A 115,343-nucleotide genomic window follows, 5' to 3' on the forward strand; every position below is an offset into this window, starting at 1 on the left:
TCAGAACAACGAGCTGCATTACTGCCCTGGTTGCGGTCACGGTATTATACATAAGCTAATTGCCGAGGTGATGGTGGAGATGGATGCTGTTGGCACCACCATTGGCGTGTGTCCCGTTGGATGCTCTGTGTTTGCGGGCAACTATTTTGCCTGCGACATGGTTGAAGCGGCACACGGTCGTGCACCCGCTGTGGCTACTGCTATCAAGCGCACCCATCCAAATCAGCCCGTATTCACCTATCAGGGTGACGGTGATCTTGCCTCTATTGGTGCTGCCGAAATTGTCCATGCAGCGATGCGCGGCGAAAAAATTCACCACCATATTTGTAAACAATGCTATCTACGGAATGACCGGAGGAGGCAGATGGCGCCCACAACGCTGATTGGGCAAAGAGAGCTACGACCGCACCCTCAGGTAGAACCAGAAGAGGCAGGCTGGCATGCCTATGCGTGTTGCGGAGATGCTGGCGACACTGGATGGCCTTGTTTATGCCGAGCGTGTCTGCGTTACTGATATCCCGCACCTGGACAAAGCCAAAAAAGCAATAAAAAGAGCTTTCGAGAAGCAGATGGCAGGCGAGGGCTTTACCTTTGTGGAGATTTTGGCCTCCTGTCCAACCAATTGGGAGCATGGATACGCTGGAAGCTAACAAGTGGCTGATGGAGAACATGGCAAAGCTATTATCCCGCTTGGCGTAATCAAAGAAACGGAGGTGAGATAACATGAAAAAGGAGATTATCCTTTCGGGCCTGGTGAGACAGGGAATCATGTCCATCGGAAAAAATTTAGTAGAAGGCCGGGGTTGAGGAAAACCTTGAGGCATCCTGGGTGCCTTCGTATGGACCCGAGATGCGAGGCGGCACTGCAAACTGCTCCTGTCATCCTCCAGCGATGGGCGAATCGGTTCTCCTCTGGTTGAGGCACCTACGGAAATTATCGTTCGAACCGCCCTTCCCCTAGCGAAATTTGAGCCGACCGTTGTGCCGGGCGGAACTGTGTTTATAAATGGCAGTATTGTGCCTGATAAGGTTTCACGCACTGATCTGAAGTCGGTTTATGTTCCCTGCCGATGAGATTGCCAAGGGCAACTGGGAAATCCAAAGGTTAGTAACATGGTGATGCTAGGTGCATATGTTGCTGAAACTAAGGTCTTAAAAAGGAAACCATTCAAAAATATGATTATTGAAATGTTCTCCGGCAAAAAAAACAAGAAAGCTGATACCGCTAAATATGGAAGCGTTTAAGCGTGGTATAGATTGTGTTAAAGATATTGAATAAAGGAGCAGAAAATATGCTTAGTGATAATGTAGCAAAGGGAGTAGACAGAGCACCGCACCGCTCGTTGTCTCAGGCTGCCCGCTTTACCGAAAAAGGGCTTGAGAAGCCGTAGGTCGGTGTCGTTTCTGCACAGAGCGATATCATTCCAGGTCACATACACCTGAACAAGCTTGCTGGGGCTGTAAAGGCTGGAATTTATGCCGCGGGTGGCACACCTGTGGTTGTTCCCGCAATCGGTGTCTGCGATGGTATTGTGATGGGCCATCGCGGCATGCACTATTCTCTCGCTTCCCGCGAACTGATTGCCGATTCGGTAGAAACTTTAGCAGCGGCACAGTTGCTTTGATGGATTAGTTCTAATCCCCCAATTGCGATAAAATTGTACCCGGCATGGTGATGGCTGCTCTACGCCTCAACATTCCATCAATTGTATGTTCAGGTGGGCCAATGATGGCAGGCCGTGTAAAGGGAAAGAAAATCGGCCTGTCTCAGATGTTTGAGGCGGTGGGCGCATTTAAAGCCAATATGCTTGACGAGGCCGGATTGCGTAGATGTGAGCTTTCCACCTGCCCCTCCTGCGGCTCTTGTGCAGGCATGTTCTACAAATTCAATGAATTGCCTCTGTGAAGCACTGGGTTTGGCTCTGATAGGAAACGGGACCATTCCCGCCCCTATGTCTGCTCGTGTTCATCTGGCCAAGGAAAGCCTTGGTATGTAAAGATTATGGGACTTAGTGCGGAAGGATGTCAAACCTCGTGACATCAATGACCATGGATGCATTGAAAAATGCCGGATTGTGGTGAATATGGCACTTGGTTGCTCAACTAACAGCTCACTGCATCTTCCTGCCGTACGCACGAAGAAGCAGGCCTTAAGCTTAATATAAAACTATTTAATGAAATTGGCAGAAAAAACCCTGACCCTCTGTCATCTGGCGCCTGCAGGCCAGGCATTTTATGGAGGATCTTGATGCAGCAGGCGGTGTTGGCACTGCCGTAATGAAACAGTTGGCTGACATCAGGTTTGCTTCAAGCTTGATCTTCCTACCGTAACTGGCAAAACGGTAGGTGAAAACATTAAAAATGCCGCAAACTGTGATCCTGAAGTTATTCACACAGTAGATCAATGCATATTCCAAGACAGGTGGTTTAGCATTTCTGTTTGGTAATATTGCAAAAAATGGCTGTGTCGTGAAGAGCGCAGTGCGGTAGCTCCTGAGATGCGCGTGCATTCCTGCAAGGCAAGTGTTTGTCGGTGAGGATACAGCTGTAGAAAGGCAATTTATGCAGGCGAGATCAAACCGGGAGATATCGTGTAGTAATTATCTACGAAGGGCCAAAGGGCGGCCCCGGTATGCGCGGATGCTGGTTTCCAACCTCCGCATTGGCCGGTATGAAGCTAGATAAAGGATGTTGCGTTGATTACCTGCCGATGGCCGATTTTCAGGTGCATCAAGAGGCGCTTCTATTGGGCACGTTTCCCCAGAAGCTGCTGTCGGTGGGGAAATTGGATTGCTACGCGATGGCGATATCATTGACATTGATATGGATAACTACACTATCCATGCGCATGTAAGTGATGAAGAGTTTGCTCAGCGCCGTCTAAAACAGGTCAAGCCAGAATCGTGGGTAAAGGGAGGATGGCTTGCCCGATATCAAAAGGCAGTCACTTCAGCTGACGAGGGCGCAATTTTGAGATAGGCATACCTACCGTTGAAGTTTGTGAAAGAACAGCACAATTACGTTTGTTAGTAGCAGATTACTACAGGGTTTTATAATTAGTTTCTGTTTTACGTGGCGATATGAAATTAATAAAAGAAAGAGAGGAGATCAGAATGAAAAAACATGCATCGTATACTTAGCCTATTAATTGCGCTCTTACTACTTTGTTCTCTAGCCGGATGCACAAGCTCTCCCCCAACTGTTACTAACCAGGAATCAACAGCTACCTCTGCCAAGGCGACGGTACTCAAGTTAGGTACCACCGGTCAACGAACAGGATAGCTTCCAGATTGCAGCCGAGAAGTTTGCTGAACTAGTCAAGGAGCGTACTAATGGTGCCTATGAAATCGAAATCTACCCTAATGGAGCGCTCGGGGATGAGCGCACCATGCTAGAAAGTATGCAGATAGGTACGTTGGACATGGGCATTATCACTAGCGGTCCTTTCGTGAACTTTGTTCCCGAGAATGGGCGTACTGGATATGCCATTTCTGTTTGGCGGCAATAGAGGAGGCCTACAAAGGTTTTGGATATGGCGAGGTCGGACAAGAGTTGCTAAATAAGCTGTCAGATTCGGGTATCAAAGGCCTTTGCATATGCCGGAGCGCGGATTCCGCAACCTTACCAACAGCGTGCGTGCTGTAAAGGATGCTACTGACATTCGCGACCTAAAGGTTCGCGTCATGGAAGAATGAAGTTTATACCGCCACGTTTAACGCTCTTGGAGTGAATGCAGTTCCTATGGCTTGGTCTGAGAGCGTTAACCGCACTGCAGCAGGGTACTGCCATTCAGGGTCAAGAAGAACCCTGTCAACGTCATTTACTCATACAAGCTATGGGAATCACAGAAGTATGTAACAATGACTCGCCATGCTTATGCTTCTGCTATCATCACCATGAGTCAGAAACAGTATGACAAGCTGCCCGCCGACGTGCAAAGTATTTTCAAAGAGGCAGCACAGGAGGCGGCTGAGTTTGAACGTGATTGGGTTGCAAACAACGAGGCATCCCAGCTGCAAGCGCTCCAAAGACAACGGTATGGAGGTTATTGAGAATCCCGACATCGGTAAGCTTCAAGGCTGCGGTGAAGAGCGTCTACGACAAGTATCCCCAATATGCCGACTACATGAGCAAAATCCAAAACGCCCTTTCTAATGTAATGGGAGACATTTTCATGGTAATTGCAAAAGTAATCCGAAAGGTCAGTGACCTTGTTAATAATTTGTGCAGTGCACTTTGTATAATGACTATTGTTGCTATGGTACTTGTAACCGGTATGCAAATTTTCTGTCGCGTATTTTTCACAGCCCTGTCTTGGGAGTGAGGAGGTTACCCGTTATCCTTTTGGTGTGGTCCACCTTTATCGGCTGCAGGAATTGTGTATAAAAACGCGGGACATATTTCGATCACTATGATGCGCGATCACTGTCCGCCAAAGATTGTTACGATTTTGAAGATAGTGACCCATTTGATTTGCGCCGCATTCTGTACCATTGCTGTCTATTACGGCTTTAAGTATGGCTATGCAAGGTAAGCAGCTTTCGGCTGCACTGCGCATTCCGATGCGCTATATGTACATGGCGATTCCTGTTGGTTGCTTTGTGATCGACCTGCATATTCTCGATGCAATTATTCAGCTGCCGAGCAAAATTAATGGGGAGGTAAGCCGCTTAGCGAACGTGACACCATCCTGTTTGGAACTTTTTTGGCATTGCTTGTGTTAGGTGTTCCAATTGCGTTTGCGATTGCAGTTGCGGGCGTATCAGTACTGCTCGTTGGTGGTGTCGACCTACTCATAGTGATACAGCGCATGTTTGCCTCCACCGATTCCTTCCCGCTGGTGGCAGTTCCGTTCTTTATTCTGGCGGGCGATCTGCTGGCGCGGGGGGCAATGTCCAAGACGCTGGTTGAGTTTGCCGAATCGATTTTAGGACGCATCCGTGGCGGCCTTTCCAGCGGTATCAGTGGTGGCGGGCATGTTCTTTGGCGCACATATCTCAGGCTCGGGCGCAGCGACCACTGCAGCGGTAGGCGCGACACTTATCCCCGAGTTAAAAAAGCGCAGCCGCGGCGGAGGCACCCCTCTCTGCTGCGCTGATAGCATCGGCTGGTTGCATCGGCGTAGTAATTCCGCCGTCGGTTCCGCTGGTACTCTACGCTGTCATCGCCGACCAGAGCGTTACACGCCTGTTCTCTAACGGATTTTTCCCTGGCGTGATGATGGGTGGTATGCTCATAGTACTAGCGCTTTATCAAACGAAATAAAAAAGATTACCCCAAGGGGAGTTTGTTTACCTGGAAAAATGTCTGGAGTACTTTTTAAAAAGGCAATTTGGGCGTTGCTTATGCCCGCCATCATTCTCGGTGGCATTTTCTCAGGTTACTTTACGCCGTCCGAGGCAGCGGCGGTTGCAGTTATTTATGCCGCGGCAATCTCCTTTGTAGTTTACCGCGATATGAGTGTTAAACAATTTTTTCAGATTGTGCTGGGCAGTGCCAAAACCTCGGCTGTGATAATGCTTATCATCTCCTGCAGTGGTGTGTTTGGCTGGGTGCTGGCAAATTGGAAAATACCCGAGCAGGTTGCACAAGCGGTTCTGTCGGTTTCGAACAACCCCTATGTGCTGATGTTTTTGATTGCAGGGATTATCTTGATTGCGGGTGTATTTATGGAAACTTCCTCAGCGGTTATCTTGCTAACGCCCGTATTTCTGCCACTAATTAAAGCGTTGGGCGTAAATCTGATTCATTTCGGTCTGATTTTCACTATTGGTATCTCAATCGGTATGATCACGCCGCCCGTGGCTATCAACCTATTTGTGGCATCGAGCACCACAGGTTTGCCCATCGAAAAGATTTCCAAGGCAGTCATTCCATACCTAATCGGCCTTATTGCTGTATTTTTAGCTTATGTCTACCTGCCAATGTTATTACCAGCAATCGTCATCTAAGCTTGATACGAAGCTGTTGCAGCTCTGCAAAAAACATCATGGCAAGCTACTATCGGCGGCAGTACAAACCTTAGTTACTCTAATTATTTCCAGTAATAATAAAGTGGATTTCCTATGACATATAAGAAAGGTTGATATTGTGTGCCGAAGTATGAGGAACTATATAATAAAAAACTGAAAACACCCAAAGAAATTGCCGACATGGTACAGTCAGGATATGTTTGTGTCTCTCCAACCTGTATGGCACAGCCCGATGCAATTGCACAGGCAATTGCATCGCGTGCCAATAGAGGCGAGTTGGAGGGTGTCAAGCATCATAGCGTCATCGCCATTGAGCCGGCACCTTTTGTGGACATGGAGCTGCGCGGAAAATATGATTACGTTTCCTGGTTTACGCAAGCCGCTGCGCGCTCCAGCGTCCAAAGTGGATTAAGCGACTATATGCCCCTGTCACTATAGTGAGGAAATTGCGCTTTGGGATATGCGGGGCGCACCTGACGTAGTCTATGCTGTTGTTACTCCAATGGACAGGCACGGTTATTTCAGCTTTGGTTTGGTTGCATCGGAATGCGTGGAGTTAGTGAGCAGAGCAAAATATGTTTTTCTGGAAGTAAACCGAAATATGCCTCGCTTGTTCGGCAACAACATTATTCATATATCACAGGCCACAGCCATCTGTGAGCATGATGCACCCATTTCAACACTGTCGCCGCCCTTAGTAACAGAAAAAGACAAAACTATTGGGCAGCTAATCGCACAATATATTTCCGATGGCTCTACTATTCAGTTAGGAATCGGTGGTGTTCCAAGCGCAGTTGCAAATTGCTTGTATGATAAGAAAGATCTTGGAATACATACCGAACTTTTCATGGATAGTATGGTAGATTTAATTGAAGCTGGTGTCGTTACAAATCTAAAAAAATCTATAAATACCGGAAAAACGGTAGCTGCATTTGCATGGGGATCTCAAAGAATGTATGACTTTTTGCACAACAATGTGTCCGTTGAAATGATGCCGGTTTCTTACGTAAATAATCCCTACACTATAGCGCAGATCGAGAACTTCGTCTCAGTCAATTCTTGCCTTGAGGTTGACTTATTGGGTCAGGTATGTGCAGAATCCATTGGTAGCATACACTTTAGTGGGTCCGGTGGTCAGGTCGATTTTGTAAGAGGCTGCAATATGTCACTTGGTGGTAAAAGTTTTATTGCAATGCCGTCAACCGCCAAAAACAATACAATCAGCAAAATCAAGCCTATTTTAACACCTGGGGCTGCTGTTACCACCGGTAAGAACGACGTAGACTACATTGTAACGGAATATGGTGTCGCACATTTAAGAGGCAGAACTGCTGGAGAGCGTGCAAAGGAACTCATTAAAATAGCACATCCAAAATTTCAGGAGGAGCTTTTGCACGAGACAAAAAGGATGAAACTCATTATCTGAAAGCGGTACTACCTTCTTTCTATCGAGGCTATCTTTCAATGATATTATCCTTGCTTTTTACGAAACAGAGTAAAGGATACGTTAAGGTATCTCTTTGCATTAGTGGAGTCTTTTTATCCACCACATCGTAACAAGTAACAAGCCCGCATCGCTAAGGGAAGTAAGATGAGCGGACTACTAAAATAGAAAATATTACAATTCTTTATAGGGGAGACATCATGAATTTTATTGACTTATCCACATGGGACAGAGCTATGCACTATCAAGCTTTCCGAGACAGTATACAGCCACAGTATTGTACCACATTTGAAGTGGACATTACGAATTTCCTGATAAAGATAAAGGAACGGGGATATTCATTTACATTTTCTCTTGTGTATGCTGTAACAAAATGTGCGAACCAGATAGAAGCGTTCCGCTGTCGCTTCGTAGACGGAAAACCTGCTGTCCTGAATACAATCAACACTTCATTTACTTACTTAAAAAAGGGGACAGAGCTATTTAAAGTTGTGAATGTTCCAATGCAGGACACCATAAAAGAATATGTTGATTTGGCTAAAAAGATCGAGAAAAACCAAGAAGATTATTTTACTGCACCAATGGGAAATGATATATACCAGTTTTTCACCGTTTCCGTGGGTATCGTACACTCATATTTCGCATACGAACTCTGGTAAAAAAGATAATGCCACACCGCTATTTGATTGGGGAAAGTTTTACGAAAAAGACGGTAAAATACTACTGCCATTTTCCGTACAGGTACACCATTCATTTGTCGACGGCGTGCATATTGGTCAATTGGCAAGGCTTTTACAAACGTATCTCGATGGTGAGATTCTATAACACGATGGATATTTTACCCGAATATTGTACATATGATGGAAGATGTTGAACAGATAAATGCTGATATATTGGCTGATGTTTATAGCAGCGAAAGCAGTTGAATCAGAGAAAGTTGAATTAAAATTGAATATCAGCAAAAATCAAGATAAAAGCAAACCGCGAACAATCATTTTTCCAAAGGTGAGCATTTGCTAAGAAAGATTAGCCATTCAATCACATAACAAATGAGCAACTTCGTATCGTATCTTGGTAGTCTGGCGAGGTATTTCAACGTCGCGTTATGGTACTATCATGCCACTTGTGTATTATCTATGTTAAGCCCAGAAGAGTACCTTCTGGGCTTGTACTTTGGGTAAACATAATGCGACGTTTAAGTCCGCGGATTATGCGAAGCTCATAACGCTATAATTCATGTGCGGCAGTCAGAAAATATTAAACCGACGATAAAAACTCTATTGGCAATTACTCTTTCAAACTAATCCGAAAGTTATAGCCATATTCACCTAGCATATGCACAAGGCTTGAACCTTCAATAAATGTGATGGGCTTATCTTCCACAAACATTCTAGAATCATTTCCATAATAGCTGCCTCCCTTAGCGCAACACAATGCCATCTATCTCAGCTTTATTTCTCGACGATGAGGCTGATGGGTTAGCTCCTAGAATATCACAGTAAGTTACAGCTAACCTTCTAGAACCGACATAAGAATTGTTATAATTTATATATAATACCATTTAATAAGTGTGTGCAGGAAAGGGGGGAGTTTTCAGGTGAAATCTTATCGGAAAGGAGGCGGAAAAAGTGAAGTTTTGGAAAATGAACGGGGCCGGCAATGATTTTATTATCCTAAATAATATTGAAGAAAAATTACCGCACAATATTTTACCGCAGCTAGCCAAAACTCTGTGCGAGCGACACTTGTCTATCGGTGCTGACGGATTGATGGTTGTTGAATCTGCAACACAGGGCGGAGACTACAAAATGCTGTTTTTAACTCCGATGGTAGCATAGGCGAAATGTGTGGCAACGGAGCGAGATGTATATGTCGTTATGGTTATGAAAACAATCTTGCAGGAGAAACTCAAGTTGTGGAAACCACCGCCGGAATTGTTACTGGGTACCGAATTGATAAGCGATTATATCGTATACGGTTAAACGATCCAACTACAATAGTACTTGATGCCGAAGTTATTATAGATGGTGTTAAGGTAGAATGTAGCTATATTGAGCTAGGTAATCCGGGCCTTCCCCATGCAGTAATACCTTACCAAAATCTAAAAGAAGCGGATACCGGAAAGTTGAGAGAGTTTGGCGAAAAACTGCGTTGGTATAATGGATTTTCTAAAGGTGCCAATATAAACTTTTACGAAATTTTGGGCAACGATTATATTTATGAGCGAACATACGAAAAGAGGCGTAGAGGATTTTACCTATGCCTGTGGTACAGGTACAGCATGTGTAGTTGCTGCCCTTTCCTTAAAAGAAAAGGTAAGCGGTGGTACAGTTAAAGCAGATATGAAAGGTGGTACTCTGTTTATAGACTTAACTAAAGATGGAGAACAAATAACAGACATACTGCTAACCGGTCCTACCAATATAGTTTGTATAGGTGATATAACCGATGAGACTTTAAGCCTTTAGTACTACAAATAAAGGTATTTGCAGTTTTTATTATTAAGTTGTTTTATAAGCAATCTGTATTAAAGTTTCAGCTATCAACTAATTATTATATTAAATAACGATAAGCGCCGTATAGCCTATCATGTAACGCAGTTTGTTAACGGATTTATATTTTTGTTTAAATAACAGCATCTATTTTCCATTAATTTATTTATTGAATTTTTGAAAGGAATGTTTTTATGGAGAAGAAGTCAGTTATTAAGAATTATAAGTTCTTGGCTATTTTGCTCAGCAGTATGATAGTAGGCTCAATCGTAGGTTGGGTTGCTCCCGATTTTGGTAATTCCATAGCCTTTTTAGGTAAACTGTTTATTAATATGATGTTCTGTATTGTTGTGCCAATGGTATTTGCTTCTATTGCAGGTGCCGTCGCCAATATGGAAAGTCGCCAACGTGCAGGGAAAATTATGGGCACCACAGTTGGAGTTTTTGTGATAACCGGTGCTATAGCTGCAATAATTATGTTTGTACTTATGAAGATGATTCCACCTGTTCTTGCTCCTTGGAGTGATATTCCTGCCGAGGGAATGGGAGAGTATGCTTCTTTAACTGCCATGATAGTAAACTTCTTTACCGCAAGCGATTTTGTTGGACTGTTAACACGCAGAGCAATGCTGCCGCTTATAGTTTTCTCTGTATTGTTTGGTTTTTCTGTTAATATGGCAGGCGGCAAAGAATCATTAATGGGTAAGTTTTTAGATAGCTTAACCGAAACAATGATGAAGTTTGTTAAAATAGTTACCTACTACGCGCCCGTTGCATTCTTTGCAATCTTTGCAGACCTGGTAGCAACCTATGGTTCCAGCGTAGCAGAAGGTTACGGTAGAGCACTAATGGTTTATTATCCTCTTTGCTTTATTTACATATTTACAGCTTTTCCGTTATTTGCATGGTATGGCGGCGGCAAGGGTGCAGTAAGCTTAATGTTTAAAAATATTGCTCGTCCTGCCATTGTATCTTTAGGTACCTGCTCATCTGTTGCAACAATACCTACAAATATGGAAGTTGCTGCTCAGTCGGGTATTTCAAAAGATGTTTCTGATATAGTACTTCCGCTTGGCGCAACCATGCATATGGATGGTTCCTGCTTCTCATGCGTTCTTAAAATTGCGTTTGTATTTGGCGTATTTGGTAAGTCCTTTACCTGGAGCATGCTTCCAATGGTAGTTTTGGTTGCTGTTCTGTCTTCTGTAGGAATGAGCGGTGTTCCCGGTGGCGGATATATAGGTGAATATATTATCTGCTCAATCTTCTTCCCAACACAAATGGAGCTTGCGTTCCCAATTCTTGTAGCAATAGGCAACTTGGTTGACCCACCCGCTACTATGATTAATGCAACAGGGGACTATGTTGTTTCTTACATAGTATCTAGATATGCAGACGGAAAAGACTGGCTTAAAAAGTCAATCGCAACTAAGGTTTAAGCTATAGTTTGCCTTAAGTAAGATTTTAATTTAGTACAAATAAAAACTTTCCAATCACATGCTTATAACATATTTATAAGCTAATAAATAGTGTTAAAGGAAATACTACAGCTATGAAAAGTAAAATTAATGCGTTGATTGTTGGCTATGGTAATATTGGTCGCCATGCATTAGAAGCTATTAAAACTGACGATGGTTTTGTGCTAAAGGCAATTATTGATCCGATATGGAGCAAAAAGGTAGCCGAGGTTGATGGCATACCCATGCTGGAAAGCATGCAACAATCACCAAGCTTTGATGTCGCGCTGTTGTGCGTTCCGTCTCGAATGGTTATGGAGGTCGGGTTGGAAATATTAAAGATGGGTAAGCGCACGGCAGATATATTTGATATTCACGGCCATGAACTGTTGCATTTATATCAAACCTTTGAAAAAGTTGCTAAGGAAAATAATACTGCTGCACTTATCTCGGCAGGTTGGGACCCGGGTTTGGATTCGGTAGTTAGGGTATTGCTTTCGGTTATGATTCCCCATGGGATTACCTTTACAAATTTTGGTCCGGGTATGAGCATGGGGCATTCGGTTGCAGTTAAGGCAATATACGGTGTAAAAGATGCCGTAAGTCTTACCTATCCAAAAGGATGTGGCGTGCATCGACGAATGGTTTATATAATTCCTAACCAAGGTGCCAATCAACAGCAAATTAAAGATACTTTACTTAACGATCCTTATTTTTCTCACGATGAAACCCATGTAGCCTTTGTTGAAAGCTTGGATAACTATTTAGATATGGGGCATGGTGTGCATATAGAGCGTAAGGGTCGTGCTGGGGCGAAATATAATCAACGAGCCTTTTTGATTGTAATATACACAATCCTGCCGTTACAAGTCAGGTATTGGTAATGGCTGCAAGAGCAATTATGAAGCAGCGCCCCGGTTGCTATACCATGGGGATGGTACCACCGACAGACTATCTTAATATGACTGTTGACGAAATTGTGCGTGACTTAACCTAAAAGGTGAAATTTACAGTACAGTTATAAAAGTTAAATGAAATTGCTAAAAAACACCTCTATTAAATGTAAAATCCCTTGAAAGCGGTCTTAAGATGCCGATTTCAAGGGATTTTTTAGTTTTGATAAATTTGGTAAATAAGCTCAATAGAAATTATAAATGATTTTTTACCGCATCCTCCAGTTGTTTCATAGCTTTTTCCAGTACAAAGCGGGGACAGGCTGCATTTAACCGCATATAGCCGTTTAAATTTTTGCCAAATGCATATCCGTCATTTAAACCAAGCTTTGCCTTTTTAATCATAAAATCATGCAGTTGCTCGTTTGTCATACCTAAATCTCGGCAATCAAGCCACATTAAATAAGTTGCATCTGGAGCATAGGTTTTTATTTGAGGTATATTTTTTTGGCAGTAATCTACCACATAATCAAAATTTGCGCTTATATATGGCAGCAGTTGTGTAAGCCATTCTTCCCCCTCGTTAAATGCAACTTCCATAGCTATAACAGAAAATGCATTGTTACGATGAATATCCATATTCATCCAAAAATTATCAAAAACTTTTTTCATATGGGTATTAGGGAATACAACAGCACTTGCTTGCAGTCCTGCAAGATTAAATGTTTTTGTACCTGAAATTGCTGTAACTACATTAGCAGCAAATTCTTTTGATAATGCAGCAGACGGGATATGCTTTTTGTTATGAAATATTAAATCTGAGTGTATTTCATCACTAATAACCAAAACATGGTATTTTAGACAAAGCTGCATCATTTTAAGTAATTCTTGTTCTGTCCATACAATTCCAAGTGGATTATGGGGGTTACAAAACATAAACATATCAACTTGTTTAAGCTTGTGTTCAAAATCCTCCCAATCTACGCCCCATTTACCATCAACTTCAATCATTTGGTTTTCTGCAACTTTGCGTCCTGCAAACTCTGCCATATCATAAAACTCACCATAAACAGGTGTTTGAATTAGCACGCTACCGCCAATAGGGGTATAAAGTTGCACCATTGCAGATAATGTTTGCACTACCCCTAAACAAAAGCTCATGCAGGAAATATCTATATCCCAATTATTACGGCGCTTTTGCCAACCCTTAATAGCTTCGAAATAACTTGCAGGCCGTGTAGTATATCCCCACAGGCCTTCTTCTGCACGCGCCTTTAAAGCATCAATAATAGGTTGTGCTGTTTTAAAATCCATGTCTGCAATCCATAGAGGAATTACGTCATTGGTGCCAAACTTTTTTCTCTTTCGTCATACTTGGCAGATAAATTTCCAGTGCGGTCAACTATTTGATCAAAATTGTATGTCATAGTTAAGCATCCTTTCTTTAATTACAGCCTTACGGCGTTTTTAGTCTGGTAATTAAGCAAAAGTGGCACGAAAACGATAACAGTTATAACACCAAGTGCAACTGTTAGCTCTGTGACGGTATCGCCGTCAACTGCAAGCGTAGTAAAAGGCAAAACACAAGACTTTATCGCAACAGTTACAGGCGCAACCTCTGATTCTGATAAGAGTGTAACGTGGTCGATTTTCGGGTGGAAAAACAGGCATAGGCATTGATGAAGTTGCAGGTTTTCCACACCAATAACAAAGCTCCTTTTGGCTGATAATTTTCAACTTACAATTTTTAACAGCGCTATATATTACATTTTATCATAATAATGGGCGAAAAACTTATCATTTTTTTGCTATAATCTGCGGTTAATTCTAATTGCGTATAATTACTAACCACCTACCGTTGGATGGACTTCGCGTTATGGCCGTTGCCCGCAAAGGATCTTCTTTACGTTGGTAGCGCCACATCACGAAAGCTCTACGACGGTGGTATCTGACCATTGGCCAGCTGGCCGGCGCAGACCTTAGAATGCTAGAACTGCGATTCGGTAAATAGGGAATTATGCTCTGGCGCTTTGCGAACGGCTACGATACTTCACCCGTCGCAACATACGGCGACGAGTGCCTTATAAAGAGCATCGGCAACAGCGCCACCACGCCGCGCGACCTGATCAGTGACGAGGATGTCAAACTTATGCTTTATGTCCTGTCAGACAGTGTGGCAGAGCGTATGCGGGATAACGGATTTCTGGGGCGTGTCGTGTCCATATCGGTGCGTGACTGCAAACTGCGTTCCTTCACGCGGCAGTGCACGCTGGAGCATACCACCTGCCTGACGGAGGAAATCTCCAATGCGGCCCTTGCCTTATTCCAAAGACACTACCACTGGGAAGAACCCATTCGTTCTATCGGCGTCAACGTATCGGATTTTTCCCACAAGAATGAGGTCATCCAGCTGGATATGTTCTGCGACTGGCAGAAACGAGAGGAAAAGCAGAAGCTGGAGCTCACGGTGAACTGGTTACGTCGGCGGTATGGTCATAATTGTGTTCGGCGGGGAATCGTGATGGCCGACAAAGATTTTGCACACATGAATCCCAAGGATGAGAATACGATCCACCCGACGGGATATTTTAATGGAGGAGGCGGCATTTTATGAGGCGGGTTGACGTAGAAGTGTTGGCGAAATACCAGTTGGACGACAAGATCATCCCTGTTTCGGTCAAATGGGATGACGGCCGTACGTTTGAAATAGACCAGGTGCTGGACATTCGGCCGGCCGCTTCGACGAAAGTCGGCGGTACAGGAATCCGGTATCTGGTGCGGATAGGGCGCACACGCACCTACCGGTTCCTTGAGGAAAATAATTGGTTTGTGGAGGCTAAAGGCGTGCAGTAGGCGATGATCCTGGCACCCGGGAGATTATTGAGTGCAATACCTGTACTATTACAGCAATTAAAAAGTGGTCGTGCTTAGATGCACGACCACTTTTTTTATTTAAATTGATATCGAACCGCCTGAATGGCGGCGATCTGAAGAACTGCGTTGCCCGACCTTGAGCCGGCATATAAAAACTTTTTCAAAGCCAGGGTAAGACGGCAACCGAAAACCTCACGAAACTGCAAAGCGAGATTGCCGCACTCAAAGCAAAATCCGGTAAGATCAGCGAGGAGGAATTGAAAACCCTGCAAACCAAGGCTGAGGAAGAAGCCCGCGCCAAGGCTAAAGCAGAACTGGACACGGTGATTGCCACCAGTGCTGAGGAAACCGCAAAGGCCATCAAACAGCAAAAACAGCTTGAAGAAAGATTAAAGGCGGCGCAGGATACAGCGAAAACCGAAGCCGAAAAAGCCGTTGCTGAGGAAAAGAAAAAGGTTATCGAACTGGAGCAACAGCTGAAAACGGCAGACGAAAACGCCAAGGTAGCCGCCGACAAGACAGTTGCCTAGGAACAAAAGAAGATTGCCGAATTACAAGAACGGCTTAAAAAGGCGCAGGGCAGCGGCAAAGCTGAATCCGAAAAGGTGATAGCCGCCGAGAAAAAGAAAGTTGCTGAGTTGGAAGAAAAGCTTAAAAAAGCAAAGGAACCGCCAAGACGGAAACCGAAAAGGCGATAGCCCAAGAAAAGAAAAAGCAAGCAACCCTTGAGGAAAAGCTTAAAAAAGCAGAAGCGGAGGACGCCGCGGTAGCCGCTGAACTCAAAGCCGCGCAGACTTGCGCCGCCGAACTGGAAAAGAAGCTTAAACTGGCGAACACCGACACCACTGTTTTCGCTGTCCACTTTGAGGATTTGCAAACTTGCATCAACAAGCTTAACGGCTTATTAATCAAGATGGAAAAGGGCGAGGATAAGGAAACCGCCGTAAAGCTAAAGACAGCGCTGAAAACCGTGCTAACTGCCGCTACCGAAAAACTGTAAGTTATAGAACAAGCTGTCCACCGTAAATTGGTGGGCAGCTTGTTGCTCTATGACAGCTATCCGAGGTATGCAAAGCGCTCAAAATCCCAATCGTTTGGGATTTTTAGAACGGACATTTGAAGTGCCGCCAAAGGCGCCGCCTTTGGAATCCGCGAGCTTTTGAAAAAGCTCGACCAAAACTTTACCCACACTATTGGTTACACGAAGTCACGTTCTGACGACATTAGCTAATTGACCATTGAAAGTCACATTCACAAGCTGTTACAGTTAATTTTGTAAAAAACATTTTTCTGATAATCAGAAAGTGAGGGAGTTTATGGGATACAGTAACGTGAAAAAAAGAGTTAAAAAAAGCAATTATTAATTTAAAGGATTTCCGCCCAAAATGTGGTAAACTGGTAGAAAACACTATACTAGACCAAGAGACAAGAAGTGCTCTTAAAGAATTTTTACCGCCTGTAGGCAGAATAAATTAATGCAGTATTTTGAAAAGGATCCCTACAACACTGTTGTGTTGACAGACTATATCTGGGACAATCTTCCGTACGGTGATGGTTAAAACTAGCTGAAGGTAATGATCTTGATTTATATTACTCTTTTGGGAAATTAGATATTTACTATCGCGCTTCCTATGATCAAGAAATGGGATGGATTTTTGAGTGCTATGCGCAAGATACTTATGATTTTGGGTTAGACAAAGATATTAGCTATGAAGAAATTTTCACTAAAGGTTTAAAGCATATGCTTGGCAATTACAAAGGTAAAATAGCAAACAATGGGCTGGTTTTCGCAAAAGGAGCAAGTGATTACTCAGTTTGAAATTGCTATTAATTTTAAATACTGCTGCGAAGGGTGATTCTATGAAAAGAGCACTTTTTAATACTATTCGAAGGTGGCGTTGGGAATGGCTTGCTATTATCTTAGCAATATTAGTCTTTGGGTTCTGGGGTTATGGTTGTCTCCGACACACTTTTCGCTCCAGAATAACATCAGAAGAATCAAAAATAAGATTTGACAACCGTATGTCTGAGATCGAAGATATATTGAAAAACTATGGTGTGGATTTTCATGAAGTTAACCCATGGGACAATATGCGATATATGCGCAGAGTTTTATGTAAGTTTTCTAACGGTGGCATGGATATTATTCTTGAAAATGAGAATGGTACCGAAAAATACACTTTAATAATCACGATGGTACCAGGTCAAACACCGGAACAATCTCTACCAGATGCTGCATCTCTACATATGGCTTGTGAAGTACAAAATATATTAAGTGGTGGCGAATTTGCACCAGAGTTTTTGGAGGAAACGCTTGTATCACTAATGGATGATGCACGCAACCAATTTTCAGTATTTGAACCTCGCTCGGAGCCAAGATATATATATTCTGACGATAAGTATGGAATTCATCTTGATGTCCATCAGAATAAGGAAGAGACATATACTGCTTATATAAAGTTTATAACCTATAAGTTTGAGTAATATCGAGCGTTCAGATTAATATTATATGTCATGTAATATGTCATGTAATTTGCCCGCTAATGAAAATGGGCAGATTTATAATCTCCTGTACGTTGTCTAGCTTGCTGATCCGGCTCATCAGAGTTATGACCTGATCGGGCGTCATGTCGCGGGTGCCCATGTACTGATCGTAGATGGCACCAACTTGAATAAGACGGTGTGCCCTAGCGCGGCGCAGTTCGTCCGGGCTGGCCGGTGCGTCGATGTTCTCGCTACTGGTCGGTGCCCTGTGCACAACTGAGACGGTTGGCTGTATCATGGTGTCCTGAATTGCTGCTTTCTGGTGTTGTTCCGCATGGTGCTCTTTATAAAGCCGGTTCATCCGGTCTAGTATTCTTTCGCCCATATTTATGCTCCTATCTGTTGATTATAATTTCACTCTATCATTGGTGAAAACGAGTGTCAAGGCCTTCCGCGCGACAAAAATGTCGCCGGAAAGCCTTGGGTTTTTCTACACTCAAACCACCTGTAACCCGCCTTCAGCTTTCGGTATCATAGTATTAAGAATACCTGAAGGGAGGTGGAGCGCATGGCATTATACAGCTTTCACGGCCAGATTATTGGCCGCGGTAGAAGCATCAAAATGAATCAAGACGGGTCTGTATCGGAGAAAGCCGCTAGCCGGCGCTCGGCCTCTGTTGCGGCCGCAGCCTATCGCGCCGGCACGCGTCTCGTCGATGAGCACCGGTGAGGTCTACGACTATACCCGAAAAGGAGGCGTTGTCCATACCGAGATTATGCTACCCCCGAATGCACCCGGCCGCTATCACGACCGGCAGAGGCTTTGGAACGCCGTGGAGCTGGCGGAGCATCAGAGCAACGCACAGCTTTCCCGTGAGCTGCGCATTGCCCTGCCGGGCGAATTTACCAGGGAAGAAAACATTGCCCTGGTGCGCGACTTTGTACAGAAGAATTTTGTGGCCAAGGGCATGTGTGCCGACGTGGCCTATCACATCAAAGACAAGGGCGGCAAGGATCACAACCCCCACGTACACCGATGACCAAATCCGGCGCATGGTGGAAAACCAAATCTCGAAAGGAGTATATCACCGACCGGAATGGCGACCGCATCATGGGTGCCAACGGCGAATGGAAATCGCGCAACGTGGATCTCACCGGGTGGAACGACAAGACGCTTTATTTATCCTGGCGAGCACAGTGGGCAGTTGCCTGTAACGAGTGCTACGAAGCAAAGGGGCTACCATATCGAGTTGACCACCGCAGCTATATTGAGCAGGGCATCCACCGTCAGCCGACTATGCACATGGGCAAGGAGGCTACCGCCCTGGAACGCAAAGGTGTTTCCACTGAGAAAGGAAACTATAACCGTACCGTTGCAGCGTGCAATGAAATGGCCGACCTGGGGATTGAGCCAACAGGCTTATGGGAGACGGCACAGTCCATTTTTGAACAAGCGAAGGCGCGTCAGTGGCGTTCCAGAAAGGCGAGGGTATCCGAGCCATCCTTGGTCGGCGGAGGGCAAGAGAAATCGGCCGAGGGCCGGCCTCAGCGACCGGAGGTCGCCCAGTCCGGCGGGCAACCCGGGCAAAGCGTGCGCAGCCAGGATGCCCAAAGGTGCACTGATGCACCGTTACACGGTGCTGTGCGACAGGGAGCGCCCTGCACCCCAGAAAAGGACGAAAGCCGCCCGCTTTCGTCGGAGAAGAAGCCGCCGCAGCGGCTTGAAGCACCCACAACCAATGCTGTGGGTGAGCGGAGCCATGCCCCTATGAGGCGGCACGGCAAGCGGAGCCTGCGGCAAAATCACCCGCGCCGCATTGCGCCGACAACAACCGCAATGCCCTGCATAATACCGTCGGTACGCACAACTTCCTTGCTACGCATGGCGTACAAAACTATGCGGATATTGTCGCCGGCGTGCGTAAGGCACAGGCTGCACACGTTCAATGATGAATTCGTCCGACTCAGTCCGAAATTGACCGCTTGAAGAACGTTGACCTCTCGAAGCTTCAGCAGCTGGAAGCACGTCGCGACAAGTTAGCCGCCAAGTGGCATGAATCGCATGAGGAGCTTCGCTTGTGGGCTTCCGCAGAGCTTTACATGCGCGAGCTGCTTGGTCTACCCCATCCGGAGTAGCCGTTACCCAACTTCTCGGTGCCATCCAAGCCCGACCGTCAACAACGCGCGCCTGAGCCTACACACGAACAAAAACAAAAAGCGCCGGTGAAATCTCACCGGCGCGATGACAGAGAACGATGAATCATGGATAAAAATAATCGGCACCAAAAGCTTACACCAGCATTACGTTATAAACTTGCCTTATTGGTTGTAGGACAACATGAACGTAATGAAAAGCACATTAAAGGATACAGTAATAAGCGTCTGCCTAACATTTTTCGCAACACATTACTTGATTTAGTATTGGTTACCTGAATGCAGAAAATTTTATTTCACTTTCTATTTGGAGCCTTTGCTAACCTGGTTTTATTTTGAATGCGGCTACGCTGCCGAGATTGTGACATATCTCGAAAAAATCACGGAATCGAATGATTCTGTTTTGTGTTTAACGGATGAAGAACGTGACGGAGCAGAGGCGTTGTTCAATTGGACTTTCTTAGCATAAGCAAAGGAGTTCGGGTGAAATAATTTCTCCGCTATAAAACTTGCCGTTGTATTCAATAATTGTCGCAAAAGCAATATGGCACGTTACCTTATCACCATTTAAAGGAACAATATTTATGTCGTGAACAAGTTGCAATTCTGAAATTTCAATAGTGCATTTAAGTAGAATATGATATGCTTCCGGAAACTTCAAATTTTTAGCCACTTTTTGTTCCTCCTATATTTTCCTTAGCACATGGAAGGAGCGCAGGCAAGTCGTTTTATGCTCCTAATCATAATATAAATTTTAAAAAAGAATTTTTGATAAATATTTTTCGAGGACAGAGCACATTGGCGAAAAGGAATTAAAAATGTCCCTGATTGCATAGTATGCGAACGCTGATGGTATTTCCGATGAACCCACACAAAGAAAGACGGCAGGACAACCTCTCGGTTAACCTGCCGTCTTGTTTATGCCGTTAAGCTTCTTCCCATAGCCTGATAGAAGTAACCAGCTTTTAAAAGGCTTGCGCCCAAACGATGCCCCAAACGCATCAATGGACTTATCTATGCCAATAGACACCGAAAGGTGTTTAAACCAGAAAGGCTATGATGTTAACGGCATCATGGTCTTTCTTTTTGTACTTTGAAAAATAAACAACGATTTGCTCTATAGTAAAACTATAAGACTATATAGAGATATCATTCCTCGGATCTCAATGAACCGAGGAATGATATTTTGGAGCTGCTAACCAGATTCGAACTGGTGACCTCGTCCTTACCAAGGACGTGCTCTACCACCTGAGCCATAGCAGCATATTGAATTTTGTTGTTGGCGTTGGTGCAACGTTGATTATTATAGCCGATAGTGTATCGGTTGTCAATATAATTTAATCATTTTCTTTTTTATTCTTTTTAATTCAAATATAGACTTATATTTTAAAATTGCGACATGGTTCCAATGGACTTTGACAATATATGAAAAAAGGTGTAATGATACAATCGCACAGTCAAAAGACTGTGCGATTGTATCAAGAGCCGTTTAAAATATTGTGTGGTACTTTAAAAATGATAAATTATGCGACGCTTGGCATTGTGGGGACGCGGTGAACACAAGCGGCTGTGTAGCGCGGTGTGGTGCGCGTGTGGCGCTTTGAACCGGTTAATGCCTTGCGTTTTTGGTTAGAAAAGGCCGCTGCAACAAGTGCAATCGTGAGACTGACGGCCGCTAATATGATAAGTGCAGTTAGCAAGCCGCTGCGCAGTATATTTTGAGTGCGCAGTTCGTTTTGCAGACATACGAATACGGCGTCCGAAAGGGGAATGGCTGTATCTCCGGAGGGTGTGGTGATGATGGCGTTATCCGCCAGAAAGTGCGCCGGTGCTATAACCGGCTGCGCATCGGTATTGCGATATGTAATCTGATACGCAACAGGGAACAGGCGGGAAATTGTATTGGAAGCGAAGGCCTGAATGCGGGGCAGCCCAACTCCTATCGTCAAAGAAAGGATAGCAGCGGCAATAAGGCACAACACAGAAAACTTTTTGCTTAATCTTTTCATATTTAATCTCCTCCTGGAATTGGTAGCTTGGAACAACTGTTCTTTTTATACTATATCACGAACGCATGTTCTAATGCAAGGGGTTTTGTAAAAAAAGAGAACAAATATTCTGGAGTTATATAAATACCGACTCCACAAGGCGTGCTGAATCGGGTGGTGAATACTGCCAGCGGTCCATGTGGTCGCCCTCGAAGAAGTATTGCAGTGGCATCGGGGGATACTGGGCAGTGAAGGCGTCAACAATAATGAGCTTTACCTTCATTTTCTGTGGTATCAGACTTTTAATGTAAACGCTCGCGTGTTGTGAACAGCTGACCTGCGCGCGCGGCTCGGCCAGGCCGGCCAGATTCGGGGTCAGCTCGACAAATATACCGTAAGATTCCACCGAACGAATAATGCCCGCGACCGTTTCTCCCGCTGAAAAGCGGGCTGCATTTCAGCCCAGGTGCTCAGTAGCTCTTTATGGGTCAAACAAATTCGGCCGGAGGGCTCAATATCGCGCACAACAACGCGAATATCCTGGCCAAGGCTGAAGCGGTCACGCGGGTGGGAGATGCGCGAAACCGAGATGGCGTCGATCGGGACCATTGACGAAATGCCACAACCGATGTCTACAAAACAGCCGAACCCTTCTAAATGGGTGGTACGTGCGCGGATGACATCACCACGACGCAGACGGGAGAGATATTGCTCACTGCAGCGTTGCTGCGCAGCACGGCGTGAGAGCATTGGTGTAACTTGCCCGCCGATTGTTTCAAATCCGACAACCGTAAAGCACACGGGCTTGTTAACGCGAGAGATCATAGCAATATCGCGTGTTTCGCCACTTTTTATGCCCAATGCGCCTTCTTCCCTCGAGATGATACCCTTGAGCCCGCCGCCAAGCTCGACGATAAGGTTGTGGGAAGAATCGCATATAATGGCGCGCCCTTCGAGAATGTCGCCGTTTTTAGACGCTTCCGAAAGCGCGAAGAGATTAGAAATGCGCAGGGTATTTTGTGTGGTTTCGATCAGATGACCTTCGGGATAAAATTCCATTTGCGGATGCCCCCTCTTTTTTGACACGGCAGGGTGTGGATATCCTGCCGATTCTATGTTTATTCTTGTGAGAGAGGGTTTAGAAGCAGCGGTTGAATTTATAACGTTTTTTAGGCGAATACACTTTTAAAATGCCGTTATTTTTAAAGGTTATTTTACGGTGCGCCACTATAAAAAATATTTGCCAGTGCAGCCTGATATCTGTTATAATAACAAATTGAAGTAGTGTAAGGAGGGGAAACCGATGGATGTACGGGTAGGAGATACCCTGTTGATGAAAAAGCCGCACCCCTGCGGGTCAAAAGAATTTTTGGTGCTGCGTTCAGGTGCTGACTTTCGCATCCGCTGCAAGGGCTGCGGTCGAGAGGTCATGGTGCCCCGCCCAAAGGTTGAGCGCCACATTAAACAGATTATTCATCCCGAGCCCCCCATAGAAGGATAAACGGAGGAACATTATGCTCGATAAGATAAAATCCGCCGAGCTGCGTTATGATGAAATCAGTCGCAAGCTTATGGACCCTACCGTCGTCAACGACAATGCGTTGTACAAGTCGTTGATGAAAGAATATAAGGCCCTGACGCCGCTCGTGGAAAAATACCGCGAATATCAGGATGCTAAAGCCGCCAATGACGAGGCGCGCGAGCTGCTCGACGAAGCCGGGCTTGACCGTGAGCTTAAAGAAATGGCGCAGGAGCAGCTGCTCGAGAGCCAGAAGGTGCTTGACGGCTGTGGCGAGGAGCTTAAAATATTGTTACTGCCCAAGGACCCAGACGACGACAAGTCCGCTATTGTGGAAATTCGCGGCGGTGCGGGCGGCGAGGAGGCGGCGCTTTTTGCTGCGTCGCTCTACCGTATGTATTGCATGTATGCCGACTCAAAAGGCTGGAAAAGCGAGCTGATTTCTTGCAACGAGACCGAGTTACACGGCTTTAAAGAGGTGTGCTTTATGCTCCAAGGCGAAGCGGCCTATTCGCGCATGAAGTATGAAAGCGGTGTTCACCGCGTGCAGCGCGTACCAGATACCGAGGCCTCTGGGCGTATACACACCTCCACTGTCACGGTGGCCGTGTTGCCAGAGGTGGAGGATGTTGAAATCGATATTAACCCAGGCGATCTTCAGGTTGACACCTATCGTGCAAGCGGGGCGGGTGGCCAGCACGTCAACAAGACTGAATCGGCTATTCGAATTACTCACCTTCCTACCGGCATGGTTGTGGAATGTCAGGACGAACGCAGCCAGCACAAAAACCGCGAGAAAGCCATGACGGTGTTACGCTCGCGCCTTTATGAGAAGATGCAGCAGGAGCAGACCGACCAAATTGCGGCCGAACGCCGCAGTCAGGTGGGTACAGGTGACCGCTCAGAGCGCATCCGTACCTATAATTTTCCGCAGGGACGACTGACCGACCACCGCATCGGTCTGACCCTTTATAAGCTTGATTCGATCATGAACGGTGACCTAGATGATGTTTTTTCGACGTTGATCACCTATGACCAGACCGAAAAGCTCAAACGTGCGGCAGAAGGGCAGGCGTAGTGAAGGTGCCTATGACACAGGTGCTCGGCTGTGATGAAAACGGCGTGCAGGCGGCAGCGGCGCTGCTGCAGGCCGGGCGGGTGGTTGCCATCCCGACCGAAACGGTATATGGTCTTGCTGCCAATGCACTGGATGAAACCGCAGTAAAAAAAATATTCTCGGTCAAAGGTCGCCCACAGGATAACCCTTTGATTGTGCATATCAGCGACCTGGATATGTGGCCATCTCTGGTCGCCAATTTACCCAAACGTGCGCTAGCGCTGGCGGAAGCCTTTTGGCCGGGACCGTTGACCATTATTTTGCCTAAAAGCGATTTAGTGCCCGTTACCACAACGGCGGGCATGGACTCGGTGGCGGTTCGCATGCCTTCACACCCGGCTGCCCGTGCCGTGATCAAGGCCGCGGGGTTGCCGCTGGCAGCACCCTCGGCCAATCTCTCGGGGTCGCCATCGCCGACGACAGCGCAGCATTGTTTAAAGGATTTGAACGGAAAAATTCCACTTGTTTTAGATGGTGGTGCCTGCGATGTCGGCATTGAATCGACGGTGGTTTCGCTGGTGGACAAGCCTGTTCTGCTGCGCCCAGGTGCTATTACGGTCGAGATGTTGTCTAAAGTACTTGGCGAGACCGTCGCCATTTCCGAGGCGGTCAGCAGGCCGCTCAAGACGGGGGAGCGCCCGACTTCACCGGGTATGAAATACCGGCATTACGCGCCGCGGGCGCGCGTTGTTTTAGTTGAGTCGGATCTGGAATCCTACATTAAGCTGCTCAACAACGCCGCCGAGCCTAAAACCTACGGGTTGGTGTTTGAGGGTGAGCAGTCGCTGGTACTAAAGCCCTGCATCACCTACGGCCGGGCGCATGATGCGGCCAGCCAGAACCGGGAGTTATTTGCGTCGCTGCGGCAGCTCGATGAGTGTGGTGCAAAACTTGTTTATGCCCGGTGCCCTGACCGAGATGGTGCATCTCTCGGGGTTTATAACCGCATGCTGCGCGCTGCGGCTTTTGAGGTGATTAAGCTATGAGAAAAATTTGCGTGATTGGCCTGACCGGGCAGACTGGCGCCGGTAAATCGAGCGTTTCTAAGATTATTCGTTCGCAAGGTATTACAGTTATCGACTGCGACGCAGTTTCACGCGAGGTGGTCGCTAATGAAAAGGGCTGCCTGGCTGACATGGCCTTGGAATTTTCAATTGCTATTTTGAATATGGATGGGACATTAAACCGCAAAAAGCTTGCTGAAATTGTATTTGGCGATTCTAAAAAACTTGAGCGGCTCAACACGTTGATCTTTCCGTATATTCGCAGCTATTTAAAAGATAAGATTGAACAGCTTGAAGCTCAGGGTAAACGGGTTGTGATACTTGATGCCCCAACCCTGTTTGAAAGCGGCATTGACGCCGACTGCGACTCGGTGATTGCGGTTATCGCACCCGAGGCGTTGCGCCTCAATCGCATCGTTGTGCGTGATCATCTGACCGACGAAGAGGCGCGTCGTCGCATTGCTGCGCAACATAACGACGCCTATTACACCACGCGCTCACAGATTGTCATTGTCAACGACAAGGACCAGCAGGAGCTACATGTTAAAACACTTGAGCTGGTAGGAATGCTCCAGCGCGCCATCCGCGAGCAGTGTGATCTGAAGGGCGGCACAACTGAAAAACCTGTCGCGCCCGAAAGTCAGGAGAATGCCCAGTGACGCGCGGTCGCAAAGGGCGCAGAATCAAACGCCGGGCCATAATATCATTGTTTGGGTTGGCGCTGGTGCTGCTGGCTAGCTGGTTGGTGCTGCAATGCATTTATCCACTCAAGTATACCGATGCGGTTGAGCAATATGCGGCGGAATACGGGCTTTCTCCCGCGCTTGTATATGGTATTATCCATACTGAGAGCCGATTTCGACCCGATGCAGTCTCACCTATTGGTGCGCGCGGCCTAATGCAGATCACCGAAGAGACGTTCGAATGGGCACGTTGGCGCTGCGGTGATGACGAGGCCCTCTACGAGCATTTATTTGACCCCGAAACCAACATCCGTTATGGCACTTATATTTTTTCGCTGTTGCTAAAGGAGTTCGGCCAGCCGGAGGAAGCACTGGCGGCTTATCATGCAGGGTGGGGCAGTGTAAAAAAATGGCTTTCTACTGAAGAATACAGCAGTGACGGTGTCACACTTTTGAATATTCCGTTTAAGGATACCGCACAATATGTTCCGAGAGTAAAACACGCGGCGCAGGTTTACGCCAAAGTTTACGGCAAGCGTTAGACTATTATTTTTCGACGTGGTGCGAATGCACCCGGCTTTATAAGGAGGAGCATCATGACAGACAAGAAGAAGTCCGAGGCGCAGCTTTTAAAGGAGCAGCTTTGCTATACGCCTAAAAATGCGGGCGAGCTGCTTGACGACAGCGAGTGGGAAAAGGCCGACCTGTTTTGCGAGGGGTATAAAAAATTCCTCGATCTTGCCAAGACGGAGCGCGAGGCAGTGGAAGTTGCGATTTCTATGGCGCGCGAGAAGGGGTTTCGCGTATTTGATCCTCGCGTTCAATATAAAGCCGGCGACCGCGTGTTCTATAATAACCGCGGCAAGGCGCTTGTGCTTTGCACTATCGGTACCGAACCGTTGGAAAACGGCGTAAAGATTGTCGCATCACACATCGACGCGCCGCGCATTGACCTAAAGCCCCGCCCGCTTTATGAAGAGACGCAGCTTGCGATGTTTAAGACCCACTATTATGGCGGCATCAAAAAATATCAGTGGACGGCGATTCCGCTGGCTCTGCATGGCGTTGTCGTACGCGCTGACGGCGAGCGGGTATCGGTCATCATCGGTGAGGAAGACGGCGACCCGGTCTTTACCATCACCGACCTGCTGCCACACTTGGCCAGTGAACAGATGCAGCGCAAGGGCGTTGACATCATCAAGGGAGAGGCGCTCAACGTCTTAGTCGGGGGCAGAATGTTCCGTGACGACAAAGAAAGTGAGCGGGTCAAGTTGGCTATCCTCAAGCTGCTCAATGAAAAATATGGCTTGACCGAGGCGGATTTTCTCTCTGCCGAGCTGACGATGGTACCGGCCTTTAAGTCCAGTGATGTCGGGCTTGACCGCAGCTTTGTCGGTGCTTACGGCCACGACGACCGCGTCTGCGCTTACACCTCACTAATGGCGGCTCTTCAGATTACAAATCCTAGTCGCACGGTGGTGACGGTGCTCGCCGACAAAGAAGAAACCGGCTCCGAGGGTAATTCGGGGTTGCAGTCAAAATTCTTGCAGTATTTTATTGAAGATCTGGCAGCACCATTCGGACTCGCTGGCAGAACGGTGCTCTCAAAATCAAGCTGCTTGTCGGCGGATGTCAACGCAGCGTACGACCCGACCTACGGCGAGATGCACGAGAAGAATAACGCTTCTTATTGCAACTACGGTGTGGTGATCACCAAATATACCGGTTCACGCGGTAAAGCTTCCACCAACGATGCCTCGGCCGAATTCATGGGTGAGATCAGAAGCTTGCTCGACGGTGCAAAGGTTCAGTGGCAGACCGGTGAGCTTGGCAAGGTGGATGCTGGCGGCGGCGGCACGGTGGCAATGTATATCGCGGCGCTCAATGTCGATGTTGTAGACGTTGGCGTGCCGGTTCTTTCGATGCATGCGCCCTTCGAGGTCGTCTCCAAGAGCGATGTCTACCAGACATTCCGCGCTTTCGTCGAATACCACAAATAAAAGTATCAAGCCAAAGCCCGGCCACGTGCAGAATCCGCATGGCCGGGCTTAGCGCATATATACCTGGTTGGATATTTTGAAGGAGGATGTCATTATGAAGTGTCTGATACTTATGGGAAGTCCAAGAAAAAACGGAAACACAGCCTTGCTTTTAAAGCCGTTTATGCAGTCGCTGGCTGACGGTGGGGCAGAGCAGGAGTTGATCTGGCTTTATGATCAGACGATTCATCCGTGTACGGCATGCAGAACATGCCAGACAGACTGGTCGAGGTTTGGTTGCCGGTACAACGACGACATGCAGAAAATTTTTGATAAAGTTTGCAGCTGTGACATTATTGTGCTAGCGACGCCGATCTACTCATGGTACTGCACGCCACCGATGAAGGCGATGCTCGATCGTCTGGTTTATGGAATGAACAAATATTATGGCGATAAAAAAGGCCCGGCGTTATGGGCGGGGAAGAAGATGGTGCTACTCGTTACCTGTGGCTATCGCCCGGAAAAGGGCGCTGATCTGTTCGAGGTCGGTATGATCCGCTATTGCAAGCACTCTCAATTAACTTATGCGGGCATGCTATGCGAACGAGATTTGGGGTATGATCATGATTTTATGGACACTGACAAGACTGAGAACGCCCGCGAGTTTGCAAAAAGACTGCTAAATAGCTGATATACAGTGCGCTGAATAGATCACATGCGTTCTCGGCTCGGGACGAATACATATTTTAATATGTCACCATTTTGCCTGTATTTTCATAGCCTGATGGCAGGAGGGATAGCTATGACAGGTTGGATGGTTTTGATCACACTGCTCCTCTTTTTGGCAGCGTCTGCAGTTGGATGCTATCCGGGTAGGCAGCGCACAGCAAAGCATTTAACGGCCGCCGCGGGTGTAACCATGGCACTGACGGGGGCGATGTCGCTAATTCTGAAAGAAAATATGTTTTCAGATGCGCTTGTGGTGCCTGCGTCACTTTGGCTGCGTGCAGTTCTGGCCATAGCGGTTTGCGCCGGATTGGGCATCCTGCTGGCTCGGCTGGCTGGCGGCAAAAACAAACGATAAGTTGTATACAATTAGTGAAAAATGCCAACCATTTATAGGCTGGCATTTTTTTGTTATAAAATAAAAAAATCCCTCTCTCTTGCAGAAGGATCACAATTGTGGTAAAATATTTTTTTGCAAAAGGTAAAAAAGCCCCGAAAAGTATTGACAGCGACCTGAAAAAGGAATATACTAGTATACTGTATCATAATGGGTGTATCTGCCTTTAGCATAGTTTATCTTAACACACCCTAAATAAAAAAGCAATAGAAATTTACAAATCGGCAAAACGTTTCCTTGTATTTTTTGAGCTTTTAATAATCATAGACGAATGGAGTGAGCGAAACCTATGTTGCAGGTGAAACCCGTCAACCTTGGCAAAAACGTTCGCATGAGCTTCGGCAAAATTAATGAAGTTCTGGACATGCCAAACCTGATTGAGGTGCAAAAAAACTCCTACCGCTGGTTCCTCGATGAAGGCCTTAAGGACGTGTTTAACGACATGTCGGCCATTACCGATTATCAGGGTAATCTGGTGCTCGATTTTATCGATTACCGATTGGAGGACAAACCCAAGTACACCATTGAGGAGTGCAAAGAACGCGACACTACTTATGCTGCACCGCTCATCGTCACGACCAGTCTATTAAATCGCGAGACCGGTGAAATTAAAGAGCAGGAGATTTTCATGGGCGACTTTCCGCTCATGACCGAAAGTGGCACTTTTGTAATCAACGGTGCGGAGCGCGTTATTGTTTCGCAGCTTGTCCGTTCGCCCGGCGTTTATTATTCCCGCACAAGAGATAAATCCGGCCGGGAATTGTTCGCCGCCACCGTTATTCCTAACCGTGGTGCATGGTTAGAGTACGAGACTGATTCTAATGGCATTTTTTATGCCCGCATCGATAAAAACCGCAAGCTGCCCATCACCACCTTTGTCCGGGCGCTCGGTATTGCCACCGACGAGCAGATGATGGAGCTTTTGGGCGAAAGCGAATTATTGAGAACAACCCTTGAAAAGGACACCATTAAAAGTGTCAACGAAGCGCTGCAAGAGGTTTATCGCAAGCTGCGACCGGGTGAACCGCCTACCGTTGAATCGGCCAAAAGCCATATTAATTCATTGTTCTTTGACGCGCGGCGATATGATCTTTCAAGGGTTGGTCGCTACAAATACAACAAAAAATTGTCGATCTGCCAGCGAATCACCGACCGTGAGCTGGCCCAGGCGGTTGTCGACCCCATGACCGGCGAAATTTTGTATGAGCAGGGCGCCATTCTGACCCGCGAGGATGCGCAGAAAATAGAGTGCGCTGGCGTGGACTGCGTTTATATCCAAGTTGGCGAAGCTGTTGTTAAAGTCATTTCCAATGGAATGGTGGATATACATGACTTTGTCGATTGCGACGCGCTAGGCATTGTCGAAAAAGAAAAGGTTCGTTTCTGTGTTCTGCGCGAGATACTCGAACAGAACAACGACGACGAAGCAATTGCCGCTGCCATCAAGGCGCGTGCCGACGAGCTGGTGCCAAAGCACATCATCGTCGACGATATTTTCGCCACCGTCAACTACTTGTGCAACCTTTCGGTGGGCGTAGGTCTTGACGACGACATCGATCATCTCGGCAACCGCCGTATTCGCTCGGTGGGCGAACTGCTGCAAAATCAGTTCCGTATCGGCTTCTCCCGCATGGAGCGCGTCATACGTGAGCGCATGGCAACCCAAAGCCAGGATCAGGGCGAGGTGACGGCACAATCCCTCATCAATATCCGCCCCGTTGTGGCTTCCATCAAGGAGTTTTTCGGCTCTTCGCCGCTGTCCCAGTTCATGGATCAGACTAACCCCTTGGCGGAATTGACCCATAAGCGCCGTCTTTCGGCACTTGGCCCAGGCGGTCTTTCGCGTGACCGCGCAAGCTTTGAGGTTCGCGACGTTCACTATAGCCACTATGGCCGCATGTGCCCAATTGAAACGCCTGAAGGCCCGAACATCGGTCTGATCTCGTATCTTGCAACTTTTGCGCGCATTAATGAGTATGGCTTTATTGAGGCTCCTTATCGACGCGTATGCAAGGGTACCGGCAAAATTCTTGATGAAGTCATTTACATGACCGCTGATGTCGAGGACGAGTTTGTTGTAGCACAGGCTAACGAGCCGATTGAAGATGATTGTTTTGCCCGCCCCAGAGTTGCTGCCCGTTACCGCGACGCCATCCTTGAGGTGGATCGCGAATCGGTTGACTTTATGGATATTTCTCCGAAGATGGTGGTCTCAGTCGCGACTGCGATGATCCCCTTCCTCGAAAACGACGACGCCAACCGTGCGCTGATGGGCTCGAACATGCAGCGTCAGGCCGTTCCGCTTCTTAAAACCGAGTCGCCGATTGTTGGTACCGGTATGGAGTACAAGGCAGCGGTCGATTCCGGCGTTGTGGTCGTTTCCAAGCATAATGGTGTGGTCAAAAGTGTATCGGCCGATCTGGTCGTCATCACCGACGATCAGGGTATTAACCACAACTATCGGCTGACGAAATTCATGCGTAGCAACCAAGGCACCTGCGTCAACCAGCGCCCCATTCTCAAAAAGGGTGAGCGCGTCAAGGTCGGCGACGTGATTGCGGACGGCCCCGCAACTTCCAACGGTGAAATTTCGCTGGGCAAGAACATGCTTATCGGTTTTATGACGTGGGAAGGCTACAACTACGAGGACGCCGTTCTTATCAACGAGAAACTGGTTAAGGAGGATGTTTACACCTCCATTCATATTGAAGAATACGAAATTGAAGCCCGTGATACTAAGCTTGGGCCGGAAGAAATCACCCGCGACATCCCGAACGTTGGCGAAGACGTTTTAAAAGAGCTTGACGATCGCGGTATCATTCGTATTGGCGCCGAGGTTCGTGCTGGCGACATTCTTGTCGGCAAGGTCACGCCCAAGGGCGAAACCGAATTAAACGCTGAGGAGCGTCTGCTGCGCGCCATATTCGGCGAGAAGGCGCGTGAGGTTAGAGATACCTCGTTGCGCGTACCGCACGGCGAATACGGCATCATTGTCGATGTCAAAGTGTTCACGAGAGAAACTTCCGACGAGCTTTCTCCGGGTGTTAATATGGTGGTTCGTTGCTATATCGCTCAGAAACGTAAGATTTCTGTCGGCGATAAGATGGCGGGACGCCACGGCAACAAGGGCGTTGTTTCGCGCGTGCTGCCGCAGGAGGATATGCCTTATCTGCCCGGTGGCCAGCCGCTGGACATCGTTTTGAACCCCCTGGGCGTTCCTTCGCGTATGAACATCGGCCAGGTGCTTGAGGTTCATCTCGGACGCGCCGCCGCAGCATTGGGCTTTAAGATTATGACGCCGGTATTTGACGGCGCCAAGGAAGTCGATATTCGCGAAGCACTTTCTCAGGCGGGTCTTGCCGACGACGGCAAAACGGTCCTTTATGACGGACGCACCGGTGAACCATTTGACAACCGTGTAACCGTGGGTTACATGTACTTCTTAAAGTTGCATCACCTTGTTGACGATAAGATTCACGCCCGTTCTACCGGCCCTTACTCGCTCGTTACCCAGCAGCCGCTGGGCGGCAAGGCGCAGTTCGGCGGTCAGCGCTTCGGCGAGATGGAAGTTTGGGCACTCGAGGCATATGGCGCCGCTTACACACTGCAGGAAATTCTCACTGTGAAATCCGACGATGTGGTGGGCCGTGTCAAGACCTTTGAGGCGATCGTCAAGGGCAAGAATGTTCCCAAGCCTGGTATCCCCGAATCCTTCAAGGTTTTGATCAAAGAGCTCCAGTCGCTGGCGCTTGATGTTCGCGTGCTGGATAAGGACAACAACGAAATCGACCTCAAGCAACAGTTTGATGACGATGACAATATGGGGCTGACCCCGCTTGACACGGAGCTGTTCACCAACAACGTGGAGGTTGACGGCGAACTGGAAGCCGGCGGCTTCGCCGTTGAGAATACCGAAGGAGAGCCCGAGCTGGTCGACGACGGCCTGTTGTCGGAATTTGATGATATCGGATTCTTTAATGAGGACGATAACAACGACGACTTTGAAGATTAATTACGGAGGGATAGCAGTTGGAATTTAATGTTTTTGAGTCCATTAAAATTGGTCTTGCTTCCCCTGATCAGATTCGCTCCTGGAGCTACGGCGAGGTCAAAAAACCCGAGACCATCAATTACCGTACCCTAAAGCCGGAGCGCGACGGTCTGTTCTGCGAAAGAATTTTTGGACCCATGAAGGATTGGGAATGCTACTGCGGACGCTATAAGCGTATCCGCTATAAGGGCAAAATCTGTGAGCGCTGTGGCGTTGAGGTAACCCGTGCCAAGGTGCGCCGTGAGCGTATGGGCCACATTGAATTGGCCGCACCGGTTTCTCACATCTGGTATTTTAAGGGCACGTCGTCCCGCATGGGACTGCTGCTTAATATGTCCCCCAGACTGTTGGAAAAGGTGCTGTATTTCGCGGCTTATATCGTCATTGATCCCGGCATTACCAACTTGAAAAAATATGCGCTGCTCTCTGAAAAGGAGTATCGTGACCTGCGTGAGGCGTATGAGGACGAGTTTGACGCCGGTATGGGTGCCGAAGCCGTTAAAAAGCTTTTAACGGAGCTTGATCTTGCTGCACTTTCGGTCGAACTGAAAGAAGAGCTGGAGAAGGCTGCGGGTCAGAAGCGCGCGAAGCTGTTAAAGCGCCTTGAAGTTGTCGAGGCGTTCCGCGCCTCCGGTAACCATCCCGAGTGGATGATTCTCGACGTTGTGTCGGTAATTCCGCCCGATATCCGCCCGATGGTTCAGCTCGACGGCGGACGCTTCGCCACTAGCGATTTAAACGACCTTTATCGTCGTGTGATAAACCGCAACAACCGCTTAAAGAAGCTGCTGGAACTCGGCGCGCCCGATATCATCGTTCGCAACGAGAAGCGTATGCTGCAGGAGGCTGTTGATGCCCTGATCGATAACGGTCGCCGTGGCCGCCCGGTCACTGGCCCCAATAACCGCCCGCTAAAGTCGCTTTCCGACATGTTAAAGGGCAAACAAGGCCGCTTTAGACAGAACCTGTTGGGTAAGCGCGTTGACTATTCCGGCCGTTCGGTTATCGTTGTCGGCCCGGAGCTCAAGATGTACCAGTGCGGATTACCTAAAGAAATGGCACTGGAACTCTTTAAGCCCTTCGTCATGAAGCGCTTGGTCGACCAGAAGGTCGCCACCAACATCAAGAACGCCCGCAAAATGGTCGAGCGTGCGACTGTCAAAGAGGTTTGGGACGCACTTGAAGTGGTCATCAAGGATCATCCGGTACTATTGAACCGTGCGCCTACGCTGCATAGACTCGGCATTCAGGCCTTTGAACCCGTACTGGTTGAGGGCAAGGCTCTCAAGCTTCATCCGCTGGTTTGTACCGCTTATAACGCCGACTTTGACGGCGACCAGATGGCTGTTCACGTGCCGCTTTCGGCAGAGGCGCAGGCTGAGGCGCGTTTCCTGATGCTGGCGGCCAACAACCTTTTAAAACCCTCCGATGGTAGCCCAGTCACCGTCCCGACGCAGGACATGGTGCTCGGTTCCTACTACCTAACCATGGTGCGTGAAAACGAAAAGGGTTCGGGTAAGGTGTTCCGCGACTTTGATGAAGCGCTCATGGCTTATAACGAGGGCGCTGTAACGCTGCACGCTCCTGTTAAGGTGCGCAGAACTATTGATATTGATGACAAGCGCGTTTCTAAGATTATTGAAACCACTGTCGGACGCATTATCTTTAACACCCCCATTCCGCAGGATTTGGGCTATGTTGATCGCACCGACTACGACAGTAAATTTAAGCTGGAAGTTGAGTTCTTGGTCAAGAAGAAGACGCTCGGCGATATCATTGACCGCTGCATTCGTACCCACGGCAGCGCCAGAACCGCCGAAATGCTCGACCAGATCAAGGCACAGGGCTTTAAGTATTCGACGCGCGGCGCCGTCACCGTCGCAGTTTGCGACGCGGTGATTCCCCCCGAAAAGAAAGACCTGTTGGCTGCCGCTGATGAGAACATCACCAAGATCAGCCGTCAATACGAGCGTGGCCTCATCTCCGACGAGGTGCGCTACGAGCGCGTGATCAAGACCTGGAACGAAACGACTGCCAAGGTTAAAGACGCACTGCAAAAATGTTTCACCGAGGATAACCCCATCTTTATGATGGCTGATTCCGGTGCGCGTGGTTCGATGGACCAGATTCGTCAGCTCGCAGGTATGCGCGGATTGATCGCCAACACCTCGGGTCGTGCCATCGAGCTGCCGATCAAGGCCAACTACCGTGAAGGCCTGACCATACTCGACTACTTCAACTCCTCTCGAGGCGCGCGTAAAGGCTTGGCCGATACCGCGCTGCGTACCGCTGACTCGGGCTACCTGACCCGCCGTCTCGTCGACGTTTCGCAGGATGTTATTATCCGCGAGATTGATTGCGGAACCCACGAGGGCATTGTCGCGGTTTCGATTACCGACTCCGGCCGTGAGATCGAAAGCTTGCGTGAACGTCTCATTGGGCGTTATGTCACCGACACCGTTGTGCACCCCAAAACCGGCGAGGTACTCATGACCCGCGACCGCATGATGACATTTAACGACGCAGAGCGCATCGTCAAGTCAGGCATTGAGCAGGTCAAAATTCGCTCGGTCTTAAACTGCGAGAGCAAGAACGGCGTTTGCGCTCACTGCTACGGCGCGAACCTTGCAAATGGCCAGCCGGTCGGCATCGGCGAGGCGGTCGGTATCATCGCCGCCCAGTCCATCGGCGAACCTGGTACCCAGCTGACCATGAGAACGTTCCACACCGGAGGCACCGTTACGGCCAGCGATATCACACAGGGTCTGCCCCGTGTTGAAGAGCTGTTTGAAGCCAGAAAGCCCAAAAATGCTGCGATTGTTTCGCACTTGACCGGTGTTGTTTCCTATGAAAAGGATCCCAAGGGCGGCGACCTTGTTGTCGTGACCAGCGATGATGGAGAGCGCTTTGAAAAGCAGGTTATCTATGGCTCTACTCGTTGCTTTGAAGAGGGCGATGTAGTCCAAAAGGGCGATCTGCTCACCGAAGGCTCGGCCGAACCCAATGAAATACTTGCTGTTTCGGGCCATCTCGCTGTGCAGGATTATCTCATTAAGGAAGTTCAGCGTGTTTACCGCACACAGGGCGTTGATATCAGTGACAAGCATATCGAGGTCATTGTACGTCAGATGATGCGCAAGGTGCGCATTGACGACGGTGGCGATTCTTCGCTGATCCCCGGCGTGCATATCGAAAAGAGCGAATTTATAAACATTAACGAGGAAATCTACAGAAAAGCCGAAAGAGAAGGCTGCGAGCCGCACTATGCAACCTGCATTCCTGTGCTGCTCGGTATCACCAAGGCATCCTTGGTGACCGAATCCTTCCTGTCGGCGGCGTCCTTCCAGGAGACCACCCGTGTTCTGACCGAAGCAGCTATCAAGGGCAAGGTCGACCCGCTGATGGGCCTGAAGGAAAATGTCATCATCGGCAAGCTTGTTCCCGCTGGCACTGGCACTGTTCAGTACGAAGATGTTACTATCAGGAACGAGCAATCCTGTGATCGTGGTTTTGTAGGCCAATAACTAACTATAAACAAAAACACCGTTCTGATTATCAGAACGGTGTTTTTTGGCTTATTTATTGGCAAATGCGAGTAGGGAATTAGTCGTCGGAATCGTCGGAGTCGTCGGAATCGTCGGAGTCGTCGGAGTCGTCGGAGTCGTCGGAGTCGTCGGAGTCGTCGGAGTCGTCGGAATCGTCGGAGTCGTCGGAGTCGTCGGAATCGTCGGAGTCGTCGGAGTCGTCGGAATCGTCGGAGTCGTCGGAATCGTCGGAGTCGTCGTCATTTTCGTCTAGATCATCAAGGTCTTTTTTATCATCTTTATCATCGTCGAGTTCTTTTTCAGCCGATATAACAGCGCCCGTCACAGCATCAATTTCGTACTGGTACTCCACTCCGTCGATGACCCATTCCACTTCGTAGACAGCCTTACCGTCGTCAATTTCGAGAGAAGGTGCCGCGCTCACCTTATCCAAACTTACATTTGCGTGAGAAAGTGCAAGCCTTGCAGCTTTATCGGTGGAGATATAATTTACTTTTGAAAGATTCTTTTCGTCATCGTCCTGGTCGTCATCGTCGTGATCAAAGTCGTCTTTATCATCGTCGTCCTTGTCATCATCATTGTCATCGTCGTCATTTTCGTCTAGATCATCATGGTCATTATCGTCATCGTCTTTATCATCATCCTTGTCTATATCTGTGGAGACGATCTCGCCTGTAATGGCATCAATTTCAAAAGAATATTCAACCCCATTGACTTCTAGCTCAACCTCATATATTAACTTGCCATTTTCAAAATCCAGCTCAGATTTAAAGTCTTTTAATTCAGAAGCTTCTAATCCTGAGTGTTTTAAAACTGCATCCAGGGCTGCGTTATCATTAATATAAGCTTTTTCGCTAACCTTACCATTGGTCTCAACATCCTTGAGAGCCGTTTTTTGGGCACCGTACAAAAGGTTTAAATCATTGATTGAAAGAGATGCAAGTTCATTAAAGTCTAAATCAGAGTTTTGGTCCACCATCTTTTGGATAAGAGCCGCTTTACCTTCAGAAATATTTTTCTCTTTAGCCAGCGCTTTAATTTGCTTATCCTTAGGGAGAACCTGACTGATAATAGCGGCTTCGATCTCACTAGAAACAAGCTGATTGCCAATTTTGTCTACCAGTTTATTCTTTAAAGCAGTACCCTTATCACTGTCGTCGTTCTCAACGGATATAAGAATAGAGTTGGCAAGTTCATCGATATAACCATTCTTCAGCATTGAGCCTATAATTGCATTTACAGCAACATCAGCATCAGCATTTTTTAGGTCCATGCCATCTAATATAACAGATGCATCATCATTGCAGGCGGTGACATCAAGCACACGCTCTGAGCGGTTGAGCGAAAGCTCAATACTGGGGTTTACGTCCAAAGCGACAATAGAATCCACCTTGTTGTTTACAACACCATATCCAACCGCTCCAGCGCAGATAATCATGATAGCGGCAGCGCATGTTGCAATTATCGGAATAAAACCACGTTTTTTATTTCTTATATTGGACATCTCAATCACAGTTCCTTTCTGTTGCGCGCATTCGGAGAGGATGTGATCTAAGACATCAGGAACAGAGTTTTGAACAGCTTTTTTTAACCTGTTTTCGATCTCTCTGTTTGTCATTTGTATCCCTCCGATAGCTTGTTTTTTAGCTTTTTAAGCGCTCTGTGGTATTTTGACAGGACAGTGGGCAGCGCAAGATCCAATAAATCGGAAATCTCACGGTGTTTTAATCCGGACACTGCGTGGAGCAAAACAATTTGACACTCTTGAGAAGATAGTTCTTTTAGCGCAGTGTTCAGAACCATCTTATCTTCTAAAGAAAGATTTGGTGGCTCATAAAAAAACTGCTCCTGATCCTCAAAAGATTCATATGAGGTCTTATTGCGTTCGCGTAGCTTCATACGTGCAAGATTTTTGGCTATGGTTAAAATCCATGCCATGGGTTTACCCCGCGGATGATAGCTGCTGCTGGCGGCATACATCTTGATGTATGTCTCCTGGAGAACATCCTGCGCGTCATGCTCATTTTTCAAAATAGAGAGGGCAAATCCATAAACAGCGCTGTTCGTTTCGCGATAGATGGTGCGAAGCGCATCGGTGTTCTTGCATGCCATTAAAGCTATGCATTGTTCAAGCTCCAAATAATTGGGGGCAGTGTCGTGATATCCAGTTGTTGACGTCAAACAAAACAATTGTATCTTCCCCTGTCATATCATTAATGCACAAGCATGGTGTTTTATTGCATACTTTTTAAAAAAATTAAAATTACTGGTTTTTAATATTACCAGTAATCAACCATTTTCGCAACTTAATACGATTAAATACGAATTGCTAAATTATTTATTTTTTAAAAAATTCGAAAATAATTCAACTTATATTTTTACTCTTACGATATAATACCGACGCAAAATGTCAATGATAAATGGTATGTTTGTGTTTTTTCGAGCTTCTAGCAGCCTTATTTTTGTTAAAGAGGTATGTTTAGAGAATTTCTTGGAGATTTTAACGAATATTCATCGCAAATATTGTTGACAAACCTCATCACCCAATGGTAAAATCATAAATTGGGTGAACTATTCAAGAAAGCGGCCCCGGGCAACTGCTTGGGGTTTCTTTGGTAGATTACCACACAATCTAGAAAGGAGGAAACGACTTAATGCCAACCTTTAACCAGCTTGTCAGAAAGGGAAGAGAGGTCGTCGAAAAGAAATCGGCTTCCCCGGCTCTCTTGCAGGGATGGAACTCTAAGAAGCGCAAAATAATCGAGCAGAACTCACCGCAAAAGCGCGGCGTTTGCACTGCTATCAGAACCTCAACCCCCAAGAAGCCCAACTCCGCTCTGAGAAAGGTCGCAAGAGTGCGCCTGTCCAACGGAATTGAAGCCACTGCTTACATTCCCGGTATCGGCCACAATCTTCAGGAACATTCCGTTGTTCTGATTCGCGGCGGACGTGTTAAGGATCTCCCCGGCGTGCGTTACCACATCATCCGCGGTACGCTCGATACCCAGGGTGTTGCCAAGCGTATGCAGGCCAGATCCAAGTACGGTGCGAAGAGACCGAAGGCCGGTGCTGCGAAGAAGTAAGAAATTTCAAGATGCCGCAATAATGCGGAGCTTTTATATCATATATAAAGCCTCTGCATTGGCGCGCACGGAAGATTCTTTGCTTTCGAGTACCGATGATTTCATTATATGAAGGAGGGAAGAGAAGTGCCAAGAAGAGGTAATATTGCAAAGCGCGACGTTCTGGCTGATCCGGTTTACGGTTCCAAGATGGTCACAAGATTGATCAACAGCGTCATGTATGACGGCAAGAAGGGCGTAGCGCAGAAGATTGTTTACGGCGCGTTTGCCATTGTCGGCGAAAAAACCGGCAAGGAGCCGCTGGAGGCTTTCGAGCAGGCGCTCGAAAACATCATGCCGGTTCTCGAGGTTAAGGCCCGCCGTGTCGGTGGTGCCACCTACCAGGTTCCGATGGAGGTTCGTCCCGCCAGACGCCAGACCTTAGGTCTGCGTTGGCTGACTGCCTACTCCAGATCCCGTAGCGAGAGAACCATGCAGGAGAGACTGGCCGCGGAGATTATGGATGCCCTTAATCAGACCGGCGGTGCGTGCAAGAAGCGCGAGGATACCCACAAGATGGCGGAAGCCAATAAGGCATTCAGCCACTTTAGATGGTAGTCCTCAGACTGGATACGGAAATTTCTGTATCTACAACAGTATTTTTACCAACAGGAGGACACTATGCCAAGGGATGTCTCACTGGAAAAAACCAGAAACATCGGTATTATGGCTCATATCGACGCCGGTAAGACCACAACTACCGAACGTATTCTTTATTACACGGGAATAAACCACAAAATTGGCGAAACCCACGAAGGTTCCGCCACCATGGACTGGATGGAGCAGGAGCAGGAGCGTGGAATCACCATCACTTCCGCTGCCACCACCTGTTATTGGGAAGGCGCACAGCACCAGTATCCCAAGCATCGTATCAACATTATCGACACCCCTGGACACGTGGACTTCACCGTGGAGGTTGAGCGTTCGCTGCGCGTGCTGGACGGTTCTGTAACCGTTTTCTGTGCCAAGGGCGGCGTTGAGCCTCAGTCCGAAACCGTCTGGCGTCAGGCTGATAAGTACAAGGTGCCGAGAATGGCGTATGTCAACAAGATGGACATTATGGGAGCCAACTTCTACAATGTCGTCAACATGATGCACGACCGTTTGAAGTGTAACGCTGTGCCGATCCAGCTGCCCATCGGTGAGGAAAACTATTTCAAGGGGATCATAGACCTGATCACCATGAAGGCCGAAGTTTATTACGATGACCTGGGTAAGGATATCCGCGAGGAAGAGATTCCTGAGGATATGCGTGAAAAGGCCGAGGAGTATCGCACTCAGCTGATCGAGGCTGCTGCAGAGCAGAATGAGACGCTGATGGAGAAATACCTCGAGGGTGAAGAGCTCACTATTGAGGAAGTCAAGGGCGCTGTCCGCGAGGGCACTCTAGCTAACACGATGGTACCGGTGCTTTGCGGTACTTCTTACCGTAACAAAGGTGTCCAGTTGCTGCTTGATGCCGTCATCGATTATATGCCCTCGCCTATCGACATCGACCACATTACCGGTGTCAACCCCGATACTGGAGAGGCATGCGAGCGTCCGACCTCGGACAACGAGCCTTTCTCCGCACTTGCATTCAAAATCGCGACCGACCCCTATGTCGGCAAGCTTTGCTTCTTCCGTGTTTATTCGGGTAGCATTTCGGCCGGCTCTCAGGTTTTGAACTCTGTTAAGGGCAACAACGAGCGTATGGGCAGAATTCTGCAGATGCATGCCAACAACCGTAAGGATATTGAGACCGTTTATGCGGGCGATATCGCTGCTGCGGTTGGCTTGAAGAACACCACCACCGGCGATACCCTGTGTGATTCCAAAGCACCGGTTATCCTCGAATCGATGGAGTTCCCTGAGCCAGTTATTCGCGTTGCCATCGAGCCCAAGACCAAGGCTGGTCAGGAGAAAATGGGCATTGCACTCGCTAAGTTGGCTGAAGAAGATCCGACCTTCCGCACCTACACGGATGAGGAGACCGGTCAGACCATCATCGCCGGCATGGGTGAATTGCATCTGGAGATTATCGTTGACCGTTTGCTGCGCGAGTTCCGCGTTGAAGCAAACGTCGGTAAGCCTCAGGTTGCCTATAAGGAAACCGTACGCAAGCTGGCTGATGTTGACATGAAGTACGCCAGACAGTCGGGCGGACGTGGTCAGTATGGCCATGTCAAGATTAAGCTAGAGCCCAACGAGTCCGGCAAGGGCTACGAGTTTGTCAATGCCATTGTCGGCGGCGCGATTCCTAAGGAGTATATCGGACCGATCGACGCAGGTATTCAGGGCGCTATGGCGGCTGGCGTGATGGCTGGCTATCAGGTTGTTGACTGTAAGGTCACATTGTACGATGGCTCTTACCATGAGGTCGACTCTTCTGAAATGGCGTTTAAGATCGCTGGTTCTATGGCCTTTAAAGAGGCAATGCGCAAGGCTGATCCCGTCATTCTTGAGCCGATGATGAAGGTTTCGGTCAACGTTCCTGAAGATTATATGGGCGATGTCATCGGCGACTTGAACTCTCGTCGCGGACAGATTCAGGGTATGGAAGCTAAGTTCGGCGCACAGCAGATTGAGGCGGTTGTTCCGCTGTCTGAAATGTTCGGCTATGCTACCGACCTTCGTTCCAAGTCGCAGGGTCGCGGCCAGTATTCTATGGAGCCTTCGCACTATATTGAAGTGCCGAAATCCATTGCGGAGGGCATTATTTCTGCCCGCACCAAAAAGCAGGATTAATTGATAAAATCCCGCTTGCAATTTAAATGTAAGGTTGCTACAATAACGAATGTAGAGCCGTAAATGATATCAAATTTATAATCAAAAGGGAGGAAAACTACAATGGCAAAGGCAAAATTTGAAAGAAGCAAGCCCCATGTTAACATTGGCACCATCGGCCACGTTGACCATGGCAAGACCACTCTTACCGCTGCAATTACCAAGTTCCTGTCCATGCAGGGCATGGCTGAGTTTGAGGCTTATGATATGATCGATAAGGCTCCTGAGGAGAGAGAGCGCGGTATTACCATCAACACTTCTCACGTTGAGTACCAGACCGAGGCGCGCCACTATGCGCACGTTGACTGCCCCGGACATGCTGACTATATCAAGAACATGATCACCGGTGCTGCTCAGATGGACGGCGCTATTCTGGTTATCGCTTCTACCGACGGCCCCATGGCTCAGACCAAGGAGCATATCCTTCTGGCCCGTCAGGTTGGCGTGCCCGCAATCGTTGTTTTCATGAACAAGGTTGACCAGGTTGACGATCCTGAGCTGCTCGAGCTCGTTGAGATGGAGATCCGTGAGACCCTGTCTTTCTACGAGTTCCCCGGCGACGACGTGCCGATCATCAAGGGTTCTGCTCTTCTGGCTCTTGAAGCTAATGATACGAATGCGCCTGCGCTCGATTGCATCAAGGAGCTCATGAGTGCAGTTGACTCCTATATCCCCACCCCTGAGCGTAAGGCTGATCTGCCCTTCCTGATGCCTGTCGAGGACGTCTTCACCATCACCGGCCGCGGCACCGTTGCTACCGGTAGAGTTGAGCGTGGACAGATCAAGGTTGGCGAGGAAGTTGAGATCGTTGGTCTGGCTGACGAGAAGAGAAAGACCACCGTTACCGGTCTTGAAATGTTCCGTAAGCTTCTTGATTTCGCTGAGGCTGGCGACAACGTTGGCGCGCTGCTCCGCGGCATTCAGAGAACCGACATCGAGCGTGGACAGGTTCTGTGCAAGCCCGGCTCCATTCAGCCCCACACCAAGTTCCACGGCCAGGTTTACGTTCTCAAGCAGTCTGAGGGCGGTCGTCATACCCCCTTCTTCAACAACTATCGTCCCCAGTTCTATTTCAGAACGACTGACGTAACCGGCGTTATCGCTCTTCCCGAGGGCGTTGAGATGTGCATGCCTGGCGACAACATCGAAATCGATGTTGAGCTCATCACTCCCATCGCTATCGAGCAGGGTCTCCGCTTCGCTATTCGTGAAGGCGGCAGAACCGTTGGTTCGGGCGTTGTAACTGGCGTTAATGCCTAAGATTTAGCTATATGCTATAGAAAAGGGTTCCCTTCGGGGGCCCTTTTTTTATTGGTAAATCGCTGGTTGCGACGCCTAATGAGACCGGATAACCTGTTTTTCCGTTATATATATTAAGCCAATTTAACTATTATAAAATGGCAAAGGGCCAAAACCTGCTGCATCTTTTGGTATATGATCAAAGTCAATTTATTATAATTAGAAGGGTCTTTTTATTATGCCTCAAGCCTATATTGGAAGCAATTAGGTTGCATTTATTGATTTTTCTCTCAGATTGGGCTACAATAATATTTAAGTGAGAATAGTAAAATATAAGAAGGCTAGTGAGGTCTTGACATGATTTATAAAAAGTTAGCAGCGCTATTTTTGGCGGCTATTCTAGTTTTACTTTCCGCTGCATGTGGCGAAAAAGCGATGGGGGGAGCGGCACCCGCCATTTCTAAAGAGGGTAAAACAATTATTTTGCATTCCAATGATACTCACGGCAGGATAGTGGGCTCTGAACAAAGCGTTGGTATAAGCGCGTTGAAGGCTTTAAAAGACAGATATATAGCCCAGGGGATGAATGTGGTGCTGTTTGATGCGGGGGATACCTTTCACGGAACTGCCTTTGCAACACTGGATGAAGGTAAAAGTGTTCTAGAACTGATGACAATGGCCGGTTACGATGGGATGACGCCCGGCAACCATGATTTTAATTATGGCAGCGATCACCTTGTCGAACTCTCTTTTCAGACGCCAATGCCGATGCTTTCGGCTAATGTAATCAAAAAGGGCAGCGATAAAAAGCTGCTCGACGGTTACGCTGTAATCCAGCGCGAGAATATCAAAATTGGTGTGTTTGGTCTTTCCACCCCTGAAACAGCTTACAAGACTAATCCGGCCAATGTTGATACGGTAAAATTTTACGACCCTTATGCAGCGGCAGCTGAAGCGGTCAGTGTGCTAAAGGCTGCCGAGGTGGACTATATCGTTGCACTTTGCCATTTAGGTCTCAACAGTAGCAGCGACTACACCTCTGAAGGCGTGGCAAAAGCTGTGGCTGGCATTGATCTTATTGTGGATGGACACAGCCACACCCTGCTTGAACAGGGTAAAAGAGTGGGGAACACGCTGATTGTTTCGGCTGGCGAATATATGAAATCGGTCGGCGTTGTAACATTGGATCATGCCACCCGCGCGGAAACCGCTGAAGTTATCCAGGCGGGAGATCCTCGGTTGCAAGGATTATCAGACCCTGCGATAGACGCCAAGATAGAGGAGATCAATGTCGGCCAGCAGCAGATTCTTTCAGAGGTGCTAGGTAATACGCCGGTAAATCTCAATGGTGCACGTGCCGATGTGCGCACCGGCGAGACAAATTTGGGCAATCTGATTGCCGATGCTATGCGTGTTGAGTCGGGCGCACAGATTGCGCTGATTAACAGCGGTGCTATTCGTGACTCAATCCCAGCGGGTGAGATCACCAAAGGCAATATTATCAACGTACTTCCTTTCGGTAATTACATTGTAACTAAAAAACTTAACGGCTCCAATCTTCGCGCGGCTTTAGAAAGCGCAGTAAAGGCACTGCCGGAAGAAAATGGCGCATTTTTACAGGTTTCTGGCCTGTCGTTTACTGTTGATGCAGCTGCATCTCCCGGCGGACGTATAAAAAATGTGATGATTGATGGCAAGCCGCTGGATATTGCTACCGAGTATGTTGTGGCCACTAACGATTTTCTGGCTGCAGGTGGCGACGATTTCCCAATGCTGGGCAAATCAAAAACGATCAATGAGTTTGCGGCTTTGGATGAAACGCTAATGCGGCATATCAATCGCCTTTCAGAGAGTGGCGAACCATTTCCCGAGGCGCCGACGAGAATAGTTATTGCCGGTCAGGCGACGGCTCCGGCTGCTGCCGATGCTGCGGCCTCAAGCCTTGAGGACAAGCCAGTGCAGGTGGATACCATACCGGAGCAGCCAGAGGTGACGCAAGACAAGGTCGATGCTCCCGAGCCAGAGATACCTGACAAAACCACATCTGACACAGAACCAGAGGCGTTGAGCTCGTCTGCATCATCAGCCGAGTCATCGGCTACTACACCCACCGAGCCGGGCGAAGACGGATATATCTATTACATTGTGGACTATGACGACAATATATGGAACATTGCCAAGGAACAGCTTGGTGATGTGAACCTTTGGGATGAGCTTCTCGAAGAAAACAAAGATATCATCAAGGACCAAGATCATATCTATGTCGGGATGCGATTACGTTTGCCTAAAAAAGCGAGCTGATTTAAGTTTACGATTCGTCAAATAGAAAAGAATCAACACTGCGCGTATAAGAAAGTGAGCGTCCGGGATAAACCGAGCGCTCATTTTTTATAAAAAAATGTGTACATCTTCAAAATATTTTAATTTGACTTTCCGCAATTAAAAATTTTTTGCCGACACATTTTCCAGCTATTTTAGCGGGCGTTTGCTTGACAATCGCTTTGATGACGCATATAATATAGATAAAGCTGTTTCAGGGCGGGGTGAAACTCCCCACCGGCGGTAATCGGCGTTAGGCCGTTAGTCCGCGAGCCGAGCCATAGTATGATGGTAGGCCGATTCGGTGAGATTCCGAAACCGACGGTATAGTCCGGATGAAAGAAACAGGTGAACAATGCCTTTTGTTTTGCAAAAGGTGTTTGCTTGCCGTTACGCCCATGTCGTATGACATGGGCTTTTTATTTCCCAAAAGCAGCAAATAATTATCAGGAGTTGGATACCAATGAAAACAACTGTAAAAGTACGCAGAGTTACCGTTACGGCAATGTTTGCTGCACTCGCTTCCATTCTTATGTTCTTTGAAACGCCGATACCTTTTATGCCCCCGTTCTTAAAGCTTGACCCTTCGGCGATACCGATTCTCATCGGTGGCTTTATTCTGGGTCCTATGGCCAGTGTCGCGATGGTTTTTATCAAGGCTTTTGTACATTTCTTTTCCAGCACTACCGGCGGTGTCGGTGAGCTAGCAGATTTTATTATGACTTCGTCCTTTGTTGTCATAGCAGCTATTGTTTACCGCCGCCATCATACTAAAAAAGGTGCTGTGTTGGCCTGTATCAGCGGAACAGTGGCGCTCGCAGTTGTCGGCGTGCTGGCCAATAAGCTTCTGGTGCTGCCGTTTTATTCTACGGTAATGCCGATTGAAGCCATCTTCAAAGCCTGTGCTGCGGTCAATCCTTTAATTAAGGACACCAATACCTATCTGATGTATGGCGTACTGCCATTTAACCTGATTAAGGGTATTGTGATTTCGCTTATTACTTTCCCGGTCTATAAAAGGATGTCGAACCATATCAAACATTTTATTGCAATGGTCGAGCCCGCGTCCGGCGCCATCAAGAGCATTCCATCCAAGCAGTCCTAATTAAATCGAACTTTGCTGACGCTAAGAAAAAAGCGTCGGGATTAGTGTTGACAATAGTCTACCAGTATGGTAGAATAAAACAAACTTAATAATTTACTTATCAAGAGCGGCGGAGGGGACAGGCCCTGCGATGCCCGGCAACCTGCATGAAATTTAATGCAAGGTGCTAAATCCTGCGGTGTCAACCGAAAGATAAGCCTTTTTCGCGTCCGACACTAAATGCCGGACGCGTTTTTTATTAAAATAATATATTAGATATTGAATGAAAGAAAGGAAACATGATTATGGCACATTATCTTTTTACCTCAGAATCTGTTACCGAAGGTCATCCCGATAAAGTCTGTGACCAAATTTCTGATGCCGTTCTCGATGCGATTATGGAACAGGACCCCAACGGACGTGTCGCTTGTGAGACCTGCTGCACCACCGGTATGGTGATGGTGATGGGCGAAATATCTACCCAGTGCTATGTCGACATCCCCAAGCTGGTACGCGAGGTTGTGCTGGATATCGGATACAACAGTGCGAATATCGGTTTTGACGGCAACACCTGCGCCGTGCTGACCTCCATCGACGAACAGTCGGGCGATATTGCGCTGGGTGTAGACAACGCGCTGGAGAAAAAAGAAGGTGCAAGCACCGAGACTGATGAGAACGGCGCGGGCGATCAGGGTATGATGTTTGGTTTTGCCTGTGACGAAACCCCCGAGCTGATGCCGCTGCCCGTGTCTTTGGCACATCGGTTGGCAAAGCGCCTGACTGAGGTTCGCAAAAATGGTATATTGGGCTATCTGCGCCCTGATGGCAAGACTCAGGTCACCGTTGAATACGACGACGACAACAACCCCGTGCGTATCGATACGGTTGTTATCTCCTCACAGCATGCGGTGGAAGTCTCGCTTGAAACTATTCGGACTGACATCATCCGTGAGGTGGTGGCCAAAATCATCCCCGCCAACATGCTCGATGAAAACACTAAGATTTTCGTCAATCCGACCGGTCGCTTTGTTATCGGTGGCCCTCAGGGGGACAGCGGACTGACCGGTAGAAAGATTATAGTTGATACCTACGGTGGCTATTCCCGTCACGGAGGCGGTGCTTTTTCGGGTAAAGACCCGACCAAGGTTGATCGCTCAGCAGCCTATGCCGCGCGCTGGGTAGCTAAAAATGTGGTTGCGACAGGTTTGGCTCGTCGCTGCGAGGTACAGCTGGCCTACGCTATTGGGGTGGCGCATCCCGTATCGGTATTTGTTGACACATTTGGCACCGGCAAGGTATCGGATGATCAGCTGGCGATGGCTATCAACAAGGTGTTTGACCTACGTCCGACGGCGATTATCCGTGCGCTTGATCTGCGTCGGCCCATCTACCGCAAGTTGGCAGCCTACGGCCACATGGGACGCGAGGATCTTGGCGTAAGTTGGGAAAAGACCGATCGTGCCGAAGCGATCAAGAAAGCGCTGGGGCAATAACATTAAGCGGATTTAACAAAACAAATCGCCTAGGGAAGTAATAAATAAGGACAGCTTTGCTGGTCGCGGTGGGCAGACATATGCCCGCTGCGACCAGTGAAGCTGTCTAGCCGTGTAAGCGGCCTGACGGTGCGCTATGTGCTTAATTTTACTCGCCTGCAGGCAATCAAACGGGTCATTTGACTCGTTCTTAGGCGTATACATAGGAGAACAAATAGACTTGAGATATCATTATCAGTTTTATGCAACAATTACGGTTTTAAGCTGGGGCATTGGCAACGTGTTGACTCGTGTCGCACTGCGTGATTTTTCCCCTTTTGCTATCGGATTTTGGCGCTACGTCATCGCCACCGTCATGTTGGCAATACTGGTGGTAGCAAAAAAAATCAGCCCACCCGCTAAAGCGGATCTGCCCTGGTTTGTGTTTTCGGGTTTTACCGGCTTTGCGTTTTATATGGTGGCCTATAATATGGGCTACGTCACTGTTACCGCTGCAACCGGCAGCGTTATCAGCGCAACGGTACCGCTGATGACAGCTGCGCTGGCATGGCTGATCTTTAAAGAGACGCTGAAGGCTTTTCAGTGGTTTGGAGTTTTACTGCAGTTTTTAGGTATCGTGATAATCGCTCTGGCTGGGGGGCGCTTTTCGGTGAGCGAGGGGGTTTTGTGGACGCTACTTTCAGCTCTTTCGCTGAGCGTTTACAATTTGCTTCAGCGCAAAATGACTGAAAAATATAGTGCGCTGCAATGCTCAATTTACAGCATCTTTTGCGGTACGATTATGTTGGCGGTTTTTGCGCCGCGTTCTGTCCACGAGCTGTCATCAGCGCGGGTGGATACCGTCTTTGCTGTGGCTTTTCTCGGTATTTTCGCCAGCGCGGTAGCATTTTTAAGTTGGACAAAGGCGCTTTCTCTGGCGGACAAGGCCTCACAGGTGAGCAACTTCATGTTTATTACGCCGCTCATATCCACCGGTCTGGAGATTGCATTGTTTAGAGAACTGCCAGGTGCAGCCACATTGTTTGGCGGTGTGGTCATCTTGTTGGGTGCATTTTTGTTTGGAAGGTCGAAGGAGCATTCCTATCGTTAAAATCTGTTTGGACAGACTCTGAATGCGCCGCACTTTATGAGTGTAAAAAGGTAAAAGACAGTTTATGTAACCGGCACGGGATTTTCCGTGCCGGTTATTCACATTCTTTTTTTAATTTTGTCCAGTGCACTTTTTTCTAACCGTGAGACTTGTGCCTGACTGATGCCCACTTCCTTTGAAACCTCCATCTGTGTTTTACCCGCCATAAAGCGTAGGGACAATATTTTTTTCTCGCGGTCGGCCAGTTGCTCTACTGCTTCGCGAAAAGCGATTTCGTCAATCCAATCACCTTCGCCACTGGGGTCTCCTACCTGATCCATGACAAAAATAGTATCGCCACCGTCAGAATAAATCGGCTCAAACAGTGAAATCGGCTCAACAATAGCCTCTAGCGCAGCTACGACATCCTGCCGGGCTACACCCATTTCGGTGGCAATGTCACTAATGGTGGGATCCACCAGTTTCTCGCCTAGTAAGCGTTCGCGCACCTGAAGTGCCTTATAGGCAGTGTCTCGCATCGAACGACTGACTCGCACCGAGTTGTTGTCGCGCAGATAGCGCCTGATTTCACCAATAATCATCGGTACGCCATAAGTGGAAAACCGCACGTCCAATGTATCGTTAAAGTTATCAATGGCCTTAATTAACCCGATACATCCAACCTGAAAAAGGTCGTCGAGGTTTTCACCTCGGTTTGAAAATTTCTGTACGACCGATAGCACCAGCCGAAGATTACTTGCAATCATTCGGTCGCGCGCTGCCTTATCACCCGCCCTTGCTCTTTTAATCAGCTCAATTTTCTCTTTTTCAGTGATCACCGGTAATTTTGTCGTATCAACTCCGCAAATTTCCACCTTGTTGTAATTCATATCACACCCACCCCGACTTGTTTTCTGTGATGAGTATTGACCTGACGGCATAGTGAAAATCAGCTGGTAATATTTTTTGCTTCTAAACTCAAAAAAGGTTTGTGCTGGATATTTCCTAGGAAATATGATAATTTATATCATATGGGTTGTCGTTGAGAAATGCAGCGGTGATTTGGGACGCCAGTTTCGTTTCGACAGCAGTGAAGTAAGGAGGTTCTTTCAATTGAAAATAGTTGTGACAGATGATTATTTTGTGGATTTTGGCGGCATATCCTGGCAACCGATCGAGCAGTTCGGAGAAGTCATTCGCTATCCCGATACGATGGATGCCGACGATGCGATCGCACGGATTGGAAATGCTGAAGTTGTTTTTATCAATCGCTGCCGCGTCACTGAGAAGGTGATGGCGCAGTGCCCGAACATCAAGTACATCGGAACCTTTGGTACCGGCGTGGATGGAGTAGACCTTGTAGCGGCACAAAAGAATGGTATTACTGTTTGCAATATCCCAGGCTATGGCAAAAATGCGGTGGCTCAGATGGCGTTGGCTTTGCTGTTTGAAATTGCTCGCAATGTATCGTTGTTTGATAAGCAGATGAAGGCGCAGGGATGGAACAGCGCTTCAGATGATTGGCTACGCACCATTCCACAGATGGAGCTAGGTGGTAAAACACTCGGCATCATCGGCATGGGAGACATTGGTTATGCCGTCGCGCGCGTGGCGATGGCTATGGATATGCAGGTGCTGGCGTACAAACGCCACCCTGACCTTGCCCTGGCTTGTGAACAATTGCGTTTTTGTGACCTGGATGAGCTGTTGGAAAAATCGGACATTATCAGCATTCATTGCCCGCTGACTGGCGAAACAAGAGGGATGATTGATGCTGCCGCTATAGCCAAAATGAAAGATGGCGCTATTTTGATCAACACATCGCGGGGCGCGGTGCTTTGTGAGAATGATGTTGTCGATGCACTGAACTCTGGTAAACTTTACGCGGTTGGTGCCGATGTATTCGCGATAGAGCCCCCCGGCAAGGATAACGCACTGGCGAGCCATCCGCGCTGTATTGCGACGCCGCATGTGGCATGGATGCCTCATCAGACGCGCCAGCGCATTATTGATATTTCTGGAGAGAATCTACGTGGTTTTTTGTCGGGTAGCCCCCGTAATGTTGTAAAGTCCTGATAAATTACAATGGCAGTGCCTTGTATTGTCGGTTGAAATTTGCCTTGGAAAATACAAAAATGCCAACTTTTGTTTATGATGGCAAGCCACGGCGTCCGCTGAATGTAAGGGACGCCGTTTAACGTACTAAGGGTGAATTTATCAATTGCCATGATAACATCTAACGGTGGTGATAGAACCGCTAATAACGCAATGGCTATTCCAACAAGCGCCGCATTAATAGACCGCAAAACGCTTAGCAATACAACTCCATTATCGTAATATCAGTAAAATCAAGCCTAAGACCAGTACTGACTTTGATCAGTTTTAAGCTGTTTTGGTGATGAGAGATCACTAAATTGTCAAAATTTCAAATAATATTTATAACAATTTAACAAATTTAGCAGTTTTTAATTATATTAATTGGATAGGATCTATTATTTAAATCAAGCAGGTGGTATAATAGCCACAAAGAAGTTAATGGTTTACCACGGTGTGTGGTAAATTAAATCCATAGGGAGAAAAAAATGAAAACACAGAAAAAACCACCAATCTATTTACAGGTGGCTTACGATATTGCTTCAAAAATTGCGACGGGCGTGTTGGCCGAACAAGAACGGTTTTCGGGTCGCTCGCTTATGAGCTCGCAGTATGGCGTTTCGCCCGAGACAATCCGGCGTGCATTGCGGTTGCTTTCGGATATGGGCATTATTACGATACAGGAGAATGTTGGCTCACAGGTACTCTCAAAACGGCGCGCGATGGAATATGTTGAGCATTATGAGATGGGACGTGACCTGCTGAAACTTAAATGCGAGCTTAATCAAATGATGACACAGCGTAGACAGATTGACGAGCGCATTAGTGATATTATTGGGCAGATTACCGATCTTTCAGACCGGTTTCGCAACAGTGACCGTCTGAGAACCTATAAATTTGTGGTAGATGAGGAGGCCGAGATTGAAGGGAAGAGTATCTTTAATATAGGCTTTAGAAAAAATACGGGCGCGACCATTGTGGCTGTACAGCGAGGCGATGAAATTATGTTGTCGCCCAAGCCGCAAACAGTGTTGAAAAATCAGGATGTACTAGTGATCGCCTGTGATGTAACCAGTGTTGATGGGGTTGCGAGTTTTATTAGCGCAAAAAAGCAACCAAAAGATTGATGTACGTCGTTTCGCTACGACTTGTGAAAGCTTTCTGCTATCATAGGATCGTAGTATTGGTCAAGTGACAACTTGCTAATAAAAATAAGTTGTCACTATTGAAAGAAGGAAGGGGAAATTGTATGAAGAAAACCGTTTCGGCGGCGTTGGCTTTGCTTTGTGTATTAGCTGGTTTAACCGGCTGTGGTAGTAAGCCCGCGCAGAAAAACATTGCGTTCGCCGATGTGGGGTGGGATTCTATTCGCCTACATAATGCTGTTGCGAGTCTGATTGCCACGACTGTCTTTGGCTACGACAGTACCAATGAGGTCTCGGGAAGCTCTACAATTGCGCACGAGGCACTGCTAAAAGGCGAGATAGAAGTACATATGGAAATATGGACCGATAACCTTGCTGTGTATGATTCCGACCTTGAAGATGGCCGCTTTCAAGAGATGGGCGTCAATTTTGATGACAATGCGCAGGGTTTATATGTGCCCCGATATGTTATAGAGGGTGATGCAGAGAGGGGAATAGCCCCTGTGGCACCCAATTTGCGAACCGTTAAAGACTTGAAGGATTATGCTTCGGTTTTTAAGGACAGTGAGGACCCCAGCAAAGGACGCATTTATGGTGGTTTGCCTGGCTGGGAGGTTGACAACATCATGCACCAAAAATATCTGGCTTATGGTTTGGATGAAAATTATAACTATTTTCGTCCCGGAACCGATGCCGCTATGAGCGCCGAGTTGATCGGAGCCTACGATAAGGGACAGCCTATTGTTGCTTATTACTGGGAACCGACCTGGCTTTTAGGTAAGTATGATTTTGTTTTGCTCGAGGACGAGCCCTATGATCCGGCTTTATATAATCAGGGCTTGACGGAATGTCCTTCGGTAACGATAACTGTTGGCACCAGTAACCAATTTGCGGAAAATAATCCTGATTTCTGCACTTTTTTAAGAAATTATCATACAACCAGTGCGTTAATCTCTGAAGCACTTGCTTATATGCAGGAGACACAAGCTGATTATGAAACGGCTGCCCGCTGGATGATGACAACCCATCCTGAGCTGTTGGATGAATGGCTGACAGCGCAACAGGCTACCGAAATGAAGCAGGCGCTCGGCATGGAAAATGTGGCCAAGAAAATTAATCCGCTGGTCGATTTTCCGTTTACGGTACCGGTCAATACCGAGGCGATTGACAACGCAGTCCGAGGCTTCTCGGTGCGTCACAGCGCCGGTTTTGAAGCGGTAAAAAATGGGCTCACTGCTATGGTTGGTTTTATTCGCAACGTGTTAAACCTATTGCCTTGGTGGCTGTTGGTTGGTTTGGTATTTTTCCTAGGCAGAGCTACCTCCGGCAATTGGGTCAAGGGTCTTATTTACGCTATCATGCTCTTTTTAATTGGCATGTTTGGCTTGTGGAGCTTGACGCTTGAAACGCTTGCTATCGTCATGACTGGCGTAATATGGTCGCTCTTAATAGGGTTACCCATCGGTGTGCTGATTTCTGGCTCGAAAAGGGCTAACCGTATCATCCGGCCCGTGCTGGATACCATGCAGACCATGCCGGTCTTTGTCTATCTCATCCCAGCGGTAATGTTCTTTGGTATGGGTTCGGCACCGGCGGTTATCGCAACGGTTATTTATGCGGTGGTGCCGGTTATACGGCTGACCAGTCTGGGTATCCGACAGGTTGATCGTGAAGTGGTCGAGGCGGCAATATCCTTTGGCTCCACCCGCATGCAGGCACTATTTAAGGTTCAAATTCCACAGGCGCTACCCACGATTATGACTGGCATCAACCAGACGATGATGATGGCGATGGCAATGGTGGTTACCTGCTCAATGATCGGCGCACAGGGCATCGGCAACGAAGTGCTTATTGCCGTCAACCGAACAGAAATTTCACGCGGTTTAATAAACGGTATAGCGGTTGTCATTCTGGCCGTGTTGATGGATCGCCTTACCCAGGGTTGGTTTTCGAAGGGGGGTAAGCAGTGATGACTGGTGAAATGATTATTTCAATTAAAAATGTTTATAAGCTTTATGGTAATAATCGTGCTGAAGCGGTTGCCATGCTAAACTCCGGCGCGGATAAAGATGGCGTTTATCGCAAAACCGGTGTTACTGCGGCGCTTTCGGATATAAACCTGGATATCAAGCGCGGTGAGATATTTGTTGTGATAGGGCTTTCTGGGTCTGGTAAATCGACGCTACTACGTTGTTTAAACCGTCTGCACCGGCCGACTTCAGGCAGCATCAGCTTTGAAGGTGCCGAGCTGGGTAACATGAACAAGTCAGAGTTGCTTGAGTTGCGGCGCAATAAGATCTCGATGGTGTTTCAATCCTTTGGCCTTATGGATCATCGCGACGTTCTGGGCAATGTCGCCTACGGATTGGAAGTTAGAGGCATGTCGAAGGTTGATCGAGAAAAGAAGGCCATGGAACTGATCTCAATGGTTGGTTTAGACGGTTGGGAAAATAAAAACTGCAACCAGCTTTCGGGTGGTATGCGTCAGCGCGTGGGTATTGCGCGTGCGCTGGCAAATGACCCTGAGGTGCTGCTCATGGATGAGCCCTTTTCCGCGCTGGATCCGCTTGTGCGCCGCGACATGCAGTTTGAATTGTTGTCCTTGCAGAGAAAGCTTAAAAAGACGGTGGTGTTTGTCACGCATGATATTGACGAGGCCTTCAAGCTGGGCGACACTGTTGCCATTATGCGCGATGGTAAAATCATTCAGGTTGGTACGCCCGAGCAAATGAGTTCAAACCCTGCCGACGATTATGTGCGTGATTTTATAGGTGCAGCCGACAAGACCAAGGTGTTAACTGTTAAAAATATCATGATAACGCCCAGTTGTCTGATGCGCGGCAGTGATGGTGCCGAGCATGCTATAAGAGAAATGCGCAAGAACGCGCTGTCGACGGTCTACGTTGTTGATGACGACCTACGTTTAGAGGGCGTCCTGACTATCTCAGAAGCGATTCGCGCTCTACGTGAAGGGCTTTCGGTTGGGCAAGTGATGGCACACAATGTTGAAACAACGACGGAGGACACGTTGGTAGCCGATATTCTCCCCATTGCCGCGGAAACGCAGTATCCGATTGCTGTAATGGACAGTGAGAACCATCTTCGTGGAATTGTAACAAAGGCGAGTGTACTTTCATCGCTGATTTAAAAAGACTTTTATGTGTTATCCTAGGCTGCGTATACTTATGATATGCAGCCTAGGCATAGCATAAAAGGGTATCATCGTCAATGTGGTAAGGTGCGCTTATTTAATCATATGCGTAGCAATTTTGCACTCTTAGGCGTGACTTTACTGCTAGTTTGGGTGGTGTTCATTTGACTTTATAACGCTATTGTCATTCCATATAGAATTTAAGCAAGAAAAAACAAAAAAAGTCTAAAAAGGTATTGATTATTGGGTTTTAATATGCTATTATATAAAACGTCGCTGAGAGACAAGATGTATGGAAAAGCGGCAGGCAATTGAATATGGGGGTATAGCTCAGCTGGGAGAGCGCTTGAATGGCATTCAAGAGGTCAGCGGTTCGATCCCGCTTATCTCCACCATATCATTTAGAATACGAACTTCATCCGCTTGGGTGGGGTTCGTTTTCTTAATGCCATGCTCCACCATAAGAAAACCGCTTGGGAATCACATTCTCAGGCGGTTGCATTTTGTCTTGTACTGCCAAAGTATCTTGTTTTCTAACAGCATTTCTAACACCTTGAAAATACCTACCTCATACTGTTTGCTAGCATGTCCGCCATATGCTTCTTACTGTCACGTCAAGATGGGAGTAGATATTGGCGGTCATTTTAATATCGAATGTCCAATTTAATGGCCCATTGAAAATCAGACAGAAATGCCTATCAAAAAGTGAGACCAAGGCTGAAAGAAATTTTACATCATTATTTAGCCAATGTATGGTCAATCGGGCTGTGCTTTGCGCAAAAAACGGAATTTGCGCCGAAGCGTAAATTCCGTTTTTGACAGAACGGGCCTTATCTAACGTTAGAAAAAGGAAGTATATCAGCGGGTATACATTGATTTGCGCTTCGCACCCTTGCAATTTGTCAGGGTCTTTTTCGCGTGTCCCCTCTAAGACTGTTTAAGCTGATTACGGAGCGATGGTTATCGGCGCTGTTTTAACATAAGGCGCAGCACCAAGCGCCACGAACGTCTGAATCGCCTCGAGTGCTTTGAGCTTTGTCATGGTGGTAACAAAATTGTCAAAAGAGCCCACGGATTGACCCTCTGGTAGGGATACGTTCTGGAGCTCAACAGCTCCTTGAAAACGAAATACCTTACAATGCAGGTTCTCAATATCGACATCGTCCGGAAGCGTGAGCTTCTGGTAAGTGAAGTCACTGTCAAATCGGAATTCATATTCGAGTTTGAAATCGATATCTGGGTGAGGAGCTGAACCTATCTGGACGGTAAAATCTTCCTGGACTATGAACTCAACGTGAGCCGTCACCTGGCCGTATGATTCTGATAGTTCGCAACTGACGACGGCAACGGTTGCATTATCACCAATAATTTGCGAACTTGCAGAGAATGTCACACCTGCGGGTGCTGTGATCACAACATCCTCAATTGTTTCTGATGCGTAGAATATTTCATCAGCCCAAACCTTATCGATATATACTTTCTCGAGTTTCATAAACATGGCTCCTTTTTTGTATTTATAATCATACGCTAGATTAGGATAGGTTTTTTGCGCTCTGGCGTCTGATTATGTAATTATGCTGATTTTTGTGCTTTGTTTATGAACTCAAAATCTGCAACTGGATTATTACTTAAACAGACTAAACTGTTTCATTGCCTTTTAGCAACTCAGGTGACCAAAACAGCAAGTGGAAAGAGATGTTGGGGGCGGGCAAATCGATACCGGGTAGCAAATCGGTTTAGGAGGGCAAGGAGGACAAACCGGCACCGAAAGCCGCCTTTTGTGAACAAGCATTAGATGCAGTTTTATTTTCAACAATTCATCAAATGAAGCACTTGTTGTTTCTGAAGAGGGATAGAGTGTAACCAAGTCCTTAAGTTTAGATATATCAATGACTCGGCACTCAAGACCATGCAACAGGTGTGGGTCTATTTCGCACAGTTTACTGGGCATACACTCTTTGAAGCACACCGTTTTGGTAACCCTGAATCCAAATTCCAAAGGAATTTCTCGAAAATCTGGCGTGCTTATCAGCAGTTCTTTTTGAATAAATAATTCAATTCTGGCACATATGCTATTTTCAGCTATATTAATGATGGGTGTGCATTCTATAACAGCAATTTCCACAGTTCCGCTAACGGTGCTTTTTTCAGGAATTATAATGTTGCTAATTTCTATATTTTTATCGTAATTTGATATACGAAAATATTCATCACAAATGATTTTATCTACCAATATTTCTTCACACATACGCAAATCACTCCCTTCTTTTGCTAATCAGATTTTTCTTGTGACTCTCTATAATTCATTATATACTTTTGCCTCTTTATATGTACCCTCATGTTTGTGATAACATTGCAATACCATGGTAGAAAACTTTAACCTGCCTGTTTGCAGTTTGTAAATATCATCGAGTTTTCGCTTAAAAGCTTTCTAAGTGGCAGGTTATTCCCATTGAAATTGCGTATATTGCCACCACAACGTGATATATAACTTCAAGCTGTCTAAAATACCGCTTGTGCTATTCTTGTAGTGTGGTTTAGCGCACACGCTCAATCGTATCCACCAAAGGCGGAGGATAACTTCGCGAAGGGTTCGCTTTCTTGTTAAAATATCAAAATATAAACCGCATTGTCGTCAGAAAATCTGATTTCAATGCGGTTATTTACTGAAACTTATATTGTTATTTTTAAAATGTACTTTGCATTGTGGTGAAATGCCCTGATGAGGTATAACTTTACCATGATCTAAAAGCACATAGCTTCGGCCAACTTCTTAGGGTGACGTGTGCTATAACTTCCAAAAGAGCACTGGTGCACATATCGGTAAATATTTTTAAAGGCGATGCCTGAAGTACTCACCGACAAAAGGAAGATTTTAAGTTAATACATTATACTGTTTCAGGTACCTTTAGGATAGCACCTTTGTCAGCTGAGGTGACCAGTGCCGCATATTTTGCCAGCGCCGGTGTACGTGGCTTGATAAGGGGCTTGACCTTTGCCAGACGTTCGGCTAGCACTTCTGGTGGAACATCCAGATCGAGTCGGCGATTTGGAATGTCGATAATAATTTTATCCCCCTCTTCTACGGCCGAAATCGGACCACCGGCAGCAGCTTCGGGTGAGATATGTCCGATGCAAGGGCCACGGGTAGAGCCGGAAAACCGACCATCGGTCACCAGTGCACAACTTTCGTCCATGCCTCTGCCCACCAATAGCGAGGTCACCATGTGCATCTCGCGCATACCAGGGCCACCCTTTGGGCCTTCGTACCGGATGACAACGACATCGCCTTCATGTATGTGCCCACCGGAGACAGCTTCACCGGCTTCTTCCATCGAGTTAAACACGCGGGCCCTACCTGTAAACTGATACATTGAGGGTTTGACACCGGATTTTTTAACCACTGCGCCGTCTGGAGCCAGGCTGCCGTATAAAACTGCAATACCACCTTCCGAATTTTTCGGAGATGCAATGGGGAAGATAACGTCATTTTCCATTAGTTCAATCTTTTTGATGTTTTCGTGAACTGTTTTGCCGGTTACAGTTAGGTGATTCGGGTCGAGCTTGTTTTCAATCGCCTTTAACACCGCGGGCACACCCCCGTTTTCGTGCAGTGCCGACAACGGATATTTGCCAGAGGGTTTGATGTTGCAGATATAAGGCACATTACGGCTAATCAGGTCAAAATCGGTAAGGCTCAGCGGGATTTTAGCTTCATTCGCAATCGACATGAGGTGCAGCACAGTGTTGGTAGAAGCGCCCATTGCCATAACGGCGCGGATGCCGTTAAGAATTGCTTCACGCGTTAGAATTTTGCTGACAGTTAATTCTTCCTTTATCATCTGAACAACGCGCGCCCCCGACTGCTTGGCATATCGCCGTTTCTCGGAGGAAATTGCTAGTGCGGTGCTGCAATAAGGGAGGGTAAAGCCCAGAATTTCGGTCAGACATCCCATAGAATTAGCTGTACCCATCATCGAACAAGTGCCATAGGTGGGCAGCGCGCGCTTTTCAATTTCCAGTAGGTCTTCCAGCGAAAGTTTACCGGTCTGATATCGGCCGATCTGTTCACGCATGTCCGATAGGGTAATAACCTCAATATCCTTGTAACTGCCTGCCATCATAGGGCCGGCGGGTACAATAATGGTAGGAATATTGACGCGGGCGGCCGCCATGAGCATACCGGGTACGATTTTATCACAGCCGGGCAGCATGACCATCGCATCAAACTGGTGGGCTTCAATCATCATTTCAATGGCATCTGCAATGTTTTCGCGGCTGGGTAGCGGATAACTCATGCCCCGGTGCCCCTGACACAGGCCGTCACACAGGGCGATGGTGTTGAACTCACGGGGGATGCCCCCCGCCTGATAGATGCCCTGCTTAACATAGTCCGCAATTTCTCTGAGGTGAATGTGCCCGGGTACCACTTCAGTAAAAGAATTGACCACTGCAATCAGCGGTTTACGCAGATCGTTGGTATCCAGCCCCATGCTGTAAAGCAGCGCACGATGGGCCGAGCGTTCCATTCCGTTGGTCAATATGCCACTTTTATAATCGCTGTAATGCAGCTTGTTGTCATCCATATGTATAGCCTCCCACATCTTGTTTTCAAGTTAACTATAGCTCAAACAAAACACAATATCAAACAAGTGCTTATTTAATGAGCACAAGAAAAATATTGTTTTTTATAGTGCGCTTTGCTATTATTATGGTATAGGTAATTATAAGCGAGGAAAATCTATGCAGATAAATCAGGAAATCTTTATGCTAGTTGCCGAAGAAATGAGCATTAGCCGTGCAGCACAAAGAGCTTGTGTAACGCAGCAGTGCGTCAGTGACCATATCAAGCGCTTAGAGCAGCAGCACAATGTCAAGCTGTTCACCCGCCGCCCCCGTTTTCAATTAACCGAGGCAGGTCAGGTTATGCTGCGAACTCTGCGTAATATGCAGGCGATGGAGCGCACGATGAATGATAATATTAAACGTTGGGCGCAGGGAACAACGGGCCACTTAACGCTGGGGATTGGGACCTCGCGCGCGCGGGTTATTTTGCCGATGGTGTTGCCTGACTACGCGCAGCGGTTCCCGGAGGTGGAAATCGACGTTGTGATGGACGATACGGTAGTACTTGCCGAGAAACTACGGCAAGGCAAGGTGGATCTGTTTGTCGGAGTTAACCCCGCCCATGATGCGGATTTTCTTTTTGAGCCGGTATGCGACGACAAAATCTACGTCATCATCTCCGACAAATTGCTGCGCAGTGCTTTTAAGGAAAATTTTCAGGATATGTTTAAACAGAAAATTGACCTGACGCAATGGTCACACGTGCCATTTGCACAGAATTTTGGTACCAGCACCGCCAGCAAAATGCTAATAGCGTATTTGGATCGAAGCCATACCGACTTAAAAATTCCCTATCGCATCAGCGACACTGAGACACAAATATCGCTTTGTGCTGCTGGAATGTGCGCCGCCTTTTGCCCACGCATGTTGTTTTACAGCGTGCGAAAGCACAACCTGCACTGTCCACCGGAGCAGTTGATCCACATATTTTCCATCAAGGGGCTAGACGAACGGCTGCGTATTGAAGCTGTGTCATTAAAATCCGCTGAAAAACCCAGCTATATGGAGGAATTTATTCAAATGCTTCGCCAAAAGGTTTCAGAGTCTGTTTACAACGATTAAGTATCCGGTATTTGACCATAGCATCCGCGCGCATATGGCATCGTGGGGTAATGTTTTTATTGTTGCGTTTTGTGATTAATAAGCGCATAGTTCGAGTATATATTTATATGGCGAAAAAAGGGGATATGATGCAGAAATATGGTGTGGCGTAACAGTGCAACTTTAAGCAAGATGATTTTTGGGTAATATTTTCATTATTTGTTTGAAAATGTTGAAAAACTTTGATAAAATATTATAATATAATAATTATGAATTAAAAAATGGACAACTTGAAATGCTATCGTTTTAAGATGCAAAGGTATATTTTAAGAGCTTTCACCCTGAAATAAGCGACAATGGCCTAACCGGTCACCTTTGAGGTGGTTTGTGGAGGCTGCTGGTTAAGGGGAGGTTAAATATGACAGAACGCAAAAAAATTTTAATTGTTGACGACAGTAGCATCAACCGACAGATTCTTTGCAAAATTTTGAAGGATGATTATGATATTATACAAGCAGAGAATGGCAAAACAGCATTAGTACTCCTTGAACAGTACGGTGGGCGAATCGCTGTTATTCTACTCGATATTTCCATGCCTGTCATGAATGGCTATGAGTTTTTAGATACGGTTCAGGCGTTGCCCCGATTTTCGGGAATACCAATTATTGTGATGACACAGCATGAGGGTGAAGAAACCGAGATAGCGGCTCTTTCTCTCGGCGCATCGGATTTTCTGACGAAGCCCTACCGCCCTACAATCATCCGACAAAGGATCGCCAATATTATCAAGCTGCGTGAAACAGCCTCGGTCGTCAACGCTGTCGAGCGTGATGCGATAACGGGCATCTATAATAGGGACGAGTTTTATCGGCGTGCCGATGAGATGCTTTCAAAGGCGCCCGAAAGAAACTTTTACATTTTATCGGTAGATCTTGAACGGTTTAAGCTAGTCAACGACCTTTTTGGCGTGGATGAAGGCGATAAGCTGCTTAAATACGTTGCCAAGCTGTTACAGATGAGTATTCCCGAAGATGGCATTTGCGGTAAATTGAGCGGAGATATTTTCTTTGCAATAATCCCCGAAGATCATTGTGAAGATATTGAGCATCATGTACTTGCCTTTTTGACCGATGCTATAAAGGATTATCCATTGAACATAAGCCTCTCGTTAAAATACGGCGTATATCGTGTCAAAAGCCGCGGTGTGCCCATCAATGTCATGTGCGATCGTGCAAAGCTGGCGGCCGATTCAATCAAGGGCAAGTATGATATTGATTTTGCCTATTATGAGGAATCACTGCGGGATGTTTTGCTGGCGGAGCAACAGATCATCAATGATATGAAGACGGCGCTTCGTAAAAGAGAATTTGTGATCTATTTTCAGCCGATATATAACCTGTCAACCGAAACAATGACCAGTGCGGAGGCGTTGGTCAGATGGGTTCATCCTCAAAAAGGGTTAATCTCTCCGAATCAATTTATTCCGTTATTTGAAAAGAACGGTTTTATAACCGATCTGGATTTTTATGTGTGGGATTACACCTGTCGGGCCATTCGCGAGTGGATTGATAATGGCTACGATGTTGTGCCAATAGCGGTTAATGTTTCGCGCATGGATATTTATGACCCCAACCTGCCCGATATTTTGATGGGAATCATCAATAAATATTCGTTGACACCACAGCACATCAATCTTGAAATCACTGAAACGGCCTACACCGAAAGCCCTGTTCAACTAATAAAAGCGGTGCATGCGCTCAACGAGCTGGGCTTTATCATCGAGATGGACGATTTTGGATCGGGATATTCCTCGCTGAATATGCTTAGTGAGCTGCCTCTGGATATACTTAAGATTGATATGCAGTTTTTGCATAGCCACACAGAAGAGAACCGAAAGGGCAATATCCTTAACTTTATAATCAGCCTTGCCAAGTGGCTTGGGCTTTCAGTTGTAGCTGAGGGCATTGAAACGCATGCACAGATGATGTTTTTGCGCGGTATGGGCTGCAATTATGGGCAGGGTTACTATTTCTCAAAACCGTTGTCAGAGAAGGATTTCGGCAGTTTACTGTGCTTTGGGGTACGCGACCAAGGAATGAAGACGTCCGAATTTGTAGACTTGGTAAAACTCGAGGAAATTTGGAATCCGCTCTCTCAGTTCAATGTTATATTTAATAGTTGTATAGGCGCATTGGCTATTTTTGAATGCGTTGGCGAAAATGTCAAATTCATCCGCGGAAATGACTGCTTTTTTGAAGAGTTGGGCCTTAGCGGTGAGAGATTCACTGGAATCGCTTATAAGATTATAGAATATCTTCACCCCGAAGACAGGTCGGCATTTTTAATGCAGCTGGATCGCGCAAGAGGCGGTTGTTTCGATCAAGCATGCATCAGCCGATGGTATACCTCTAGTAGTCGTGTTGCTATGCGGTGGCTGAGCATTCGGGTCAAGGGCCTGCATAGTGCTCGGGACAGAGCATTGCTTCTGCTTGCTGTCTCAGATGTAACGCTGTGCGTACAGCTTAAATCGCAAATAGCCGGGCAGGCATACGAGTCGTACAACCAGCGCATGCTTTTTCAAAAAAACTTTGATAATGTACCGACTGGCATGGCTCAGTTTGAATCCGACGCGTGTTTTGCTTTCATTAACGTAAATAAGGCAATGCTTAAATTATTGGGATTTGAAGATGCCAACGCGTTTTTTGCCCATAAAAGATACTTTTTGGACTATGTTGCCCTACCTTGCAAGGATGAAGTTAAAGCGGAGTTATCGTGGCTGGCCAATCTGGGCGATGCTAGAGCTTCGGATATGGCATACCAACTCCTCACCTGTGATAATAGGAAGCTTTGGGTGAAGAATTTTGTTTGCATCATTGACATTGGCACCACTCGGTTGATACAGTGTTCAGTGTCTCCGCTACCTCAGCCCGAGTATCAAGAAACCGAAGCTGCGGTCGCGTTGGTCTAAACATTAAAATGGCTGACAAAACGCTTTGCGCTTTGTCAGCCATTAGTCTCTTAGGCCACAGGTCCAGTTTAAAATAAAAACCTTATAAATGGCATTTTATAGGCATATATAAGGTCTTTCTTTGCCAGAGAAGTCATATTCGAATATCATTCAATTTTCAAGTAAGGATTTAAAACTGTCACCCATAAGGCATTATGCTCATTTTCGTTATTAATCAAAACAGTAATGACAATAAGAAAAACAAACGCTATTGATATAGCACAATCGTGTCAATAAAGGTAAGCTAGTCCTTGAAAAGCGCCCGATGCTTTAGCACAAACAAAAGAAAAGTCATGTTTGAGTTAAACCCTCATACATGACTTTTGGTATTATTGGTGCGGATAAGAGGACTTGAACCTCCACCGAGTTGCCCCGACTAGAACCTGAATCTAGCGCGTCTGCCGATTCCGCCATATCCGCATTTAAAAAGCTATCTCATGTGACAGCTTATTTATAATATCATTGCAGTTGATATTTGTCAACAGTTTTTGCAAGGTTTTTTAGCGGATATGCTTGGGCGGGGGAAACCGGTTACGAATCAGATGACGCAGATCAGGCGCATGAGTAGTAACCCCACGACACCTGGAATGCCCAAAAAAAGCGCAACAGCGATGGTAAATGCGTTTAATGTCAACAAGGCTGTACCCCATAGCGCCGAGAGATGTACAGTAAGTAGGCTGAGCATGCCACCAAAAGCGGACGGCAGCAGTGTTTGCATTGCTCTCGCTCGCCCAAGTGTGCGCAGCATTACAATAATGGCGCAACACAATACAACAATAATATAGGTGGTCATGACAAAGCCCCCTTTACATCGTCAGCACAGGAATATTGACCTTTTGAGTTTGTGCCTCATCATAGGCGCGAATCAGGCGGAAAAGGTAGCTGTATCTAAATTCCAAAGCTGCCCGTTCGTGAATGGTATACGCGGTAATATCAAAGTCGTCCGTCATGTTAAACAACTGTTCATTATTATCCAACTGTTGCTTTAGCAGCCATATTTCCTGCATCCATTGTTCTCGCATTCCTGCACTACTGTCCTCAGTGGGGACAGGATTGATTTGCAGCCTCATGCGGGCACCACCCTCCGTGACATAATCTATGTCAGTATTGTGCCGTAATATTCCTATTTCTATACAATATTCGCAAAAAAAGTGGCAGAGCGCTGTGTCGCGCTTTGCCACTTTTTTTGAAACCTTCAACCGGACAATAAGCCGGGTTCTGTTTTAGACAACGATCTATCTTGGCTGCAGGTCGCCCTACAGCTCCAGCCACGCTTTCAAAGGCACGACGGGCCGCCGTATTGCCTTTTATCGGTGTTGCTCCGGATAGGGTTTGCAGGGCCGCTCCGTCTCCGGAACGCCGGTGAGCTCTTACCTCGCCTTTCCACCCTTACCTGCCAAAAGGCAGGCGGTATATCTCTGTTGCACTTTCCCTAAGGTCGCCCTCGGCTGCCGTTAGCAGCTATCCCGCCCGATGGAGCCCGGACTTTCCTCATGCGGGCAAAGCCGCACGCCGCTGTCTCGTCCACTTGTCGATCTCGCTTATTAATATAACATATTGAGCCCAAAACTACAATGCCAAATAAAAGCACGGTGTAATCAGACGCAATTAACTGTATTATTTACCATTACAAAGCGCTTTAAGTTATGTTATGATGATATTACAGTTTGTCTAAAACGTTTAGAAAGGAAGTTTAGCTATGTGGAATTTGGATAACAGGGTCGAGTTTTCGACTTGTATAAAAGATATTATCAATGACGAGGCGGTACAGTCGATGGACGACATTAAGCACCATGTACATAATGTAAGTTGCCTTGACCACTGTGTTTTTGTGGCTTATGTTAGCTTTGTGCTATGCAAAAAGTTTAAATTGAACCATGTTGCCGCTGCACGAGCCGGACTTCTGCATGATTTATATCTGTGCGACTGGAGCAAAACCAATGTCAGCCGATTTCGCCGCTGGTTAATTCATCCGTCCATGGCACTTAAAAATGCTGAAAAATTTACGCTTTCGAATCTGGAGCGCGATATTATTTTAAAGCACATGTGGCCGCTTACGCTTCGCCAGCTGCCAGGCTATCGTGAATCGGCTGTGGTGAATTTGGCCGACAAGTTTTGTGCTTGTGTCGAATTTCTGCGCCTCTACCATGTTTTTAAAGCTGGGCGCGTGCTGTCGGCTTTTAATCAGCGGCGTTGCGCGATATCTTTGACACAATAAAATTATATGAGGTTTCTATATTCATTTCGTATTGACGAGCCTTTTCCTTTGTGATATAATATCGTCGTTGCGGTTGTCGAAGCATCTTACGGAGAGGTGTCCGAGTGGTTTAAGGAGCTGGTCTTGAAAACCAGTGACTCGCGAGAGCCGTGGGTTCGAATCCCACCCTCTCCGCCATTTTAAAGTCGCGATGTCAAACTTAATAGATTAAGGCGATTACCAATACGGAGATGTACTCAAGTTGGTGACGAGGCGCCCCTGCTAAGGGCGTAGGTCGGGAAACCGGCGCGAGAGTTCGAGTCTCTCCATCTCCGCCAAAAAACTCTATGCATGAGGATTTGAACTCATACATAGAGTTTTTGTTTTATCTGTGCTAGAATTAGGGGAAATACAATTATTTATATTAGCTTAATTTACATTTGGTTAATAAGGTAAACTATGGAGGATGAACATGGAGATAATGAAAATAGAATTTAACTTTTCTGTATGCAAAGTAACCGATTTTTCAAAAGTAGATTTAAATAGTGAATATTGTTTTATAGGAAAAACAAATGAAGAAAACTCGCTTGTTTGTATTAAGGAAAATATTCCTGACAATACAATTGAACGAGATGATGGGTGGAAAGCATTTAGAATTCAAGGTGTATTGGACTTCTCCCTCATTGGTATTTTATCCAAGATATCAACATTGTTAGCTGAAAATCAAATTGGAATATTTGCTATTTCTACATATAACACAGATTATATTTTAACAAAAGAAGAAAATTATCTTAAGGCATTAGAAGTACTATTAAATGCAGGTTATCAAATTATCTGAATTGTAACGTCTATTACGAATATATGATATATCCAGAATTGACATAGCATTCAGCAAGGCCCTCACACTTCTTATGCAGTGTGAGGGCTTTTGTTCGTTGTCGGTAGTTGTAAAATTTAAGGTTAGTTTTTCCAAAGGAGGAAAATGCCCCTCGTTTTTTATATTTGTTATTTTTGAAAAGTTATTCTATCGAACCTAAAAGCCCCATCCAACGGATAGGGCCTTAGTTTTTGCTTACCTTAGTATTTAGCTATTGCCTTTTAATTTTACGAACTATATCCATAAAGTATGATCTGTGCCCCAATATCCTATTTCCTGCATTTATGTTTGCAGTCACTTACATGACCAGTATATGTTTCTTTACAGGTTGTTGGAATTATTATCAGCATTCGAAAACACTTTTTAATCCTTACCATATATTCCTGAAATTAAGCCATAACACCTTTTTGCTGGTATACGGCTATTTTTCGTTATATTCCAAAGCAGCCCAATATTGGTATGGTATGTGTAGTTAATAGGTCAGTTTGCGGTTGCGGGCAGTGACCTCCCACCAATCCAAGATTCGGCCTTGCTGCACCACGGGGACGCTGGGGTACAGCGCGCTGGTGGGACAGATATGTGTGGGGATTGCATACAACAGCGTGCCCACAGGGGGGATGTCCTTGATGTACTCGGGGGGCACACGCACAACCCAGTGCTCCTCGTTTTGCAGCACCGTCTTGGCGTACTCCATGCCCACAATTTCGGCACGCTCGCCTGCCGGGTCAGCTGCGACCGCCTTGTAACCCAAATCCAGCGTAAAGGCATCCACGTCCGTGCGGCTGATCACGCGGGTGAGCAGGATGCCCCCAGGGGTAAAGTCCAGATCCTTGAAGTTGTCCCGGTAGCCCGCATCCTGAATAATACCGGTGCCCGGTGAGAGGAATTCCTTGGTGCCCTGTGCATGACACGGGAAGCTTGGCGTGCCGCCCATCACCAGCACGGAACAGTCGATACCCTGGGCTTGCAGTGCCTCCCTAATCTTCAGTATCTTGGCGTTAGTTTCGGAAACGCCAGCATCCCGCTGGGCAAAGTCATTTTCGTGGCGGTTGCCGTCATAGCAGTGCATGCCTCTCATCTCAATGCCGGGTAACTTAGCCCACGATTCGTACATGGCTTGGGCTTTCTCCAGTGCCACACCGGTGCGGTGCATCCCCATGTCCATGTCCATCAAAAGGCGCACGCTACATCCCGCTGCTACGGCTTGCCGACTCAGTTCCAGCACCATCTCCGTGTCATCGTCGATGGCCCAAAAACGTACCGTCGGATAAGCGGTACTCAGCCGGAGGAAGCGGGTGATGTTGGGCCCGATCAGCGGGTAGGCTACCAGCGCGTCGCTGCAGCCGACCGCCGCTACCATCTCTGCTTCGGCAATGGTGGCGCACTTGAAACGGGTAATGCCCATACTCATCTGTAGCTCTACCATTTTTGCCATCTTGTGGCTCTTCACATGAGGCCATAGCCGATCCACGCCCCCTGCAATTTGCGTAGTACGGCGGATGTTCGCCTCGATGATTTCTTTGTAATAAACTAGTTGTGGAGTTACCAGCTGCTCCGCGCCTTCAAACGAATATTTGTTGGCCATTTCTATTCCCCTTTCAATATTCCACCAGCGCTTCAATCTCCACCGCGATGTTGCCCGGGCAGGTATTCACACCCATGGCCGTACGGGCCGGGCAGCCAACTTCTTCGCCAAACAGTGACACCAGCAGGTTGGAGCCACCGTTAACCACTTGCGGTTGTTGATAAAAATCATCCGCACTATTTACAAACGCTAGCACCTTGACAAAGCGCTTGATTTTGTTTAGATCACCCAACTGTGCTTCTAAATTAGCTAGAAGGTTGAGCATGCAGTTATATGCCGCCTTTTGGCCCTGTTCCAATGTCAGATCTTTGCCCAACTTACCCACAACAGTCTCTCCGTTGCCCAGATCCGGGCCGCAGCCGCTACAGTACAGCAGGTGATTACTAAACTCTTGTACCGGCGTATAAACCCCTCCCTTGGCCGGAGGCTTGGGCAGGGTGATATTGAGCTCTTTTAGCTTATCGTATACATTTGCCATAATTTTTTCTCCTTTTCCGTGCAGACTAGTTCGTCCGCGTGGATTTCTTTTGTCATAAATATAATGATAGGTGTGTCTCGGCCGCATAGGCTACCACCACAACCGCAATTGGGCTGTCGTACAGATTTACAGCAGCGTGTGCAGTGTATTCACATCTCAAGCCAGTCCCTTCTGTGCTTCCAGAACAATCCGCTCGTATAGTGCCACCGCCTGCTCAAACTGTTCCTTTGAGACAAATTCGTCAACGGTGTGCGCTTGGTTCAGGCTCCCGGGCCCACATAGGATCGTTTCAAATCCGGCGGCGGTGAAACAACTCATATCACAGCAGGCACCAAAATAGGTGATCTGAGGCTCTGTCCCGAACAAATCATGGTAGGCCCGGGTCGTCGCCTGCACCAGTGGCGCGGTAGGTTCAGTCATGCCGGGTTTCACCTCAATAAAAGGCTCGATGCCCCAGCTCACCTCTGGCTGTCCCTGAAACAGACGGTGCAAAAGTTCGTCCATCTGCGCTACCAGACTTTGGGCCGTCTCACCGGGTACAGTGCGAAAGTCCAGCACCGTCTCGCAGCTACCGGGCACCACATTATCCTTGATACCGCCGTTTACGCGGGTAGCGGAAACGCTAGGCGGCGGCAGCACCTGCTGATGCAGACTCTGCTTTTCCTGGTTTACCCGGTCTACCGCCAGTAAAAAGCGCGCCATCATAGTATTCGCGTTGATACCCTTTTCCGGTTGTCCGGCGTGACACTGACGACCCGTCAGGGTAATGCGTAACCGTACTACGCCCCTGTGGGCCACATGCAACTGGTTTTCGGTACCCTCGCCAATGATCACCCAATTGCGACTGCCCTTTTCAAAGCTGCGAACAAATGCTTTTGCCCCGGCACCGTCGATCTCTTCGTCTGCCACGAAAAGCAGTATTAACTCCTGCCCGCGCAGGGTGCCCTCCTGCTTGATTTTGATGGCGGCCGCCATCATAGCCGCTAGTGCACCTTTCATGTCGCAGGCGCCGCGACCATATAACAGACCGTCCTCTTCAGTCAGTACAAAGGGGTCATGTTTCCAACCCTCTCCCGCGGGTACCACATCAAGGTGTCCGTTAAAAATTAGCTTATTGGGGCTGTTGCCCAACTGCACCAAAGCGTTGGCTCGTCCGGGGGCCACCGGCTGAACCTGTGTGTCAAAGCCGTAGGCTTTCATGGTGCTTGTCACATATTCTGCCAGCGGCTGCTCATTGCCGGGCGGATTCACCGTCTCAAAACGGATCATCTCTTCAAAAAAGCGCCGCGCCAAAGCCAGATATTGCTCCATATTTTTTCCTTTCTGCCTTTCGCAGCCGCATCATAGTTATCGGAAGGCTCACATCATGTTTGCGAGCCACATGGTCAGCGGCGGGTAATAGGCTACCAGTAAAATCACCACGGCGCCCGTGATGAAGAAGGGCACCAGATCCTTTGTGCATTCCTCAATGCTGATCTCCGCAATGTTACATGAGATGAACAGCGTGGTACCCACCGGTGGCGTGAATAGGCCCAAGGCCAGCGCACATAGACAGACAATGCTCATCTGGATGGGGTCGACCCCAATGGCAGTAGCGATGGGCATGAAGATAGGCAGGAAAATGTACAGGTTTGGCACGTTGTCCATGACCATACCGGCAAAAAACAGAATAAGTACCATCACTAGCATTAGCAGGGAGTTAGGAAGATTCAGGCTGATTAGCGTCTTAGCAATCATGGTAGGAATGTTATTACTTACCAAAATCCACTGCATGATGGTGGCAGTGCAGACTACCATCATTACGACGGTGGTGCCAATAGCCGAAGCCTCCAGTGCCCTGAAAATTTTTTTCAGATTGAGGCTTCGATAGACAAACAAACCAAGGAACAGGGCGTACACCACGCAGATGGAGGCGGATTCAGTGGGGGTAGCGATGCCCAGTACGATGCTGCCAAGCATAAATACCGGGAACAGGATAGCCCAGGCGGCGTCCCTGCTGGCAGCCCAGATCTCGGGCCATTTGGCAGCTTCCTCACGGGGATAGTTGTTGCGCTTAGCCATCCAGACGGTGGTGGCCAAATAGCCCAGGCCGATTAGGATGCCGGGAATGGCACCCGCCAGAAACATCTTTGCTACAGACAAACCGGTGATGTAGGAGATGACGATCATAGTACTACTGGGTGGAATAATGATACCAACCACCGAACTGGTGGCATTGATAGCCGCCGAAAAGGACTTGGGGTAGCCGCGGTCATTCATTTCTGGGATCAGGATAGCGCCCACCGAGGAGGCATCCGCTACAGAAGAACCGGACATGCCTGCCATGATCATGCTGGTAACTACCGACACACAGCCCAAACCGCCGGGCATTTGGCGCACCAAGACGCTGGCGAAGTTGATGAGTTTTTTTGCAATACCGGACTCCACCATCAGGTTTCCGGCCAGTATAAAGAAGGGTACAGCGAGAAACGAAAAGGACTGGGTGTTGGAGAAAAATTTCTGTGCGGCGACCGCCACGCTTATCCCTTGCCCCTGCATAAAAACCATAGCTCCGGTACCCATACTGAACGCTATGGGAACGCCAATGGCCACCATCAATGCGAACACGATAAACATTACAGCAATCATCTTGCTTCACCTCCTAATTTCAACACTTCCGTGTAGATGTACTTGATCAGGTTCCAGGTCACCACTAGGGTGATGCCCCCAAAACAGATGAGCATGGAGCCATAGACCGCAACCTTGCTGACCCGGGTCAGTGCTAAGATCTCACGACGCAGCTGATAGCACAGGAGCCATGCAGCTTTAGTCATCATGGTCGAAAAGTATATCATCACCAGATAGACCAAAATCTCCAGACAGTGGCGAAATGCCCCGTGGAACTTCTCCTTAATAAAGGTAAGAGCGGTATTGCCATTGTTGCGGGCGATGGACACCGCACTCAGCGCTACAATCCAGGGAAACAAGATGTTGGTCATTTCGTTTGAGATAACTACAGGAGTCTTGAAGATATAGCGGCAGGTCACGTCTACAAAAACGAAACAGGTCATCACGGCCATTAGAATTCCGCCTAAGCCGCTCAAAAGGCGGGTGAACTTCTCGATCACGCTGTCGATCGCAGTTACGATGTTCAAGACACTTGCCTCCTTTACTTATAAAATTTAATCATCTCACATTTTTATTGGCTGTCATCTGTTGTAACTTAAATTTGGAGTTGGTGGGACCATCCTCACCAACTCCAAACCGTTAAAGCTACATTTCAGAAATCAGCTTAGCCGCGGATGTCTTTGACAATCTCAACAATTTTGCTGTCCGCTGTCTCGGCAAAATTATCGTACACACTGGAGACCTTCTCTGCGAAAGGTGCGGTATCCGGCGTTGTAATTTCCTTGAATTCGCCCTGCATTTTCTCTAAGTAAGTGGCATCTGCATTGGAAGCGTAGGCGCGGCCAGCCTCCTGAGCAGCGAGCGCTCCGTCCAGCAGAATCTTCTGGGTCTCCGCGTCGTAGCCGGCAAACTTTTCATCATTCATAATAAAGTTAATGGCGTAGTAAAAGATGTTGGTGATGGCAAGATAATCCTGCACTTCGTAAAACTTCTGCTGATAGATGGCGTCCAGCGGGTTGAACTGTCCATCCACAACGCCCTGACTCAGCCCCAGATACAGTTCGGAAAATGCAACGGTGGCCACAGAGCAGCCCATGCTCTCAAAGGTCTTGATGGAGGCCGCCTCGTTGGGGGAGCGCATCTTGATACCGGCCATGTCATCCACACTGTTGATGGCGCGTTTGTTGTTGGTGATTTGCGCCATACCCAGATCGCCGAAGGACAGAATCTTGTAACCGTAATTCTGGGCTATCTCCTTGAAGCGATTACCCAGATTACCATCCAGCAGTGCATGACCCTCCTCAAAGTCCTTTACTAAGAAAGGAAGGCTGATAGCGGAGAAGGATGGATCGACTGTAGACATGTTTGAGATGCCGGGCAGGGAGAAATCCAGAGTACCCAGCTTGACCATCTCGGTCATCTCGGACTCGCTGCCCAGAGTTCCTGCAGAGAAGCAGTCCACCGTGATACGGCCGTTACTGGTTTTTTCCACATATTCCTTAAAGGTGTTGGCCATCACGCCGCGAACAGAATCCTCCACCGTGTTGTAGCCCAGCTGAAAATTGTAAGAGGGTAACTTCTCAGCAGCGGTGGATTCACCTGCACTGGTCTCACCTGCAGTGGAGGAGGCGGGAGTGCTGGTAGCCGTACCGCCGCAAGCGGTTAGCATCATGCCCAGCAGACTCATTACAAGAACAAGCGCGATAATCTTTTTCATGACTCTAACTCCTTTTTCTTTTTCAGGCAAAGCAGTCCACACAGGGTAGCCTTGCTTGGTTTGAGTATATTAGTTAAAATAATTTTTTTCAATAGTTTTCTTAATTTTTTGAACAAAAATTCTAATTTTCGACAATATGTTTAAAAATCTAATTCAAAACTGTTAAATTAGACAAATAAATTACGAAGTAATGAGCTAAATAAAGAATTTTTTTCTTGTTATTTTAAATGCAAATTTTAATTATTGAAATAATATTCTTTACTTCCTGAACCTGCTATGTTATGATGACATAAACATTTTTTCCAAAATTGGGAGGGAGCATAATGGATAAGCTTCACAGAAATTTGGATATGTATCAGCGTTTACTAAAGATGCTAGCCGTACAGTTCGGCTCTACTTCCGAGATCGTGCTGCACGATCTCACCGGAACCTACGAGCGTACAATTGTTGGCATCGAGAACGGTCACATCACTGGGCGCAAGGTGGGGGATTGTGGTAGCAACCTTGGGCTGGAGGTACTTAGGGCCGATCCGTGCAGATCCAAGCATGATACCTTTGGCTATCTAACTTACCTGAAGGACGGTCGTATCTTGCGCTCCTCTTCTATGTATATCAATGATGACGATGGGCGAATTGTTGGATGTCTGTGCATCAATACAGACATCACCGCTTTGCAGTCGGTTTCCTTTGTTCTAAGCGAGCTGACCACCTCGAATGTGATAGAGAATCACCCTGAGGAAGTGTTTGCCCAAAACGTAGGTGAGTTGGTGGATTATCACATAGAGCGCTACCGGGAGCGCTCCCGCAAAGAGCCCTCGGAAATGGATAAGAGCGATAAACTGGATGCCATCCGCTATTTTGATGAGAAGGGTGTTTTTCTTATCTCTAAGTCCAGTACAAAAATCTGCAAATTTCTGCACATCTCCAAGGGCACCCTCTACTCCTACCTAGAGATCGTGCGTAGCGAAGAGAGCAAATAATTGTACAATCAATTTAAAAGAGAACTTGCAATTGGCAAGTTGTGAAATATTAATTGCTTAAATTGTAAGCGATAAACGTATAATAGTAACCCCCGGCTATGCTGAAATAGTCAATAGAAAGTAGACAGAATAAAGCTCAACTTAAACTGCCTGTTCAATTCTGAATTGGACAGGTGGTTTTCCGCTTAGTTTGCGGAGGGGACGAATGGTATTAAAATAAGCGATTGCGTCTGTGATGACGGAAGAAAGGTCATCAGCAAGCCAGTAGTGAAACTGAAAACGCAAAACATCTTTGAACCTACCAAAGAAGCTTTCGATCACAGCGTTATCTCTGGGGTTGCCAGCCCTAGACATACTTTGGATCGCACCATATTTTTTAAGTAGAGTTTGGTATCCCGTGGAAATGTACTGGTTGCCCTGATCGCTGTGTAAAAGGATAGGGCAACCGGTACATTTAGCTTTTTCCAGGAGTCTGCGAGCGGCTTGGAGCACGAAAGTGTTGTCGAAGGATTTGCTCAGCTGCCATTCGACAATTTCGTTGTTAAAAAGATCAAGGAAACAGACAAGATAAAACCATTGCCCTTTATGTTTAATATAGGTGATATCGGAACACACCTTTTTCAAGGGCAAATCGGAGCAAAATTCCCTGCTCAAAATATTTGGAACAAATTCATGCTCTTTTCCAGATTTAGTGCGGAACTTACCCCTACGCACGTATCCTTTGATACCAAGCCGACGCATGGATTGCCAAACAGAAATATCACACACTTTCCAACCGGTTTGCAACAATAGGGTATCACGGATTTGCCTATAGCCCATAGACGGATAGTGAGCATGGATGTCGCGTACAAGCTGATCCAGATCTCTCTGTGATTTTTCATAGCGGTTAGGTCGATTGCCTCGTGCCAACCATTTGTAGTACCCTGAACGCGATACGCCGTTCATCTGACATAATTCCGTTATGGAGAGCTCTTTGCTTTTTTCCTGTATAAAACCATAGATTTGCTGTATCACCTTCTTTTTGCACCGCCCCCTTTCAGTTCGATAGATTTTTTTAATCTTACTACATCAGCTTCTTTTTTCAACAATTCCCGTTTGAGTAATTCAACTTGATATTCCAATTCCTCTTCGCGGCTTAGTTCCTTTTTGCGGGTATATTTACTGAGTGGGTTACCAGGTTTCTTTTTAGGCTCCAGTACTTCCATGCCGTCTTTCAGATACTGCCCGCGCCATTCTTAATGCTGCTTGCGCTGATTCCTGTCTCCTTACTCAGTTTCCTGTAAGGTTCTCCTGCTATATAGCGCTTGACTATTGCCAGTTTTTCTGATGCGGTGTAGAACTTGTACCCTTTTGGCATTTTGAATCCCCTTTTAATGCTATATAAATAAAAGATAGTAGACACGCTTTTTTGTGTCTACTATCTTTTTACCACTTCAGCATAGCCGGGGGTTACTATTTTTATAGAACTAAATCACGCTTTAAATGCGTGGTATGCACCAGCCCTAAAAAGGTATATTACTGGCAACCTCTCAAGAGGTACTGAAAGATTTGCCAACCGCATTACTTTTGCAGGCCGCCGCTAAAGCGGCCTGTTTTTATGCCTTTGTATTTGCTACTATCTAATAATATTGAGTGATTGGCGGCTGGAGCGTCTTCTCTTGACTTTTTAATTAGAATTTTAATATAGGTACTGCGCATATTCTGCTGTGTTTTCCACCTAATAAATTGTCATGTTTACAAGGTGGGCCAATGCTGTGCATTTGGTGTCTATCGGAAACAGTTTTGTGAATATTGTACAGCGCGTTCCAATAGCCACACAACTTGGCTGGTTTATGATTCATATGGTGTTTAAAATACATATTGGAGATCGATTATTACATGATTTAAGCTCGCAAAGGTGTTGAAACCGTATTTTAAAGCGATAAAATGAACAATACATTTTTTGTGGACAGCAATAACGGATTTCATTTTCCATGTGTGCCAGGAGTCCAATATTGGGCTTTTTCAAAGAAAATAAGGCTTATTAATTTGTGCATAATGCTACAAAAAAGGTAACTAAACCCAATACTATTGCAAATTTCACCCAGTTATAGTAGTATATATTTTGACAATTTGAGCCAATAGAGACAAAATATTGAGCGCGGGCAAAGCCTCGTCGGTCAGAAGAGAGGGTACTTAACAGCATGTTTAAAATCAAAGGCGCCAAGAAGACAGCTAAACGTGAAAAAGTCAAGCGGATTGCGGCTGAAAAAAAACCAAAACTTAAAAAAAGCAAAGGCAGGAGCATTGGCAGCAGACTCAACGTAATTTTTTCGCTTGGTCTGATGGTTATGATGGCGGTAATAGTTGGTTTTGTCAGTGTATTTAACATGAATTTGTTAGAAAAAGATTTTTTGTCAAGTTGTAATTATAATATTAATGCCATCATCGCATTGAAGGATGACAAAATTGGTGAAGCCACAAATATAACAGCAGAATTGTCGGGCTCGGCACCGTTGTCGAGCGCGCTGGCAAGTGGCGGGCCTTATGGTTATGTTCAGGCGGTTGCACCCTATCGCAAAAATAAGCCTATTGATGTTCTGATCGTCAGCTCTGACGGTAAGCAGGTTTATTCCTCCAGTGAAGCGATTAACAGCATAATAAACCAAGATTATGTTAAGCAGGCGCTTGACGGAACATTTAATAGTTTCGTGGATATTGTCAACGGAGATAATCTAGCGGCTATTTCTTCGGTGCCTGTCTATAAGGGCAGTAAAGTGGTAGGTGCCATTATTGTGACAAACTCACTGCAGGATCAAGGTGAAATTGATGCCCTGAAGGCAACAAGTGGTGCCGATTTTGAGGTGTTTTTAAATGATACACGAATTGCCACCACCATCGTTGTAGATAATGTGCGCCAAACCGGAACCCAGATGTCCCCGGATATCTATGAAGTTGTCAATAACCAAAGGGTAGGCTATTCAGGAAAAATCAATCTTATGGGCGCGCAATACATGGTCAATTATGAACCGCTGTTTAACCTGCAAGGTACTGTTGTCGGTTCGCTGTTCAGCGGCAGAAATCTTGTAAGCGTTAAACAGCAAAACCTGACCATAACAGTTGCAGCTGCAATTATCGGATTGATTCTTTTTATTATAGCCGATCTATTGCTGTTGGCATTTGTTCGTCGCAGTATTGTCAAACCACTGACGCGTATTGTCGATTTGTCTGATCAGGTGGCCGGTGGCAATCTCGGCCTTTCAAATGTACTGGATGAGAACTACGCCTATACAAAAGATGATGAAATTGGCCGGGTATTCTTTGCACAGGTTGAAACTGTCAGTTCCCTCCGTGCCTATATTAGCGAAATTGATCGAATACTCAACGATTTAGCAGAGGGGAAACTGACAACTCAAACCCAGCAAAATTATAAAGGCGATTTTGTTAACATTAAGAACGTCCTGATTCAGGTGCAGAAAAAGCTGATTGATAACATGACAAGAATTAATCAGGCTGCTTCAATTCTTACCAACAGCGCCGGCGAAATATCGGCCTCGTCTCAATCTTTGGCACAGGGCGCAACCGAGCAGGCCGGTTCGGTTGAGGAGCTTAACAGCACTATCGATGGCGTTTATCACAACGTTAAAAGCACGGCCGAACATGCACGTTCCGCCTCTGAAAAGTCTGAGCTTGTCGGACGTGAGGTTGCCTTGGGTGACCAGCGAGTGGACGAAATGATCAAGGCGATGAACGAGATTAGCGAAGCATCAGGCAAGATCGAAAAAATCAATCGTACCATTGAAGATATTGCCTTCCAGACTAATATCCTTGCGCTTAACGCAGCTGTTGAGGCTGCGCGAGCGGGTACTGCTGGTAAGGGGTTTGCTGTTGTAGCTGATGAGGTGCGCAATCTGGCGGGCAAGAGTGCCGAGGCGGCGCGCGACACGACGGTACTGATACAAAATTCGCTGAACGCTATTGCAGCGGGTAGCGAGAAGGCGGATGAAACCGCTAAAGTCATGCGGCATGTAGTTACCGCTGTCAACGAAGTGGTGACTACCATAGAGAGCATTTCTCAGGCAAACGAGGAGCAGGCCGTTGCCTTGGGCCAGATTCAGGGGGGCATGTCTCAGATTGCGAAAGTGGTCGGCACAACCTCTGCTTCGGCTGAGGAGAGCGCTGCCACAGCACAGGAGCTTTCAGCTCAGGCCAAGCTGCTCGAGGAATTGGTATCGACGTTTCAACTGAACTGATATTAAGGCAGGATGCTGCGGTTTTGTGCCGCTGCATCCTGTTTTTTTTGTATAAAACCGCATTATAAAGCGAAAAATTGAATCTAAAATTAACCGGTTTTATTTATTGTGAATATTTACCCGCCTATAATTCTTTGATTTATATAAAAACAACAATCGGAATCGCTATTAGTTAAAGAAACATAGCACAAAATGACCATAAAATGTATTTTTATGACGGTGTTTTCTAGTTTAAATTTCAGTTAAAACTATGTGAAAACTTGACAAAGAGTTACGAAATGAATAATATGGTAAAAGTTTAGGTACAATAAAACAAACTAAACCAAAATCTAAATGACAAAAGGTGAAACCATGACAGACGTAAAACGACGACTACGCGAAGTTGTGCAAGTGTTGTGCGACAGTGCAAAAAGTCGTGCGCTGTGGAGCTGCCTATTGGCTATTTCACTCTCCATGATTATTCTGTTGATATCAAAACAGATGAAGGCAGTCTACATCAGGGATGGGGAAGTAACGACGCTAAAATATACACTGAGCCACGAGCCACAGAAAATTCTCAATGATAGTGGAATTGTTACAATGGCATGTGACATTGTAGACTTTTCGGGCTTTGAAGGCAAAATGGGCGTCATTAACATCACTCGCGCTTTCCCTGTTACCATTCAGGTAGACGGCAAGGTCAGCGCGCTGATGACCACCGACATCACGGTGGGGCAGTTGCTTCGGCAGCAGGATATTACGCTAGGTGAATTTGATGAGATTAATATTTCGCCTGTGCTTTATTTATCCCCAAACGACAATATTATCATCAAACGGGTGCAGCTGACCACAACAGTCGTGCACGAACCCATTCCCTATGAAGTGGAATACAAGGAGAATAGCCTGATCCGAAAGGGTCGATCCCGCACGCTGATTAATGGGCAGAACGGCGAACGCGCCATCACCTATGTTGACCGCATTGTAGACGGTGTTCTACATGCGCGTGAACAGCGTGAGATGGTTGTAACCCGTCAACCTGTCACGCAGCTGGTGCTGCGCGGAACTTCTGATCCAGTTTCTGATCTGGACTTTGGTATTCCGCTTGATGCCAACGGTGTGCCGGTACGGTACAAAAAGGTGCTCACAAACCAGATATGTACCGGGTACAGCGCGGGAACTGGCGCTTATGGTGCCAGCATGATGACACTGTACGATGGTTATGTCGCGGTGCGCGCTAACGAGATCCCCTACGGGACCAAAATGTATATCACTAGCCCAGATAACAGTTTTGTTTATGGGTATGCCATTGCAGCAGATACTGGAATAGGGCTGATGCAGAACGTCATAGACTTTGACCTGTTCTATGAGACCTATGTTGAAAGCTGCCTCAATGGGCGCAAATATCTCAACGTTTATATTTTGGAATAGCGACATGCCGCCCGGTTTTAAGTGCCGGGCGGTAATTATTTAAGAAAAGTCAAATAAAAAAACACATTGTTATCTGAATGGGCTTTGCAGCAGATATATATTCATAAATTTTATCAAAAATAGTCATTGGTAAAAGGGTAGCATTGTGATAAAATAACGACGGTTAAAATAACAATTTAAGGTGGTACGACGATGAAATTTAAACGAATGACGGCACTAATGGCGGCGTTTTGTATAGTGCTTGCAGGCTGCGGCGGCGGATCTTCGAGTGAGGCGCAGCAGCCCTCTGATGCTGAATCTTCAGCGGCGGAAAGCAACGGCGACAATACGGGCATTTCTAATGTTGAAAACACATGGGAAGCCGGTTATTTGCCCCAGTTTGAAGCACCTGAGAGCGGCACACCTATTGTAACGCTACACACGTCGATGGGCGACATCAAGATGATGCTGTTCCCGCAGGCGGCTCCCAAGGCGGTGGAGAATTTTGTGCAGCACTGCAAGGACGGCTATTATGATGGTGTCACCTTTCACCGTGTCATCGAAGATTTCATGATTCAGGGTGGTGACCCCAAAGGGAATGGCACCGGTGGTGAGAGTATCTGGGGCGAAAGCTTTGAAGATGAATTTTCGGACAACCTTTATAATTTCCGCGGTGCTGTTTCGATGGCGAACGCCGGTTACAGCACCAATGGTAGCCAATTTTTCATTGTGCAGGAGGACGCCACACAGTACCCCGACAGCGGTTATCGTGTCTCAGAAGAAAATGCCGAAGCAGTAATGCAGTACATTCTGCAAAATTCTGAATTTTACAAGGCGAGCATGCTGATGATGGAGAAGCAAAAACAGCCCAACGTAACCGATGAAGAACTTCAGGCCTATATTGAAGAGCTTAATTCAAATCTTGCTGCTATCAGAGATAAGGGCGTCACCGATGAGGTGCGTGAGAGATTTGCTGTTGCGGTGGACAAGTATATAGAGGTTGGCGGCCTGCCGTCGCTGGATTATAAGCACACCGTTTTCGGACAAGTCCTATCAGGTATGGAGATTGTTGATGCCATCGCCCGTGTAGAAACCGGCGAAAACGACAAGCCTGTAACCGACGTGGTGATTCAGTCAACATCGGTTGAAATCGCCGAATAAGTGTTAGAATAGCAATTAAAAGGCTTTTCGCCCGATGGTTGTGGGCGAATATCAAAAACTTCCGACTGCACACGATGCGCGGTCGGAAGTTTTTAATATAACGCGTAATAGCGGCCGTGCTCCAGAACTAGACGAATGGTGCGGAAAGGGAAGCACGTTACGGAAAAGCACGGGTGATTTGTGCGGCAATATGACGGCAAGGTCAAGGTATGATAAGGGTGTTTCTGATACGGTGAGGCAACTTTTTAGCGGCCAATAAAACCCGACCGATTCCGCTAAACGGAGCCGGTCGGGTTTTTTATGTAACATTATTAAGGGGTATTCTCAAGCTTTTAACAGGTTTAAAACGCCGTCCCCAACTGCCTGTGCGGTCTGATAGACGCCTTCCTTGCTGCAAAGGCTATCGTAGTCAGAGGGGTTGGTCATATAACCCATTTCCATCAATACCGAGGGTGCAAGCGAGTTGAGCGTCACACGGAAAGCGTAGTATCTCACGCCGCGGTTTGCCCTGCCTGTGTATGCTGTCATCGTGGACATAAGGCTTTCGCCTAACTTTTTGCCGATACCTTCATAGTAGTAAAGCTCAATGCCGGTCGCGTTACCACCATTTGCGTTGGCTGCGGTGGCGTTGCAATGAAGCGAAATGAACAGGTCGGCGCGCTCGCTGATGGCCGGCTGCATGCGCTCGTTAAAGCGGCTGTTGAGATCAAGCTGCGAGGGCAGTAATACAGTTGCGCCCATCGCCTCCAGCTGAATTTTGACAGCCTCGGCAGTGGCACGGTTGATCGCACTTTCAGTTGGCCCGGTCAGCTGCGCAATACCCAGCGCGCCCGGATCTACACTGCCGTGTCCGGCATCCAGAGCAACGGTGATTCCAGTAAGCGGCTTGTTCACGTCGCCGGACAGGACGGGGCGATATTTGCAGATGACCTGTATGCCCCCGTTAATATACTGCACGGCATGCCCCCAAAGTGTTGCGCCGGGCTTTAGCAGCAGTTCGATGGTGGTGGAGCCGTCAGCGTTTGCAGTAACGGTACTGCCGGAGAACAGTTTGCTTTCTGCTGTCGAAAATTCTGAAAGGCCGCTGGTGTTAAATAGCCTGACTACCAGTTTGTTGTCGGTCTGCCAACTCTGGGCGATGGCGCTGACGGGGCCGCTGAAGGTAAACACCTCCGACGTGCTTTCTGGCGTAAAGCTAACAGAGGAAATGGGGTTTTTGATGCTGTATTTGCCAACAAGAGGGGCGACGTTGGCGCGGCTGATCCAACCGCCCATTGAAAGTTGATAGTATGAATCATTGCCGCCGATAACGTTATCCACAGCGCCGAGTTTGGCAGTGGCGATATAGGCCCCGTTGGGTTCCTTGATGACGGCTGCAGAAACCTGTGTGCACTGGACGGTCAGCGCGTCACCCACGCCGGTTGTAATCAGTTCACCGGCAGAAGTTTTGGTGACAGTTTTGCCTTGATATGTCATGGTATAGGTCACATTACCCAAGCTCACGGTACCGTCGGCGTCCGGCATGATATATTCGCCGCGAAAACGCGCCGCAATACCGGCCTGTGCCGTCGCTGCAACCTGTTTAAGGGTGATGGTACGGCTTTTTACAGTGGCTGTCACTGTGGCGCCCGACGGTGCTACACATGAAAGTGAAACCTTATCGTTGACAAAATAGGCGTTATTATAAGAAGGGAACATACTTGAAACAGTGGTGGCCTGCGCCAAGGCAGACGGCGTATCGGAACGGGTGATATACACACTCACAGTTTCGTTTCCCTGATTAAATTTTACGAGGTTTTTTCCATAGGCCAGCGCAACATAAACGCCAAAGCTGCCCTGCTTGCCGCGAGTAGTAATTTCATAGTTGTTATTACCCATGTAGAGCGGCTGGCCGGGGTCACTGCTGCCCATGATGTAATAATAAGGAGAAGAGACGGTGATATCCTCAGCAGGTTTTGTAATTTGCAGCGTCTGCGGCACTTTCAAATTGACATGGCTGGTGACCGCCTCAAAGCTGCTATAATCGGCCGCTGCGGGCAGCGCAAGAGAGAATACCAGCGCCATTGCGCAAGATGCTGCGAACGCGCGCCGAACAAAAGAATTCATTGGTTGCTCCTTTCATGCCTGTGGCAGAAACATAATATGGGTTTGCTTCTATATTATAGCGTCATTTTGCGACCATTTTATTGCATTAAGTAAAAATAAAGTTGAAAAATGTATTTTATTTGTATAGAGAGGGTGAGTTGTAGCGCTCTAATATAAGGTTGATTTAAGCATTCTCAAATTCCGCAATAAAAACCTATAATTCGGCATGAATATGTCTGCAATTTCTTTGACTGATATGCCATAAGGTGATACAATGATTTGATGAGTAATGAAAAAGGAAAAGAGTATCATGAGAAGAGCAGCTATTCGCAGTGCCTTTAAAGATAGATGTGCCCATATGGGTGTTTCTTCGATTGCTATAGGCTTCTTGTTGGTTTCAGCATTGGCGTTTGCCTTGATGAGTACTTTTGTCAGAATGTCCGGTGATCTACCGACGCTGCAAAAGGCATTTTTTCGCAACCTGGTTTCGGTTATAGTGGCCGTTTATATGCTGCGCAAAGGCGGTAATGGTTTTTCGGTACAAAAACGCAACCGTCTGCCGCTGTTTGTTCGGGCATTGTCTGGCACCACCGCTTTAGCAGCCTGCTACTATTCTTTTGACCACATGATAATTGCAGACGCAACTATTTTAACAAAGATCGCACCGTTTTTCACTCTGCTATTTTCAGCGTGGCTGATGAAAGAAAAGGTGCGCCCTGTTGAGTGGGGGGCGCTAATGGTGGTTTTTGTGGGCTGCATTCTGGTGATTAAGCCCAGCTTCGATTTTGCAGCCATGACCCCTGCGCTGTTTGCCGCATTTAGTGGACTTGGAACCGGCGTTTCAGTGACGATGGTTCGTTTTTTGCAGTTGCGCGGAGAAAAGAGCGAAACCATTGTGCTGGCGTTTTCATCCTTTTCCTGTATGGTGTTTTTACCGTCGTTGCTTTTTGGCTATGTTCCGATGACTTGGGCGCAGTTCGCCTACCTGATGGGAGCGGGAACAGCGGCGACGATTGGACAGTTTTGTATGTCGGCTGCGTATAAGCGCGCGCCTTCACGTGTGCTTGCGGTGTTTGAATATTCTCAGGTATTGTTTTCTGCCGTGCTGGGCATGATCATGTTTGCACAGTACCCGGACGCTTATTCGCTGCTGGGGTATGCGATTGTCATCAGCGCTTCGGTTATGATGGCGGTGCAAAGCAAGCGCAATGGAGCGAATAAAACCGATCATGTTTAAAACAAAACAAAAAATCTATTGACAAGATGTAATTTCCGAGTATAATGATAGCATATTAAAAAGACGATGATGAGGAGAGTACGCTTGAGGCGCCTTGCAGAGAGTTCTTGGTTGGTGCAAAAGAACAGGCAATACAGGCGGAACATGGCTTCTGAGTTGCGTGGGCGATATGTAGTCCATGACGGGTGCACCCGTTATAGTGCTGTGCTGTAAGCATTTTGCCGCAGCAGAGAAGGCTTATTGCGTGAGTAATAAGCGAACCAAGGTGGTACCACGGAGTTTTGCCGCTTCGTCCTTGCAGATGTTTTCTGCAAGGACTTTTTTTATTGTGTAAGGAGCTTAGAACGTATGATAGAGATCATTGACCTTTGCAAAACCTTTGATGAAGTGACGCCCCCTGTCACCGCACTGAAAAATATCAATTTGCGGGTGAACAAGGGTGATATCTTTGGCGTTATCGGCATGAGCGGTGCGGGCAAAAGTACGCTGCTGCGCTGTCTTTCGATGCTTGAGGAGCCGACCTCGGGCGACATTTTGCTCAACGGCCGCAACACCGCGCATTTAAAAGGGCGCGAGTTGATTGAAGCTCGGCGCAGTATGGGGGTAGTTTTTCAGGGCTACAACATGCTGATGCAGAAAAACGTCTATGAAAATGTGGCGTTTCCGCTGACGTTGAATAAAACACCTAAAGCGGAAATTGAGCATACCGTTACCCGATTGTTGGAGCTGGTTGGGCTGGCCGATAAGGCGAAAGCGTATCCGGCACAGCTCTCGGGTGGGCAGAAGCAGCGCGTCGCCATTGCCCGAGCGCTGGCGACAAATCCGCAGGTGCTGCTGTGCGATGAGCCGACTTCAGCGCTCGATAGTTTGACAACGCGGAGCATCTTACAGCTTTTGCGCGACATAAACCGTGAATTAAACGTCACCATCCTGATTATCACCCATGAGATGAGCGTGGTCAAGGCGCTTTGCAACCGTGTTGCCGTTATCGACGAGCAGCGTATTATCGAGAGTGGTAACACACAGGATATTTTTGAGCAACCCAAAAGTGATATCACCAAACTGCTGCTGGGATATGAGGTACATATATGATTGATATGATAATAAAGTATTTTCCTCTGTTAGTAGAGGGGACAATTGACACCATCTATATGACGGTACTTTCCACGCTTTTTGCTTACATTCTGGGTTTGCCGATGGGAATTTTACTGTTTGTCAGCAAGCGGGGCGGCATCGCTGAAAGTCAGGGCTTTCACGCGGTTTTTGGCTGGATTATCAATATGCTGCGTAGCATTCCGTTCATCATTTTGCTCATGGCCATTTTTCCGTTCACCCGTCTACTGGTTGGCACTATTATCGGCAACAACGCGGCCATTGTTCCGCTGGTTGTCAGTGCGGCGCCCTTTGTTGCCCGAATGGTCGAGCAGTCACTTGAGGAGATTGATGTCGGCGTTATTGAGGCGGCGCGTTGTATGGGTGCGACCAATTTTCAGATTGTGACAAAAGTTTTGTTGGTTGAAAGCATCCCCGGTATCATTCGTGGATTAAGCATCACTACGATTACCTTAATCGGCTACGGCGCTATGGCAGGGGCTGTGGGTGCCGGCGGATTGGGTAAAATCGGTTACAGTTACGGCTTTCAGCGCTTTAACCCCACCGTTATGTACATGACGGTTGTGCTGCTGGTGATTTTGGTTTGCATTATTCAGGCCATATTTAATTTTGCAGCCGCTAAAATGGATAAACGTAACAGATAATTTCTGTTTACGATAGATAAAAAGCCCGATGACAAGAGGTGCACATCTTGCCTGAGAGCTGATCGGAAAAATTAATAGAAAAATGCAAGTGAACTTTAGAAGGAGAATAGAATATGAAAAAAATATTAACTGCTGTTGCAATCATACTGGCGCTTGCCGCCTGCTCTAACAGCGCTTCCAGTGCGCCTGCTGCATCCTCTTCCGAGGCTGCACCGTCTGAATCTGCTGCATCATCTGCGGCCGCCGCTGAAGCAACCGTGCTGAAAATCGGTGCGACCGCAGCGCCTCATGCCGAGGTGCTGGAATTTGCCGCACCCTTGCTCGAAGAAAAGGGTATTACGCTTGAAATCACGATATTCGACGACTACGTTCTGCCCAATACCGCGCTCGATCAGGGCGATCTGCATGCAAACTACTTCCAACACCAGCCCTATCTCGACTATTTTAATCAGCAGAACGGTACCGAGCTGGTCAGCGCCGGCAATATCCACTATGAGCCGCTGGGCGTCTATCCCGGAAAGTCCGCCGATCTTCCTGCAATTGCCGACGGTGCTCAGGTTGCTATTCCGAACGACGGCAGCAACGAAGCCCGCGCACTTTACCTGCTGGAAACGCAGGGTCTGATCAAAGTTGATCACAGCGTTGGCTATGAGGCAACCAAGCTTGATGTTACTGAGAATCCCAAGAAGCTTGATTTGGTGGAGCTGGATGCCGATAAGATTCCCGCTGCCCTTCCAGATGTAGATTTCGCTGTTATCAACGGAAACTACGCAATTGCTGCTGGTGTCAACGGCACGGTGCTGATTACTGAGGATCCAAACGGTGAGAGTGCGCTGACCTATGCCAATATCATCGCTGTCCGCCCCGAGAACAAGGACAACGCAGCGATCAAAACGCTGATTGATGTGCTGCACAGCAAGGAAGTCACCGACTTCATGCTCGAAAAGTATCAGGGCAGCGTTCAGCCCATCGCGTAAATATCAGCCTAAAATTAAAGCCCGCATCCGCCAAATCATAAGGCGGCTGCGGGTCTTTTCTATTTTTTGACCGAGCCGCATAACCATAATTAGACGGGGGTGGCGCAGGTGAAGAGGAAACGACGTGCTTTAGCAGTAGTATTTCTGTCTGTTGCAGCGGTTCTGGCTTGTTTTTGGTGGCCTAAAAGTGAACGGCAAAGCACCCGGGTAATCATCGCCGGGTCCACCTGCATGGGGAAGATGCTGGATGCGTTGTGCGAGGATTATAACGAGACCCACAATGGATGGGTGCAGCCACAGCTGGGCGGTACCGAACTCGGTCTGCTTGCGCTACGGCGGGGCGTGTGCGATATTGCCAGCTGCTCGCGCGCATTGACGCCAAAGGAGGCTGCCGGAATCGATAGCCGTTTGGTGGCGCTGGACGCCATCGCGGTGGCGGTACATCCGTCTAATCCGATTGCCAATATTTCACTTCAAACACTTAAAGACATCTATTCGGGCAAAGTTACCGACTGGGCGCAGCTTGATGGCGTAAGAGGGCCGATTGTCGTGATTGGGCGCGAAGCGGGTTCGGGTACTCGAAGCGCGTTTGAGGCCGCTATAGGGCTGACAGAACCCGCCGTCCACAGCCAGGAACACAGCGAAACGGGAATGCTGCGCATAGCACTGGCAACAGCGCCCGGGGCAATTGGCTATCTTTCGTTTGATTATGTAGACGAATCGATCAAACAGATTTCGGTTAACGGTGTAATGCCATGTGAAGAGAGTGTTCGTTTGGGTACTTACCCCATTTCGCGCGGTTTCTGGCTTTGCACACTCGCGGGGGAAAGCCGGGGACAGGTGCTGGAGTTTTTAGACTATACCACTGGTGAAACGGGGCGGCGGGTAATCGAGTCGCTGGGCATGCTTCCTGCCGAGCCGGTAACGGAGGCTCGGCTATGAGGCGGCGCGAAAAGGGTCGCCATATAAAATCCAGATTATTTGACGCCATGGTGCAGCTGTTTGCGTCATTGGGAATTGTAATGGCCGTAGCTCTCGTCGCCTTTCTGGTGATGGGTGCAATGCCCGCGCTGAGGCAGCTTGGAGCCGGTTTTATTTTTCAGGTTCGTTGGTCTCCCCAGAAGGAAGAATATGGCGTCATGGCGATGCTGGCCTGCTCGGCGGTGGCCTGCTGTGGTGCGGTGGCCTTGGCGTTGCCGATGGCGTTGCTTGGGGCGGCATGCACCAAAAATCTGTTCCCAAAGGGGCTTAGAAACGTGGTGCGCCAACTCGGAACGGTGCTGTGCGGTTTACCCTCGGTCATATTTGGGCTATTGGGGCTGACGGTACTCATGCCGTGGCTGTTAAAGCGGATGCCCCATCAGATGGCGCAAAGCGGCGGAGCTTCTCTGTTCACTGTCATTTTGGTGTTGGCGGCCATGCTGCTGCCAACGCTATTTATCGGCTGTCTTGACGCGCTGGAGCGGGCGGGGGAAAGGGTTGACGCCGCTTCGTTTGCATTGGGGGCCACTGTAACCCAAACGGTGTTTTGTGCCGAGCTGCCCGCTATCAGGCGCCAGATTATCAAAAATGGTACGGCCGGAATTCAGCGCGCCTTGTGTGAAGCGATGGCGGTGTTGCTGGTTTCGGGGAATGTGGTGCGAATGCCCGCGCTCTTTAAAAGCGCGCGGCTGCTGGCTTCCGGCATGGTGCTGGAAATGGGGTACGCAAGCGGGGTACATCGTGGGGCGTTGTTTGCTATCGGGCTAGTGCTGCTGGCTTTTGCACTGCTTTCAGAACGGCTGCTCAAACATCTGGATTCATAGAGTGCGGTGGTGACGAAATGTTTAGGCAATTAGGCGAATTTATGCGTGGGCTGCTGCTCGTCCTCTGTGGTGCAGGCTGCTTTCTTTTGATGGCGGCTGTCGCCCTGTTGGTGTTGCGATTCGGTTTGCAGGCGCTAGCAGAACAGCTTATAAACGCGCTTCGCGGTCATGCAACAGTGTCGATTGGTTTGACGGGGCTGCTACCGCAGATCATTAACACGGTGGTTATCTGTGGACTTTCACTGCTGCTAGCAATGCCGGCAGGCATCTTTTGCGCGGTCTATCTGTTGTATTATAGCAGGGGAAGCCGCGCGGCAGCAGTTGTAGAAACCATGCTCGGCGCGCTTAGGGCTGTTCCATCGGCGGTGTATGGTCTATTTGGTTTTTTGGTGTTTTCACAACTTATGCGGCTGCGCTATTCGGTGCTTTCTGGCATCCTGACCATGGCGGTGATGCTGTTTGCGGTGGCGGCGGGCGCGGCGCATTCGGCGCTGTCTGCCGTGGATGATAAGCTCTCGAAGGCAGCGCTGGCACTGGGGGCAACCAAGGCCGAAATGCTACTGGACATTGTCTTTTCCGCCGCAAAAAGCGGGTTGATGTCGGCGGCGGTGTTGTGTGTAGCCAAAACGGCGGGGGAGTCGGCGGCGCTTTTGCTCACAGCGGGCGTGGGCAAGGCGGTACCAACCGACGGATGGCTTCGATATTTCACCTCGTCGGGCGCGACGCTTGCCGTGGGGCTGTACCAGTCGGTGTTGGAGGGTGAGATTTCAGCCGCTTTTGCGTCGGCACTGTTGCTGCTGTTGTTCACTGGACTTTGCAGCCTGTTGTCATGGTTGCTGACACGTAAAAAGGGGAGGGAGTGAATGTCTTGGGGCTCTTGATCGACACGCTGTCGCTTTGGCGGGGCGAACGACAGATTTTAAAGGATGTCTACCTGCACTTTTCGCCCAGTAGCGCCACAGCGTTGCTTGGACCCTCCGGCTGTGGAAAATCCACGCTACTAAAAGCCATCAACCGCCTGCATGAGCAGGAAAATGACCTGCGTGTCAGCGGCAGCGTCCGGCTGTATGGCAAAGAGCTGTTGGGTAGCAGGGTCAATCTGCCCGATGTACGCAGGCAAGTAGGGATGGTGTTTCAAACGCCGACCCCTTTCCCGATGAGTATTGCGCAAAACGTAGCCTATGGCATTCGCCTACATGAGCGGCTACACGAAGATGACCTAAATGCGCGGGTGCGCAATGCACTCAAAAGGGCGGCGCTTTGGAATGAGGTTGCCGATCGTCTTGATCAAAGCGCACTGTCGCTTTCCGGCGGGCAGCAGCAGCGGTTATGTATTGCCCGCGCGCTGGCGGTGGGTCCGCGTGTGTTGCTGCTCGATGAGCCGACCAGTGCGCTTGACCCGCTTTCCACCCATAAAATAGAGCAGCTGATTATACAACTCAAGCGGGAGATTATCGTGGTCTTGGTGACACACAACCCAACACAGGCGCTACGCTGCTGCAATGATGCCGCTGTGCTAATCAACGGGCAGGTTTGTGAACAGGGCAGGGTTGAGCAGGTGATCAGCGCACCGCGCAGCAAAGAAGCCCAGCAGTTTTTGCAGCAACGCACATAATCCCAAATTAAACATGTTAATCTTGTAAAGTAGCGCGCCATCACAATACGTTTAAAACATATTGTAGTGGCGCGCTTATCTAGCCTTGTTCCAATGTGGTATGCTTTTGGTGAACAACTGCCTTTATCATCGCTTGCGTGACGTATCTCAATTTAAGCCATCATCTTGGCAGCTTAAACGTACTGTCAGTGATATTCTGCTGAGGAATCGTACAGGACAACGCCGTTTTTATCGAGAATCACCATTTCATCCCACCAGTCCCTTTCCCCAAAGTCCGGAGAAGTGGCGTCTGCACCTATAATTTTGCGGTCAATAATGGTGCGATAAGTCAGGCCGTAGCTATCTGTAGCCACCACGGCGGTCTCATAGATGTGGTTTGCTTCAAACATGATTTCTACCTTATAATCGACAGATTGGCTTTGCTGGGCTGGCTTTAGCGTAAGCTCCTGCAAAAGCGTGTCATTATCGGTGGTGACAATTTTAAGTGACGTCACGGCACTACTTTTAGGTGTTCTAATGTCGATATCCACCTTGCCGTTAAGGGTGTATTTACCGTTGTAGTGCTCAAAAGTGCTACTGCCGATATTTTGGGCATGCAGCGTTAAGAGCGCATCTTCAAAAGGCCACTGGTCAGTACTCAACCTCTGACTACGCTGGTTGCCTTCAGATTCAAAGGTGATATAGGCCTCAAGGGAATTAAATAGATCAACAGGAATTTCACCGCTGAAATTGACACCATCACGAGTCATTGGCACGGATATGCCGTTGACGGTGAGCGTGGCAATGGTGTCGGCATGAACTTCTTTAGGCACAACCGACGCCACAAGCAAAATAGTCATACTTTCTGGGTCAAGTGCTCCAAACGACCAATTGGCGCCGTCAAAGATGCTGGCCTGCCTTTCCAGCGTGCTGGAAACATTGTAGCTGATGCTTCGAACATCATTTTGCATCTGGCTGAGATGGCTTGACATAGATGACCGCAAATTTTCAATGTTTTTTCCCAAAGCCATTGTGTTAGCCAATAAAATAAGGTTTAATAGTACCATTAACCCCAAGACGACAGCAGTTGCGTTTTTTTTCATTATAAACTCCTTAACAGCATTCCGTATTAGCGCCAGCCATGATGTTTGCCATTTATGAGGTGCTATCCCCAGGCAAAGTAACCGATTCGAGGTTATCTTATCATATAACGGTTATTTTTGCACGAAAAAAGCGACCCTTCGGCCGCTTTTTCCGGATGTCATAAGGAGGGAGCACTACTTAATGCAGGCAGCACCTGCGGACATGGCTTTAACATTGATATCGATTAGCTTTTGCTTAGGTCCATGGAAAATATGCCTGAGCATTTCATAAACCGTCTCGACCTTTAGCGCTTTCGTAGCCTCTAAGTAAGCGCCCAGCATGGCCATGTTGGACACCTTGGCGTTGCCTAGATCTGAGGCGATCTCCACGCAGGGGATATAGTAGGTCTTGACGTCGGATCGGGTGGTTTTAATATCCACAATAGAGCTGTTAATCAGAATAATGCCGTTAGGCTGTACCGCAGACTCAAATTTTAAAAGTGAGGGTTTGCTCATTGCAATGAGTTCGGTCGGGTTGATGACAACCGGTGAACCGACCGGCTTATCAGAAAGCACAACGCAGCAATTTGCCGTGCCGCCGCGCATTTCAGGCCCGTAAGAAGGCAACCAAGATACATGAAGATTTTCAGCAAGACCCGCCTCGGTCATGGTTTTGCCGATGGCCATAACGCCTTGGCCGCCGAATCCAGCGATAATAATTTCTCTGGTCATACCACAGCCACCTCCCGGATGTCCTTGACTACGCCGAGCGGATAGACAGGGATCATATTCTCCTCCAACCATTTGACTGCTTCGAGCGGCGTTTTGCCCCAGTTGGTGGGACAGGCCGCAAGCACTTCAACAAAGGTGAAGCCGGCGTTTTGCATCTGCAGTTCAAACGCGGTTTTAATTGCCTTTTTTGCTTTGTTCAGGTTGGGGATATTATCAACCGCCACGCGGGCGACATAGGCGGCGCCGTCGAGTGTGCCGAGCATCTCGCTCATCCGAATCGGCGAACCGCAGTGTGCTTTGTCACGCCCTAAGGGCGCGGTGGTCGCTTTTTGCCCGACAAGGGTGGTGGGGGCCATCTGGCCACCGGTCATGCCATAAATGGCGTTGTTAATAAAGATGGTGGTGAACTTTTCGCCCCGCGCTGCTGCATGGACAATCTCAGCCATGCCGATGGAGGCAAGGTCGCCGTCACCCTGATAGGTGAAGACGGCCGCTTCAGGCAGTACGCGCTTGATGCCGGTGGCAACCGCCGGGGCGCGCCCGTGTGAAGCCTCTTGCATGTCGCAAGCGAAATAGTCATAGGCGAAAACCGAGCAACCCACCGGGCTGATGCCCACCGCCTTTTCGGTTAGATTTAGCTCTTCCAGCACCTCGGCCACCAGCTTGTGCACAATACCGTGGGAACATCCCGGGCAGTAGTGCAGCTCTTTGTCGGTTAAAGCCTTGGACTTTTCATAAATGATTGCCATACTGCTCACCTCCCCAGCGCTGCTTTTGCAGCGGCTGCAATCTCATGCTGTGTTGGTATGATGCCGCCGGACCGGCCGCAGAACGCAACGGGCTTTTTGCCGAGCGCCGCATAGCGAACATCCTCGAGCATTTGGCCCATGCTCATCTCGACGCAGAGCACAGCCTTAACCGATGGGCGTTCAACCGCCGCACGAAGCTGCGTCTCTGGGAACGGCCAGAGGGTGATGGGTCTGAACAATCCTGCTTTGATGCCCTCCTGCGCCAGCAGGTCAACGGCGCTCATCGCAATACGTGACGGTGTACCGTAGGCCACGAGTAGTACCTCGGCATCTTCGGTGCCGATTTCTTCGTAGCGCAGCTCATTTTTAGTGATTTCCTGGAACTTTTCATCCAGACGCCGGTTGTGCTGTTCGCATAAAGCGGGGTCGATGAAAAGCGAGTTTACAATATTGTGCTCACGCTTACCCTTTGTGCCAGTTGTGGCCCAGCCTTTTTCGATCGGTGCTTTTTCGGTCTGTTCACGCCATTCAATCGGTTCCATCATTTGACCGATCATGCCGTCAGCCAGCACCATGACAGGATTGCGATAACGGTCGGCTAGTTCAAATGCATCCTGCGTAAGATCCACCGCCTCTTGAATGGTGTTGGGCGCTAGCACCAACGTGCGATAGTCGCCGTTACCGCCGCCTCGGGTGGCCTGAAAATAGTCGCCCTGCGCCGGTTGAATGGTACCCAAACCCGGGCCGCCGCGCATGACGTTGACGATGACGGCGGGCAGCTCGGCACCGACCATGTATGTAATGCCCTCTTGCTTCAAGCTGATGCCGGGTGACGAGGATGAGGTCATCACACGCGCGCCCGCGCCAGCAGCACCGTACACCATGTTGATGGCGGCCAGTTCCGACTCGCTTTGTAAAAAACATCCGCCCACCTGTGGCAGACGCATCGACATGTACTCGGGAATCTCATTTTGCGGCGTGATGGGATACCCGAAAAAATAGCGGCAGCCGGCGCGCACCGCAGCTTCTGCGATGGCCTCGTTGCCTTTCCAAAGCTCCATTGCCATAATTTCTTCCCCCAATCAAAGTTTTTCGACGGTGATGATAGAATCCGGGCAGATTTTCGCGCAGCTCCCACAGGCGATGCACAGCGAGAGATCGGTCACGGTGGCGGGATGATACCCCTTCCGGTTGGTCACAGTGGTGTCGATGACGACAATGTGACGCGGACAAACGGCGGTACACAGCTCGCAGCCCTTACAGCGCTCTTGCGCAAAGGTGATTTTGGCAGCCATAGCATCTGTTCCTCCCATTCTCATAATATCAAAGCACAAAACCGCTTTGTGCCACAAATACTTCTTTATGCCTCCCAGGGTTTTTTCATCCAAATATCTATCGGAAAAAGAACGCCCTCAATACCAACGGTATTTCCACCCTCTTTTAGCGTGGCATTGGGAACCACATTGCAGACCAGCGGCAGGCCGGTCATCTGACAAAGCCGTACTGCCAGCACATTGCCACGGCGCACCTCATCCAGCGTGGTCTGGCCGCAGAGATGGGTGTTGTTGACAATGCCGCTTACTTTCAGACGACTGGCCTGCTCTATCCGGTGCAGATAAGCCAACGCCTGCGCCGGGGCCCCGGTTTGCGGACGATTGGCGTTAACCACCAACCAAAGGTCATAGTCACTCTTCTCGAACTGAGGCTGATAACGCGACAGCACCCGTGCGCCCACGTCGTCGCCTCCGACATCTACAATATAGCTACTCGCGTTGTCAGAAAACATGCGGGCGACTTCCGGTGGTAGCGCGGGAACGTCGGCGCTACGGCAGGCAGCCGACTGTGCAATCAGCTCAATGCCGCTCTGAGAAAGCTGTACTTCACGCTCGCGTGAACAGAAATAGGGATTGACAATATCAAGATCAACCAGCGATACCCGCTTGCCAGAATCCGCTAGAGAAAAGGCAAAATTCACTGCAAATTCAGTTTTGCCGCTGCCATAGTGCCCCGCTATAACTGTAATATGCTTCGTTGATGACAGCATAACGCACCTCACTTTCTCTGATTGAGTTGTCTGATGTCAGATTAATCCTTTTAAAAGCGAATGTCAATAAATTTAAGCAAAATTTCTATAATGCTTAAACTTGGTATATTTTATTTGGTAATGATGTTTAGAACATTTCTTGACAATCTTATGATAGAGGTATAAAATTTAGACAAGTTTTTCAAAAAATAGCAAATTAACAGTTGTTTGACAGCTGATGGAATGGAGCGCTGAACATATGCGAGTTAAAACAAGCCTTTCTGAGAGAATTTCTGACGCGATCTATGAGCAGATAGTCACGCAGAAAAAATATGCACCGGGGGATAAGCTGCCCAATGAGAACGACCTTTCCAGCGAGTTTGGGGTCAGCCGTGCCACGCTGCGCGAAGCCATACGTGCTTTGGTCACGCAGGGGGTACTTGAAGTTTCCCACGGGCGGGGCACCTTTGTGTCTAAAGAAGTCAAACATTATCGCGATATTCAGTTCGGCGATTTGGGCAGGCTCCGAATGAAGCTAATTGACCTGTTTGAGCTGCGGCGTGTCGTCGAGACCGAAGCGGTGGCAATGGCCTGTGAGCGCGCTAGCGACGAAGAGATTGAGGCGATCCTTTCCTTTGGTCAACAGGTGGCTGAATGCATCACCGAGCGGGCTGGCAGAACCCCCGCCGACGAACAGTTTCACCAGGCGATAGCCGCGGCATCGCACAACGAGTTTATGGTGCATCTCGTTCCGATGATCTACCGCGCGGTGAGTGATACTCTTGTTAGGATGGGCACTGATGAGCTGTTCGCCAAAAACACTTTGCAGGACCATGCGCTGATTATGGAAGCGCTTTCGTGTCGCGACGCTGCCATGGCGCGCAATGCAATGGCTATCCATATGAGCCACGCCATCAAGTCTCTTAAGGCAGGGGACGATTCTGACAAGGTGGTGTGAACTCGCGGAAAATGCAGTCGCGATACGTTAAGCCGGTGATAAAAAGAGAACCGATGCGGCCGTAGACTGTCAATCAAGTACGATAGTATTCGCTTAGAAGGTATACGAAAAAGCCGTATGTACAAAAAAACACCCCGCAGAGTTAGGCACAAATAGCGCCGACTCTGCGGGGTGTTTTTAATATTATCTAGGGATGTTTAACTTAGTTTGAACCGCCATCTAGTGCAGCTCTTTTAGCAGCTTTCTTTGCTGCCTTCTTCTCCTTTTTAAGCTGCTTTTTACGCAGTCGCTCCTGCTTGTCAAAAAGCAGATAGAAGGTGGGCAGCAGTAGCAGCGTCAAGGTGGTGGACGCCACCAGACCGCCGATGATTACGAAAGCCATTCCCCGCATTAGGGCGGCATTTCCTCCGATGCCTATTGCCATAGGCACCATGGCGAGAACAGTCGTGAGGGTTGTCATAAATATTGGGCGCATACGAAGCATGCCCGAGGTAAGCAGCGCATCTTCCGCAGAAAGATTTCTTTCTACACGAAGGCTGTTTGTGGTATCAATAAACAGAATACCGTTATTTACAACAATACCAGCAAGCATTAAAAATCCGAGCAACGACGGCATACTGATAGTGCAGTCAAATATGAACAGACACAAGAAAGAGCCGATAAGAGCAAACGGTATTGAGATCATAACAACAATTGAGAAGACTGGGGACTCAAACTGCATTGCCATGACCATGAACACCAGCAAAACTGCTGTTAAAATTGCACGGATTAAAGCTGTGAATTCCTCTTGCATACGCTCAGAGTCAGCAGTTTTTGTCAGCTCTACGCCTTTAGGAAATTGCAAGCTTTCAGCCTGTGCATTAAGAGTCTTAGAAAGGTCATTAGGCGCACTAGAAGCAGGCTGACCGGACAACGTAATAATGTATCTGCCATTTTGGCGAGAGATACTCAGTGGGCTGTTGGAATACTCAATAGTCGCTATATCAAATAGCGGAACAGGCATACCAGCAGCGTTTGTGAGGTTAAAGGATGCCAAATCACTGACAGTTTGAAACTGGTCATTTGGGTATTCAACACGCACTTCGTATTCTCTGCCGTTTTCCATCAGCTTGCAGGCTTCGCTACCCTGCATAATTGAATAAATGGTTCCCATTACTTGCTTGGGGACGAGACCTTGGGCACTAGCCTTTACAGGGTCTATCTTAACTTCGGCCTGAGGTTTTCCTGAGGCAAGCGTAGAGGTAACGTGCAGAATATGCGGGTTTTGACGCATCATCTCTTCCACTTTCAGAGCACCTTCTTTGAGGCTATCAAAATCAGTGGACTGCAAGTTTATAGAAACGTTAGTGCCGCCACCCATTTGCTCTGTCTGGCTTGAGGCAGCGATACTGATGTCACAATCTATTGGATCCTTGGTTTCGCTTCTCCACTGATCAACAAGATCCTTGGTAGAGGTTTTACGATCCTTCTTTAAGTAGGCTGTAATAGAAGCATCTGAATTATTACCCATAGCCATGGCGAATCCTGATTTTCCTGCAACCATTGAATAATGCTCCACATCGGGGTGGTTTGTGACCATTTGCTCAAGTGGAGAAAGAAGTTCGTGGATTCTATCATTATTTGTTCCAGGACGAACCGAGAGAGAAATGTTGATTACGCCATCGTCGGTTGCAGGTAAAAGCTCTACACCAATAAGCGGCACTAAAGCCAACGAGCCAACGAGCAAAATTACTGCTAAAGCCACTACCGTCTTTTTGTGACGCAAGGTTAGAGGTAAAAAGTTCGCGTAGGAAGTAGATATTTTATCCATTATCCGCATTACGATTTTAGGTTCGTGTTCTACGGGCTTTAGGTGGTAAAATACCAGTGGCACAATCGCAAGAGCAGAGAGCAACGAGGCGATGAGCGAGAATACAATTGTAAAGCACAACTGACCAAACAACTGCCCCGACAGCCCCTTAATAAAAGCAATGGGCAAGAACACGACAACAGTGGTGGCAGTAGAGGCAATAATTGAGCTAGCAACTGCCTTAGTACCTTCTAATGCAGATTCATAGAATGATTGGTTCTTGGTCTTTAACCTGAAGCAACTTTCAATAACAACTATCGAGTTATCTACCATCATACCGACGCCTATGACCAGGCCGCTCAATGAGAGTGTATTGAAGGAGAACCCCATACCGCTCATGGCTATCATGGTTACAAGAAGTGATATGGGGATTGAAGAACCTACGATTAACGAGGCTCGCCAGTCGCCTAAAAAGATAAACAACACAATCATTGCCAGTACAACGCCGAGAGCAAGCGTTTCTGCAACCGCTACTACGGCGGAAATAATGCTTTTGCCCTTATCATCTACAATGTCGATTTGAATGCCCTTGTTGGAGGTGTTAATTTCCTCAACGACCTTCTTTACAGAATTTATCATAGCGATAGTAGAAGCACTCTGTCGCTTTGTGACTTCTAAAATAATATTTTCATTGCCATTGTAATAGCTGAGAGATTCTATTTCTTTGTTGGTATAGTTTACATTTGCGACATCAGAAAGATGAATAATGTCTCCGCTAGCTAAGGTGATGGGCAAATGACGTAAATCTTCGGCTGTACTATAACTTACACCGCCGCGAAGAGTAAGATCAAGGTTACCTTGCTCTATAATGCCGGCAGGCAGTGAAAAGTCCGCAGCACCAATAACATCTGAAAGCGTACGAATGGTTAACCCATATTGTGAAAGCTTTTCTTGCATGAGCTCAACCTTGATGTATTCCTCAGATCCGCCGTAAACGTTTACAGATGCGACTCCGCCAAGTTTTTCAATCTCGGGTACTATATCCTCCTCAACATAATACTTGAGGTCCACGTCGCCGACAGCCGAAGCGGAAAGGGTGATGACAGGCATCATATCCATGTTCATCTCAAATATTGTAGGATTATCGGCATCATCCGGAAGCAGGTTCCGATACATATCGATGTTGTTTTTAAGATCGGAGTGCGCCTTATCCATGTTGGTGCCATATTCTATTTCCAGTACAACAAGCGAGGCATTTTCCATTGAAATAGATTCTATGTTTTTGACACCGCTCAGAGTAGAGGCGGCATCCTCAATATGTGAGGTTACCTGATTTTCGACGTCCTCCGGTGACGCACCGGGGTAGACGGTGTAAACTATGAGCGCTGGCATTTCGATATCCGGCATAAGCTCAAGAGGTGTAGAAAAGGTGGTTCCTATACCGAAAATCAAAAGTGCCAGTACTACGATGCAAACAGAAACAGGACGTTTTAAAGCAACTTTTGTTAAACCTATCACCGAATTAAACCTCCTCGCTGGTTTCGACGGTTGCGCCATCAATCAGGTTTGGATTCCAGGAGGTGATGATTTGTGAATTGTCATCGAGGCCTGAAGTAACCTCAGCAACGTCCTCTGATATTATTCCAATTTCAATGGGCGTTTTTACTGCAATATTCTCTTCAACGATGTACACGTAGGTAGCGCCGTCATCATAGTAAATTGCGGAAACAGGGATAAGAAGGCTATCTTGAGCCTTATTGGTAATAGCAGTAAGCTTTACTGAAACGCCGGAGAGAATATCAGCCTTATCTACTAGGCGGGCTTTGATGGGGAGCAGCCCGTTTGACGCGCTAACCATCGTACCTATTTCAGTAATTTCGGCGCGATAGGTTCTTTGGCCGCTTTCCACCGTTACCTCATCTCCGATAGTCATGGTTATGGCAATATCGGCAGAGACAGCGAAATTAACGACAAGAATTTCTTTGTTAGAGACCACATATCCAGCCATCGAGGGCGCGTACTGGTCATTTGAGGTTACATTTTTTTGCTCAATTACGCCGCCGATGGGTGCATAAACTTTTAGGTTATCCATTGTCTGCTGCGCTGAATCGTAGGCCAGCTTTGCCTGCTGACGCTGCAGGTCATATGTCGTGTCGTTTTCACCGCTGGTGATGCCTTTGTAAATGTCGTACGCCTTGAGCGCGGCTTCATAATTGTCATAGGCGGTTTCAAACGCCGTGTAATAGTAATTGTATCTGGTACGATCACCATACTGCTCTAATTCGTTATAATAAGCACGTTCTGCGTTTTGTAATTCCTCCCATGTTTCGTCACTGACATTCTTATCGTATGCTTCCTGTGCCGCAAGCCATCTTTTGCGAGCTTTTTTATAGTCAGCCATACTGAAATCAGGATCATCAATCTGAATTTCGAGCTCTGCGCGTGCCTTTTCATAGACATTTCGCGCGGTATCAATATCTGTTTTGTATTTCAGCTCGGTCAACTCATTGCCCGAACCGTTTTCAGCTGAATCAATACCATTGAGCGCCAGTTCATAGTTGATTTTTGACTGCTCGAGCGCAATTTGATAATCCTTAGGATCCAGCTCATACAGAAGCTGCCCCTTTTTGACTGTGTCGCCAACTTCAAAATAGGTTCTGAGCACCGTGCCAGAAGCTTTGCCATACACAGAAACCGAGTCATCGGGCATTACGCGCCCGGTAAAATCAGATTTTTGCGAGATACTGTCCCGAATGGGCATCTGTGTATGTACGCGTATTGCTGGAGCCTCGCTGACTGCGACTGTGTTGCCGCTGCAGCCGACCAAGCCCCAAAGCGCTAGAGAGGCACAAACGACGGCTACTGTTTTGGTTGTTAATGTTTTTTTCACTCTAATTACCTCCGAAAAAGCGTCCGAAAATACTTGCAACCAGTATAAAACAAGGATATGGACAAAGCTTGAATAACATTAAAAATATTTACTTATTTTGTAAAATATGGATAATGGAGTGGAATATATTCAATTTTATAGCTTTCATCCAACACGATGTTGTGTTACAATTGTCATATATTATGAAGCAACTTTTTTAAATAGTCAATAAACATTTCACGACATTGTGTCGGATAATTGATAGAGTGGAGAAATTAGTATGAAGAAACGGGTTGCACAAACGCTTCAGACTAAAGAAAAACTGACAGACGCCTTTTGGATGTTGTATGAACAAAAGCCTTATGATCAAATAACAGTTCGGGAAATTACCGATTTGGCAGGTTTTAATCGCAGTACGTTCTATACTTATTTTAAAGATGTCTATGATGTCCTTGAACAAACCGAAGAAGAAATATTTCGAATGTTTGCCAAGGGTTATGAAACTGAAGGATATGTTATTGATGAAAACCAGCTAAAAGAATCTATAAACTTTTGGAGCGATTATTTTGAGAAAAATCATACTCGGCTTGCACTATTGTTAGGGGAAAAAGGCGATGCCAAATTTGCATATCGCATATTGGATCAGATGCGAGAGAAAATGCGTGATTCTCTTAGAGAGATTTGTGACCTAAGTGATAAAAAATTTGATTATGTAGTAGAATATATGTTGCATGCACATATTGGTCTGACTTTAACATGGTTTAAGAACGGTTGTGATATTCCTTTTCAAAGTATTGTAGAATTGAAGAATGATTTGATGATAGGTGGCATATTTTCTGCAATTGCGTGCGATACAACCTCTTTTGATGAAAAGTTATCGAATTATATTAAGCAATTTGAAAAATTTTCAGAAAACTATTTAATTAAAACTAAAGGAGTTAGAAACGAATGAAGTATTTGATTATTGGGACTGGGGGAACCGGCGGTGCCGTTGGCGGTTTTCTAGCCGAGGCAGGTTATGACGTCACTTTTATTGCGCGTGGTGCACATCTCGCAGCCATGAAGGAGAAGGGGCTGGTGGTTAAATCCGGTATCAAAGGTGAGTTTTGCGTAGGAAACCCAAAAGTCTGCACTGCTGAGGAATATAGTGACACACCCGATGTGGCTTTTGTCTGTGTCAAGGGTTATTCGCTGGACGATGCCGTGACGCTGCTGAGCCGCTGTGCCGATGAAAAAACGGTGATTATTCCGATACTCAACATCTTCGGGACCGGTGAAGCGCTACAGCGCCGCCTACCTAAGCTGCATGTGCTCGACGGCTGTATCTACATCACGTCGTATGTGTCGGCTCCCGGTGAGATCACCCAGGGCGGCAAGCTGTTCACGGTGGTGTTTGGAGAGCGGGACGGTCAGATAGGCCCTGAGCTTGAGCAAATTGCAAGAGAATTGGAAAAAAGCCAGATACGCCCCGATCTCACCGACGATATCCGCCGAAAGTGCTTCCAGAAATATGCGCTTATCAGTGCGATGGCCGCTGTGGGGGCTTATTATGATGCGACGACCGGCGTTGTGTCATCCACGCCCGAGATGCGCGAGATGTTTGTCAACCTCTCTAAGGAAATTGACGCGCTTGCCAATGCGATGGACATTCCTTTTAAAGAGGATATTGTGGCAAAGAACCTGCACCTGATGGAAACGGCTGCTCCTGACACGACTGCTTCCATGCAAAAGGACCTCAAAAAAGGTAAAAACAGCGAAATTGACGGCCTTGTTTTTGAACCTGTTCGTTTGGGGAAACGCTTTAATGTTGAGACGCCCACATTTTTAATGGCAGCAAAAAAATTTGGATTCAAAGGATGATTTTACAAGATACCAATGCTGCATTGACAAGTATATCATGTGGTGATATATTTGATTTGAAAGTATATCGTTATTTGATATACTAATGCCAATTGCAGGAGGGACTATTCATGGACGAGATCACAGAAAAACTGATTTCAGACTACCTGCCCATGAGCGAGCAGAGCTTTTTGTTGCTTCTATGCCTCACTGAGCCCCGTCATGGCTACGGCATCATGCAGATGGTGCTGGAGCAGTCTCGTGGCAGGGTCAGTCTCGGACCCTCAACCGTTTATACAATTTTGTACAAGATGGAACAGGACGGTCTGATTGAGGTTGTTAAAGAAGTAGATCGACGCAAGGTTTACGCCATTACATATGCCGGGCGGCAGGTGCTGCAGGCGGAAGCTGACCGGGTTGCTGAACTTTCTCGGTATGCCCATCAGGTTTTGGCGCAAAGCAGCACGGCAGTAACGCTATTATGAGGTGAAGGAGAATTATATGATGGGGATCCTAATAACACTTTCCCGGTTTATGCCTCTTACTTGGCTGCTTATCGCGATAGCGCTGGGTGTCATGGAGGCTGTGACAATTGATTTGGTTGCCATCTGGTTTGCGCTAGGTGCGTTGGTTACTATTATTCCGGCCGCTATGGGCCTTCCATTTTGGATGCAGCTAATTGTGTTTTTAGCGGTGAGCCTTGTCACGTTGTTTTTTACAAGGCCAATCGCGGCTAATGTGCTTCGGGTCAAAAAAGTTAGTACAAACGCTGACCGCATAATCGGCATGATCGGTGTGGTGACCCATCCCATTAACAACATTGCTGGAGAGGGCCGCGTACTGGTCAACGGCCTGGAATGGTCCGCGCGCTCGGATGATGGTGCGCCAATTCCTGAAAAAGAGAACGTGCTTATTAAGGCGATTGAGGGTGTCAAGGTCATTGTAGAACGAGTCGTTTAAAGGAGAAAAAATGGTTGCTACAAACATGTCAATTATTATGTTGCTCTGTGGTGCGTTTTTTGCAATAGCTGTGGGCTTTATTTTGGCGCTTGCTTTAAACGGGCGGAAAAAGTAACCTATTGAAGATTGCACCTGTTATTTCATTTTCTACTGTTATATTTTTAGAAACTGCATAAAATAAACAGGGCAGATATACCCTGTCCACTCGCTGAGATTATTGCATATCGCTGCTACGTTTTTTGAGCCCGATCTTGTGTTGCTGCGTTTTATATGGCATACTATTCATATTACGCGGTTTAGATATGGGATACAATATAAACAGAAAATAAGTTGGAGGGAAAATTTATGCCACCTATCATTGGAACTATTATGCTACTCATCATCATTGTCGTGGCGCTCTACACTATTGCCAACTGCGTGCGCATTGTACCGCAGGCTACCGTTTATGTCATTGAGCGCCTTGGCACTTACCACATGACGTGGGAAACTGGCCTGCACATCAAGGTGCCGTTTTTTGACCGCGTTGCAAAAAAGGTTTCTATTAAAGAGCAGGTCGTTGATTTTAAGCCGCAGCCCGTTATCACCAAGGATAACGTCACCATGCAGATAGACACTATTGTGTTTTTTCAGGTCACCGATGCTAAGCTTTATGCTTACGGCGTAGAGCGTCCGCTATCGGCTATTGAAAATCTCACTGCCACGACGCTGAGAAATATTATTGGTGATATGGAGCTGGACAACACACTCACCTCGCGCGACATTATTAATACGCGTATCACTGCAATTCTTGATACTGCCACCGATAAGTGGGGCATCAAGGTCAACCGCGTCGAGCTGAAAAACATCATCCCTCCTGCGGAAATTCAGGATGCGATGGAGAAGCAGATGAAGGCCGAACGTCAGAAGCGTGAAAGTATTCTGCGTTCTGAGGGTGAGAAGGCGAGCAAGATACTGGTGGCTGAAGGCGACAAGGAGTCTCAGATTCTGCGCGCACAAGCCGAAAAAGAAGCCGCAATTCTGCGCGCCGATGCTGTTCGTGAGCAGAAAATCCGCGAGGCGCAGGGCGAGGCAGAAGCAGTTATAATGGTGCAAAAAGCGCTGGCTGATTCGCTCAAGATGCTCAACGCCGCATCGCCTACCGAGCAGGTTATTGCAATTAAGAGCCTTGAGGCATTTGCGAAAGCTGCCGACGGCAAAGCCACTAAGATTATCATTCCATCCCAGATTCAGTCGCTGGCTGGCATGGTGACCTCGATTAAAGAGCTGACCACCGAGCCAAATCAATAAGGTATCTAAAGAAGTAGGAGCCGCCCGAAAATTAATGTTTTCGGGCGGCATTTTATGTTCTCTATGCCGCTCTCTCGGGCACCGTTATTGCTGACGGATTGCAGTTATATCTCTTTTAGAGCGTCGCGATGGTTTAAATGCAACAAGCGGATACTTAAGCGCAGGGGGCATTCTTCAACGTATGGCGTCCTTGCTTGATGCACATGATATTATTAATGCATCATGGCGAGTTTATGTCATATTTACGTTAACTTTGTTGCTTTTTTAAAAAGTATAGGCTATACTGTTACAGGCATATCAGCAAAATATGTGTACGGAGGTACTCAATGGAAACATTTCTCGAAAAAAAATTCAAGCTCTCAGCGAATAATACCAATGTCAAAACTGAAATTCTGGCAGGGTTGACAACCTTTATGGCAATGGCTTATATTCTAGCCAGCAATCCTAAAACCCTCGCCGATCCGGCTTATATCATAGGCGATGCGGCGTTGGCAGCACGTCTTGAAACCGGTGTATTTATTGCCACCTGTCTGGGCGCCTTCGTTGGCACTATGCTCATGGCGTTACTGGCCAACCTGCCTTTTGCATTGGCGCCAGGCCTTGGGCTTAATGCTACCTTTGCCTATACCATTATGTTGGACATGGGTTATTCCTATGCCGAGGGTCTGGCCATCGTTTTTATATCGGGTGTCCTGTTCCTTGTCATTTCGATTTTTGGTCTGCGCGAAGCCATCGTACGCGCGCTGCCACATAACCTCAAGGTAGCCATCTCGGTCGGTATCGGACTTTTTATTGCGTTTATCGGCCTTGTCAACGGCGGTATTATCGTTAACAATGACGCGACGTTGGTTGGCATTGTCAATTTATCTGATTTTTCTGCAGGGGCAGGCGCACGTTATGCTTTAGTAACCGTCATCGGCCTTGTGATTATTGCTTTCTGCAACGCTAAAAGAATCAAAGGCGGCATGGTTGTTGCAATTTTGCTGGCGACGCTGGCGGGTATTCCGCTTGGCGTAACGGTTATTCCCGAGACGCTCTCACTCAATCATGGGGCGATGTTCGCCGAGTATGCAGAATTCTCGCTAGGCGCTATGATCACGGGCTTCGGCACCATGTTTGCGGGCAAAAGTCTGCTGGCTGTGTTCTCTAAGATCTTCATTGTGGTCATTTCAATCTCGCTGATCGATATGTTTGATACCATCGGTACGCTGGTGGGAACTGCGCAGGGTGCCGGCATGCTTGATGAACAGGGTGAAGTTAAAAACATGCGTCAGGCACTGCTTTCCGACTCTATTGCGACTATGGCGGGCGCGTTTTTTGGCACCTCCACCGTCACAACCTTTGTGGAGTCGGGTTCTGGTGTGGCTGAGGGCGGACGTACCGGTCTGGCCTCGGTGGTTACCGCTCTGATGTTCTTGGTGTCGCTGCTGTTGGCGCCATTTATAGGTATCATTCCGCTCGCTGCCGCAGCACCAGCACTTATCTATGTTGGCGTTCTGATGGTTGGTTCCGCGCTCAAGAGCCTTGACTTCAGCGATCCGACCGAGGCGATCCCCGCCTTTTTGACGATAATTATGATGCCGCTTACCTATGGCATTTCAAATGGTATTGCATTTGGTATCATGAGCTATGTGATCATCAAGGTCATCACTGGCAAAGCGAAGGACCTTAATCCTACGCTTACGATTTTGGGTATACTGTTTATTCTGCGCTACGCATTTATTGCATAGCCATAACATCTGTTTTGCAAAAAAACCCTCCGCAAGCGGTTGCTTTGCGGAGGACTTTTTGCATTTTTGAATCACTATTTTGCGTTAGAATAAGCTTTTTCAAGCGCGCGAAGTTGGTCGGTTACAGAAATGGTCACCGACGTTTTAAGGTCGGCCTCGTCCGGTACATGTTTGTGTTCCGCGTCACGCTCGGTGACCTTCATCGCCAAAACATCATCTACAGTTTTGCCGCGCATCCAGTCTTCAAGCGCTGCAATTTGCTCGTACCATTCTTTTTGGATTCCAGATGCCTTCTTCATACCATAGGCATCGCCAAGTTCTTTTTTGGTTTTAATTTCCGACGTCATGTCGCCGGTCAGCGCGCCGCTGATATCAAAACCCACGCTCGCCTGCAGTGTATCAAACTTGACGTCCAAAATCTTGCCATCTGCATCCGTGCTGAGTGCGCAGACAGCCACATTAAATTTGGCATTGCCGGCGGTTTCGGCACTGGCGGAGCTGGATTCCGATGTGGTGGACACGACACCTAAGCCAACCAGCACATCGCCGCTTGATTGTGATCCTGCAACTGAAGAAGACGACGACGGTTGGCTGCTAACAGAACCGCTTGGAGAGGTACTAGTTGAGGGAGAAGCGCACGCTGCTAAAAGGCAGCATGCTGCTACTACCGCCGTGATAGATAACCGTTTCATTACATTTCCTCCTGTTATTGTTTTTAGCATTTCTTTTGCCGAAAGTTTCTGCGATAAAAAATATCAGCATGGGAAAGCTACAATTGGAGAGCGGATGAAGGTGTGTTATGAAGCGATTTTTATTTATATTGACGATAATTTTAATGTTGTTGACTCGCCCCGAACGCAGCCCACGATACACCGTGACGTTTTGGGGCGCTTTTGATTCCATGATTACCATCACCGCAAATGCAGAATCCAGACAGCAGTTCGATGCGTTAACCGAAACCGCTATAGCTAGGTTTACCGAGCTTAGCCACGATTATGACAGGTTTTTAGAACCGGGCACAATTGTCAATTTAGCCACGCTCAACCGAATGGCCGGACAGGGAGAAATTCATGTTTCAAAAGCGCTTTTTGACCTGCTCTCCTTTGCGCAAGCCGGTGCGGCAAAAACGGATTCTTTGGTGATTCCCACCTTTGGCTCAGTGACCGAACTATGGCGCAAACAGATTGTTTACGCCCAGAACGGCCCAGGTACACCGCCCGGCATAAAAGCGCTACAAGAGGCGGTGAAAAACACCGACGTGTCGCTACTGAAATTAAATAAAAAAACCCAAAGTGCCGCTCTGCTTTCAAGCGGAGCTTTGCTGGATGTAGGCGCGGTTGCCAAAGGTTACGCCACAGAACTGGTGGGGCGTGAATTGGCAGCAAATGGGCTAACTCGGTTGGCGATATCAAGTGGTGGCAACATCCGGGTGTTTTCTCCGCCTGTGGGCAAAACCTGCTGGCGCATCGGGGTTCAAAACCCCGATGCAGCGATTTTGGGTGATGACGACACGCTGGGGACTTTGTTCATCAACGATATGGCGGTAGCCACCAGTGGGGATTATCAGCGCTTTTTTTGGTATCAGGATCAGCGGTACCATCACCTAATCGATCCGCAAACGCTTTTTCCCGCACGATATTATCGTAGCGTGACAGTGGCTTGTAACAACGCAGGTGAAGCTGATTTATTTTCTACGGCGCTGTTTTTGGCCGACTGGTCTCATAGTTATGACATCGCTGAACGTGAAAAAATAGCTGCACTCTGGGTAATGCCGGACGGCAGCGTCAAAACCAACGCACGAATGGATAAACTGATCAAAAACAAATAAAAAGATTCTTCGCAGTTACGCATTTATAACGGCGAAGAATCTTTTTAATTTTAAAGTATTACAGTTTGAAAATAATGCCGATAGCTGCAGCGCCTGCAATATAAAATATCGGGTGTTTTTTGAAACGCACATAAAGATAATAGATCACAGCAAACAAAATAATGGCCGGGATGTTCAGCACCGAAAGCAGGCTGTTAAAACCTGCAAAGCGGTCGGTGTACAGCAGCGTACTGCGCAATACAGAAAAACCTGCGGCAGCGATCATACCGGTGGCCGCTGGGCGTATGCCATAAAACACGGACTTGACGACTGGGCTGCTTGAAAATTTGGCAAGAAACTGCGCGACGATCACAATGACGATATAAGACGGCAAAACGAGACCAAAGGTGGCGATCAGACCGCCCAACAAGCCGCCGGCGGTAAAACCGGCATAGGTTGCAACATTAACTCCGATGGGCCCAGGCGTTGATTCCGCAACTGCAATCATGTCCACCAGCATGGCGCGGTCGAACCAGGGATAGCGCTCGGCCATGTCAAACAGAAAGGGCAGGGTAGCCAACCCACCGCCGATGGCGAACAGGCCGGTTTTAAAGAATTCCACAAATAAAAGAAGATAGGTCATGCTTTATCGCCTCCCTTTGAAACCAATCGCTTTGCGAAAAAGCCGAGCAGACCGGCGATGATAACAATGGTAATAGGCGAGATATCAATCAGGATCATAGCAATAAAGGTGGCAACAAAAATGACTGCGGTCAATTTATCTTTGACGCTGGGCTTAAACAGTTTGACAACCGCCGCAACAACCAATACACAGACCGCGATGCGGATTCCACCAAAAGCATGCGCTACAATTGCATTACCGGCGACGGCTTTAAGCGCCCCTGCAATGAGGGTGATGATAATAAACGACGGTGCCACAACACCTGCGGTACAGAAAAAAGCACCCAGATAGCGCTTTTGCCGAAAACCAATCAGCGTTGCAACGTTAACCGCAATGATGCCGGGCGTACATTGTCCCACGGCGTAAAAATCGAGCAGCTCCTCAGAGGTCGTCCAATGGCGGCGGTCAACAATTTCGCGCTCCAGCATGGGCAGCATGGCATAGCCGCCACCGAAGGTTAGACCTCCAATGCAGAAAAAGGCCCAGAACATGTCCAAATAAACATTCAAAACCGTTTTACTCCTTTTCAAAATCTGTATTTCGATCAATCCGATTGAGCATTTTTATTTAATAGACGCTTTATTTCATCAAAATCCAATTGCACCAATATAACTGAAAACAAAATAATGCCGCCGCCCGCCAGCAGCATAATGGTGGGCTCGTCAAAGCCCCAAAGTACTGAAAGCAGGCTGCCGAACAGTCCCTCGGTCGAGAGAATAATCGCGGTGCCCGAGGCGGAAAACCGGCGCTGTGCCCAGCTTTGAACAAAATAGCAATAGCCGGTGGATAACAATGCAAGATATAATATGGCACCCATGCCAGATTTTAATGCTGCCGCCGAAAATAGCGGCCGCTCAAAAATTAGAAATGTTGCCAATGAGAGGGCAGACACCACCGCTAACTGAAAAAAACTTAAAACTGCAGCGCTGCGTATCCGCTTTGCCGAAACACCAAGGTAGGCGTAATGGCAAGCAAATAAAAACGCGCACAACAGCGAAAGCCAATCGCCGATATTAAAGGTAAGCCCCACCCCCGGCGACCACGAGAGCACGGAGGCACCAACAAAACAGATGAAGGCACTCACCGTTGAGCGCAATCCCGGCTTTTGTTTAAACAAAATCAGGCTTAAAAATGGCACCATAATCACGTTGGTGGCGGTCAAAAAAGCGTTGTTGGCCGGTGTGGTAAATTTGATACCATAAGTCTGACAGATAAATGCGACAAATAATATCGTACCCGCTATCAGGCCGAATTTCAAGTCTTCGAGGCTAGAAATGGCCAGCTCTTTGTTAAAAAGCACAGCCATGATCGCGGCGGGTATAAAAAAACGCAGTGTGAGCAACAGCGCCGGAGAGATGCCACACTGCACTGCAATGTTCGTGAAAATAAAGCCACCGCCCCAGATAAAAGCCACCGAAAGCAGCAGCATACTCGGCAGCAGGGGCGAGGTGGAAAGCTTGTGATACATATGGATATGGCCTCATTTCTTGGCACCTGTGTCATAAAAACTTTAAAAATACAATTCAGGCGTCGAAAAATTTACTGATAATACGGGCTGCTTATAGATGTGCAGGAGCTTTAAGTAACGAAAGTAGTTCGTAAAGGTTTTGGATAGTATAGGTTGGTTTGGGTTCTTCCGGCACGGGCGCACCCTTGGGATTATACCAGCAGGTATCAAGGCCAAAACCGTTGCCACCCGCAATGTCTGCGGAAAGCGAATCGCCTACAACCAGTGCCTGAGCAGGATCAGTCACGCCAGAGCGTAAAAGCGCCTGTTCAAAAAAGACTGCGTCGGGCTTTTCAAAACCAATTTCCCCGGAAATGATAATATTTGAAAAGTAATGATCAAGCGCAGCGCCCGCCAAGCGGATTTTCTGCACCTCCGCAATGCCGTTTGTGATGATAACCAGCTGAAAATGCGGCTGGAGAGCCTGCAACACTGGAATAGCGCCCTCAATCAGGTTGAAACCATGCGAAAGACCCTGTGCGTAATGACGGCTAAAGGCAACCGGGTCGACGTCGGTTATGCCCACCTGATCAAAAAACAGTTGAAAACGCGTATCAATAAGCTGAGAGCGGGTGATTTCCTTGCGTTCCAGCCGTTCCCACAACGATTGGTTAACTTTGTCATAGCGCTGTGCCAGCTCTGTATCGGCAACTATCTGAAACTGGGCACAGCTCGTCAAGAACGCTTGGTCCTGTGCCGCTGAAAAATCAAGCAGTGTTCCATCTGCATCAAATAGAATCGTTTTATAACGCATGTATCCTCCGAATTAGAAACCGAAATTTCAATGTAAATTATGTATTTTCTGTTAATTTTTTTTAGGTTGCAATATATTGCAGCAACATATCCCACATTTATATCGTACCGCCGACTTTAAGTGCCATCCAGACCAAAAGAGAGAACTGGACGAGCGTTGTTGAAACGGCGATAACCCAGAAATACCAGTGCTTTGTTTTGTGGCGGAAACAGAGCATTCCGCACCAAAGTCCCGCACCGCCGCCGCACAGTGCCAATAAAAAGAAGCGTTTTTCAGGTATGCGCCGTCTCTCATGCCGAGCTGCATTTTTGTCGATGGCGCACATCGCAAAGGTCAGAAGGGAAAAGGTCAAAAATAGGCATCCTAACGCGATTGAAAGCAATTTCATTCTCATATATCCTTTCTTTGAGCGCTTTTTTCGACAACCTTTAAACGAAAACCAGCTTTGTTTTTCAAATAGTAGCTGTGTTGTATTATCATAACACGAAGCGTCGTATTTTGCTATGACTTTTAATTTTTACGGCGTTTGTTTTACTTGACAGGCAACCACCTTTTTATTAAACTGTTGTGTAGTGTTTTGATATGGGACAAGTAACTTAACAAATTTAAAAGAGAAAAAGAGGAATTACAGATGAACAAAATGTTTTCCACAAAACTAATTGCTCTTATGTTGGTGCTGGCAATGGCGCTTACATTTACCGGCTGTGGAAAGAAGCCGTCTTCGTCCGAAGAACCCTCCTCCGAGCCGACGAGCTCATCCTCCACTGTTGAAGACGAGGATGATGACGCCGACGTGGTGCGTGTATTCCAGATTGAGAAGATTGACGAGGGCATTAAGCGCAACGCCGATACCAAGGGCTGGCTTTACATTCCCAACACCGAGATTGATGATGCTGTAGTACAGGCCAAGGACAACGACTATTATCTACGTCTGACTGAGGACAAGGAATATTCGATCTTTGGCTGCTATTATGCAGACTTCCGCAACAACCTGGGTGCCCGTGATGATCTGAGCAAGAACACCATCATCTACGGCCACTCCGATTATAAGGACAACCCCGAAGGCAAAAAGTTCTCGCAGCTTTTCCACTACGCGAAGGATATTGATTTTGTCCGCAACAACCCTTATATCTACTTCTCCACCACCGAGGATGATCTGGTTTGGCAGGTATTTGCGGTATTCTATACCCATATTGATTTTAATTATATTCAGGATAACCCCACCGATCCCGAGTTTAAAAACATTATCAGCGAGGCGAAGGCCAGAAGCGAGTACATTATTGATGTACCGGTAGACGAGAACGACAAAATTCTTACTCTTTCTACCTGCACCGGTCTTTATAACGCCGCCGACAAGGACAACTACCGCATGGTTGTAATGGCGAAATTGATGCCCTCTAATGAAATTTCGACCAACAAGATGACGATGGAAGTCAAGCCTAATCCTTCCCCCAAAAAGAGCTAAATTTTAAAATCAAGCAAACGCTCCTATTGCAGGCCGCTTAACACGGCTTTTGCGATAGGAGCGTTTTCGGTTAGACCGACTTAAGATTGTAACTTAAAGGAATTACAGTCGGTACATTCAATCAGTGTAGGATTTGGCTCGTGGGTGCCCACATTGATTTGCGGCAGAGAACAAAAGTTTTCAGACTTACAGTGATGTGCGCACTGAGAAACAGTACATCCAATATTTTTATTAGCGGATTTGTCCATTGCATTTCACCTCGCTTTTATTTGGGACTGTCATTATTATTTGTGTGCGTCTATTATTTATACCGGGTAACTTTTAGCTTTTCCAATTTTTAAAATATACTTTTTCTGGATTTTTCCTCAATTCTAAAGAAATGATTGACAAAAGCGTCGAAAGCGCCCTAAGGGAAGATATTTACTGCGGAAATGGGATTGTAAATATGCTAGCATTGAACTGGAAAGGGGGACAAATATAGCATTAAAATAACGGAAAGGATAGGTAAAAATATTGAAAAAATACCTAAAAACACTGTTTTTGGCAGCCGTTTTGGCTGCGTCACTGTCCGGATTTGCGGTGCAGTCCGCAGCGGCCGGAGCAGGGGCGACAGCGGGTGTTGTTAGCACCGTATCCAGTCCACTTATGGTCAGGACCGCAGCCTCTGTCGAATCTGCCATCGTAGCGACGCTCCCGAAGGACAGCACGGTTACGCTTCTATCAAAATCAGGTTCCTGGTGGTATGTCGAATATTCAACGGGTAAGTTTGGATACTGTCACGCGAATTACATAACACAGATATCTTCAAGCCGCGCGGGCTATGTCGCTACTTCAAGCGGCGCACTCAATATCCGCACGGGAGGAAGTACGGATTATTCGGTGGAGGCGCGGCTTCCCAAGGGAACAGGGCTGGTTGTACTTTCAGAAAACAACGGCTGGAGCCGGGTTCTCTATAACGGAACGGCAATTGGTTATGCCAGCAGCGCATACGTTTCGGATTATGCGCTGACACAGGAGAATGCGCCCGTTACTTATAAGGCGATCACGCTGCCGGTACCGGATTACAAACAGTATGACAGTCGGTGGGCCTCGTTAAAGGTTGGCAGATCGGGCAAAACGCTCAGCGCCATCGGATGTGTGACCACGGCGCTGGCTGATACAGAAAGCTATCGCAAGGGCAGCAGTGCGGTAACCCCGGCCACCATGCTCAATCAGCTTTCTTACAATGCCTCAGGCGACGTTTACTGGCCAAGTCACTATCAAAAGTACATCGGTTCTAATTACCTTTCGGTACTGTATCAGCAACTCAGTGTCGGTAAGCCGGTCATTTTAGGGGCAAAAACCTCGACGGGCCGCATGCATTGGGTTGTGGTTAAAGGTTATACCGGTGGTAACACGCTGAGCACCTCGGGATTTCTGATCAACGACCCGGGTTCGAACTACCGCACAACATTGGCTACGTTAATGAAGGAGTACCCCTACTTCTATAAATTAGAATAT

General features: G+C 47.5%; 106 protein-coding genes, 5 tRNA genes, 1 other RNA gene, 4 pseudogenes, 2 riboswitches and 1 other annotated feature (1 of these 119 running past the window's edge). Of the genes and pseudogenes, 73 read left to right on the plus strand and 43 right to left on the minus strand.

What is annotated here, in order from left to right:
- Positions 1–79 precede the first annotated feature (79 nt).
- The 15 genes and pseudogenes from RBH76_00005 (at position 80) to RBH76_00075 (ending at position 12,249) form a co-directional block, all read left to right on the plus strand.
- Entirely contained in the window at positions 80–514 is a 435-nt protein-coding gene (locus tag RBH76_00005) for a thiamine pyrophosphate-dependent enzyme (protein WMJ83853.1), read from the plus strand.
- A gap of 778 nt (positions 515–1,292) precedes the next feature.
- Positions 1,293–2,979: pseudogene (gene ilvD, locus RBH76_00010) on the plus strand (dihydroxy-acid dehydratase).
- A gap of 310 nt (positions 2,980–3,289) precedes the next feature.
- Positions 3,290–3,508 (plus strand): TRAP transporter substrate-binding protein DctP, encoded by a 219-nt coding sequence (dctP, locus tag RBH76_00015; protein WMJ85240.1) that lies wholly within the window; start codon positions 3,290–3,292, stop codon positions 3,506–3,508.
- Positions 3,509–3,860: 352 nt separating this feature from the next.
- Positions 3,861–4,052: a hypothetical protein gene (locus RBH76_00020; protein WMJ83854.1), complete on the plus strand. Its 192-nt coding sequence runs from the start codon at positions 3,861–3,863 to the stop codon at positions 4,050–4,052.
- Positions 4,053–4,517: 465 nt separating this feature from the next.
- Positions 4,518–4,724: a hypothetical protein gene (locus tag RBH76_00025; GenBank protein ID WMJ83855.1), complete on the plus strand. Its 207-nt coding sequence runs from the start codon at positions 4,518–4,520 to the stop codon at positions 4,722–4,724.
- A complete protein-coding gene (locus RBH76_00030; protein WMJ83856.1) occupies positions 4,706–5,098 on the plus strand; it encodes a TRAP transporter large permease subunit in 393 nt (130 codons plus the stop codon). Before RBH76_00025 ends, RBH76_00030 begins: the two co-directional genes overlap by 19 nt.
- A 205-nt stretch (positions 5,099–5,303) precedes the next feature.
- A complete protein-coding gene (locus RBH76_00035) occupies positions 5,304–5,951 on the plus strand; it encodes a TRAP transporter large permease subunit (protein ID WMJ83857.1) in 648 nt (215 codons plus the stop codon).
- A 141-nt stretch (positions 5,952–6,092) separates the two neighbouring features.
- Complete coding sequence (locus RBH76_00040) at positions 6,093–6,410, plus strand: hypothetical protein (protein ID WMJ83858.1); 318 nt, start codon at positions 6,093–6,095, stop codon at positions 6,408–6,410.
- Between the two features lie 64 nt (positions 6,411–6,474).
- Positions 6,475–7,398 carry an acetyl-CoA hydrolase/transferase C-terminal domain-containing protein gene (locus RBH76_00045; GenBank protein ID WMJ85241.1) on the plus strand — a complete coding sequence of 308 codons (924 nt, stop codon included), beginning with the start codon at positions 6,475–6,477 and terminating at the stop codon, positions 7,396–7,398.
- A 218-nt stretch (positions 7,399–7,616) separates the two neighbouring features.
- Positions 7,617–8,241, plus strand: a pseudogene (locus tag RBH76_00050) (CatA-like O-acetyltransferase).
- Positions 8,242–9,044: 803 nt separating this feature from the next.
- Complete coding sequence (locus RBH76_00055) at positions 9,045–9,254, plus strand: hypothetical protein (GenBank protein WMJ83859.1); 210 nt, start codon at positions 9,045–9,047, stop codon at positions 9,252–9,254.
- Positions 9,255–9,259: 5 nt separating this feature from the next.
- Positions 9,260–9,751, plus strand: a complete 492-nt coding sequence (locus RBH76_00060) for a hypothetical protein (GenBank protein WMJ83860.1) — start codon at positions 9,260–9,262, stop codon at positions 9,749–9,751.
- Positions 9,636–9,884, plus strand: a complete 249-nt coding sequence (locus RBH76_00065) for a hypothetical protein (GenBank protein ID WMJ83861.1) — start codon at positions 9,636–9,638, stop codon at positions 9,882–9,884. The genes RBH76_00060 and RBH76_00065 overlap by 116 nt, the downstream gene beginning before the upstream one ends.
- Before the next feature lie 218 nt (positions 9,885–10,102).
- Positions 10,103–11,347 carry a dicarboxylate/amino acid:cation symporter gene (locus RBH76_00070; protein ID WMJ83862.1) on the plus strand — a complete coding sequence of 415 codons (1,245 nt, stop codon included), beginning with the start codon at positions 10,103–10,105 and terminating at the stop codon, positions 11,345–11,347.
- A 113-nt stretch (positions 11,348–11,460) separates the two neighbouring features.
- Positions 11,461–12,249, plus strand: coding sequence for a diaminopimelate dehydrogenase (locus RBH76_00075; protein WMJ83863.1), 789 nt, complete (start codon positions 11,461–11,463; stop codon positions 12,247–12,249).
- 264 nt (positions 12,250–12,513) lie between these two features.
- Here the strand turns inward: RBH76_00075 and RBH76_00080 are convergent.
- Positions 12,514–13,685 (minus strand): annotated as a pseudogene (locus RBH76_00080) (MalY/PatB family protein).
- A gap of 21 nt (positions 13,686–13,706) precedes the next feature.
- Positions 13,707–13,958: a hypothetical protein gene (locus RBH76_00085; GenBank protein ID WMJ83864.1), complete on the minus strand. Its 252-nt coding sequence runs from the start codon at positions 13,956–13,958 to the stop codon at positions 13,707–13,709.
- A gap of 317 nt (positions 13,959–14,275) precedes the next feature.
- Here RBH76_00085 and RBH76_00090 point away from each other — a divergent pair, with 317 nt between their 5' ends.
- The 3 genes from RBH76_00090 (at position 14,276) to RBH76_00100 (ending at position 15,662) form a co-directional block, all read left to right on the plus strand.
- Entirely contained in the window at positions 14,276–14,872 is a 597-nt protein-coding gene (locus RBH76_00090; protein ID WMJ83865.1) for a hypothetical protein, read from the plus strand.
- Positions 14,869–15,111 carry a hypothetical protein gene (locus tag RBH76_00095; protein ID WMJ83866.1) on the plus strand — a complete coding sequence of 81 codons (243 nt, stop codon included), beginning with the start codon at positions 14,869–14,871 and terminating at the stop codon, positions 15,109–15,111. The genes RBH76_00090 and RBH76_00095 overlap by 4 nt, the downstream gene beginning before the upstream one ends.
- Positions 15,112–15,389: 278 nt before the next feature.
- On the plus strand, positions 15,390–15,662 hold the full coding sequence (locus RBH76_00100; GenBank protein WMJ83867.1) for a hypothetical protein: 273 nt from the start codon (positions 15,390–15,392) through the stop codon (positions 15,660–15,662).
- Here RBH76_00100 and RBH76_00105 read toward each other — a convergent pair.
- Positions 15,659–16,009: a hypothetical protein gene (locus RBH76_00105; GenBank protein ID WMJ83868.1), complete on the minus strand. Its 351-nt coding sequence runs from the start codon at positions 16,007–16,009 to the stop codon at positions 15,659–15,661. The two genes, RBH76_00100 and RBH76_00105, sit on opposite strands and share 4 nt — an antisense overlap.
- Positions 16,010–16,774: 765 nt before the next feature.
- Here RBH76_00105 and RBH76_00110 point away from each other — a divergent pair.
- The gene (locus RBH76_00110; protein WMJ83869.1) at positions 16,775–16,951 is read left to right on the plus strand and encodes a hypothetical protein; all 177 of its coding nucleotides are present in this window, start codon (positions 16,775–16,777) and stop codon (positions 16,949–16,951) included.
- Positions 16,952–16,992: 41 nt separating this feature from the next.
- Complete coding sequence (locus RBH76_00115) at positions 16,993–17,616, plus strand: hypothetical protein (GenBank protein WMJ83870.1); 624 nt, start codon at positions 16,993–16,995, stop codon at positions 17,614–17,616.
- A 40-nt stretch (positions 17,617–17,656) separates the two neighbouring features.
- On the opposite strand, the gene RBH76_00120 is transcribed toward RBH76_00115, so the two are convergent.
- Positions 17,657–18,001 (minus strand): hypothetical protein, encoded by a 345-nt coding sequence (locus tag RBH76_00120; protein ID WMJ83871.1) that lies wholly within the window; start codon positions 17,999–18,001, stop codon positions 17,657–17,659.
- A 331-nt stretch (positions 18,002–18,332) separates the two neighbouring features.
- Between RBH76_00120 and RBH76_00125 the strand changes: the two are divergent.
- Positions 18,333–19,603, plus strand: a pseudogene (locus tag RBH76_00125) (MobA/MobL family protein).
- Positions 19,600–19,752, plus strand: a complete 153-nt coding sequence (locus RBH76_00130) for a hypothetical protein (protein ID WMJ83872.1) — start codon at positions 19,600–19,602, stop codon at positions 19,750–19,752. Before RBH76_00125 ends, RBH76_00130 begins: the two are co-directional and overlap by 4 nt.
- A gap of 478 nt (positions 19,753–20,230) precedes the next feature.
- On the opposite strand, the gene RBH76_00135 is transcribed toward RBH76_00130, so the two are convergent.
- The 5 genes from RBH76_00135 to RBH76_00155 form a co-directional block, all read right to left on the minus strand.
- Complete coding sequence (locus tag RBH76_00135; GenBank protein ID WMJ83873.1) at positions 20,231–20,443, minus strand: hypothetical protein; 213 nt, start codon at positions 20,441–20,443, stop codon at positions 20,231–20,233.
- 514 nt (positions 20,444–20,957) lie between these two features.
- Positions 20,958–21,033: transfer RNA gene (locus RBH76_00140), tRNA-Thr, on the minus strand.
- Positions 21,034–21,293: 260 nt separating this feature from the next.
- Positions 21,294–21,779, minus strand: a complete 486-nt coding sequence (locus RBH76_00145) for a hypothetical protein (protein WMJ83874.1) — start codon at positions 21,777–21,779, stop codon at positions 21,294–21,296.
- Positions 21,780–21,894: 115 nt separating this feature from the next.
- Positions 21,895–22,164: a hypothetical protein gene (locus tag RBH76_00150; GenBank protein WMJ83875.1), complete on the minus strand. Its 270-nt coding sequence runs from the start codon at positions 22,162–22,164 to the stop codon at positions 21,895–21,897.
- On the minus strand, positions 22,134–22,817 hold the full coding sequence (locus RBH76_00155; protein ID WMJ83876.1) for a S1 RNA-binding domain-containing protein: 684 nt from the start codon (positions 22,815–22,817) through the stop codon (positions 22,134–22,136). The genes RBH76_00150 and RBH76_00155 overlap by 31 nt, the downstream gene beginning before the upstream one ends.
- Positions 22,818–23,061: 244 nt before the next feature.
- On the opposite strand from RBH76_00155, the gene RBH76_00160 reads away from it, so the two are divergent.
- The 10 genes from RBH76_00160 to rpoC all read left to right on the plus strand — a co-directional run bounded on the left by RBH76_00160 (position 23,062) and on the right by rpoC (position 36,758).
- On the plus strand, positions 23,062–23,259 hold the full coding sequence (locus RBH76_00160; protein ID WMJ83877.1) for a DUF951 domain-containing protein: 198 nt from the start codon (positions 23,062–23,064) through the stop codon (positions 23,257–23,259).
- A 13-nt stretch (positions 23,260–23,272) separates the two neighbouring features.
- Entirely contained in the window at positions 23,273–24,355 is a 1,083-nt protein-coding gene (gene prfA / locus RBH76_00165) for a peptide chain release factor 1 (GenBank protein WMJ83878.1), read from the plus strand.
- Positions 24,355–25,380: an L-threonylcarbamoyladenylate synthase gene (locus RBH76_00170; GenBank protein ID WMJ83879.1), complete on the plus strand. Its 1,026-nt coding sequence runs from the start codon at positions 24,355–24,357 to the stop codon at positions 25,378–25,380. Before prfA ends, RBH76_00170 begins: the two co-directional genes overlap by 1 nt.
- Positions 25,377–26,057 carry a dephospho-CoA kinase gene (gene coaE / locus RBH76_00175; protein WMJ83880.1) on the plus strand — a complete coding sequence of 227 codons (681 nt, stop codon included), beginning with the start codon at positions 25,377–25,379 and terminating at the stop codon, positions 26,055–26,057. The genes RBH76_00170 and coaE overlap by 4 nt, the downstream gene beginning before the upstream one ends.
- Positions 26,054–26,623 carry a lytic transglycosylase domain-containing protein gene (locus tag RBH76_00180; GenBank protein ID WMJ83881.1) on the plus strand — a complete coding sequence of 190 codons (570 nt, stop codon included), beginning with the start codon at positions 26,054–26,056 and terminating at the stop codon, positions 26,621–26,623. Before coaE ends, RBH76_00180 begins: the two co-directional genes overlap by 4 nt.
- A 54-nt stretch (positions 26,624–26,677) precedes the next feature.
- Positions 26,678–28,081, plus strand: coding sequence for an aminopeptidase (locus RBH76_00185; protein ID WMJ83882.1), 1,404 nt, complete (start codon positions 26,678–26,680; stop codon positions 28,079–28,081).
- Between the two features lie 94 nt (positions 28,082–28,175).
- Entirely contained in the window at positions 28,176–28,751 is a 576-nt protein-coding gene (locus tag RBH76_00190; protein WMJ83883.1) for a flavodoxin family protein, read from the plus strand.
- A gap of 111 nt (positions 28,752–28,862) precedes the next feature.
- Positions 28,863–29,144, plus strand: coding sequence for a hypothetical protein (locus RBH76_00195; protein WMJ83884.1), 282 nt, complete (start codon positions 28,863–28,865; stop codon positions 29,142–29,144).
- A 328-nt stretch (positions 29,145–29,472) separates the two neighbouring features.
- Positions 29,473–33,195 (plus strand): DNA-directed RNA polymerase subunit beta, encoded by a 3,723-nt coding sequence (gene rpoB, locus RBH76_00200; GenBank protein ID WMJ83885.1) that lies wholly within the window; start codon positions 29,473–29,475, stop codon positions 33,193–33,195.
- A gap of 17 nt (positions 33,196–33,212) precedes the next feature.
- Entirely contained in the window at positions 33,213–36,758 is a 3,546-nt protein-coding gene (gene rpoC / locus RBH76_00205) for a DNA-directed RNA polymerase subunit beta' (protein WMJ83886.1), read from the plus strand.
- A gap of 79 nt (positions 36,759–36,837) precedes the next feature.
- Here the strand turns inward: rpoC and RBH76_00210 are convergent, their stop codons facing one another.
- Together RBH76_00210 and RBH76_00215 are read right to left on the minus strand one after the other, a co-directional pair.
- Positions 36,838–38,397, minus strand: a complete 1,560-nt coding sequence (locus RBH76_00210) for a PepSY domain-containing protein (protein WMJ83887.1) — start codon at positions 38,395–38,397, stop codon at positions 36,838–36,840.
- Complete coding sequence (locus RBH76_00215; GenBank protein WMJ83888.1) at positions 38,394–38,969, minus strand: RNA polymerase sigma factor; 576 nt, start codon at positions 38,967–38,969, stop codon at positions 38,394–38,396. The genes RBH76_00210 and RBH76_00215 overlap by 4 nt, the downstream gene beginning before the upstream one ends.
- Before the next feature lie 464 nt (positions 38,970–39,433).
- On the opposite strand from RBH76_00215, the gene rpsL reads away from it, so the two are divergent.
- The 8 genes from rpsL (at position 39,434) to RBH76_00255 (ending at position 49,892) form a co-directional block, all read left to right on the plus strand.
- Positions 39,434–39,862, plus strand: coding sequence for a 30S ribosomal protein S12 (rpsL, locus tag RBH76_00220; protein ID WMJ83889.1), 429 nt, complete (start codon positions 39,434–39,436; stop codon positions 39,860–39,862).
- A 126-nt stretch (positions 39,863–39,988) separates the two neighbouring features.
- Complete coding sequence (rpsG, locus tag RBH76_00225) at positions 39,989–40,459, plus strand: 30S ribosomal protein S7 (protein WMJ83890.1); 471 nt, start codon at positions 39,989–39,991, stop codon at positions 40,457–40,459.
- 63 nt (positions 40,460–40,522) lie between these two features.
- Positions 40,523–42,628, plus strand: coding sequence for an elongation factor G (gene fusA / locus RBH76_00230; GenBank protein WMJ83891.1), 2,106 nt, complete (start codon positions 40,523–40,525; stop codon positions 42,626–42,628).
- 102 nt (positions 42,629–42,730) lie between these two features.
- On the plus strand, positions 42,731–43,927 hold the full coding sequence (gene tuf / locus RBH76_00235) for an elongation factor Tu (GenBank protein ID WMJ83892.1): 1,197 nt from the start codon (positions 42,731–42,733) through the stop codon (positions 43,925–43,927).
- Positions 43,928–44,263: 336 nt separating this feature from the next.
- Positions 44,264–46,207 carry a 5'-nucleotidase C-terminal domain-containing protein gene (locus RBH76_00240; protein WMJ83893.1) on the plus strand — a complete coding sequence of 648 codons (1,944 nt, stop codon included), beginning with the start codon at positions 44,264–44,266 and terminating at the stop codon, positions 46,205–46,207.
- A 224-nt stretch (positions 46,208–46,431) separates the two neighbouring features.
- A riboswitch (FMN riboswitch) is annotated at positions 46,432–46,576 on the plus strand.
- 112 nt (positions 46,577–46,688) lie between these two features.
- Positions 46,689–47,330: an ECF transporter S component gene (locus RBH76_00245; protein ID WMJ83894.1), complete on the plus strand. Its 642-nt coding sequence runs from the start codon at positions 46,689–46,691 to the stop codon at positions 47,328–47,330.
- Between the two features lie 94 nt (positions 47,331–47,424).
- Positions 47,425–47,529, plus strand: a riboswitch (SAM riboswitch).
- Positions 47,530–47,614: 85 nt separating this feature from the next.
- Positions 47,615–48,802, plus strand: coding sequence for a methionine adenosyltransferase (gene metK, locus RBH76_00250; GenBank protein ID WMJ83895.1), 1,188 nt, complete (start codon positions 47,615–47,617; stop codon positions 48,800–48,802).
- A 220-nt stretch (positions 48,803–49,022) separates the two neighbouring features.
- Positions 49,023–49,892 (plus strand): DMT family transporter, encoded by an 870-nt coding sequence (locus RBH76_00255; GenBank protein ID WMJ83896.1) that lies wholly within the window; start codon positions 49,023–49,025, stop codon positions 49,890–49,892.
- A gap of 98 nt (positions 49,893–49,990) precedes the next feature.
- Here RBH76_00255 and sigG read toward each other — a convergent pair whose 3' ends face one another.
- On the minus strand, positions 49,991–50,761 hold the full coding sequence (gene sigG, locus RBH76_00260; protein ID WMJ83897.1) for an RNA polymerase sporulation sigma factor SigG: 771 nt from the start codon (positions 50,759–50,761) through the stop codon (positions 49,991–49,993).
- 223 nt (positions 50,762–50,984) lie between these two features.
- Between sigG and RBH76_00265 the strand changes: the two genes are divergently transcribed.
- The 5 genes from RBH76_00265 to RBH76_00285 all read left to right on the plus strand — a co-directional run bounded on the left by RBH76_00265 (position 50,985) and on the right by RBH76_00285 (position 56,656).
- Complete coding sequence (locus tag RBH76_00265; protein WMJ83898.1) at positions 50,985–51,947, plus strand: D-2-hydroxyacid dehydrogenase; 963 nt, start codon at positions 50,985–50,987, stop codon at positions 51,945–51,947.
- A 506-nt stretch (positions 51,948–52,453) separates the two neighbouring features.
- Positions 52,454–53,092: a TrkA C-terminal domain-containing protein gene (locus RBH76_00270; protein ID WMJ83899.1), complete on the plus strand. Its 639-nt coding sequence runs from the start codon at positions 52,454–52,456 to the stop codon at positions 53,090–53,092.
- Between the two features lie 122 nt (positions 53,093–53,214).
- On the plus strand, positions 53,215–55,080 hold the full coding sequence (locus tag RBH76_00275; protein WMJ83900.1) for a glycine betaine ABC transporter substrate-binding protein: 1,866 nt from the start codon (positions 53,215–53,217) through the stop codon (positions 55,078–55,080).
- Positions 55,080–56,258, plus strand: a complete 1,179-nt coding sequence (locus RBH76_00280) for a glycine betaine/L-proline ABC transporter ATP-binding protein (GenBank protein WMJ85172.1) — start codon at positions 55,080–55,082, stop codon at positions 56,256–56,258. The genes RBH76_00275 and RBH76_00280 overlap by 1 nt, the downstream gene beginning before the upstream one ends.
- 322 nt (positions 56,259–56,580) lie before the next feature.
- Positions 56,581–56,656 (plus strand) — tRNA-Ala (locus RBH76_00285).
- Positions 56,657–57,207: 551 nt separating this feature from the next.
- Here the strand turns inward: RBH76_00285 and RBH76_00290 are convergent.
- From RBH76_00290 to ilvD (RBH76_00300), 3 genes are all read right to left on the minus strand, one after another.
- On the minus strand, positions 57,208–57,753 hold the full coding sequence (locus RBH76_00290) for a hypothetical protein (GenBank protein WMJ83901.1): 546 nt from the start codon (positions 57,751–57,753) through the stop codon (positions 57,208–57,210).
- A gap of 165 nt (positions 57,754–57,918) precedes the next feature.
- Positions 57,919–58,509: a hypothetical protein gene (locus tag RBH76_00295; protein WMJ83902.1), complete on the minus strand. Its 591-nt coding sequence runs from the start codon at positions 58,507–58,509 to the stop codon at positions 57,919–57,921.
- Between the two features lie 640 nt (positions 58,510–59,149).
- On the minus strand, positions 59,150–60,847 hold the full coding sequence (gene ilvD, locus RBH76_00300; GenBank protein WMJ83903.1) for a dihydroxy-acid dehydratase: 1,698 nt from the start codon (positions 60,845–60,847) through the stop codon (positions 59,150–59,152).
- Positions 60,848–61,004: 157 nt separating this feature from the next.
- Between ilvD (RBH76_00300) and RBH76_00305 the strand changes: the two genes are divergently transcribed.
- Both RBH76_00305 and RBH76_00310 read left to right on the plus strand, forming a co-directional pair.
- The gene (locus RBH76_00305; protein ID WMJ83904.1) at positions 61,005–61,949 is read left to right on the plus strand and encodes a LysR family transcriptional regulator; all 945 of its coding nucleotides are present in this window, start codon (positions 61,005–61,007) and stop codon (positions 61,947–61,949) included.
- Between the two features lie 397 nt (positions 61,950–62,346).
- Positions 62,347–64,896 (plus strand): EAL domain-containing protein, encoded by a 2,550-nt coding sequence (locus RBH76_00310; GenBank protein ID WMJ83905.1) that lies wholly within the window; start codon positions 62,347–62,349, stop codon positions 64,894–64,896.
- 372 nt (positions 64,897–65,268) lie between these two features.
- Here the strand turns inward: RBH76_00310 and RBH76_00315 are convergent.
- The 4 genes from RBH76_00315 to rnpB form a co-directional block, all read right to left on the minus strand.
- Positions 65,269–65,355: transfer RNA gene (locus RBH76_00315), tRNA-Leu, on the minus strand.
- Positions 65,356–65,473: 118 nt separating this feature from the next.
- Positions 65,474–65,728 carry a hypothetical protein gene (locus RBH76_00320; protein WMJ83906.1) on the minus strand — a complete coding sequence of 85 codons (255 nt, stop codon included), beginning with the start codon at positions 65,726–65,728 and terminating at the stop codon, positions 65,474–65,476.
- Between the two features lie 13 nt (positions 65,729–65,741).
- A complete protein-coding gene (locus tag RBH76_00325) occupies positions 65,742–66,005 on the minus strand; it encodes a DUF2508 family protein (protein WMJ83907.1) in 264 nt (87 codons plus the stop codon).
- A gap of 122 nt (positions 66,006–66,127) precedes the next feature.
- Positions 66,128–66,466, minus strand: an RNA gene (rnpB, locus tag RBH76_00330) — RNase P RNA component class A.
- A 168-nt stretch (positions 66,467–66,634) separates the two neighbouring features.
- Here rnpB and RBH76_00335 point away from each other — a divergent pair.
- From RBH76_00335 to RBH76_00350, 4 genes are all read left to right on the plus strand, one after another.
- Positions 66,635–67,153 carry an HD family phosphohydrolase gene (locus RBH76_00335; protein ID WMJ83908.1) on the plus strand — a complete coding sequence of 173 codons (519 nt, stop codon included), beginning with the start codon at positions 66,635–66,637 and terminating at the stop codon, positions 67,151–67,153.
- A gap of 90 nt (positions 67,154–67,243) precedes the next feature.
- Positions 67,244–67,330: transfer RNA gene (locus tag RBH76_00340), tRNA-Ser, on the plus strand.
- A gap of 49 nt (positions 67,331–67,379) precedes the next feature.
- Positions 67,380–67,470 (plus strand) — tRNA-Ser (locus tag RBH76_00345).
- Positions 67,471–67,604: 134 nt separating this feature from the next.
- Positions 67,605–67,970: an ACT domain-containing protein gene (locus tag RBH76_00350; protein WMJ83909.1), complete on the plus strand. Its 366-nt coding sequence runs from the start codon at positions 67,605–67,607 to the stop codon at positions 67,968–67,970.
- A 511-nt stretch (positions 67,971–68,481) separates the two neighbouring features.
- On the opposite strand, the gene RBH76_00355 is transcribed toward RBH76_00350, so the two are convergent.
- The 6 genes from RBH76_00355 to RBH76_00380 all read right to left on the minus strand — a co-directional run bounded on the left by RBH76_00355 (position 68,482) and on the right by RBH76_00380 (position 74,396).
- A complete protein-coding gene (locus tag RBH76_00355; protein WMJ83910.1) occupies positions 68,482–69,594 on the minus strand; it encodes a D-TA family PLP-dependent enzyme in 1,113 nt (370 codons plus the stop codon).
- 13 nt (positions 69,595–69,607) lie between these two features.
- Entirely contained in the window at positions 69,608–70,072 is a 465-nt protein-coding gene (locus RBH76_00360) for a RidA family protein (GenBank protein ID WMJ83911.1), read from the minus strand.
- 156 nt (positions 70,073–70,228) lie between these two features.
- Complete coding sequence (locus RBH76_00365; protein WMJ83912.1) at positions 70,229–71,383, minus strand: M20 family metallopeptidase; 1,155 nt, start codon at positions 71,381–71,383, stop codon at positions 70,229–70,231.
- Positions 71,384–71,431: 48 nt separating this feature from the next.
- On the minus strand, positions 71,432–72,700 hold the full coding sequence (locus RBH76_00370) for a TRAP transporter large permease (GenBank protein ID WMJ83913.1): 1,269 nt from the start codon (positions 72,698–72,700) through the stop codon (positions 71,432–71,434).
- Positions 72,697–73,206: a TRAP transporter small permease gene (locus RBH76_00375; GenBank protein ID WMJ83914.1), complete on the minus strand. Its 510-nt coding sequence runs from the start codon at positions 73,204–73,206 to the stop codon at positions 72,697–72,699. Before RBH76_00375 ends, RBH76_00370 begins: the two co-directional genes overlap by 4 nt.
- A gap of 137 nt (positions 73,207–73,343) precedes the next feature.
- Positions 73,344–74,396: a TRAP transporter substrate-binding protein gene (locus tag RBH76_00380; GenBank protein ID WMJ83915.1), complete on the minus strand. Its 1,053-nt coding sequence runs from the start codon at positions 74,394–74,396 to the stop codon at positions 73,344–73,346.
- 323 nt (positions 74,397–74,719) lie between these two features.
- Between RBH76_00380 and RBH76_00385 the strand changes: the two genes are divergently transcribed.
- Entirely contained in the window at positions 74,720–75,376 is a 657-nt protein-coding gene (locus RBH76_00385; protein ID WMJ83916.1) for a helix-turn-helix transcriptional regulator, read from the plus strand.
- Between the two features lie 141 nt (positions 75,377–75,517).
- On the opposite strand, the gene RBH76_00390 is transcribed toward RBH76_00385, so the two are convergent.
- Together RBH76_00390 and RBH76_00395 are read right to left on the minus strand one after the other, a co-directional pair.
- On the minus strand, positions 75,518–76,390 hold the full coding sequence (locus tag RBH76_00390) for an IS3 family transposase (protein WMJ83917.1): 873 nt from the start codon (positions 76,388–76,390) through the stop codon (positions 75,518–75,520).
- The gene (locus RBH76_00395) at positions 76,387–76,581 is read right to left on the minus strand and encodes a hypothetical protein (GenBank protein WMJ83918.1); all 195 of its coding nucleotides are present in this window, start codon (positions 76,579–76,581) and stop codon (positions 76,387–76,389) included. Before RBH76_00395 ends, RBH76_00390 begins: the two co-directional genes overlap by 4 nt.
- Before the next feature lie 978 nt (positions 76,582–77,559).
- Between RBH76_00395 and RBH76_00400 the strand changes: the two genes are divergently transcribed.
- The 3 genes from RBH76_00400 to RBH76_00410 all read left to right on the plus strand — a co-directional run bounded on the left by RBH76_00400 (position 77,560) and on the right by RBH76_00410 (position 82,155).
- Positions 77,560–79,608, plus strand: a complete 2,049-nt coding sequence (locus RBH76_00400; protein WMJ83919.1) for a methyl-accepting chemotaxis protein — start codon at positions 77,560–77,562, stop codon at positions 79,606–79,608.
- Positions 79,609–79,959: 351 nt separating this feature from the next.
- A complete protein-coding gene (locus RBH76_00405) occupies positions 79,960–81,015 on the plus strand; it encodes a G5 domain-containing protein (protein WMJ83920.1) in 1,056 nt (351 codons plus the stop codon).
- 369 nt (positions 81,016–81,384) lie between these two features.
- The gene (locus RBH76_00410; protein ID WMJ85173.1) at positions 81,385–82,155 is read left to right on the plus strand and encodes a peptidylprolyl isomerase; all 771 of its coding nucleotides are present in this window, start codon (positions 81,385–81,387) and stop codon (positions 82,153–82,155) included.
- 324 nt (positions 82,156–82,479) lie between these two features.
- Here RBH76_00410 and RBH76_00415 read toward each other — a convergent pair whose 3' ends face one another.
- Positions 82,480–84,261 carry an N-acetylmuramoyl-L-alanine amidase gene (locus tag RBH76_00415; GenBank protein ID WMJ83921.1) on the minus strand — a complete coding sequence of 594 codons (1,782 nt, stop codon included), beginning with the start codon at positions 84,259–84,261 and terminating at the stop codon, positions 82,480–82,482.
- Positions 84,262–84,550: 289 nt separating this feature from the next.
- On the opposite strand from RBH76_00415, the gene RBH76_00420 reads away from it, so the two are divergent.
- The 8 genes from RBH76_00420 (at position 84,551) to RBH76_00455 (ending at position 91,631) form a co-directional block, all read left to right on the plus strand.
- Positions 84,551–85,477, plus strand: a complete 927-nt coding sequence (locus RBH76_00420; GenBank protein WMJ83922.1) for a DMT family transporter — start codon at positions 84,551–84,553, stop codon at positions 85,475–85,477.
- 57 nt (positions 85,478–85,534) lie between these two features.
- Positions 85,535–85,777, plus strand: a binding site (T-box leader).
- Between the two features lie 48 nt (positions 85,778–85,825).
- Positions 85,826–86,569 (plus strand): ATP-binding cassette domain-containing protein, encoded by a 744-nt coding sequence (locus tag RBH76_00425; protein WMJ83923.1) that lies wholly within the window; start codon positions 85,826–85,828, stop codon positions 86,567–86,569.
- Positions 86,566–87,234, plus strand: a complete 669-nt coding sequence (locus RBH76_00430) for a methionine ABC transporter permease (protein WMJ83924.1) — start codon at positions 86,566–86,568, stop codon at positions 87,232–87,234. The genes RBH76_00425 and RBH76_00430 overlap by 4 nt, the downstream gene beginning before the upstream one ends.
- Before the next feature lie 113 nt (positions 87,235–87,347).
- Positions 87,348–88,211 carry a MetQ/NlpA family ABC transporter substrate-binding protein gene (locus tag RBH76_00435; GenBank protein WMJ83925.1) on the plus strand — a complete coding sequence of 288 codons (864 nt, stop codon included), beginning with the start codon at positions 87,348–87,350 and terminating at the stop codon, positions 88,209–88,211.
- Positions 88,212–88,319: 108 nt separating this feature from the next.
- Positions 88,320–89,153: a phosphate ABC transporter substrate-binding protein gene (locus RBH76_00440; protein ID WMJ83926.1), complete on the plus strand. Its 834-nt coding sequence runs from the start codon at positions 88,320–88,322 to the stop codon at positions 89,151–89,153.
- On the plus strand, positions 89,150–90,016 hold the full coding sequence (locus RBH76_00445; protein ID WMJ83927.1) for an ABC transporter permease subunit: 867 nt from the start codon (positions 89,150–89,152) through the stop codon (positions 90,014–90,016). The genes RBH76_00440 and RBH76_00445 overlap by 4 nt, the downstream gene beginning before the upstream one ends.
- Before the next feature lie 17 nt (positions 90,017–90,033).
- A complete protein-coding gene (locus RBH76_00450) occupies positions 90,034–90,879 on the plus strand; it encodes an ABC transporter permease subunit (GenBank protein WMJ83928.1) in 846 nt (281 codons plus the stop codon).
- Between the two features lie 5 nt (positions 90,880–90,884).
- Positions 90,885–91,631: a phosphate ABC transporter ATP-binding protein gene (locus RBH76_00455; GenBank protein ID WMJ83929.1), complete on the plus strand. Its 747-nt coding sequence runs from the start codon at positions 90,885–90,887 to the stop codon at positions 91,629–91,631.
- Between the two features lie 185 nt (positions 91,632–91,816).
- Here RBH76_00455 and RBH76_00460 read toward each other — a convergent pair whose 3' ends face one another.
- From RBH76_00460 to RBH76_00485, 6 genes are all read right to left on the minus strand, one after another.
- Positions 91,817–92,713, minus strand: coding sequence for a hypothetical protein (locus RBH76_00460; GenBank protein ID WMJ83930.1), 897 nt, complete (start codon positions 92,711–92,713; stop codon positions 91,817–91,819).
- A 174-nt stretch (positions 92,714–92,887) separates the two neighbouring features.
- Positions 92,888–93,424: a 2-oxoacid:acceptor oxidoreductase family protein gene (locus RBH76_00465; GenBank protein ID WMJ83931.1), complete on the minus strand. Its 537-nt coding sequence runs from the start codon at positions 93,422–93,424 to the stop codon at positions 92,888–92,890.
- Positions 93,421–94,173 (minus strand): thiamine pyrophosphate-dependent enzyme, encoded by a 753-nt coding sequence (locus RBH76_00470; protein ID WMJ83932.1) that lies wholly within the window; start codon positions 94,171–94,173, stop codon positions 93,421–93,423. The genes RBH76_00465 and RBH76_00470 overlap by 4 nt, the downstream gene beginning before the upstream one ends.
- 5 nt (positions 94,174–94,178) lie before the next feature.
- On the minus strand, positions 94,179–95,240 hold the full coding sequence (locus RBH76_00475; GenBank protein WMJ83933.1) for a 3-methyl-2-oxobutanoate dehydrogenase subunit VorB: 1,062 nt from the start codon (positions 95,238–95,240) through the stop codon (positions 94,179–94,181).
- Positions 95,241–95,255: 15 nt separating this feature from the next.
- Positions 95,256–95,468: a 4Fe-4S binding protein gene (locus RBH76_00480; GenBank protein WMJ83934.1), complete on the minus strand. Its 213-nt coding sequence runs from the start codon at positions 95,466–95,468 to the stop codon at positions 95,256–95,258.
- A gap of 65 nt (positions 95,469–95,533) precedes the next feature.
- Positions 95,534–96,217: a hypothetical protein gene (locus tag RBH76_00485; GenBank protein ID WMJ83935.1), complete on the minus strand. Its 684-nt coding sequence runs from the start codon at positions 96,215–96,217 to the stop codon at positions 95,534–95,536.
- Between the two features lie 238 nt (positions 96,218–96,455).
- Between RBH76_00485 and RBH76_00490 the strand changes: the two genes are divergently transcribed.
- Positions 96,456–97,154 (plus strand): FadR/GntR family transcriptional regulator, encoded by a 699-nt coding sequence (locus RBH76_00490; GenBank protein WMJ83936.1) that lies wholly within the window; start codon positions 96,456–96,458, stop codon positions 97,152–97,154.
- A 202-nt stretch (positions 97,155–97,356) separates the two neighbouring features.
- On the opposite strand, the gene RBH76_00495 is transcribed toward RBH76_00490, so the two are convergent.
- Both RBH76_00495 and RBH76_00500 read right to left on the minus strand, forming a co-directional pair.
- Positions 97,357–100,461, minus strand: coding sequence for an efflux RND transporter permease subunit (locus RBH76_00495; GenBank protein ID WMJ83937.1), 3,105 nt, complete (start codon positions 100,459–100,461; stop codon positions 97,357–97,359).
- A 4-nt stretch (positions 100,462–100,465) separates the two neighbouring features.
- Positions 100,466–101,833 carry a biotin/lipoyl-binding protein gene (locus tag RBH76_00500; GenBank protein WMJ83938.1) on the minus strand — a complete coding sequence of 456 codons (1,368 nt, stop codon included), beginning with the start codon at positions 101,831–101,833 and terminating at the stop codon, positions 100,466–100,468.
- A 259-nt stretch (positions 101,834–102,092) separates the two neighbouring features.
- On the opposite strand from RBH76_00500, the gene RBH76_00505 reads away from it, so the two are divergent.
- The 6 genes from RBH76_00505 to RBH76_00530 all read left to right on the plus strand — a co-directional run bounded on the left by RBH76_00505 (position 102,093) and on the right by RBH76_00530 (position 107,628).
- On the plus strand, positions 102,093–102,764 hold the full coding sequence (locus tag RBH76_00505; GenBank protein ID WMJ83939.1) for a TetR/AcrR family transcriptional regulator: 672 nt from the start codon (positions 102,093–102,095) through the stop codon (positions 102,762–102,764).
- Positions 102,761–103,672, plus strand: coding sequence for a 2-dehydropantoate 2-reductase (locus RBH76_00510; protein WMJ83940.1), 912 nt, complete (start codon positions 102,761–102,763; stop codon positions 103,670–103,672). The genes RBH76_00505 and RBH76_00510 overlap by 4 nt, the downstream gene beginning before the upstream one ends.
- A 110-nt stretch (positions 103,673–103,782) precedes the next feature.
- Entirely contained in the window at positions 103,783–104,136 is a 354-nt protein-coding gene (locus RBH76_00515) for a helix-turn-helix transcriptional regulator (protein ID WMJ83941.1), read from the plus strand.
- Between the two features lie 16 nt (positions 104,137–104,152).
- Positions 104,153–104,611 (plus strand): NfeD family protein, encoded by a 459-nt coding sequence (locus RBH76_00520; GenBank protein ID WMJ83942.1) that lies wholly within the window; start codon positions 104,153–104,155, stop codon positions 104,609–104,611.
- A gap of 345 nt (positions 104,612–104,956) precedes the next feature.
- Positions 104,957–105,898, plus strand: a complete 942-nt coding sequence (locus RBH76_00525) for an SPFH domain-containing protein (protein ID WMJ83943.1) — start codon at positions 104,957–104,959, stop codon at positions 105,896–105,898.
- 326 nt (positions 105,899–106,224) lie between these two features.
- Complete coding sequence (locus tag RBH76_00530; protein WMJ83944.1) at positions 106,225–107,628, plus strand: NCS2 family permease; 1,404 nt, start codon at positions 106,225–106,227, stop codon at positions 107,626–107,628.
- A gap of 74 nt (positions 107,629–107,702) precedes the next feature.
- Here the strand turns inward: RBH76_00530 and RBH76_00535 are convergent, their stop codons facing one another.
- A complete protein-coding gene (locus RBH76_00535; protein WMJ83945.1) occupies positions 107,703–108,320 on the minus strand; it encodes a hypothetical protein in 618 nt (205 codons plus the stop codon).
- Between the two features lie 107 nt (positions 108,321–108,427).
- Between RBH76_00535 and RBH76_00540 the strand changes: the two genes are divergently transcribed.
- Positions 108,428–109,456 (plus strand): FAD:protein FMN transferase, encoded by a 1,029-nt coding sequence (locus RBH76_00540; GenBank protein ID WMJ83946.1) that lies wholly within the window; start codon positions 108,428–108,430, stop codon positions 109,454–109,456.
- 58 nt (positions 109,457–109,514) lie between these two features.
- Here the strand turns inward: RBH76_00540 and RBH76_00545 are convergent, their stop codons facing one another.
- The 5 genes from RBH76_00545 to RBH76_00565 all read right to left on the minus strand — a co-directional run bounded on the left by RBH76_00545 (position 109,515) and on the right by RBH76_00565 (position 112,730).
- Positions 109,515–110,078 (minus strand): chromate transporter, encoded by a 564-nt coding sequence (locus tag RBH76_00545; protein WMJ83947.1) that lies wholly within the window; start codon positions 110,076–110,078, stop codon positions 109,515–109,517.
- Positions 110,075–110,626, minus strand: coding sequence for a chromate transporter (locus RBH76_00550; GenBank protein WMJ83948.1), 552 nt, complete (start codon positions 110,624–110,626; stop codon positions 110,075–110,077). The genes RBH76_00545 and RBH76_00550 overlap by 4 nt, the downstream gene beginning before the upstream one ends.
- 35 nt (positions 110,627–110,661) lie before the next feature.
- On the minus strand, positions 110,662–111,585 hold the full coding sequence (locus tag RBH76_00555; GenBank protein ID WMJ83949.1) for a DMT family transporter: 924 nt from the start codon (positions 111,583–111,585) through the stop codon (positions 110,662–110,664).
- Positions 111,586–111,676: 91 nt separating this feature from the next.
- A complete protein-coding gene (locus RBH76_00560) occupies positions 111,677–112,378 on the minus strand; it encodes a YjjG family noncanonical pyrimidine nucleotidase (GenBank protein WMJ83950.1) in 702 nt (233 codons plus the stop codon).
- Positions 112,379–112,475: 97 nt separating this feature from the next.
- Positions 112,476–112,730 carry a DUF1294 domain-containing protein gene (locus tag RBH76_00565; GenBank protein WMJ83951.1) on the minus strand — a complete coding sequence of 85 codons (255 nt, stop codon included), beginning with the start codon at positions 112,728–112,730 and terminating at the stop codon, positions 112,476–112,478.
- A gap of 279 nt (positions 112,731–113,009) precedes the next feature.
- Here RBH76_00565 and RBH76_00570 point away from each other — a divergent pair, with 279 nt between their 5' ends.
- Positions 113,010–113,843, plus strand: coding sequence for a class B sortase (locus tag RBH76_00570; protein ID WMJ83952.1), 834 nt, complete (start codon positions 113,010–113,012; stop codon positions 113,841–113,843).
- 80 nt (positions 113,844–113,923) lie between these two features.
- On the opposite strand, the gene RBH76_00575 is transcribed toward RBH76_00570, so the two are convergent.
- Positions 113,924–114,091, minus strand: a complete 168-nt coding sequence (locus RBH76_00575; protein ID WMJ83953.1) for a DUF1540 domain-containing protein — start codon at positions 114,089–114,091, stop codon at positions 113,924–113,926.
- A 265-nt stretch (positions 114,092–114,356) separates the two neighbouring features.
- Between RBH76_00575 and RBH76_00580 the strand changes: the two genes are divergently transcribed.
- Positions 114,357–115,343, plus strand: partial view of an SH3 domain-containing protein gene (locus tag RBH76_00580; protein WMJ83954.1) — the 5' portion only. Its footprint extends 9 nt past the window's final position; the window shows 987 of its 996 coding nt (coding positions 1–987); its start codon is at positions 114,357–114,359; its stop codon lies beyond the right edge, outside the window.

This window comes from Oscillospiraceae bacterium MB24-C1 (assembly GCA_030913685.1).
Classification (GTDB): domain Bacteria; phylum Bacillota; class Clostridia; order Oscillospirales; family Ruminococcaceae; genus Yanshouia.

Coding starts and splice junctions, on each gene's coding strand:
- rpoB (WMJ83885.1), top strand. CDS start 29,473: ATGTTGCAGGTGAAACCCGTCAACCTTGGCAAAAACGTTCGCATGAGC.
- RBH76_00005 (WMJ83853.1), top strand. CDS start 80: ATGGATGCTGTTGGCACCACCATTGGCGTGTGTCCCGTTGGATGCTCT.
- RBH76_00395 (WMJ83918.1), bottom strand. CDS start 76,581: ATGGAAGTACTGGAGCCTAAAAAGAAACCTGGTAACCCACTCAGTAAA.
- RBH76_00545 (WMJ83947.1), bottom strand. CDS start 110,078: ATGACCTATCTTCTTTTATTTGTGGAATTCTTTAAAACCGGCCTGTTC.
- RBH76_00520 (WMJ83942.1), top strand. CDS start 104,153: ATGATGGGGATCCTAATAACACTTTCCCGGTTTATGCCTCTTACTTGG.
- RBH76_00530 (WMJ83944.1), top strand. CDS start 106,225: ATGGAAACATTTCTCGAAAAAAAATTCAAGCTCTCAGCGAATAATACC.
- RBH76_00035 (WMJ83857.1), top strand. CDS start 5,304: ATGTCTGGAGTACTTTTTAAAAAGGCAATTTGGGCGTTGCTTATGCCC.
- RBH76_00470 (WMJ83932.1), bottom strand. CDS start 94,173: ATGGCAATCATTTATGAAAAGTCCAAGGCTTTAACCGACAAAGAGCTG.
- RBH76_00155 (WMJ83876.1), bottom strand. CDS start 22,817: ATGGAATTTTATCCCGAAGGTCATCTGATCGAAACCACACAAAATACC.
- RBH76_00475 (WMJ83933.1), bottom strand. CDS start 95,240: ATGGCAATGGAGCTTTGGAAAGGCAACGAGGCCATCGCAGAAGCTGCG.
- RBH76_00370 (WMJ83913.1), bottom strand. CDS start 72,700: ATGATTGCTGTAATGTTTATCGTGTTCGCATTGATGGTGGCCATTGGC.
- RBH76_00450 (WMJ83928.1), top strand. CDS start 90,034: ATGTTTAGGCAATTAGGCGAATTTATGCGTGGGCTGCTGCTCGTCCTC.
- RBH76_00400 (WMJ83919.1), top strand. CDS start 77,560: ATGTTTAAAATCAAAGGCGCCAAGAAGACAGCTAAACGTGAAAAAGTC.
- ilvD (WMJ83903.1), bottom strand. CDS start 60,847: ATGGATGACAACAAGCTGCATTACAGCGATTATAAAAGTGGCATATTG.
- RBH76_00195 (WMJ83884.1), top strand. CDS start 28,863: ATGACAGGTTGGATGGTTTTGATCACACTGCTCCTCTTTTTGGCAGCG.
- RBH76_00575 (WMJ83953.1), bottom strand. CDS start 114,091: ATGGACAAATCCGCTAATAAAAATATTGGATGTACTGTTTCTCAGTGC.
- RBH76_00335 (WMJ83908.1), top strand. CDS start 66,635: ATGTGGAATTTGGATAACAGGGTCGAGTTTTCGACTTGTATAAAAGAT.
- RBH76_00320 (WMJ83906.1), bottom strand. CDS start 65,728: ATGACCACCTATATTATTGTTGTATTGTGTTGCGCCATTATTGTAATG.
- RBH76_00485 (WMJ83935.1), bottom strand. CDS start 96,217: ATGCTGTCATCAACGAAGCATATTACAGTTATAGCGGGGCACTATGGC.
- prfA (WMJ83878.1), top strand. CDS start 23,273: ATGCTCGATAAGATAAAATCCGCCGAGCTGCGTTATGATGAAATCAGT.
- RBH76_00045 (WMJ85241.1), top strand. CDS start 6,475: ATGGACAGGCACGGTTATTTCAGCTTTGGTTTGGTTGCATCGGAATGC.
- RBH76_00425 (WMJ83923.1), top strand. CDS start 85,826: ATGATAGAGATCATTGACCTTTGCAAAACCTTTGATGAAGTGACGCCC.
- RBH76_00280 (WMJ85172.1), top strand. CDS start 55,080: ATGACTGGTGAAATGATTATTTCAATTAAAAATGTTTATAAGCTTTAT.
- RBH76_00415 (WMJ83921.1), bottom strand. CDS start 84,261: ATGAATTCTTTTGTTCGGCGCGCGTTCGCAGCATCTTGCGCAATGGCG.
- RBH76_00465 (WMJ83931.1), bottom strand. CDS start 93,424: ATGACCAGAGAAATTATTATCGCTGGATTCGGCGGCCAAGGCGTTATG.
- coaE (WMJ83880.1), top strand. CDS start 25,377: ATGAGAAAAATTTGCGTGATTGGCCTGACCGGGCAGACTGGCGCCGGT.
- RBH76_00160 (WMJ83877.1), top strand. CDS start 23,062: ATGGATGTACGGGTAGGAGATACCCTGTTGATGAAAAAGCCGCACCCC.
- RBH76_00535 (WMJ83945.1), bottom strand. CDS start 108,320: ATGAAACGGTTATCTATCACGGCGGTAGTAGCAGCATGCTGCCTTTTA.
- RBH76_00460 (WMJ83930.1), bottom strand. CDS start 92,713: ATGAAAAAAAACGCAACTGCTGTCGTCTTGGGGTTAATGGTACTATTA.
- fusA (WMJ83891.1), top strand. CDS start 40,523: ATGCCAAGGGATGTCTCACTGGAAAAAACCAGAAACATCGGTATTATG.
- RBH76_00075 (WMJ83863.1), top strand. CDS start 11,461: ATGAAAAGTAAAATTAATGCGTTGATTGTTGGCTATGGTAATATTGGT.
- RBH76_00435 (WMJ83925.1), top strand. CDS start 87,348: ATGAAAAAAATATTAACTGCTGTTGCAATCATACTGGCGCTTGCCGCC.
- RBH76_00380 (WMJ83915.1), bottom strand. CDS start 74,396: ATGAAAAAGATTATCGCGCTTGTTCTTGTAATGAGTCTGCTGGGCATG.
- RBH76_00540 (WMJ83946.1), top strand. CDS start 108,428: ATGAAGCGATTTTTATTTATATTGACGATAATTTTAATGTTGTTGACT.
- RBH76_00270 (WMJ83899.1), top strand. CDS start 52,454: ATGAAAACACAGAAAAAACCACCAATCTATTTACAGGTGGCTTACGAT.
- RBH76_00555 (WMJ83949.1), bottom strand. CDS start 111,585: ATGTATCACAAGCTTTCCACCTCGCCCCTGCTGCCGAGTATGCTGCTG.
- RBH76_00120 (WMJ83871.1), bottom strand. CDS start 18,001: ATGGGCGAAAGAATACTAGACCGGATGAACCGGCTTTATAAAGAGCAC.
- RBH76_00185 (WMJ83882.1), top strand. CDS start 26,678: ATGACAGACAAGAAGAAGTCCGAGGCGCAGCTTTTAAAGGAGCAGCTT.
- sigG (WMJ83897.1), bottom strand. CDS start 50,761: ATGAATTACAACAAGGTGGAAATTTGCGGAGTTGATACGACAAAATTA.
- RBH76_00295 (WMJ83902.1), bottom strand. CDS start 58,509: ATGTGTGAAGAAATATTGGTAGATAAAATCATTTGTGATGAATATTTT.
- RBH76_00570 (WMJ83952.1), top strand. CDS start 113,010: ATGAACAAAATGTTTTCCACAAAACTAATTGCTCTTATGTTGGTGCTG.
- RBH76_00305 (WMJ83904.1), top strand. CDS start 61,005: ATGCAGATAAATCAGGAAATCTTTATGCTAGTTGCCGAAGAAATGAGC.
- RBH76_00525 (WMJ83943.1), top strand. CDS start 104,957: ATGCCACCTATCATTGGAACTATTATGCTACTCATCATCATTGTCGTG.
- RBH76_00310 (WMJ83905.1), top strand. CDS start 62,347: ATGACAGAACGCAAAAAAATTTTAATTGTTGACGACAGTAGCATCAAC.
- RBH76_00210 (WMJ83887.1), bottom strand. CDS start 38,397: ATGACAAACAGAGAGATCGAAAACAGGTTAAAAAAAGCTGTTCAAAAC.
- RBH76_00490 (WMJ83936.1), top strand. CDS start 96,456: ATGCGAGTTAAAACAAGCCTTTCTGAGAGAATTTCTGACGCGATCTAT.
- RBH76_00505 (WMJ83939.1), top strand. CDS start 102,093: ATGAAGAAACGGGTTGCACAAACGCTTCAGACTAAAGAAAAACTGACA.
- RBH76_00430 (WMJ83924.1), top strand. CDS start 86,566: ATGATTGATATGATAATAAAGTATTTTCCTCTGTTAGTAGAGGGGACA.
- RBH76_00560 (WMJ83950.1), bottom strand. CDS start 112,378: ATGCGTTATAAAACGATTCTATTTGATGCAGATGGAACACTGCTTGAT.
- rpsL (WMJ83889.1), top strand. CDS start 39,434: ATGCCAACCTTTAACCAGCTTGTCAGAAAGGGAAGAGAGGTCGTCGAA.
- RBH76_00240 (WMJ83893.1), top strand. CDS start 44,264: ATGATTTATAAAAAGTTAGCAGCGCTATTTTTGGCGGCTATTCTAGTT.
- RBH76_00190 (WMJ83883.1), top strand. CDS start 28,176: ATGAAGTGTCTGATACTTATGGGAAGTCCAAGAAAAAACGGAAACACA.
- RBH76_00515 (WMJ83941.1), top strand. CDS start 103,783: ATGGACGAGATCACAGAAAAACTGATTTCAGACTACCTGCCCATGAGC.
- RBH76_00090 (WMJ83865.1), top strand. CDS start 14,276: ATGCTCTGGCGCTTTGCGAACGGCTACGATACTTCACCCGTCGCAACA.
- RBH76_00420 (WMJ83922.1), top strand. CDS start 84,551: ATGAGAAGAGCAGCTATTCGCAGTGCCTTTAAAGATAGATGTGCCCAT.
- RBH76_00445 (WMJ83927.1), top strand. CDS start 89,150: ATGAGGCGGCGCGAAAAGGGTCGCCATATAAAATCCAGATTATTTGAC.
- RBH76_00060 (WMJ83860.1), top strand. CDS start 9,260: ATGTGTGGCAACGGAGCGAGATGTATATGTCGTTATGGTTATGAAAAC.
- RBH76_00480 (WMJ83934.1), bottom strand. CDS start 95,468: ATGGCTGCCAAAATCACCTTTGCGCAAGAGCGCTGTAAGGGCTGCGAG.
- RBH76_00245 (WMJ83894.1), top strand. CDS start 46,689: ATGAAAACAACTGTAAAAGTACGCAGAGTTACCGTTACGGCAATGTTT.
- RBH76_00355 (WMJ83910.1), bottom strand. CDS start 69,594: ATGGCCAACAAATATTCGTTTGAAGGCGCGGAGCAGCTGGTAACTCCA.
- tuf (WMJ83892.1), top strand. CDS start 42,731: ATGGCAAAGGCAAAATTTGAAAGAAGCAAGCCCCATGTTAACATTGGC.
- RBH76_00350 (WMJ83909.1), top strand. CDS start 67,605: ATGGAGATAATGAAAATAGAATTTAACTTTTCTGTATGCAAAGTAACC.
- RBH76_00145 (WMJ83874.1), bottom strand. CDS start 21,779: ATGAAAAGATTAAGCAAAAAGTTTTCTGTGTTGTGCCTTATTGCCGCT.
- RBH76_00360 (WMJ83911.1), bottom strand. CDS start 70,072: ATGGCAAATGTATACGATAAGCTAAAAGAGCTCAATATCACCCTGCCC.
- RBH76_00275 (WMJ83900.1), top strand. CDS start 53,215: ATGAAGAAAACCGTTTCGGCGGCGTTGGCTTTGCTTTGTGTATTAGCT.
- RBH76_00095 (WMJ83866.1), top strand. CDS start 14,869: ATGAGGCGGGTTGACGTAGAAGTGTTGGCGAAATACCAGTTGGACGAC.
- RBH76_00405 (WMJ83920.1), top strand. CDS start 79,960: ATGACAGACGTAAAACGACGACTACGCGAAGTTGTGCAAGTGTTGTGC.
- RBH76_00365 (WMJ83912.1), bottom strand. CDS start 71,383: ATGGAGCAATATCTGGCTTTGGCGCGGCGCTTTTTTGAAGAGATGATC.
- RBH76_00385 (WMJ83916.1), top strand. CDS start 74,720: ATGGATAAGCTTCACAGAAATTTGGATATGTATCAGCGTTTACTAAAG.
- RBH76_00070 (WMJ83862.1), top strand. CDS start 10,103: ATGGAGAAGAAGTCAGTTATTAAGAATTATAAGTTCTTGGCTATTTTG.
- RBH76_00325 (WMJ83907.1), bottom strand. CDS start 66,005: ATGAGGCTGCAAATCAATCCTGTCCCCACTGAGGACAGTAGTGCAGGA.
- RBH76_00510 (WMJ83940.1), top strand. CDS start 102,761: ATGAAGTATTTGATTATTGGGACTGGGGGAACCGGCGGTGCCGTTGGC.
- RBH76_00115 (WMJ83870.1), top strand. CDS start 16,993: ATGAAAAGAGCACTTTTTAATACTATTCGAAGGTGGCGTTGGGAATGG.
- RBH76_00020 (WMJ83854.1), top strand. CDS start 3,861: ATGACTCGCCATGCTTATGCTTCTGCTATCATCACCATGAGTCAGAAA.
- RBH76_00110 (WMJ83869.1), top strand. CDS start 16,775: ATGGGATGGATTTTTGAGTGCTATGCGCAAGATACTTATGATTTTGGG.
- RBH76_00065 (WMJ83861.1), top strand. CDS start 9,636: ATGAGCGAACATACGAAAAGAGGCGTAGAGGATTTTACCTATGCCTGT.
- RBH76_00290 (WMJ83901.1), bottom strand. CDS start 57,753: ATGAAACTCGAGAAAGTATATATCGATAAGGTTTGGGCTGATGAAATA.
- metK (WMJ83895.1), top strand. CDS start 47,615: ATGGCACATTATCTTTTTACCTCAGAATCTGTTACCGAAGGTCATCCC.
- RBH76_00025 (WMJ83855.1), top strand. CDS start 4,518: ATGGCTATGCAAGGTAAGCAGCTTTCGGCTGCACTGCGCATTCCGATG.